Annotated in this window: 99 protein-coding genes, 1 tRNA gene, 1 rRNA gene and 1 pseudogene (1 of these 102 running past the window's edge); 68 read left to right on the forward strand and 34 right to left on the reverse strand. The window is 49.9% G+C overall.

Going from position 1 to position 115,343, the window contains the following annotated elements:
* From V4U84_RS20005 to gyrA, 3 genes are all read right to left on the reverse strand, one after another.
* A 16S ribosomal RNA gene (locus V4U84_RS20005) occupies positions 1–328 on the reverse strand; the annotation flags it as partial.
* 284 nt (positions 329–612) lie between these two features.
* Complete coding sequence (locus V4U84_RS20010) at positions 613–1,713, reverse strand: HD-GYP domain-containing protein (protein WP_334072718.1); 1,101 nt, start codon at positions 1,711–1,713, stop codon at positions 613–615.
* A gap of 181 nt (positions 1,714–1,894) precedes the next feature.
* Entirely contained in the window at positions 1,895–4,405 is a 2,511-nt protein-coding gene (gyrA, locus tag V4U84_RS20015) for a DNA gyrase subunit A (RefSeq protein ID WP_334072717.1), read from the reverse strand.
* A 340-nt stretch (positions 4,406–4,745) separates the two neighbouring features.
* Between gyrA and V4U84_RS20020 the strand changes: the two genes are divergently transcribed.
* A complete protein-coding gene (locus tag V4U84_RS20020; protein ID WP_334072716.1) occupies positions 4,746–5,528 on the forward strand; it encodes a YheC/YheD family protein in 783 nt (260 codons plus the stop codon).
* A 74-nt stretch (positions 5,529–5,602) separates the two neighbouring features.
* Here V4U84_RS20020 and V4U84_RS20025 read toward each other — a convergent pair whose 3' ends face one another.
* From V4U84_RS20025 to gnd, 13 genes are all read right to left on the reverse strand, one after another.
* Positions 5,603–7,477, reverse strand: coding sequence for a DUF2264 domain-containing protein (locus tag V4U84_RS20025; protein WP_334072715.1), 1,875 nt, complete (start codon positions 7,475–7,477; stop codon positions 5,603–5,605).
* Between the two features lie 253 nt (positions 7,478–7,730).
* Entirely contained in the window at positions 7,731–8,882 is a 1,152-nt protein-coding gene (locus tag V4U84_RS20030; protein WP_334072714.1) for a glycoside hydrolase family 88 protein, read from the reverse strand.
* A 15-nt stretch (positions 8,883–8,897) separates the two neighbouring features.
* Positions 8,898–10,742, reverse strand: coding sequence for a heparinase II/III family protein (locus V4U84_RS20035; protein ID WP_334072713.1), 1,845 nt, complete (start codon positions 10,740–10,742; stop codon positions 8,898–8,900).
* A gap of 406 nt (positions 10,743–11,148) precedes the next feature.
* Positions 11,149–13,053 (reverse strand): DNA topoisomerase (ATP-hydrolyzing) subunit B, encoded by a 1,905-nt coding sequence (gyrB, locus tag V4U84_RS20040; RefSeq protein ID WP_334072712.1) that lies wholly within the window; start codon positions 13,051–13,053, stop codon positions 11,149–11,151.
* 44 nt (positions 13,054–13,097) lie between these two features.
* Positions 13,098–13,346 (reverse strand): extracellular matrix regulator RemB, encoded by a 249-nt coding sequence (gene remB, locus V4U84_RS20045; protein ID WP_334072711.1) that lies wholly within the window; start codon positions 13,344–13,346, stop codon positions 13,098–13,100.
* A gap of 17 nt (positions 13,347–13,363) precedes the next feature.
* On the reverse strand, positions 13,364–14,476 hold the full coding sequence (gene recF, locus V4U84_RS20050) for a DNA replication/repair protein RecF (protein WP_334072710.1): 1,113 nt from the start codon (positions 14,474–14,476) through the stop codon (positions 13,364–13,366).
* Positions 14,477–14,526: 50 nt separating this feature from the next.
* Positions 14,527–14,748: a S4 domain-containing protein YaaA gene (gene yaaA / locus V4U84_RS20055; RefSeq protein ID WP_334072709.1), complete on the reverse strand. Its 222-nt coding sequence runs from the start codon at positions 14,746–14,748 to the stop codon at positions 14,527–14,529.
* A 21-nt stretch (positions 14,749–14,769) separates the two neighbouring features.
* Entirely contained in the window at positions 14,770–15,912 is a 1,143-nt protein-coding gene (gene dnaN / locus V4U84_RS20060; RefSeq protein ID WP_334072708.1) for a DNA polymerase III subunit beta, read from the reverse strand.
* A gap of 759 nt (positions 15,913–16,671) precedes the next feature.
* Positions 16,672–18,018, reverse strand: a complete 1,347-nt coding sequence (gene dnaA / locus V4U84_RS20065; protein WP_334072707.1) for a chromosomal replication initiator protein DnaA — start codon at positions 18,016–18,018, stop codon at positions 16,672–16,674.
* A gap of 487 nt (positions 18,019–18,505) precedes the next feature.
* A complete protein-coding gene (gene gntK, locus V4U84_RS20070; RefSeq protein ID WP_334077825.1) occupies positions 18,506–20,053 on the reverse strand; it encodes a gluconokinase in 1,548 nt (515 codons plus the stop codon).
* A gap of 46 nt (positions 20,054–20,099) precedes the next feature.
* Complete coding sequence (locus tag V4U84_RS20075; protein ID WP_334077826.1) at positions 20,100–21,461, reverse strand: GntP family permease; 1,362 nt, start codon at positions 21,459–21,461, stop codon at positions 20,100–20,102.
* 36 nt (positions 21,462–21,497) lie between these two features.
* Positions 21,498–22,178 carry a GntR family transcriptional regulator gene (locus tag V4U84_RS20080; RefSeq protein ID WP_334077827.1) on the reverse strand — a complete coding sequence of 227 codons (681 nt, stop codon included), beginning with the start codon at positions 22,176–22,178 and terminating at the stop codon, positions 21,498–21,500.
* 12 nt (positions 22,179–22,190) lie between these two features.
* A complete protein-coding gene (gnd, locus tag V4U84_RS20085) occupies positions 22,191–23,090 on the reverse strand; it encodes a phosphogluconate dehydrogenase (NAD(+)-dependent, decarboxylating) (RefSeq protein ID WP_334077828.1) in 900 nt (299 codons plus the stop codon).
* A gap of 359 nt (positions 23,091–23,449) precedes the next feature.
* Between gnd and rpmH the strand changes: the two genes are divergently transcribed.
* The 12 genes from rpmH to V4U84_RS20145 all read left to right on the forward strand — a co-directional run bounded on the left by rpmH (position 23,450) and on the right by V4U84_RS20145 (position 35,668).
* A complete protein-coding gene (gene rpmH / locus V4U84_RS20090; RefSeq protein ID WP_040735642.1) occupies positions 23,450–23,584 on the forward strand; it encodes a 50S ribosomal protein L34 in 135 nt (44 codons plus the stop codon).
* A gap of 206 nt (positions 23,585–23,790) precedes the next feature.
* Entirely contained in the window at positions 23,791–24,141 is a 351-nt protein-coding gene (gene rnpA / locus V4U84_RS20095; RefSeq protein ID WP_334077829.1) for a ribonuclease P protein component, read from the forward strand.
* A 75-nt stretch (positions 24,142–24,216) separates the two neighbouring features.
* The gene (locus V4U84_RS20100) at positions 24,217–25,110 is read left to right on the forward strand and encodes a YidC/Oxa1 family membrane protein insertase (RefSeq protein ID WP_334077830.1); all 894 of its coding nucleotides are present in this window, start codon (positions 24,217–24,219) and stop codon (positions 25,108–25,110) included.
* Positions 25,107–25,832, forward strand: coding sequence for an RNA-binding cell elongation regulator Jag/EloR (jag, locus tag V4U84_RS20105; RefSeq protein ID WP_334072701.1), 726 nt, complete (start codon positions 25,107–25,109; stop codon positions 25,830–25,832). Before V4U84_RS20100 ends, jag begins: the two co-directional genes overlap by 4 nt.
* A gap of 979 nt (positions 25,833–26,811) precedes the next feature.
* Entirely contained in the window at positions 26,812–28,191 is a 1,380-nt protein-coding gene (mnmE, locus tag V4U84_RS20110) for a tRNA uridine-5-carboxymethylaminomethyl(34) synthesis GTPase MnmE (RefSeq protein WP_334077831.1), read from the forward strand.
* Positions 28,192–28,327: 136 nt separating this feature from the next.
* Positions 28,328–30,214, forward strand: a complete 1,887-nt coding sequence (mnmG, locus tag V4U84_RS20115) for a tRNA uridine-5-carboxymethylaminomethyl(34) synthesis enzyme MnmG (RefSeq protein ID WP_334077832.1) — start codon at positions 28,328–28,330, stop codon at positions 30,212–30,214.
* 4 nt (positions 30,215–30,218) lie between these two features.
* On the forward strand, positions 30,219–30,941 hold the full coding sequence (gene rsmG / locus V4U84_RS20120) for a 16S rRNA (guanine(527)-N(7))-methyltransferase RsmG (RefSeq protein ID WP_334077833.1): 723 nt from the start codon (positions 30,219–30,221) through the stop codon (positions 30,939–30,941).
* A gap of 334 nt (positions 30,942–31,275) precedes the next feature.
* Positions 31,276–32,094 carry a nucleoid occlusion protein gene (gene noc, locus V4U84_RS20125; protein WP_334072698.1) on the forward strand — a complete coding sequence of 273 codons (819 nt, stop codon included), beginning with the start codon at positions 31,276–31,278 and terminating at the stop codon, positions 32,092–32,094.
* 186 nt (positions 32,095–32,280) lie between these two features.
* Positions 32,281–33,042, forward strand: coding sequence for a ParA family protein (locus V4U84_RS20130; protein WP_334072697.1), 762 nt, complete (start codon positions 32,281–32,283; stop codon positions 33,040–33,042).
* Positions 33,035–33,877 carry a ParB/RepB/Spo0J family partition protein gene (locus V4U84_RS20135; protein WP_334072696.1) on the forward strand — a complete coding sequence of 281 codons (843 nt, stop codon included), beginning with the start codon at positions 33,035–33,037 and terminating at the stop codon, positions 33,875–33,877. The genes V4U84_RS20130 and V4U84_RS20135 overlap by 8 nt, the downstream gene beginning before the upstream one ends.
* A 115-nt stretch (positions 33,878–33,992) precedes the next feature.
* Entirely contained in the window at positions 33,993–35,150 is a 1,158-nt protein-coding gene (locus V4U84_RS20140; protein ID WP_334077834.1) for an aminotransferase class V-fold PLP-dependent enzyme, read from the forward strand.
* 17 nt (positions 35,151–35,167) lie between these two features.
* The gene (locus V4U84_RS20145) at positions 35,168–35,668 is read left to right on the forward strand and encodes a DUF4446 family protein (protein WP_334072694.1); all 501 of its coding nucleotides are present in this window, start codon (positions 35,168–35,170) and stop codon (positions 35,666–35,668) included.
* On the opposite strand, the gene yyaC is transcribed toward V4U84_RS20145, so the two are convergent.
* Complete coding sequence (gene yyaC / locus V4U84_RS20150; RefSeq protein ID WP_334072743.1) at positions 35,640–36,257, reverse strand: spore protease YyaC; 618 nt, start codon at positions 36,255–36,257, stop codon at positions 35,640–35,642. The two genes, V4U84_RS20145 and yyaC, sit on opposite strands and share 29 nt — an antisense overlap.
* Before the next feature lie 153 nt (positions 36,258–36,410).
* Here yyaC and V4U84_RS20155 point away from each other — a divergent pair, with 153 nt between their 5' ends.
* From V4U84_RS20155 to V4U84_RS20170, 4 genes are all read left to right on the forward strand, one after another.
* Positions 36,411–36,692 carry a putative Se/S carrier protein gene (locus V4U84_RS20155; protein WP_334072693.1) on the forward strand — a complete coding sequence of 94 codons (282 nt, stop codon included), beginning with the start codon at positions 36,411–36,413 and terminating at the stop codon, positions 36,690–36,692.
* On the forward strand, positions 36,689–37,594 hold the full coding sequence (locus V4U84_RS20160; RefSeq protein WP_334072692.1) for a mechanosensitive ion channel family protein: 906 nt from the start codon (positions 36,689–36,691) through the stop codon (positions 37,592–37,594). The genes V4U84_RS20155 and V4U84_RS20160 overlap by 4 nt, the downstream gene beginning before the upstream one ends.
* Before the next feature lie 45 nt (positions 37,595–37,639).
* The gene (locus V4U84_RS20165; protein WP_334072691.1) at positions 37,640–37,870 is read left to right on the forward strand and encodes a DUF951 domain-containing protein; all 231 of its coding nucleotides are present in this window, start codon (positions 37,640–37,642) and stop codon (positions 37,868–37,870) included.
* Positions 37,871–37,948: 78 nt separating this feature from the next.
* A tRNA-Ser gene (locus V4U84_RS20170) sits at positions 37,949–38,039 on the forward strand.
* Between the two features lie 549 nt (positions 38,040–38,588).
* On the opposite strand, the gene V4U84_RS20175 is transcribed toward V4U84_RS20170, so the two are convergent.
* Positions 38,589–38,786 carry a YjzC family protein gene (locus V4U84_RS20175; RefSeq protein WP_213506404.1) on the reverse strand — a complete coding sequence of 66 codons (198 nt, stop codon included), beginning with the start codon at positions 38,784–38,786 and terminating at the stop codon, positions 38,589–38,591.
* 242 nt (positions 38,787–39,028) lie between these two features.
* Between V4U84_RS20175 and rpsF the strand changes: the two genes are divergently transcribed.
* The 20 genes from rpsF (at position 39,029) to V4U84_RS20275 (ending at position 62,493) form a co-directional block, all read left to right on the forward strand.
* Positions 39,029–39,313: a 30S ribosomal protein S6 gene (gene rpsF / locus V4U84_RS20180; protein WP_148454100.1), complete on the forward strand. Its 285-nt coding sequence runs from the start codon at positions 39,029–39,031 to the stop codon at positions 39,311–39,313.
* A gap of 42 nt (positions 39,314–39,355) precedes the next feature.
* Positions 39,356–39,841 (forward strand): single-stranded DNA-binding protein, encoded by a 486-nt coding sequence (gene ssb, locus V4U84_RS20185; protein WP_334072690.1) that lies wholly within the window; start codon positions 39,356–39,358, stop codon positions 39,839–39,841.
* A gap of 21 nt (positions 39,842–39,862) precedes the next feature.
* On the forward strand, positions 39,863–40,132 hold the full coding sequence (rpsR, locus tag V4U84_RS20190; protein ID WP_082207605.1) for a 30S ribosomal protein S18: 270 nt from the start codon (positions 39,863–39,865) through the stop codon (positions 40,130–40,132).
* Between the two features lie 537 nt (positions 40,133–40,669).
* On the forward strand, positions 40,670–42,427 hold the full coding sequence (locus V4U84_RS20195; RefSeq protein ID WP_334077835.1) for an ABC transporter substrate-binding protein: 1,758 nt from the start codon (positions 40,670–40,672) through the stop codon (positions 42,425–42,427).
* 69 nt (positions 42,428–42,496) lie between these two features.
* Positions 42,497–43,459, forward strand: coding sequence for an ABC transporter permease (locus V4U84_RS20200; protein ID WP_334072688.1), 963 nt, complete (start codon positions 42,497–42,499; stop codon positions 43,457–43,459).
* Positions 43,460–43,470: 11 nt separating this feature from the next.
* Positions 43,471–44,394: an oligopeptide ABC transporter permease gene (gene opp4C / locus V4U84_RS20205; RefSeq protein WP_334072687.1), complete on the forward strand. Its 924-nt coding sequence runs from the start codon at positions 43,471–43,473 to the stop codon at positions 44,392–44,394.
* A gap of 30 nt (positions 44,395–44,424) precedes the next feature.
* Entirely contained in the window at positions 44,425–45,414 is a 990-nt protein-coding gene (locus V4U84_RS20210) for an ABC transporter ATP-binding protein (RefSeq protein WP_334072686.1), read from the forward strand.
* Positions 45,411–46,376 (forward strand): ABC transporter ATP-binding protein, encoded by a 966-nt coding sequence (locus V4U84_RS20215; RefSeq protein WP_334072685.1) that lies wholly within the window; start codon positions 45,411–45,413, stop codon positions 46,374–46,376. Before V4U84_RS20210 ends, V4U84_RS20215 begins: the two co-directional genes overlap by 4 nt.
* 321 nt (positions 46,377–46,697) lie before the next feature.
* Positions 46,698–47,816, forward strand: a complete 1,119-nt coding sequence (locus tag V4U84_RS20220) for an LCP family protein (protein WP_334077836.1) — start codon at positions 46,698–46,700, stop codon at positions 47,814–47,816.
* 163 nt (positions 47,817–47,979) lie between these two features.
* Positions 47,980–48,408, forward strand: a complete 429-nt coding sequence (locus V4U84_RS20225) for a CBS domain-containing protein (protein ID WP_334072683.1) — start codon at positions 47,980–47,982, stop codon at positions 48,406–48,408.
* Between the two features lie 119 nt (positions 48,409–48,527).
* Positions 48,528–48,830: a MazG-like family protein gene (locus V4U84_RS20230; RefSeq protein WP_334072682.1), complete on the forward strand. Its 303-nt coding sequence runs from the start codon at positions 48,528–48,530 to the stop codon at positions 48,828–48,830.
* A 6-nt stretch (positions 48,831–48,836) separates the two neighbouring features.
* Positions 48,837–49,757 (forward strand): DUF2232 domain-containing protein, encoded by a 921-nt coding sequence (locus V4U84_RS20235; protein WP_334072681.1) that lies wholly within the window; start codon positions 48,837–48,839, stop codon positions 49,755–49,757.
* A gap of 11 nt (positions 49,758–49,768) precedes the next feature.
* On the forward strand, positions 49,769–51,775 hold the full coding sequence (locus V4U84_RS20240) for a DHH family phosphoesterase (protein WP_334077837.1): 2,007 nt from the start codon (positions 49,769–49,771) through the stop codon (positions 51,773–51,775).
* Positions 51,772–52,215 (forward strand): 50S ribosomal protein L9, encoded by a 444-nt coding sequence (rplI, locus tag V4U84_RS20245; RefSeq protein ID WP_334077838.1) that lies wholly within the window; start codon positions 51,772–51,774, stop codon positions 52,213–52,215. Before V4U84_RS20240 ends, rplI begins: the two co-directional genes overlap by 4 nt.
* A gap of 1 nt (position 52,216) precedes the next feature.
* Complete coding sequence (dnaB, locus tag V4U84_RS20250; RefSeq protein ID WP_334072678.1) at positions 52,217–53,578, forward strand: replicative DNA helicase; 1,362 nt, start codon at positions 52,217–52,219, stop codon at positions 53,576–53,578.
* Between the two features lie 477 nt (positions 53,579–54,055).
* On the forward strand, positions 54,056–55,714 hold the full coding sequence (locus V4U84_RS20255; RefSeq protein WP_334077839.1) for a pyridoxal phosphate-dependent decarboxylase family protein: 1,659 nt from the start codon (positions 54,056–54,058) through the stop codon (positions 55,712–55,714).
* A gap of 384 nt (positions 55,715–56,098) precedes the next feature.
* The gene (locus V4U84_RS20260) at positions 56,099–57,766 is read left to right on the forward strand and encodes a methyl-accepting chemotaxis protein (RefSeq protein WP_416367278.1); all 1,668 of its coding nucleotides are present in this window, start codon (positions 56,099–56,101) and stop codon (positions 57,764–57,766) included.
* A 397-nt stretch (positions 57,767–58,163) separates the two neighbouring features.
* Positions 58,164–59,450 (forward strand): adenylosuccinate synthase, encoded by a 1,287-nt coding sequence (locus V4U84_RS20265; RefSeq protein WP_334077841.1) that lies wholly within the window; start codon positions 58,164–58,166, stop codon positions 59,448–59,450.
* Positions 59,451–59,904: 454 nt separating this feature from the next.
* On the forward strand, positions 59,905–60,693 hold the full coding sequence (locus V4U84_RS20270; protein WP_334077842.1) for a hypothetical protein: 789 nt from the start codon (positions 59,905–59,907) through the stop codon (positions 60,691–60,693).
* Positions 60,694–60,924: 231 nt separating this feature from the next.
* Positions 60,925–62,493, forward strand: a complete 1,569-nt coding sequence (locus V4U84_RS20275; RefSeq protein WP_334077843.1) for a peptidoglycan DD-metalloendopeptidase family protein — start codon at positions 60,925–60,927, stop codon at positions 62,491–62,493.
* Between the two features lie 55 nt (positions 62,494–62,548).
* Here V4U84_RS20275 and V4U84_RS20280 read toward each other — a convergent pair whose 3' ends face one another.
* From V4U84_RS20280 to V4U84_RS20295, 4 genes are all read right to left on the reverse strand, one after another.
* Positions 62,549–63,604, reverse strand: a complete 1,056-nt coding sequence (locus V4U84_RS20280) for an efflux RND transporter periplasmic adaptor subunit (RefSeq protein ID WP_334077844.1) — start codon at positions 63,602–63,604, stop codon at positions 62,549–62,551.
* On the reverse strand, positions 63,597–66,716 hold the full coding sequence (locus V4U84_RS20285; RefSeq protein WP_334072671.1) for an efflux RND transporter permease subunit: 3,120 nt from the start codon (positions 66,714–66,716) through the stop codon (positions 63,597–63,599). Before V4U84_RS20285 ends, V4U84_RS20280 begins: the two co-directional genes overlap by 8 nt.
* A gap of 101 nt (positions 66,717–66,817) precedes the next feature.
* Positions 66,818–68,197 (reverse strand): HAMP domain-containing sensor histidine kinase, encoded by a 1,380-nt coding sequence (locus V4U84_RS20290; protein WP_334072670.1) that lies wholly within the window; start codon positions 68,195–68,197, stop codon positions 66,818–66,820.
* Positions 68,194–68,874, reverse strand: coding sequence for a response regulator transcription factor (locus V4U84_RS20295; RefSeq protein ID WP_334077845.1), 681 nt, complete (start codon positions 68,872–68,874; stop codon positions 68,194–68,196). The genes V4U84_RS20290 and V4U84_RS20295 overlap by 4 nt, the downstream gene beginning before the upstream one ends.
* Positions 68,875–69,074: 200 nt before the next feature.
* Here V4U84_RS20295 and yycF point away from each other — a divergent pair, with 200 nt between their 5' ends.
* The 5 genes from yycF (at position 69,075) to V4U84_RS20320 (ending at position 74,722) form a co-directional block, all read left to right on the forward strand.
* Positions 69,075–69,788, forward strand: a complete 714-nt coding sequence (yycF, locus tag V4U84_RS20300; protein WP_334077846.1) for a response regulator YycF — start codon at positions 69,075–69,077, stop codon at positions 69,786–69,788.
* Between the two features lies 1 nt (position 69,789).
* Positions 69,790–71,613: a cell wall metabolism sensor histidine kinase WalK gene (gene walK, locus V4U84_RS20305; RefSeq protein WP_334072667.1), complete on the forward strand. Its 1,824-nt coding sequence runs from the start codon at positions 69,790–69,792 to the stop codon at positions 71,611–71,613.
* Complete coding sequence (locus tag V4U84_RS20310; protein ID WP_334077847.1) at positions 71,610–72,902, forward strand: YycH family regulatory protein; 1,293 nt, start codon at positions 71,610–71,612, stop codon at positions 72,900–72,902. The genes walK and V4U84_RS20310 overlap by 4 nt, the downstream gene beginning before the upstream one ends.
* A 256-nt stretch (positions 72,903–73,158) precedes the next feature.
* Entirely contained in the window at positions 73,159–73,908 is a 750-nt protein-coding gene (gene yycI, locus V4U84_RS20315; protein ID WP_334077848.1) for a two-component system regulatory protein YycI, read from the forward strand.
* A 7-nt stretch (positions 73,909–73,915) separates the two neighbouring features.
* Positions 73,916–74,722 (forward strand): MBL fold metallo-hydrolase, encoded by an 807-nt coding sequence (locus V4U84_RS20320; protein ID WP_334072664.1) that lies wholly within the window; start codon positions 73,916–73,918, stop codon positions 74,720–74,722.
* Here the strand turns inward: V4U84_RS20320 and V4U84_RS20325 are convergent.
* Positions 74,691–74,900 carry a hypothetical protein gene (locus V4U84_RS20325; protein WP_334072663.1) on the reverse strand — a complete coding sequence of 70 codons (210 nt, stop codon included), beginning with the start codon at positions 74,898–74,900 and terminating at the stop codon, positions 74,691–74,693. The two genes, V4U84_RS20320 and V4U84_RS20325, sit on opposite strands and share 32 nt — an antisense overlap.
* 370 nt (positions 74,901–75,270) lie before the next feature.
* Between V4U84_RS20325 and V4U84_RS20330 the strand changes: the two genes are divergently transcribed.
* On the forward strand, positions 75,271–76,527 hold the full coding sequence (locus V4U84_RS20330; protein ID WP_334072662.1) for a S1C family serine protease: 1,257 nt from the start codon (positions 75,271–75,273) through the stop codon (positions 76,525–76,527).
* Positions 76,528–76,620: 93 nt separating this feature from the next.
* A complete protein-coding gene (locus V4U84_RS20335; protein WP_334077849.1) occupies positions 76,621–76,857 on the forward strand; it encodes a hypothetical protein in 237 nt (78 codons plus the stop codon).
* Between the two features lie 172 nt (positions 76,858–77,029).
* On the opposite strand, the gene V4U84_RS20340 is transcribed toward V4U84_RS20335, so the two are convergent.
* The gene (locus V4U84_RS20340; RefSeq protein ID WP_334077850.1) at positions 77,030–77,929 is read right to left on the reverse strand and encodes an AraC family transcriptional regulator; all 900 of its coding nucleotides are present in this window, start codon (positions 77,927–77,929) and stop codon (positions 77,030–77,032) included.
* A gap of 121 nt (positions 77,930–78,050) precedes the next feature.
* Between V4U84_RS20340 and V4U84_RS20345 the strand changes: the two genes are divergently transcribed.
* From V4U84_RS20345 to V4U84_RS20370, 6 genes are all read left to right on the forward strand, one after another.
* Positions 78,051–78,959 (forward strand): EamA family transporter, encoded by a 909-nt coding sequence (locus tag V4U84_RS20345; protein WP_334072659.1) that lies wholly within the window; start codon positions 78,051–78,053, stop codon positions 78,957–78,959.
* Between the two features lie 135 nt (positions 78,960–79,094).
* On the forward strand, positions 79,095–80,540 hold the full coding sequence (locus V4U84_RS20350; protein WP_334072658.1) for a CAP domain-containing protein: 1,446 nt from the start codon (positions 79,095–79,097) through the stop codon (positions 80,538–80,540).
* Positions 80,541–80,687: 147 nt separating this feature from the next.
* Complete coding sequence (locus V4U84_RS20355) at positions 80,688–80,855, forward strand: CxxH/CxxC protein (protein WP_148454035.1); 168 nt, start codon at positions 80,688–80,690, stop codon at positions 80,853–80,855.
* A gap of 614 nt (positions 80,856–81,469) precedes the next feature.
* The gene (rlmH, locus tag V4U84_RS20360) at positions 81,470–81,949 is read left to right on the forward strand and encodes a 23S rRNA (pseudouridine(1915)-N(3))-methyltransferase RlmH (protein ID WP_334072657.1); all 480 of its coding nucleotides are present in this window, start codon (positions 81,470–81,472) and stop codon (positions 81,947–81,949) included.
* 183 nt (positions 81,950–82,132) lie between these two features.
* Positions 82,133–83,845: a hypothetical protein gene (locus tag V4U84_RS20365; protein WP_334072656.1), complete on the forward strand. Its 1,713-nt coding sequence runs from the start codon at positions 82,133–82,135 to the stop codon at positions 83,843–83,845.
* Positions 83,846–84,103: 258 nt separating this feature from the next.
* Positions 84,104–86,752 carry a diadenylate cyclase gene (locus tag V4U84_RS20370; RefSeq protein ID WP_334072655.1) on the forward strand — a complete coding sequence of 883 codons (2,649 nt, stop codon included), beginning with the start codon at positions 84,104–84,106 and terminating at the stop codon, positions 86,750–86,752.
* A 355-nt stretch (positions 86,753–87,107) separates the two neighbouring features.
* Here V4U84_RS20370 and V4U84_RS20375 read toward each other — a convergent pair whose 3' ends face one another.
* On the reverse strand, positions 87,108–88,016 hold the full coding sequence (locus V4U84_RS20375; RefSeq protein WP_334072654.1) for a LysR family transcriptional regulator: 909 nt from the start codon (positions 88,014–88,016) through the stop codon (positions 87,108–87,110).
* Between the two features lie 148 nt (positions 88,017–88,164).
* On the opposite strand from V4U84_RS20375, the gene V4U84_RS20380 reads away from it, so the two are divergent.
* The 8 genes from V4U84_RS20380 to V4U84_RS20415 all read left to right on the forward strand — a co-directional run bounded on the left by V4U84_RS20380 (position 88,165) and on the right by V4U84_RS20415 (position 98,049).
* Positions 88,165–89,193, forward strand: a complete 1,029-nt coding sequence (locus tag V4U84_RS20380) for an alpha/beta fold hydrolase (protein WP_334072653.1) — start codon at positions 88,165–88,167, stop codon at positions 89,191–89,193.
* Between the two features lie 134 nt (positions 89,194–89,327).
* Complete coding sequence (locus tag V4U84_RS20385) at positions 89,328–89,597, forward strand: hypothetical protein (protein ID WP_334077851.1); 270 nt, start codon at positions 89,328–89,330, stop codon at positions 89,595–89,597.
* A gap of 297 nt (positions 89,598–89,894) precedes the next feature.
* Positions 89,895–91,901: a LacI family DNA-binding transcriptional regulator gene (locus tag V4U84_RS20390; RefSeq protein WP_334072651.1), complete on the forward strand. Its 2,007-nt coding sequence runs from the start codon at positions 89,895–89,897 to the stop codon at positions 91,899–91,901.
* 203 nt (positions 91,902–92,104) lie between these two features.
* Positions 92,105–93,088: a sugar ABC transporter substrate-binding protein gene (locus V4U84_RS20395; RefSeq protein WP_334072650.1), complete on the forward strand. Its 984-nt coding sequence runs from the start codon at positions 92,105–92,107 to the stop codon at positions 93,086–93,088.
* A 97-nt stretch (positions 93,089–93,185) separates the two neighbouring features.
* Positions 93,186–94,676: a sugar ABC transporter ATP-binding protein gene (locus tag V4U84_RS20400; protein ID WP_334072649.1), complete on the forward strand. Its 1,491-nt coding sequence runs from the start codon at positions 93,186–93,188 to the stop codon at positions 94,674–94,676.
* A 6-nt stretch (positions 94,677–94,682) separates the two neighbouring features.
* On the forward strand, positions 94,683–95,678 hold the full coding sequence (locus V4U84_RS20405) for an ABC transporter permease (RefSeq protein WP_334072648.1): 996 nt from the start codon (positions 94,683–94,685) through the stop codon (positions 95,676–95,678).
* 48 nt (positions 95,679–95,726) lie between these two features.
* Positions 95,727–97,157, forward strand: a complete 1,431-nt coding sequence (locus V4U84_RS20410; protein WP_334072647.1) for a hypothetical protein — start codon at positions 95,727–95,729, stop codon at positions 97,155–97,157.
* 22 nt (positions 97,158–97,179) lie between these two features.
* The gene (locus V4U84_RS20415; RefSeq protein WP_334072742.1) at positions 97,180–98,049 is read left to right on the forward strand and encodes an ROK family protein; all 870 of its coding nucleotides are present in this window, start codon (positions 97,180–97,182) and stop codon (positions 98,047–98,049) included.
* Between the two features lie 145 nt (positions 98,050–98,194).
* Here the strand turns inward: V4U84_RS20415 and V4U84_RS20420 are convergent, their stop codons facing one another.
* Both V4U84_RS20420 and V4U84_RS20425 read right to left on the reverse strand, forming a co-directional pair.
* Positions 98,195–98,956 carry an SDR family oxidoreductase gene (locus V4U84_RS20420; protein ID WP_334072646.1) on the reverse strand — a complete coding sequence of 254 codons (762 nt, stop codon included), beginning with the start codon at positions 98,954–98,956 and terminating at the stop codon, positions 98,195–98,197.
* A complete protein-coding gene (locus V4U84_RS20425) occupies positions 98,953–99,327 on the reverse strand; it encodes a MerR family transcriptional regulator (RefSeq protein WP_334072645.1) in 375 nt (124 codons plus the stop codon). The genes V4U84_RS20420 and V4U84_RS20425 overlap by 4 nt, the downstream gene beginning before the upstream one ends.
* 471 nt (positions 99,328–99,798) lie before the next feature.
* Between V4U84_RS20425 and V4U84_RS20430 the strand changes: the two genes are divergently transcribed.
* Positions 99,799–100,140: a helix-turn-helix domain-containing protein gene (locus V4U84_RS20430; protein WP_334072644.1), complete on the forward strand. Its 342-nt coding sequence runs from the start codon at positions 99,799–99,801 to the stop codon at positions 100,138–100,140.
* Positions 100,141–100,404: 264 nt separating this feature from the next.
* On the opposite strand, the gene V4U84_RS20435 is transcribed toward V4U84_RS20430, so the two are convergent.
* The gene (locus tag V4U84_RS20435) at positions 100,405–101,808 is read right to left on the reverse strand and encodes an MFS transporter (protein WP_334077852.1); all 1,404 of its coding nucleotides are present in this window, start codon (positions 101,806–101,808) and stop codon (positions 100,405–100,407) included.
* Between the two features lie 113 nt (positions 101,809–101,921).
* Between V4U84_RS20435 and V4U84_RS20440 the strand changes: the two genes are divergently transcribed.
* Complete coding sequence (locus V4U84_RS20440; RefSeq protein ID WP_334077853.1) at positions 101,922–102,809, forward strand: LysR family transcriptional regulator; 888 nt, start codon at positions 101,922–101,924, stop codon at positions 102,807–102,809.
* Positions 102,810–102,928: 119 nt separating this feature from the next.
* On the opposite strand, the pseudogene V4U84_RS20450 reads toward V4U84_RS20440, so the two are convergent.
* Positions 102,929–103,330, reverse strand: a pseudogene (locus tag V4U84_RS20450) (VOC family protein); the annotation flags it as partial.
* 280 nt (positions 103,331–103,610) lie between these two features.
* Here V4U84_RS20450 and V4U84_RS20455 point away from each other — a divergent pair.
* Complete coding sequence (locus V4U84_RS20455; protein WP_334072640.1) at positions 103,611–103,733, forward strand: hypothetical protein; 123 nt, start codon at positions 103,611–103,613, stop codon at positions 103,731–103,733.
* 28 nt (positions 103,734–103,761) lie between these two features.
* Here the strand turns inward: V4U84_RS20455 and V4U84_RS20460 are convergent, their stop codons facing one another.
* Positions 103,762–104,328, reverse strand: a complete 567-nt coding sequence (locus tag V4U84_RS20460; RefSeq protein ID WP_334072740.1) for an isochorismatase family protein — start codon at positions 104,326–104,328, stop codon at positions 103,762–103,764.
* 150 nt (positions 104,329–104,478) lie between these two features.
* Here V4U84_RS20460 and V4U84_RS20465 point away from each other — a divergent pair, with 150 nt between their 5' ends.
* On the forward strand, positions 104,479–105,363 hold the full coding sequence (locus V4U84_RS20465; protein ID WP_334077854.1) for a TetR/AcrR family transcriptional regulator: 885 nt from the start codon (positions 104,479–104,481) through the stop codon (positions 105,361–105,363).
* A gap of 258 nt (positions 105,364–105,621) precedes the next feature.
* On the opposite strand, the gene V4U84_RS20470 is transcribed toward V4U84_RS20465, so the two are convergent.
* Positions 105,622–106,845 carry a hypothetical protein gene (locus V4U84_RS20470; protein ID WP_334077855.1) on the reverse strand — a complete coding sequence of 408 codons (1,224 nt, stop codon included), beginning with the start codon at positions 106,843–106,845 and terminating at the stop codon, positions 105,622–105,624.
* A 355-nt stretch (positions 106,846–107,200) separates the two neighbouring features.
* Here V4U84_RS20470 and V4U84_RS20475 point away from each other — a divergent pair, with 355 nt between their 5' ends.
* From V4U84_RS20475 to V4U84_RS20485, 3 genes are all read left to right on the forward strand, one after another.
* A complete protein-coding gene (locus V4U84_RS20475) occupies positions 107,201–107,563 on the forward strand; it encodes a nucleotide excision repair endonuclease (protein ID WP_334077856.1) in 363 nt (120 codons plus the stop codon).
* Positions 107,564–109,108 carry a tetratricopeptide repeat protein gene (locus V4U84_RS20480; RefSeq protein WP_334077857.1) on the forward strand — a complete coding sequence of 515 codons (1,545 nt, stop codon included), beginning with the start codon at positions 107,564–107,566 and terminating at the stop codon, positions 109,106–109,108.
* Between the two features lie 131 nt (positions 109,109–109,239).
* The gene (locus V4U84_RS20485; RefSeq protein ID WP_114498669.1) at positions 109,240–109,476 is read left to right on the forward strand and encodes a DUF6953 family protein; all 237 of its coding nucleotides are present in this window, start codon (positions 109,240–109,242) and stop codon (positions 109,474–109,476) included.
* 601 nt (positions 109,477–110,077) lie between these two features.
* On the opposite strand, the gene V4U84_RS20490 is transcribed toward V4U84_RS20485, so the two are convergent.
* The gene (locus tag V4U84_RS20490; protein WP_334077858.1) at positions 110,078–110,944 is read right to left on the reverse strand and encodes an SDR family NAD(P)-dependent oxidoreductase; all 867 of its coding nucleotides are present in this window, start codon (positions 110,942–110,944) and stop codon (positions 110,078–110,080) included.
* Positions 110,945–110,965: 21 nt separating this feature from the next.
* Entirely contained in the window at positions 110,966–111,724 is a 759-nt protein-coding gene (locus V4U84_RS20495; protein ID WP_334077859.1) for an SDR family oxidoreductase, read from the reverse strand.
* Between the two features lie 194 nt (positions 111,725–111,918).
* Between V4U84_RS20495 and V4U84_RS20500 the strand changes: the two genes are divergently transcribed.
* The gene (locus V4U84_RS20500) at positions 111,919–112,557 is read left to right on the forward strand and encodes a TetR/AcrR family transcriptional regulator (RefSeq protein WP_334077860.1); all 639 of its coding nucleotides are present in this window, start codon (positions 111,919–111,921) and stop codon (positions 112,555–112,557) included.
* Positions 112,558–112,877: 320 nt separating this feature from the next.
* Here V4U84_RS20500 and V4U84_RS20505 read toward each other — a convergent pair whose 3' ends face one another.
* A complete protein-coding gene (locus V4U84_RS20505; protein WP_334077861.1) occupies positions 112,878–113,528 on the reverse strand; it encodes an SDR family NAD(P)-dependent oxidoreductase in 651 nt (216 codons plus the stop codon).
* Between the two features lie 207 nt (positions 113,529–113,735).
* On the opposite strand from V4U84_RS20505, the gene V4U84_RS20510 reads away from it, so the two are divergent.
* Together V4U84_RS20510 and V4U84_RS20515 are read left to right on the forward strand one after the other, a co-directional pair.
* Complete coding sequence (locus V4U84_RS20510) at positions 113,736–114,635, forward strand: AraC family transcriptional regulator (RefSeq protein ID WP_334077862.1); 900 nt, start codon at positions 113,736–113,738, stop codon at positions 114,633–114,635.
* A 242-nt stretch (positions 114,636–114,877) separates the two neighbouring features.
* Positions 114,878–115,343, forward strand: the 5' portion of a protein-coding gene (locus V4U84_RS20515) for a DUF4261 domain-containing protein (protein WP_334077863.1). 410 nt of this gene lie beyond the right edge of the window; only the first 466 of its 876 coding nucleotides appear in the window; it begins with the start codon at positions 114,878–114,880; its stop codon lies off the right edge, out of view.

The following is a 115,343-nucleotide window of genomic DNA, read 5'->3' on the forward strand; positions in this document are numbered from 1 at the left end:
CAGTGTGGCCGTTCACCCTCTCAGGTCGGCTACGCATCGTCGCCTTGGTGAGCCGTTACCCCACCAACTAGCTAATGCGCCGCAGGCCCATCCGTAAGTGACAGATTGCTCCGCCTTTCATTATCCCGCCATGCGGCAAGATAAATTATCCGGTATTAGCTACCGTTTCCGGTAGTTATCCCAGTCTTACGGGCAGGTTGCCTACGTGTTACTCACCCGTCCGCCGCTAACCATCAGAAGTGCAAGCACTCCATCAAGTCCGCTCGACTTGCATGTATTAGGCACGCCGCCAGCGTTCGTCCTGAGCCAGGATCAAACTCTCCAATAAAGTTCAAACTTATTGAATAAGCTGATAGCTCATTTTGAATCTGACGAGAATTTTACTTCTCATTTTAATACTCACTCGTTGTTCAGTTTTCAAAGATCAACTTTGTTTCTAACTCGTTACCGCGTTATCAGCAGCAACTCTTATAATATATCACTAACTGCGGAATTTTGCAAGAGTTTTTTTTAGAAACTAAGCTTTTATTTATTTTCTATGATTCAAATCTTACATCTGCCTTCCGCAGCAGCGAATATTACTATACCTCATAACCAACCCGAAAAGCAACCCTAGGAAAGAACTTCCTCGATATGCAGATGTCTCGCTTGTACGAGATTGACGATTTCTCCATGTACGGAAACCATGGGACGGGTTGGATGCTGCCGGTCGGAAAAAACGATTTCCCCAATGCTGTCATCACTAAGCCGGACCCGTGTTCCATGATGGAACTGCGTCACTTTGTCGACGAAAGTCTGGACCACACCCGGATCTAATTTACCAAAGGCTTCCGATTTGATCTGCTCCAGAACCAAGTAAGGAGACTGGGCTTTGCGGTATCTCCGGTTTAAGGTCATAGCATGAAAAATATCGGCCACGGCCACGATTTTGGCATAAATATGGATCTTATCTCCGGTAAGCCGGAAGGGGTAGCCGGAACCGTCCATTTTCTCATGGTGCTGAAGAGCCGTAAGGCGGACACCTTCATTAATGGCCGACGTCTTACGAAGCTGCTGATATCCATACGTCGTATGCATCCGCATTTCCTCCGCTTCCTCTGCGGTAAGCGAATTCGGTTTATAGAGGATCGCCGGATCGATTTTCGTATTCCCGATGTCATGAAGAAGACCGGCGAAGGCTACTTGCATCCAGTCTTTTTGCGGAAGCTCGTGCCATCTGGCAATCGTATAGGACGTAAGTGCCGACAAAATCGCGTTATGGTACAGGTAGTCGTATTCGTTCACATTGCGCGGCGTGTAGGTAAGCACGTTATAGAATTTCAACTGCTTGATCAAGGCCTCCATTTGATGACGGAGCTCATAAATCGGCAGTTCCGAGGCCAGGACCGATTGGAAGGCGCTCTTGGTCAGATAAAGCATCCGGTCATACTCTTTATGGAGTTGGTCGGCCGCAACCGGTTCACTTTCAATAAGGGATGATGTATGGTCCGCACGCCCCGATTTGGCTGTATCGGAAACCTCCGTCATTTCCTCGCGCCCTTTTACTTGCCCGTCCTCAATTTCAACAAGCTGAACCATGAATGCACGCAAAATATCCAAATCTCTAGGCAGAAGTACTTTTCCTTTATGCAATAACAGTCCACCGATCGGAGTGTGCACATTCTCAATGATTTTCAAACCGGGTTTCAGATCCATTACAGGCACGCTGGCCATAATTCGCTCTCTCCTTAAATCTTCCAAATATGTAGGTCTGGTCCCTATTTAGGGTAAAAAGCACTATATACCGCCATTATATTACGAGACTTGAAGCCCAACAATCCTTTTTCCGCGGCAAAAAAAAGAATGACAAAAAACCGGGCCTCCCTAAGGAAGTCCGGTTTTTATAAACCTGGTCTTATTCCTCCGAATCGGAAACGTCATTCGGTTGAGCGTCCGCCAGGGACTCCCCACCTTCAATTGGCGTTTCTTCCTCCGGTTCTTCTTCGGTCTTATCCGAGCGGCAGACAGTAGCCACGGCATCGTCTTCGCGGATGTTGATCAGCTTGACCCCTTGCGTGTTCCGCCCCATCGTGGAGATCCCCGACATGCTCGTCCGAATCAGGGTACCGCTGGCGGTAATGATCATCAGATCTTCGTCGTCCTTGACCACTTTGAGACCAACGACAGGACCGTTCTTCTCCGTCACATTGATCGTCTTGATCCCTTTACCGCCCCGGCTTTGGATCCGGTATTCCGACGTAGGCGTACGCTTCCCGTAACCGTTGGTCGTCACGATCAGAACATCCTGATCCGGAACGATGACGTCCATTCCGATCAGATGATCATCCTCATCGAGCGTAATCCCCTTTACGCCGGTTGCGGCTCTACCCATCGAGCGGACGTCGCTCTCAGGGAAGCGGATCGACATTCCTTGAGCCGTCCCCATAATGACCTCCTGATTGCCGTCCGTCAGCTTCACGTCGATCAGGGTATCGTCCTCGCGAAGATGCACGGCAATCAATCCGCCCTTGCGGATATTGATGTAGTCTTCGATCGGCGTCTTCTTCACAACCCCTTGACGGGTGGCGAAGAACAAATACCTGTCCTCATCAAAGCGCTCCACCGGAATAACCGCGTTGACCGTCTCCCCCTGCTCAATCTGGATCAGATTGATAATCGGAGTCCCCCGCGCGGTCCGGCCGAGTTCAGGGATTTCGTAAGCCTTCAGGCGATACGCTTTCCCCCGGTCGGTGAAGAACATCAGATAGTGGTGCGAGTTCGTAACGAACAAATGCTCCACAAAATCATCGTTCTTCGTATCCATCCCGACAACGCCCCGTCCTCCGCGTTTTTGGCTGCGGTAGGTCGTGAGCGGCAGACGCTTGATATATCCGGTATGCGTGATCGTGATGACGACCTCTTCCTGCGGAATCAAGTCTTCATCCAGGATACTTTCTTCCCCGACCAGCAACTCGGTGCGCCGTTCATCGGCAAAACGTTCGCGGATTTCCTGAAGCTCGTCGCTGATGATCTGCAGAACGAGGGATTCGTTGGCCAAAATCTCGCGGTATTCCGCAATCTTTTGCAGAAGCTCCTGATACTCGCTCTCGATCTTCTCGCGTTCCAAACCGGTCAACCGCTGCAGACGCATGTCCAGAATCGCCTGGGCCTGCTCCTGGCTGAGCCCGAAACGTTCCATCAACCCGGTGCGGGCGATTTCTGCCGTTTGGGAAGAGCGAATCAGCGCGATAACCTCGTCCAGATGGTCGAGAGCGATGCGCAAGCCTTCGAGGATGTGGGCGCGGGCTTCCGCTTTCCTCAGCTCGAATTCCGTCCGGCGGCGAATAACTTCAACCTGATGCTGCAAATAATAGCTAAGGACTTCCTTCAAGGTTAAAATCTTAGGCTCATTGTTCACGATCGCCAGCATATTGATGCCGAACGTACTTTGCAAAGCCGTGTGCTTGAACAGATTGTTCAACACGATGTTCGGATTGACATCCCGACGCAGTTCAATCACGACACGCATCCCGTTACGGTCCGATTCATCCCGCAGGTCGGTGATGCCGTCGATCTTCTTCTCGCGAACCAACTCGGCTATTTTTTCAACCAACCGGGCCTTATTCACCTGATACGGAAGCTCTTCTACAATGATTCTCGCCTTGTTGTTGTGTTCTTCGATGGTGGTTTTGGCCCGCATCGTGATGGAGCCTCGCCCCGTCGTATAAGCTTGACGTATTCCCGTCCGGCCCATGATATACCCGGCAGTCGGAAAATCCGGGCCTTTGATATATTCCATGAGATCCAGAGAATCGATATCCGGATTGGCGATCAGCGCCTGTACCCCATCTATAACCTCACCCAAATTATGCGGCGGAATGTTCGTAGCCATCCCTACGGCGATCCCCGATACCCCGTTGACCAACAGGTTCGGAAAACGTGCAGGCAGCACGACCGGCTCCTGCTCCTCACCGTCATAGTTAGGCATGAAATCAATTGTCTCTTTATTGATATCGCGCAGCATTTCCATAGCGATTTTGGACAACCGCGCCTCCGTATATCGCATTGCGGCTGCCATATCCCCGTCGACCGACCCGAAGTTGCCGTGGCCATCGACCAGCATATAACGCATGGAAAAATCCTGGGCCATCCGCACCATCGTTTCATAAACCGCGGAGTCACCGTGCGGGTGATACTTACCGATAACTTCACCGACGATTCTCGCTGATTTCTTGAATGGCTTATCGGGATGCATGCCAAGCTCATTCATGGCGTACAGAATACGCCGGTGAACCGGCTTCAGACCATCCCTTACATCCGGCAAAGCACGGCTGACGATAATGCTCATGGCATAATCCATAAAGGATTCGCGCATTTCCACATTAATATCCCGGTCTATAATTTGCGAAAATTTTTCTTCCGCCATGCTGGACCTCCTTCAAATTCTATCCAAGTGCCTATGGTAATGGAATGTTCTCATCCTGCCCCGAATCATTATATTACTTGCACAAAACATGCCCGATTAAACGTGCCGGCCAGAGATTCCATGTGGTATAGACACTATAAATGGGGATGTGTCCATTCCCATTGCCCTTATAGTTCATACACTAAGAATATAGGCATTTAGAGTGGTTGTTCAAAAAAATGGTCAAAAAACTTATAAAATCCCCATATCTTATAATTATATCATTGTTTTTCTCTTCTGTCCTATGTTTTTCATGCCTGAAGTGGTTCCAGCCGGGGTTTTAGAAAGGAAGGATGCTAAGTTGGCTATTCAGCGCATCGCCAGCAAATGGGAGAAGACGGTGATTTTGAGACAAAAGGATACCATCCGGCCTTTTATCCCCGACACGCGCAAATACAGCCTGGAGAATCTGAAGGAAATGATAGAGGCCCATAGTCTAGTTTATGTGAAACCGGACCGCGGCACTTACGGCAACGGTGTCATGAGCATCGAGCCTTGGACCGACGAACTCCTACCCGAACAGCAAGAGCAGGTCACGCAGTATAAACTCCGGTATGGCATTCAAATCGAGCTCTACCCCACCTTGGAGGAACTGCACAACGTCCTGGCTCAGCGGATCGGCAGGAAGGTATATCTCATTCAAAAAGGGATTCATTTGTTGACATACCGACGCCGAAAATTTGATATCCGCGCGCTCGTTCAGAAGACGCCGCAAAAAAGCTGGGAAACGACCGGTTTCATCGGGCGCGTCGCCGCGCAGCAAAAAATCATCACAAATTACCATGGCGGCGGCATGGTAATGACGATCGACGATCTGCTGAGCCCTTATCTCGAACCCAAAGAATTCGCAAAAATATACAAAGAGATGAAGACACTCGGCACCAGAGCAGCCCGTCAACTGGCGCGGAAATTCCCTAATCTGAGGGAAATCGGCCTCGATATCGCCATCGACGAACAGCATCAAATCTGGATTTTGGAGGTGAACACCCTTCCCGCCCTCTTCCCCTTTAAATTTCTCCCCGACAAGGACATTTACAAAAGAATTCGCCGTTATGCGGTCGCCTATGGCCGTCTGAAAAAATAAACAAAGGCGGTTTTCCGCAGGCAGGATCCCCTCACCTGTACACGGAAGCCGCCTTGTTTTCGCTTCGCTCGCTGCTATTTTCCCATCTCTATGACGGTAATTTGTCCATCCAGCCCCGTCACTTGAATCGCGGTTTCCTGCAGCTTCACGCCGAGCCGGACCAGGGCTTCGTTCAGGCCCCAATCAGCGTTTTTGCGGCCGAAGTCCGCTCCGGGTCCCGGTTCGCCATATACGGCGGCCGCCAGCCAATGCACCCCGGCCGAAAGACGGGCACGCACCGTTGGGATTACCGTCCGCGGATGGAGAATATTCGTGTTCGCGTTCGGGTAGACAAGTTCCGCCCGGTCATAACCGAACAGGGATTGAATGCCGACGCCTCCGTGGACCGATCGGACGGCCGAGCCGGCTGCCCTTTCGAACCGCTCCGTTTGCGGGGACAATCCCAGGGCATAGCCGCCCTCGGCGGCGTCCAGTTCGCGGGCCGTGTCTACGCGATGTATCCGGATATGCCAGGGTAATCCGGCAACAATCCAGGTTTGTATTTCGACGTCGCGCCAAGGTACCCATCGGGCATAGAGGAGGTGTCCATCGATTCGGGTCTCCTCATTCCGGCGTCGGACCCGATACAGATTGTCGCCTTCGCTGAGCGCAAGCATCGAGTCGAAAGCCCCTTGGGACAAGCCCCATTCCGCCCGCGGAACACTGAATCCAAACGCTGTGGAGTAGACGAACTTCTCATATTTTGCCGAAGTATGGGTGTGCTCGTTCGTCGTCAGATTTCCGCTGTTAAAAGCGGCGACATGTCCGGACTCCTCCCGGCGGCAAATGACCAGGTGCGGAGGCTTTTGCACCGACACGGGCGGCCCCGCCGGAAGAGGCATCTCCTCAGCCTGCCAGAACGGGTGATCGTCCGGCAAGGCCAGCGGCAGAAACGCCTTCAATGCCCAGTAAGGGGAGCCCGGCGAGTTGTAGTTTTCCGCCATCACCAGGTTCGGATAAGCGTACCCCACGGTCAGCAGCCCCTCCGCGTCGAGCATCGGCTGGCGGAACCACCAGCGGAAATGCCGCAAAATGAGCCCTTTCAGGACCCCGTAGGGCAGATCTTCCATTTCCGCGTAAACCATGGCCCCCCAGAAGGCCGAGTGCGAGAACCGGTAAGTCAGGCTGCGCCCGTAAGGAAGGGAAGCGCCATCCGGTGCAAACCAGTAGAGGAAGTCGGCCGCGAACCGACCTGCCCGTTCCCGGATCAGGGCCGCTCGCTTCGGGTCCTCCCCCTTCATCAGCACGGCATAAAGCAGGCCATAGAAATGAATGGCGAAGGGGACATAGTAGTCACAGTGCGCCCCGGGCCCGTCGCTGTACCAGCCGTCCGCCAAATAGAACGAATCGATTCGGTCCAGGTTGGCCTTCAACTGGTCTTGATCGTACGGGAGTCCTGCCTTGTGAAGCCCCAAATTCACCAGCACATTAAAAAACAACCAGTTGCAATCGTAGCAAGGGTGCCGGTTGATTTGGCCCAACCATTCCTGCAAATGCTTGCGTTCTCGCTCGTTCAGTGGCCCCCAAATCCGGTCCGGAATCAGCGCCAGCGCAAACCCGAACGCCGCCATTTCCACGAGCCGCTGATCATAGTCGGCCACCTCGCCCCAATATTCCGGATGTGCAGGGTCCGTACCGTGGCGAATCCCCTCAAGCACGACCTCCCACAGATCGTCCTCTCCGCCGCCGGCGAGCAGCGGCACCATTCCCCACAGCACGCGGGAAAACCCCTCAATCTCGGCGATAGCGGCGTCGAAGCCGGCTCCGGCCGCGCCAAGCCTTAACCGGGCTTTTCCCTCGCTGTAATGCGGACGTAGCGGCGCAGTAAGCTCTTTTAGGGCCGCTTGAAGGTCCCGCTTTGTTCGCAGCGGGTTTCGCAGCAGCGCTTGGGCGTGCTTCTGCTGACTCATGTTTTTTGCTCCTCCCCTCGTTGGTCACGCTAAACCACTTATTAACGGGAAAACCTCCCACTAATTTTACGCCCTTACCCCTCCTATCCAATTTAGCTGGAAAAACTCCATCTATTTCGCGGCCAAACCGGCGGAATACGTTTTTTCAAACGAATTAACGGGAGGTTTTCCAGCTAATTCGCTTCTGCTGCCGCATAGGCAACCCATTAACAGGAACAATTCCCATTATTGGGGTCGCCCTGGCCCGGCGGTTCTACTCCCAATAAAACGGCCCTTTCCCCTTCAAGCGGGCCAATCCCTCCACATAGAAAAAGTCGCCGTAGATCAGCGGAACATCGATGTTTTTCCCCTCCGGGTAGTTGCTGGTTCCGTGCAGAAGGAGCCCTTCCTCCCCCGGATCGCCCCAGGTTTCGTAGTTTTGGTACAACGATTTGAGGATACGTTCCGCCGACTGGCGGTAAGTCGGTCCTTCCATCTCATTTGCCTTCTCCGCCAGCAACAGCAAGCCGCTGGCCGCACAGGCTCCGGCGGAGGAGTCCCGGTAGATCCTCAATTCCGCCGGGGCCCGGAAATCCCAAGGAGGCACATGATCCTCCGGAAGCTGGGCCAGGAAGAAATGCGCAACCCGTTTGGCCGCATGCAGGTAATCCGGTTTGCCGGTGTGGTGGTAGGCCAGCGTGAGCCCGTAGATCGCCCAGGCGGTTCCCCGGGACCAGGCCGATTCCGGCGCGTAGCCTTGTCCGCCGATGCCTTCCACCCGCTCCCCGGTCAGCGGATCGAACCGGATAATATGGTAAACCGAGCCGTCGGGGCGGAGAAAATGCTCCAGGACGGTATCCATATGCGCTTCGGCAATATGCCGGAACCGGGGATCCCCCGTGATTTCCGAAGCCCAGAACAACAGCGGCATATTCATGCAGCAGTCGATGATCGCCCAACCGGCGTTGTCGTTTCCTGCATACCAGGGATTCCAGGCGCGGATATACCGGCCTTTCAGATTGAACCGGGCAGCCAAATAATTAGCCGCCTTCAGGGCTCGAAGCTTCGACGCCTCGCTGCCGAGCAGCTTAAAGGAAGCCACGCTAGTCAGCGTCCACATAAAACCGATGTCATGGTCCAGGCGGACAAATCCGTCCAACACTCCGTCCAGTTGGGCTTCACATTGCTCGGCCATCGCCCTCAGGGATTCATCTCCGCTATCGTTATACAGCAGCCACAGCATCCCGGGCCAAAACCCGGCCGTCCACCAGGCCGGCTCCGCCAGATCATATTTTCCTCCTTGACTGGCATGCGGAAACCTCGCCCCTATACGCCGGAGGTTGTAACTCGTCTTCTTCAGCGCCTGACTCCAGGCTTCTTCCACCCACGCTAAGCTTTCCGTCAAAGTTATCCGCTCCCCTTTCATTCCGCTCGTTCTAATTTACATAAATTCGAACCATAAAATGACTTGGATCTCATCCAGCAAATGTTCCACGTGAAAATCAAGCGCATACCAGACCCTATCCCGACCAAAATGGTCCCGATAACTTTGCTCCTCCACAGAAGCCTTCAGAACGGAGGGGTCGTATTTTATCCGCAACCTGCGTGCGTAAGCCGCCTCCGCCCCTTCTTTCGCAGGCGACAAGATGATCACGCCCTGCACCTGATCGATTACCGGCGGAGCCAAGGTGACGACCCGCTCACTTAGCGAGCCCGGCGGCTTGAAGAAGCGGAACACATCCTCCAGCTTTAGCACCGGCAGCTCCGATTTGTGCCAAACAAAGGAGCGGATATATGACTTCGGAGCGACAGCAGGCGGATAGGCCCCGGCGAGCTCCAGCCGCAGCAAATCCGCCGTTTCCCCTGTGGAATCCTCCAGCACCGCTGCAGCCCGGTCCTCGCCCGCTTCCTGCCCGTGTCCGTCAATCACAGGTACCGCATGGCCCTGGGACCCATTGCAGGCGTATTCGTACCGGCCGGCCCCGAAATAGTCGGCCGTGTACTCGCCGCAACCCAAGTCCGCCACTAACGCCATTCCGTCGGCCAGCAGCATAAAATGGCCGAGGTCGTTGTGGTTGTGCGGCTCGCCGTTATGCCCGCCCTTGGCGGCAAACCCGAACATTCCCGCCACACTCCGGTAGCGGGAAATGAGCCACTGCGCATCGGGCAAAAAGCAGGCGGCAGTGCCCCACTCACGTTTGCCCTCAAAAACGGCGGGATTGCGCCAGATCAGATTCCGCAGCGCCGGGGCCCATCGGCTGCAATGGTCGTCACGGTAGTCGGCGCGCATGTCCGCGGGCGGGAGTTCAAATTCGGGATAAAACTCCGCCAACTTGTGGGAAAGCCCCACATGAACGGGATGGGTAGGCAGAGAATCGGAAAAATTGGCGACCGCCCTCCCCCCCAAATAGCATTTTTGCTGGAATAACGCGATTTGCCGAACTTTCCCCCGAGTGAACCAATCCAACTCGCCGTCTGTGCGTGAGCGCAGCAGGTCCGCATAATAAACAAAGTAGCCAAATCCGTAATTCCAGTAACCGAGTCCTTCGAGACAGGCCCCATCCCCACCGAACCCCCGCAAATACCACTCCAGGCTTGCCTGAACCCGGAGGAGCAAATCCGTAAGCGCTTCCGGGCTCTGTTCCAGCAACAAACCCGTTGCCCCGATCGATCCTGCGCAAACCGCGGACCAATTGTGGGACGCCGTTTCCCAAAAAAATGGCCCGCAGACCAGAAACGGCCTCAATATCCGCCGGTTCACTTCACTTTCGATCAGACACCTCAGGCGCTGCGGCAGCCTCTCTCCCAAGAGCAGGGATATTTCGGCAAGTGTGAATGCGGTTTCAGCCGAAAATAAGTCAATGGATTGCACAGGATCGTCGTCCACTCCCAAATGAGCTGGCAGACACCAGGTATACTCCCTGCAAATCGACCAGATGGTTTCATGGAGATGCGATGCGTACAGCTTGGAATCAGGTTCCAGCAAACAGAGCAAAGTAAAGGTGTTCAGTCTTCTTCTCCGCTCAAAATAAACCCGTTCATACTCCAACCGCGATCCGGTTGCCCGAAAGATTGAAAACAGCGCATAACCCAGCTCGGGCAACTCCTCCTTCAATAACCGTTCCCCTTCGGATCTGATCTCCTCCAGATTGGACCGGTAAGCCTCATGCTCGCGCACATTCCGCCAAAATCCCGCCGCATCCCCCCAAGCATAGTAAAGCTCCAGATCGGCGGGTGCCATACGATTCACGATCTCCCGGATTTTCCTCCTGTTCAAATCGTCCATCTCCTATCCAACCTCCTTCTCCCGAAAAAAGGCCAGGGCCGGCGGGATATTATCCCCGATACACGGCAGGCGGCATCCCGCATAGCTCTTAAACGTCTTGACCACTCGCAGATTTCGCCAGACGTACAGCTTGTGGTACCCGGCAGTTTTTGGCCCGTTCCATTTTATGCTAGTAACTTATTCGATAAACGTCATCCCGGTTCCCTGCTTGAACAGCCTGCTGAATTAGCCCGGTTTCAGATGAAGATGCTCTCATCTTTGGCCGCTCGCACACGCCAAATTCGCAAGTTCTTCAGGCTGGCGATCCCGGTTAAATGACAAATTGCAAAAAAATACCGTCATCGAAATGACGGTATTTTGCTCATTTTCACGCTAATTTTGACTTGTTCGTGTTCGGTCCTTCCCCTTAAATGTCGAGGTTCTTGACCGTTTTCGCATGCTCATTGATAAAGTCGCGCCGCGGTTCGACGTTGTCGCCCATCAGCGTGTCGAAGATCGCGTCGGCCTGAATTGCGTCGGCGATGGAAACCTGCTGCATGGTCCGGCTTTCCGGATCCATCGTCGTTTCCCACAGCTGCTCGGGATTCATCTCCCCGAGACCTTTATAACGCTGCACGTTGAACTTGGCGTTCTCGCCGAATTCCGCGATGATTTCATCGCGCTCGCGTTCGGAACCGGCATAGCGAACGACCTTGTTCCGCTCGATCTTGAAGAGCGGCGGCATCGCGATGTAGACGTACCCGGCCTCGATGATCTTCCGCATGTAGCGGAAGAAGAACGTCAGCAGCAGGGTGCGGATATGCGCGCCGTCGACGTCGGCATCGGTCATAATGATAATCTTATGGTACCGGGCCTTCGAAATGTCGAACTCCTCGCCGATCCCGGTGCCGAGCGCCGTGATGATCGCCCGGATTTCGGCGTTGCCGAGGATCCGGTCCAAGCGGGCCTTCTCGACGTTCAGGATCTTCCCGCGCAGCGGCAGAATCGCCTGGAAGTGACGATCCCGGCCTTGCTTGGCCGAACCGCCCGCCGAGTCACCTTCGACGATGTAGAGCTCACTGATGGACGCGTCCTTCGAGGAGCAGTCCGCCAGCTTGCCCGGCAGGGCGCTGACTTCAAGCGCACTCTTGCGCCGGGTCAGCTCGCGCGCTTTCCGGGCCGCTTCCCGGGCCCGCGAAGCCTGCAGCGCCTTGTCGAGAACGCGCCGGGCGACCGCCGGATTCTCCTCCATGAACTCCTGCAGCTTCTCGGCAAACAGGGACTCGACAATCCCGCGCACTTCGCTGTTGCCGAGCTTGGTCTTCGTCTGCCCCTCGAACTGCGGTTCGGGAATTTTGACGGAGATGATCGCCGTTAAGCCTTCACGGACATCGTCCCCGGTCAGGTTGGAGTCGTTCTCCTTGATCGCGCTGCTCTTGCGGGCATAGTCGTTGATAATCCGCGTCAAAGCGCTCTTGAAGCCCGACTCGTGCGTACCGCCCTCATGCGTATTGATGTTGTTGGCGAACGAAAAAATATTTTCCGTATAGCTGTCGTTATACTGCAAAGCGATTTCCACCTGAACCATATCCCGCTGGCCTTCCACATAAATCGGCTGCTCGTGGAGGACCTCCCGGTTCTGATTCAGGAACTTCACATACTCCATGATCCCGCCCTCGTAATGGAACGATTCCGATACACCGCTCCGTTCGTCGGTCAAGGAAATATTAATGCCTTTATTCAAAAACGCCAGCTCGCGGATCCGGGTGAGCAGCGTATTGTAATCATAAACTGTGGTTTCGGTAAAAATCTCCGGATCGGGATGAAACGTCGTCTTCGTTCCCGTAATCGAGGAATCGCCTACGACCTTCACATCATATTGCGGTGTCCCGCGGCGGTATTCCTGCTGATAAATATGGCCGTCCCGGTGAACCTGAACCAGCACTTTTTCGGACAGGGCGTTTACGACGGAAACCCCTACCCCGTGAAGACCGCCGGATACTTTATACCCGCCGCCGCCGAACTTACCCCCGGCGTGAAGGACCGTCATGACGACCTCCAGCGTGGATTTCTTCAGCTTCTGATTCTCCCCGACCGGAATACCGCGACCGTTATCGACAACGGTCACGCTGTTGTCTTCATGAACCGTGACATCGATTTTGTTCGCATAGCCGGCCAAGGCTTCGTCAATACTGTTATCGACGATTTCCCAGACCAAATGATGCAGCCCGCGGGAACTGGTCGAACCGATGTACATCCCCGGCCGTTTCCGTACCGCTTCCAGACCTTCCAGTACCTGTATCTGACTCTCATCATACGATTGCTCGTTCATAGACACTGCCTTCACCTACTTCTATAAATTCTATGTCGGGTGGATTAAATCATGGATGAAACGTTGCTCTTCTTCTTCAACGTCGCGGAGGAAATCGGCGAATAGTACACGGTATCCCCGGTGACGACTATCGACTTGGACTCCTCTTCTCCGATCCGCATGACCTGCTTCTCCTTGATAGCATGGCTGACGAATTGCTTCGAGATTTTCGAAGATTTCTCGATCGAAATATCGAAAATCGCCACCACTTCCGAGGATAGGACCACCTTCTCCCCGCCCAGATGAATGTACAACGCGATTCCCCCCGTCTCTATGGATGAACCTGTCCCTCTTGAACATGAAAAATGCTGGCGTCCTGAAGACGGCTGGCATTGAGGCTCTCAATCCCGGTAGCCGTAATGAACGTCTGCACTTTGCTTTGAAACGTTTCAATCAATTGAGTTTGGCGGTAAGGATCCAGTTCGGACAGTACATCGTCCAGAAGTAAAATGGGGTACTCCCCGATTTCCTCGTGAATCAGCTCGATCTCCGCCAATTTAAGTGATAAGGCCGTCGTCCGCTGCTGCCCTTGAGAGCCGAAGCTTTGCGCTTCATTGCCGTTGATATGAAACGCCAAATCGTCCCGGTGCGGACCCGCAAGGGTCATTCCGCGGCGGATTTCCTGATCTTTCGTTTGTGATAACTTTATCATAAATTGCTCCAATAAGACAGCTTCATCTTCTTCTTCGGCTTCGCCGAAGGACGGAAGGTAGGATAATTTCAGGTTTTCCCCGCCCCCGGTAATGCCCTCGTGAATCTGCTGCGCCCATTTTTGCAGTTTTCTTATAAATTGTTTCCTTTTCTTGATGATTTTAACACCATGCTCCGCCAACTGCTCATTCCAGATCTCCAGCATAGTGGTGACCTCCGGTCCTGCCCCCCACGCCTGCTTCAGAAGGTTATTGCGTTGAACCAGCACTTTTTGATACTGCTGAAGGTGAAAAAGATAGCTGGGCTGCACTTGCCCGATCTCCATATCCAGAAACCGCCGCCGGACCCCGGGAGTTCCTTTGACGATCTCCAAATCCTCCGGGGCAAACATCACGGCGTTCAGCGCCCCGATGAAATCGCTCAGCTTCCGCTGCTCCAGGCCGTTCAGCTTGGCCCGTTTTCCCTGTTGGGAGAAGCGCAGCTCGAGACCGACCGTCCCGTATTTCCGCTCCACCTCCGCCCACACCGTAGCCTGGGCGCTGCCAAAGGAGATCAGTTCCTTATCCTTCGCCGTCCGGTGCGATTTGGTAAGCGCAAGTACAAGCAGCGCCTCCAGCAGATTCGTCTTCCCTTGGGCATTGCGCCCGATCATGAGATTGACGCTGCCGAAGGAGCCCAGCGACAGCGCCTCATAATTACGGTAATTCGCAAGTGATATCGATTTAACAAACAATGGTATCCAGGCCCTCCTCGTGTCCCCCTGACGTCCAGGTTAGGGAGCCGTTACTCCTCGCCGCGAACTACCTGGAAAGTACCGCAGTCTTCCACGGAAATCGTATCGCCGGGGTACAGCTTCCGGCCTCTCCGGTCCTCGGGCTCTCCGTTTACCTTGACGGCTTCTTCCTGCAGCAGCGCCTTGGCCATGCCGCCGGTCGAAACGCAGTCGGCCAGCTTCAGAAATTGATCCAGTTTGATATATTCACTGGAAATCGGAATCGTCTTCATCGCGTGTCCAACGACCTCTCTTTAATTTGTAGTCCGGTATGGCAGGATCAGATAAAGGCTTTGGCTGTCATCCACCGGTTTGATGATGATGGGGCTCATGGCCCCGGTGAAACCGATGTGAAGCTGCTCGCTCTCCACCACTTTCAACACATCAAGCATATATTTGGAGTTGAACGAAATCCGCAGCGGATCGCCCGTAAATTCCGCCAGATCCAACTGCTCGGTGACCTTGCCCAGTTCGGAGGAACTGGACGAAATCTCGATCGTTCCGTTCTCCAGCGTCTGCAGCCGCACGATATTCGTTTTTTCTTCACGGGACAGCAAATAAGCGCGGTCAATGGACTCGCTTAATTTTTTTGTATCCAAAACCAGTTCTGTTTTGTAGGTTGTCGGAATAATCTTGGAAGTATCCGGATAAGTTCCGTCCAAAATACGGGTATAAAAGAGTACCCGGTCAATTTTGAACAAGACCTGGTTGTCCGCTACGACGATGTCCACCCGTGTATTCTGGTCGGGAACGATCTTGCTGAGCTCGTTCAGCGTTTTACCGGAAATGACGATATTGCTGAAACGCACGCCTTCCGCATCGTCCAGCCCCGCCGTACGGCTGGCCAGCCGGTGACGGTCGGTAGCCACAAATTTGAACTGGTTATCGCTCAAATTCCACAACACCCCTGTCAGAATCGGGGAGCTTTCATTGGTCGAAATCGAGAAGACCGTTTGCTTGATCATATTTTTAAGCAGGTCGCCCGGAATGGAAATGACCTGATTCTCTTCAATATTCGGCAGCACCGGGAACTCTTCGGGATCCAGGCCGACCATTTGGATATCGGTGGAGCCGGAACGGATTTGCGTTTTAAATCCTTCGCCCACTTCCATTTCGATTTCGCTGGAAGGAAGTTTTTTAATGATTTCCACAAAAAACTTCGCCGGCAGCACTACACTACCCGGGCGTTCAACTTGCACGATTTGCTTCTCCTGATCTTCAGCCGGAATAAACGCCTGGATGGAAATATCGGTATCGCTGGCCGTCAGCGTCATCCCCTGAAAATTAACCTCCAGCTTGATCCCCGTCAAAATCGGGATGGTGGTGCGGCTGGAAATCGCCTTAGCCACATGCTGGATAGATTCGTTCAAATCATGCTTTAAAACGCGGATTTTCATAACTTCAACTCCTAAAAGTTTTATGGAACATCACATCTTGAATAGCCTTTGCAATAAAACTTGCTTCGTAAGCAATTGCTTTGTTTTATGGAGCTTTACTTTTTTGATTTAACTTTATAGGTTGAACTATTGATTTGCATATTAGGCGGCGGTGTAAAGGGTTCTTTTCACACTCTTGGCCTACAACTAATTTGGTTGGTTCAAAATAAAGGGAATTCTTCCCGTTAATTTGGTGCGTACGCGGCTGCAGAGGTGATTTAGCTGGAAAACCTCCCGCTAGTTTCCCTGAAATTGCGTATACCGGCAATTGGGCCGAGAAATAGATGGAGCTTTTCCAGCTAATTCCGATCCAAGAGTCAAGAGCGGTAGATTAACGGGAGACTTTCCCGTTAAAGTGGTGACTCCGACGGTGGCGCTTTATATCTACAATTGTGGAGTTCAACCCCTATTTGCAATAAAGCTTTACTTCGTAGGCATATTATCGGCCCGTACCTGCATATATTTGATTTTAGCAAGTAAATGCAATTTCCGCTAATCCGAACTGAAATGGATAGAAAACCGGAGCTTAATAGCCGGTTGATCTCAGCATAGGTTGTACTGCTCTTCCCGTGGCGGCTTGGCCGCTATTTTATGATGATGTATATCTTTAAAATATATAGAAGAAGTAGTAGGGGCCCTGAATATGTGGATAACGGAACAAAATATATGAAATGAAGCCTATCCACATGTGAATATCATGTGCATAGGCTTATAGCTTATTCAGGATGAATTTTTGATTTTCTCCGTAATGTTGTTGATAACTTTATAGAGATCCTGATCGGTTTTCAACTGCTGGGATATTTTTTCGTGGGCGTGAATGACCGTGGTATGATCCCGTCCGCCGAAGGCATCCCCGATTTTGGGAAGCGAGAAATCCGTTAATTCCCTGGATAAATACATGGCGATTTGACGGGGAAAAGCGATCGCCTTGGTCCGTTTCCGGGCTTTAAAATCCTCCAGCCTCAAGTTGTAATATTCGCCGACTTTTTGCTGGATATCCTGAATTGTAATCATTTTCGGCCGGCTCGATGGAATGATGTCCTTCAGGGCTTCGGCGGCCAAATGGGTGGTGATATCCTGATTGATGAGGGAAGAGTACGCCACCACGCGGATCAGCGCGCCTTCCAGCTCCCGGATGTTCGTATCGATTTGGTTCGCGATATACATCATCGCTTCATTCGGAATATCGAGATTCTCCGCTTTCGCTTTCTTGCGCAGAATCGCGATCCGGGTTTCCAGATCCGGCGGTTGGATATCGGTGATCAGCCCCCATTCGAACCGGGATCTGAGCCGGTCTTCCAAAGTCGGAATTTCCTTGGGCGGCCGGTCACTGGATATGATGATCTGCTTGCGCTCCTCGTGGAGTGCGTTGAAGGTATGGAAAAACTCCTCCTGCGTTGATTCCTTGCCGGCGATAAACTGGATGTCGTCAATCAGCAGGATATCGATGTTCCGATATTTGTTGCGGAAGCTCTCCGCCCGGTTATCCCGGATGGAGTTAATGAATTCGTTCGTAAATTTCTCGGATGAGATGTAGACCACCTTGCTGCTTGGACTATGCTCCAAAATATAGTGACCGATGGCGTGCATCAAATGCGTCTTGCCGAGACCTACCCCTCCGTATAGAAAAAGCGGGTTGTAGGCGCGCGCCGGCGCTTCGGCAACAGCCAGCGAGGCAGCGTGCGCGAACCGGTTGCCGGAACCGATAACGAACGTATCAAAGGTATATTTGGGATTCAGCATATTGGAAACGCTTTCCTCCAGCTGGACGGGTGCGGGGGGTTCCTTGTAAACCTGCGTCTGCTCGGGCGCGGCGGATTCCTCAATCACAAAGGATACGTCAACCTGTTTGCCGAGAAATTCGAAAACCGTGGTTGCGACCAGTTTCGTATAACGGCTCTCCAGCCATTCCACAGCAAAAGTGGTGGGGGCGGAGATGACGATCGAACGATCGTTCAGGGATACGATTTTGGTGGCTTTGAACCAGGTATCGAAGCTGGGTTTGCTGAGTTTTGTATTAATGATGGATAAGATTTGCTGCCATAGGTCGGAGGTATGGCTATCCACAGACGGTCACTCCTTTAAAATCTTCCAATTGTGGCATGAGCCATGCAGAAAGGGTCGAAAAAACATAAATAAAGGGGACATTTATCCCCATGAGTCAGTAAAGTGGAATGATTATAAACATGGATAAATTTGAATTGTTCACAATGTTATCCACAGGCTGTTAATAATTTATGGCTTTAAAATAGATATTCACACCAAAAAACAATATAATCATAGCAAAAGAAGGCTTATATTTCAATGCGTTGCTGTTTTTTATCCACAAATTCAATAACTTGTGTATAATTTTAACCCACAACACTACATATTGTTTATAAATTGTTTAAATTTCGACATCATCCGAGTTGTTTTGAATAGAATTATACACAGGATATCCAAAAGTCCGACATTTTCCCAAATGGGGTTGTGAATACTTCTTATAGACAAAAAAGACGGCTCTCCGAGAAAAACTTCGGAGACCGTCTTTTTTCAGGTGCGAGTGTTTCGTTCCTTAATCGTATTTCAGGCCGCGCTGGAATTTGGCGATCGCTTCGTAATCCTCCTCCAGCTTGCGGGAGATCCGGATATAGATCGGGAGGAGTTCCTTGTACACCGTGGCATGCTCTTTGATTGGCGAATGCTCGAAGGTGCCGCCGACCATGTCGGAAACGGCGTCAAAGGAATCAATTTTGCCTAGCGCGTACAGCCCCAGGACGACTGCGCCGAGACAAGAGCTTTCGATGCTCTCGGGGATGACGACTTTTTGGTCGAAGATGTCGGCCAGCATCTGACGCCAGAGCGGGGAGCGGGCAAATCCGCCCGTGGCTTGGATTTTTTTCGGCTCTCCAATCTGTTCCTCCATCGCCAGCAGTACGGTGTACAAATTATATATGACGCCTTCCAATACGGCGCGGATCATATGCTCTTTCTGATGATGCAGCGTCAAGCCGAAAAACGAGCCGCGGGCGTTCGGGTTCCATAAAGGAGCTCGTTCGCCGGCCAAATAAGGATGAAACAGGAGGCCGTTCGATCCCGGCGCCACTCTTTCGCCAATTTTGGTCAATACATCGTAAGGGCTGATCCCCAGCCGTTTGGCGGTCTCCACCTCGGAAGCGGCGAATTCATCGCGCACCCAGCGGAAAATCACGCCGCCGTTATTGACCGCTCCGCCGATGACCCAGTGTTTTTCGGTCAGCGCATAGCAGAAGATACGGCCTTTGGGGTCGGTTTTCGGACGATCCACGACCGTACGGATGGCGCCGCTCGTTCCGATCGTCACGGCGACGACCCCGGGGGCGATGGCGTTCACGCCCAGATTCGACAGCACGCCGTCACTGGCCCCGATGACGAAGGGAGTGGAGGGGAGGAGCCCCATTTTTTCGGCATAAGATTCGGATAGTCGTTTCATGATGTGGGTGGTCGGTACCAGAGTGGACAGTTGATCCGGCGTGATGCCGGCGACCCGCAGCGCTTCCTCATCCCAATCCAGCCGCTCCAGGTTCAAAAGTCCGGTGCTGGAGGCGATGGAATGATCGACGACGTATTCTCCGAACAGCTTCGCAAAGACATATTCTTTTATGGAGATGAATTTAAAGGTTTGCTTAAAAATATCCGCTTTGTCATGGCGCAGCCACAGCAGCTTGGATAGCGGAGACATCGGGTGAATTGGGGTTCCGGTGCGCAGGTAAATCTCATGTCCTCCGAGCTCATTTTTTAATTTTTTCGACCATTCGACGCTTCGATTGTCCGCCCAGGTGAGACACCGCATCAGCGGCTTGCCGGATGGGTCGATCGGGATGACGCTATGCATAGCCGCGCTGAAGGAAACGAGCAAAATCCGCTCCGGCGCGGCATTGCTTTGCGTCATGACATGCCGAATCGCATTCAGGACGGCGCTGAAAATTTCCTCCGGATCCTGCTCGGCAACGTCGGCCGCTTCGGTATACAGCGGATATTCTTCATTGGCGAAGGCGACGATGGTCCCGTTTTCTTCGAATAACACCGCTTTGGTGCTTGTCGTTCCAATATCCACGCCGATCATATAAGCTTTTTGTTCCATCCGATATTACCCTCTCTCTCCATGTTTGAATATTTTTATCATTATATTAGAAAAAAGCGTTAATGAGGAGAATCAGTCCCAATCCCACAAGCGAAAGGATCGTCTCCATGACGGTCCAGGATTTCAGCGTCTGCGGAACGGTCATATTGAAAAACTCCTTGACCATCCAGAACCCCGCATCATTGACGTGCGAAAGCACGATGGAGCCGGCACCGGTGGCCAGCACGACCAGCTCGACGTTGACGCCGGGCGACAGGGCCAAAACCGGGGCGACAATCCCCGCGGCGGTCGTCATGGCGACGGTGGCCGAGCCGGTCGCTACCCGAATCAACGCGGCGACGAACCAGGCGAACAGGATGACATTAATATGCGCGCCTGTGGCGATTTCGGCAATAGCGCCGCCGACGCCGCTGTTGATCAGCACCTGCTTGAAAGCGCCGCCCGCCCCGATAATCAGGACGATCGTCGCGATCGGAGCCAGACATTCGCTCGTAAACTTCGAAATTTCATGCTTCGTAAAGCCTCGGGAGAAACCGAGCGAAAAAAAGGAAAAGACGACGGCGATCATCAGGGCCATGATTTCATGGCCGATAAATTCGCAGAACAGCGTAAAGCTGCTTGTGGCTTCCGGATCCAGGATGTCGGCGATCGATCCGATGAGCATCAGCAGGACAGGGAGCAGAATCGTAAACAGCGTGATGCCGAAGCCCGGCAGCTTACGGGTTCCTTTGACGGCGAACTGCTCCGCCAGTTCGGCGGGCGGCTGCAGAACGATGCGTTTACCGATGAACCTGCCGAAAACAGGACCCGCGATAATCGCGGTCGGGAAGCCGATCAGGATGGAGTACAGAATCGTTCGGCCGAGGTCCGCGCCATACGCGTCGATGGCGATCATCGGAGCCGGATGCGGTGGGACGAGTCCGTGTACGGTGGACAGTCCGGCCAAAATCGGGATGCCGATTTGCAGCAGCGACATTTTCGTTTTTTTGGCCACCGTAAACACAATCGGGATCAGAAGAATGACGCCGACCTCGAAAAAGACGGGAATCCCGACGATAAAACCGACGACCATCATCGCCCAATGGACTTTCTTTTGCCCGAACCGGTCTACAAGCGTCGTGGCGATTTTCTCGGCTCCGCCCGATTCGGCCATCATCTTGCCGAGCATGGTGCCAAGAGCGATGACAATCGCGATGGTGCCCAGCGTACCCCCAAGCCCGCTCGTAATCGAGCCGACGACGTCAAGCGGCTGCATGCCGGCCAGCAGGCCCAGCAAAAGTGCGGAAATTAGCAGTGTCACGAATGGGTTCCATTTGTATTTGGAAATGAGAACGACAAGAAAAACAATCGTCACCAGGGTCCAAAATAACAAGGTGGCGTTGTGGCTCATGTTGAATAACGTGCTCATGGTGTTCCTCCTTCTATTTTTACCCCTTTTTTACTACTATTTCGTTTCCTTCATGCTGGTATGCACGGTGTTTACCGAATCGGCGAAATACTCCTCAATTCCGGCCGCGATCACCGCCGGGTTCCGGGATTGCAGCTCTTTCAGCAGCTTGCGGTGCTTCTCCACCACATAGCTGATTTTTGGTTCGCCCCCGAAAAATACCTCTTCGGTCGTCATCAACATCACGGTCATCACAATGGGCCTGATGCTGGACCAAAGGTGCAACAGCCTGGCATGGTTGGCCGCGGTGATGATGTGCTCGTGGAAAGTGAGGTCTTGGTAAGCGAACTCCACGACATCCCGATACTTGGCTGCTAGCTCCATCTTGTCGACAATTTGCTGGAGAACGGCGATTAGGGGTGCGGGATCGGTGGAGGCAAGCCGCCGCCAGGAGAAGCTTTCGATCAGGTAACGGACGTCATACAGCTCCTCGATATCCTTTACCTGCAGGCCGTTAACGACGGCACCCATTCGCTGCAAAGTGATCAGCCCTTCGCTGGACAGCGTTTTCAAGGCTTCACGAACCGGGGACCGGCTTGCCGAGAACTCGGCGGCAATGCGGTTCTCGGACAAGACGGTACCGGGCTGAATGGTGCCGTTAATGATCTGAAGGCGCAGCTCACAGGCGATAAATTCCCCCAAGGAGCTGCCCTTCAGCCAGGAAGACGGGAATTTCATAACGTCGTTCCCTTATTTGGCCGATTCCACGGCATGGCCGCCGAATTCGTTGCGTAGGGCGGCAACGACTTTACCGTGGAACGTGTCGGATTCAAGGGAGCGGTAGCGCATAAAGAGGGACAAGGCGATGACCGGAGCGCTGGCTTGCAGATCCAGGGCCGTTTCAACCGTCCACTTGCCTTCGCCGGAGGATCTCATCACGCCGCGGATGCCTTCCAGCTTGGGATCTTTGGAAAAGGCGTTCTCCGTCAGCTCCATGAGCCAGCCGCGAATCACCGAGCCGTTGGACCAGACGCGCGCCACGTCTTCGAAATTGTAGTCAAACGGGCTTTTCTCCAGCAGTTCGAAGCCTTCGGCGATCGCCTGCATCATGCCGTACTCGATTCCGTTATGCACCATCTTCAAAAAATGGCCGCTGCCGTTTTTTCCGGCATATAGATAGCCTTTGTCGACCGCGATATCCCGGAAAATCGGCTCGATCGTCCGGAAAACCGCCTCGTCGCCGCCGATCATAAAGCAGCCGCCTTGATTGGCGCCTTCAACACCGCCGGAGGTACCCACATCAAAGAAGTGTATGCTGTGAGCGGACAATTTTTCGGCGATGTCCAGCGAATCTTTGTAGTGGGAATTACCGCCGTCGATCACAATATCTCCGGGGGAGAGCAGAGGGATTAAGGAGTCCACCACCGATTGAACCGCGGGACCGGCGGGAACCATCACCCATACGATACGGGGAGCTTCCAGCGATTGAACCAGCTGTTCCAGGCCTGACGCGGGAACCGCACCTTCTTTGGCGGCGTTTTGAACGGCTTCGCCATTCATGTCAAACGCCACCACCTCATGCTGATGATGCAGGAGATTAAGCACAAGGTTGTACCCCATTTTGCCAAGACCGACCATGCCCAATTTCATAAATTTCAACATCCTTTCGCAATTGGTATACTTGTATACAACTTAATTATGATTTATCTTACTCCGATCTGTTGCCGCTGTAAATCATGTAAGAAAGCGATTTCTTCCGAAAAAACCATCTTATAAATACTTTTCCACATGTGCATAACTTCTATTCCGACGTAAAAACTAGAAGGTTGTGGAGAACTTTTCGAATAAAATATGCACAGGCTCCGAAAAATCACAAATTGGCCCAGAAAGAAATGCCGGGCTCTGTTGACTTTTCAGGGGGGTTATGATTAAATGTAAAAAGGCATTTTCTGTGGATATGAAAATGGTAAATATACAGTGATCGATTCCTGTTAAGGGGGTGCAATACATTGAAACCGACATTTAAGCCGAATGTGAGCAAACGTAAAAAGGTTCACGGTTTCCGCAAAAGAATGAGCACGAAAAACGGCCGCAAGGTTCTCGCTGCTCGCCGTCAAAAAGGCAGAAAAGTATTGAGTGCGTAATGCGTGCATGAAGACCACTACGGTGGTCTTTTTTTACATTGTCATAGATGTGTTTGAACCGGAGCCCCGCAAAGTCGTCTTGAAGAAGCAGAGGTGTAACCGCCTAACTTTGTGGGGTTCTTTTGTATCGTTTGCCGCAGATGGGACATGTCTATAACTACAATGACAGCCAGCCCTTCAGGGGCTTGACCGAGGAGAAGAAGCTCGTGCACAGAAAGTTAAGATTACGAAATCGGGCAGACTTCAACCGGGTGTACCGGTACGGAAAATCTTTTGCCAATCGTCAGCTCGTCGTTTATTATTCGACCCGGCCCGAGATCGAACGTTTCCGGCTCGGCGTGTCTGCCAGCAAGAAGATCGGCAATGCGGTCGTCCGTAACCGGATGCGGCGTATGCTGAAGGAGATCGTCCGTCTGCATGAAGCGGAAATCCGGGATCATTTGGATCTGATTCTGATCGTTCGCAACGGGGCGGTCGGTATGGAGTACAAAGAACTGGAGAAAAGCGTGCTTCATGTCCTGCGTAAAGCCGCGCTGCTCAAGCCTTCCGGACGATAAGCATGCTTGTTTCTTTGTCCCATTAAATATGGTATGATTTACGATGTATGGATAGGTTAAGAGAGGGGTTTTGAAGTGTCGCGTCTTACAAAAAATCAAAAGAAATGGCTCCTGCTTATCCTCGCAATCGGTCTAATGGCCGTACTGGCGGGGTGCGGCGCGAATCCAGCCAATCACATGAGTACTACCGAGGACATGCGGACAAGCGGTTCCTGGTGGACGGCGAATGTTGTTTATTATTTTTCATTAGCTTTGGATACGTTTGCGAAATGGTTCGGCGGGGCGTATGGGTTGGCGATTCTCGTGATGGTGCTGATCGTGCGGACGCTCATTCTGCCGCTTACGTTGAAGCAGGTGAAGAGCTCAAAGGCGATGCAGGCGATTCAGCCGCAAATTCAAAAGATTCGCGAGCAGTATAAGGACAACCCGGAGAAGCAACAGCAAGAGACCATGAAGCTGTTCCAGGAAAACAAGGTAAATCCGATGGCCGGCTGTTTTCCGCTTATAATTCAGATGCCGGTGTTCATCGCTCTATATAACTCGATTTATTACAACTCGGCGATCGCGGGTCACTCGTTCCTCTGGCTGCAGCTCGGCCAGCCGGATCCATGGTATATCCTGCCGATCGTAGCGGCGCTGACGACGTTCATTCAAACGAAGATGATGTCGAACATGAACCCGAGCGGCATGCAGGGCCCAATGCAGTTCATGATGTTTATCTACCCGGTTTTGATCTTCGTCATGGCGATGAATTTTGCCGCGGCGCTTCCTTTGTACTGGATTTTCAGTAACTTGTACACTATCGGGCAGAACTTCTTTATTTACCGCAAGAAGGACCCGGTTGTTGCGGCTAATGTTGCCGGAGCGGGGGCAAGTTCAGTGCCTTCCGGAAAGTCGAAAAAGGGCGGTTCTAATTTAAAAGCCGGTCATCCCGGTAAAAGTGCCAAGGGGGCCAAAAAATCGAAATGAACAAGATCGTGACGTCAGGAAAAACCATTGAAGCAGCTGTAAAACAAGGATTGGCTAAGCTCGGCACCACCGAGGACAAAGTCACCGTGAATGTGTTGGAGCAGCCATCAAGAGGATTCCTGGGACTGATTGGCGTAAAGGAAGCCAAGGTCGAATTGACTTTACTTTCCGAGCAAGAGTCATCGGTTCCGCCGCAAGGGACCACGCCGGAGAAGCAAGCGACGGTGTTCCCGAAGGAGCAGCCCGAGAAAGAGGCTTCCCCTGGACAGGATCCTTATGAAGCGGCGGCGTCATTCATTAAGGACGTCGGTGAGAGCATGGACATTCATGTCGATGTAGAGATCGTTCACCGGAAAGACAGCACGGTCCTAAACATTTCAGGGAACGACCTTGGCGTACTGATTGGCCGCAGAGGGCAAACCCTCGATTCGCTGCAGTATTTGGCTAATATCATTGCCAATCGGTACTCGGACAGCTTTATTCGTTTGACTTTGGATGCCGAGAATTTTCGGGAACGCCGCAAAAAGACCCTGGAGGACTTGGCCGAGCGTCTGGCCGCCAAGGTCGTTCGAACCCGGAAGGAAGTTTCCCTGGAACCTATGTCTCCCCAGGAGCGCAAGGTGATTCACTCCAAACTTCAAGATCATCCGGAGGTCAAAACGTACAGCAAAGGCGACGAGCCCAACCGGCGGGTCGTGATTACATTGAAGCAAAGCAAATGAAGTGTGAAATGCAATGGCGTCTTGCTCCGGCAAATGTCATTGCTTTTCTTTTAACTAAGGATTCTCAACCCACCCAAACCCTCCCTTACCGTAAGGGAGGGCCCCCAGGGCCGGCAGCCCTCGGGACACCCGCAAGGGGAGAAACGTAGGAGTTACAGAGGCGCTCCTGCCTGCTGTCCCCTACGGGGATGCGCTGAACTGTGATGGTGGGCACGCTTTTCCCCCTACGGGCCCGTCTTACTTAAGGTGCACCCGTGCCACCTGAGGGTTGGAGGCACTGCTGCTTTCGGCGCCCCCGGGTGAACTGTAGTGGAAACAGCCGCTTTTCTCCCCGTTGGGGCACGCTTTACGGTAGAGCTCCTACGGGAAGGAAGGCGGTAAGTTAGTGGCTGGGAGTAAGGTGGTGGAAAGAGGGCGCTGTCCCTGCGGGATGCGCTTGCTGTTGGGCAGAACATTTCCTAAAACGGGGCTTTCGGTCGTTTAGGATATACTTATTGGTGAGGAAGATCATTCGGGCTGTGAAGCGCCAAGGATTTACCTATGGTTTTAGAGGCCGCCCCGAAAGCGCGAGGGGCTTGTGCCCGCAGAATGGTGAATCACCAGCGGAGCAGGGCCGAATGAATCTGGAGAAGCGATAGCGCTCGCCTTTGCCATTGGATTGCCTCCGAGTTAGGTTGAGGTGAATGAAGCAATCCAAGGGCAACAGCGATCGGAAGATCATTCGGGCTGCGTAGCGCCCAGGATTCACGACTCAGGGTTTGGCAAGCACGGTGAATCACCAGCGGAGTGGGGCCGAATGAATCTGGAGAAGCGGTAGCGCTCGCCTTTGCCATTGGATTGCCTCCGAGTTAGGTTCAGGTGAATGAAGCAATCCAATGGCAACAGCGATCGGAAGATCATTCGGTCTGCGAAGCGCCAAGGATTCACGACTTAGGGTTTCGCCCACCGGCATTATTATTAAAATTCGAGGTGACATACCATGCTTAGCGATACAATAGCCGCAATCTCGACTGCGGTCGGCGAGAGCGGAATCGCCGTAATCCGGGTCAGCGGCCCGGAAGCGATCGGCGAAGTGGGGCGGTTGTTCCGCTCCAGAACGCCGTTGTCGGAGGCGGAGAGCCACACCGTACATTACGGGTTCATAGTGGACCCCGTGACGGACGAGAAATTGGAAGAGGTGCTCGTTTCCCTGTTTCGGGCGCCGCGTTCTTTTACGACGGAAGATGTAGTGGAAATCAGTACGCATGGGGGCATCATATCGGTAAAGCGCGTGATGGATCTGCTGCTGCAGCAGCGGGGGATTCGCCTGGCGGAGCCGGGGGAATTTACGAAGCGCGCTTTTTTGAATGGACGGATCGATTTGTCCCAGGCGGAGGCGGTCATTGATTTGATCCGGTCGAAATCGGACCGCGCATTTTCGGTGGCGTTAAAGCAGGTAGAAGGCGATTTGTCGCGCAGAATCAACGCTATGCGGCATACCTTGGTGGAGACGCTCGCGCATATTGAAGTGAACATCGATTATCCCGAGCATGATGTCGAATCGATGACCATGGAGTTCATCAAGGACAAGTGTACGGAAGTGACGGCGCAGATTGAGGGGCTTCTGAAGACCGCGAACCAAGGGAAAATCCTCCGGGAAGGGATTACTACGGCCATTGTAGGACGTCCGAATGTCGGAAAATCTTCATTAATGAATGCTTTGGCCCGTGAAAATAAAGCGATCGTCACCGATGTTCCGGGAACGACGCGAGACGTGATCGAGGAATATGTCACGATTAACAATATTCCGTTGAAGCTGCTCGATACCGCGGGAATCCGTGAAACGATGGATGTGGTGGAAAAGATCGGTGTGGAGCGGTCAAAGGCGGCCGTATTGGAGGCGGACTTGATTTTGCTGGTGCTCAACAGTGCCGAACCGCTGCATGAGGATGAATTGAAGCTGATGGAGCAATTGAAGGGCAGACCGACACTCGTGCTATTAAATAAAATCGATCTTCCCCAACAGCTGGATCGCGCTCAAATCAAAAATTATTTCCCGGAAAATGCTGTGGTCGGGTTGTCCGCCAAAACCCAGGAGGGTTTGGATCATTTGGAGGATGCCATTTCGGAGCTGTTTTTTGGAGGCAAGCTGGAGTCCGGCGATCTGACTTACGTCAGCAATGTCCGGCATATCGCGCTGCTGAAAAAAGCCAAGCAGTCGCTGGCCGACGCTTATGAGGCGGCAGATAGCGGTGTTCCGATCGATATTTTGCAAATCGATGTGCGTTTGGCTTGGGAACAGCTTGGGGAAGTGATCGGCGATTCCGCGCCGGATGCGCTGATTGATCAAATTTTTTCACAATTTTGCCTGGGAAAATAATGATTCCAACGTATGCAATTTGCCGGATCATGGTATGATGATGGAGATTGATGGATTATTTTAAATTTAAAATATACGTGTGGAGAACACGAAGCGAGATATAGAGGTTCACACTTACGTTTAGGAGGTTTGCAAGATGGGTTATGTTGCCGGAAGTTATGACGTTATCGTCGTAGGGGCGGGGCATGCCGGCTGTGAATCCGCTTTGGCGGCGGCCCGGATGGGCTGCAGCACGCTGATGATCACGATCAATCTGGATATGGTGGCGTTTATGCCGTGTAATCCGTCGATCGGCGGTCCGGCGAAAGGCCATGTGGTGCGCGAAGTGGATGCGCTCGGCGGGGAAATGGGCCGCAATATCGACAAGACGTTCATCCAAATGCGGATGCTGAATACCGGGAAGGGGCCGGCCGTTCATGCGCTGCGGGCGCAGGCGGATAAGTTTTTGTACCAGCAAACGATGAAGGAAACGATGGAGCGGGAACCGAACTTGACGATGCGCCAAGGTATGGTAGAGGAGCTGATCGTAGAGGACGGCCAATGCGTCGGTGTGATCACCAAGACAGGCGCGGAATACCGGGCTAAGGCCGTGGTGCTGACAACCGGCACGTATTTGCGCGGCAAAATCATCATGGGCGAGCTTATGTATGAAAGCGGACCGAACAACCAGCAGCCTTCCGTTAAATTGTCGCAGAACCTGAAGGAATTGGGCTTCGAATTGGTGCGGTTCAAGACGGGGACGCCGCCGCGGGTTCACAAGGATAGCATCGATTTTTCGCAAACGGAAATTCAGCCGGGGGATGAGAAGCCGAAGTTTTTCTCCTATGAAACGAAGAGCTCGGATAATGAGCAATTGCCTTGCTGGTTGACGTACACTTCCTCGGAAACGCATGAGATCATCAATGCCAATCTGCATCGGGCTCCGATGTTCTCCGGTGTGATCGAAGGGACGGGGCCGCGGTACTGTCCTTCTATCGAGGACAAAATCGTCCGGTTTGCGGATAAGCCGAAGCACCAAATTTTTCTGGAACCGGAAGGAAAAAACACATCCGAATATTACGTGCAAGGGTTCTCAACGAGTATGCCGGAAGATGTCCAACTGCAGATGCTGCGGTCCATTCCGGGCCTGCAAAATGTGGAGATGATGCGGACCGGGTATGCCATCGAATATGACGCGGTCGTTCCGACGCAGCTCTGGCCGTCGCTGGAGACGAAGCGCTTGCCGGGGCTGTTTACGGCAGGACAAATCAATGGAACTTCCGGATATGAGGAAGCGGCCGGCCAAGGCATCATGGCGGGCATCAACGCGGCCCGTAAAGTCCAAGACAAAGAGCCGGTAATTCTCGACCGTTCTCAAGGCTATATCGGCGTTTTGATCGACGATCTTGTTACGAAAGGGACAAACGAGCCGTACCGGCTGTTGACCTCGCGGGCGGAGTATCGTTTGCTGCTGCGTCATGATAATGCGGACTTGCGTTTGACTCCGATCGGTTATGAAATCGGTTTGGTTACACAGGAAAGATATGTCCAATTTTTTGATAAAAAGGAAAAAGTTGAGAAAGAAATCGAACGACTGAGGGAGACGAAGGTTCGTCCGTCGGACATTAACCCGCTGCTCGAATCCATCGGTTCGGCGCCGATTCAGGATGGAAGCAACCTGTTGACAATTCTTCGCCGGCCTGAAGTCACTTATGCACATGTGGGTAACTTATTTCCGTCTGAAATAGATTTGGACGACGATATGAAGGAACAAGTAGAAATTCAAATTAAGTACGCGGGTTACATTGAGAAGCAATTGCTTCATGTGGAAAGACTGCAAAAAATGGAGAAGAAGAAGATTCCGGAAAATATCAATTATGAAGATATTCATGGATTGGCGATGGAAGCTCGGCAAAAACTGGCGAAAATCCGTCCGATCTCGATCGGTCAAGCTTCCCGGATTTCCGGTGTAACACCGGCGGATATCTCGATACTGCTCGTATACCTGGAGCATTATAATCGGGTAACGGCGGCAGGAGGGTGATCTATTGGATACGGTACAATCCCAATTTCATTCGCTGCTGCTGGAGCATAAGATCGAGTTGTCTTCCCGGCAGTTGGAACAATTCGAAACTTACTTTCAAGAACTGGTATCATGGAATGAAAAAATGAACCTTACCGGGATCACGGAGCGGGACCAGGTTTATATCAAGCATTTCTATGATTCCATTGCGCTTTCTTTTTATATCCCGATGGATGAGGTGCAAACTCTGGCCGATATTGGTTCCGGAGCAGGTTTTCCCGGAATCCCTTTAAAGATCTGTTTTCCTCATCTTAAGCTTACTATAGTGGATTCCTTGAATAAGCGAATTCATTTTTTGCAGAACGTAGTGGATAAGCTCGGTCTGTCCCAAGTGGATCTCCTTCACGGACGTGCGGAGGATTTGGGGCGAAAGGAAGGACTCCGGGACTCTTTTGATTTGGTGACCGCTCGGGCGGTAGCTCGAATGGCAGTGCTCAATGAGTTTTGCTTGCCTTTCGTTAAGCCTGGAGGCAGATTCGCGGCAATGAAGGGAAGCGATCCTGACGAAGAAGTTCGGGAGGCAAAACGCAGCTTGAGTGAGCTTAAAGGAAAGCTTGATTCAAGTCATCACTTTGAACTACCCATGGAAAATTCCGATCGGCACATTATCATCGTCAACAAAGCGGCACCTACGCCGAAGAAATACCCGCGTAAAGCGGGAACTCCATTAAAGCAGCCCATTTTATAAGGCGATAAACATGCATGCTCCTAACTTGTTGTTTCACGTGGAACAATTTGTTAGGGGCATTTTTTTCACGTTACTTCTCCTAAAAATCATTAAATAAGAGAATAGGATTATAGAGAAAAAAGTGGTAGAATAGATATATCACGAATCATTGTCGGGGCATCTGCTTCAATGATGGGTTATCCTTATATTCCTTTACTCTGAAGCTTCGGACTTCAGGGGAGGGTTAATACATAAGGATCTACACCTTTATAAGACAGTACATCGCATGTTCGAATGAAAATGTGCTGCTAAGGTGTGCCTTATGTCACTATGAAATTAGGTGGTAATCTGCGGAATGAAAGAACAATTTTCTAAATTGTTTGGTTTAACCGAACGAACGAACGGTGATGAAGTTAAGCAAATTCCGGTGGGGAACATTGTCGGAAGCCCGTATCAGCCCCGGACCATTTTTGATGATGAGAAGATCGATGAATTGTGTCAGACGATTCGGACGCATGGTGTGATCCAGCCGATTGTAGTGCGTTATCGGAATGACAAATACGAGATTATCGCCGGTGAAAGACGTTGGCGCGCGGTTAAAAAATTGGGATTAGAAACCATTCCGGCTATTATACGGGATTTTAACGACTCCCAAGCGGCATCCATTGCTTTAATCGAAAATTTGCAGCGCGAAGGCTTGACTGCTATTGAAGAAGCGCTCGCGTATCAAAATCTCATCGACTTGCATCAATTAACACAAGAGAGTTTGGCACAAAGATTGGGTAAGAGCCAATCCACCATTGCGAATAAAATACGGCTTCTGCAATTACCCGAAGGCGTTAAAGTTGCGCTTATGGAACGAAAAATTACGGAGCGGCATGCCAGAGCTTTGCTTTCCTTGGATTCGGAAGAACTGCAGTTGAAAGTGTTGGATGAAGTTATTGCCAAAGAATTAAATGTAAAGCAAACGGAAGCGCGAATTGCTTTCTATAAGGAAGTGGCTAAGAACAAGAAGGCTTCCAGACGTATCTCCTTCACCAAGGATGTCAGACTGGCTTTGAATACGATTCGCCAATCGATTGATATGGTGTCTGGCTCGGGTTTAGCGATCAAAACGGCAGAAAAGGATCATGAAGATCATTATGAAATTGTAATACAAATTCCAAAGAGATAGCAGACATGCTACTGACCGGAACCGAAAGGTCTGAGGTCAGTTTCTTTTTGGAAAATGGAACAATCTTTCTTGTTAAGTCAGAAAGGGTACTCGCCAGGAGCGCTGTGGTCTTTTTGTAGCAACAACTTAGTCACTGCACATATTAAACTACAAAGAGATTCTTCTATTATATTGAGGTGAAATGGATTGTCTAAAATAATTGCCATAGCTAACCAAAAAGGGGGCGTCGGCAAAACGACGACCTCTGTTAATTTGGGCGCGGGACTCGCATCAATCGGTAAAAAAGTGCTCCTCATCGATATAGATCCACAAGGGAATACAACGAGTGGAGTCGGAGTTAATAAAGCGGACGTGGCCAATTGTATTTATGATGTACTTATTAATGAAGTAAATCCGCAAGAAGCTATTTTGCCTACGGAAATTGAAGGATTGCACATTATCCCGGCCACTATTCAGTTGGCGGGGGCTGAAATAGAGTTAGTTCCAACGATTTCGCGGGAAGTTCGATTGAAGAAATCACTTCAACAGGTCAAGCATCTTTACGATTATATTCTCATTGATTGCCCACCTTCGTTGGGGATTCTTACCATTAATTCTCTAACTGCCGCGGATTCGGTTTTGATCCCGATTCAATGCGAGTATTACGCGCTGGAAGGGCTGAGCCAGTTATTAAATACTGTGCGGCTTGTTCAAAAGCATCTGAATACTTCTTTGCAGATTGAAGGAGTTCTGTTGACCATGTTCGACGCCCGGACCAATTTGGGGATCCAGGTGATTGAGGAAGTCAAAAAGTACTTCCAGCAAAAAGTTTACAAAACGGTCATTCCAAGAAATGTACGGCTTAGTGAAGCGCCTTCTCACGGTCAGTCCATTATTACCTACGATCCCAGGTCAAAAGGCGCCGAGGTGTATTTAGAGTTGGCAAAGGAAGTGGTCTCCTATGAGTAAACGCTTAGGGAAGGGACTCGATGCATTAATTCCGTCACTTTCCGTTCAGGAAGATGACAAGGTTATAGAAATACCTTTAACTCAGTTACGTGCTAATCCCTATCAGCCGAGAAAAACATTTGATGAAGAGGCTATCAGGGAACTAGCGGAATCCATCCGTCAACACGGCGTCATCCAACCGATTATTGTTCGAAGCGTTCTTAAAGGTTATGAGATTATTGCCGGGGAACGGCGGTTCCGTGCTTCACAGTTTTGCGGGAACACGACAATTCCGGCGGTCGTGCGTACTTTTTCCGATCAGCAGGTAATGGAGATTGCTTTAATCGAAAACCTGCAGCGCGAAAACCTGAATGCAATGGAAGTGGCTGTTGCGTACCAGGGTTTAATGGATCAGTTCCAATTGACTCAAGAAGAGCTTTCCCTAAAAGTAGGTAAATCTCGATCGCATATTGCTAATTTCTTAAGGTTATTGTCATTACCGGAAGAAGTGAAGGAATATGTTTCACGTGGAACATTGTCTATGGGGCATGCACGCGCATTAGTTGGATTAAAAGATCCTGGTAAGATTAAACAGTTGGCCAAGCAGTGTATCGATCATGAATGGAGTGTTCGGGAGCTAGAGGATGCTGTTCAACAGCTGGATCGAAATAAGCAGGAAAAACAAAAACCGGCAAGTAAGAAGCGGGATCCTTATATTGACGAAGTCGAAGAGAGTTTGCGTGACCGGTATAAAACAACCGTTAAAATCAAATCGTCCAATAAGGAAAAGGGAAAGATAGAGATAAATTTTTACAGCAAGGAAGATTTGCAACGACTGCTCGATATGCTGAATTAAACAAATGACATACTCAATGTTCCTCGGGGATGAACGGCCCTTTTAAACAGGAACTTGGGTATGTCATTGCATTCTTATCGTGTTCCTGAAACGACGGTTGGGGAGGAGGGACCATGTGAAGCAGCCCTTGATATACTTGGATCATGCCGCCACTTCATGGCCAAAACCTGCAAGTGTAGGGGAAGCTATGTTGGAAATACTAAATGGACCATCGGCGAACTCCGGACGAGGAAACTATGGAATGGCTTTGCAGGCTGGGCGGACTCTGTTTCAAACCCGCTTGAAATTGGCCAAGCTGTTCCATGTTGAGAACCCGAACAATCTTGTTTTTACCTCCAACACCACGGAGGCTTTGAATCTGGCAATAAAAGGGATTCTGCAGCCGGGAGATCATGTCATTGCAACCATGGTGGAGCATAACTCGGTACGAAGGCCGTTGGAATATCTAAAACGAACCCGTAATGTTTCGGTTGATTATATTGCCGTAAGTCCTGAAGGAAAACTTGATCTGGATCAGTTGGAAAAAGCTTTTCGTCCCAAAACTAAGCTGGTTGTATGTTCTCATAGTTCAAATTTACTTGGATGTATTCTTCCAATTCGGGAAATAGGTAAAATAACTCACAAGCATGAAGCTTTATTAGCTGTGGATGCGGCGCAAACCGTGGGGGGATATCCGATCAACGTGCAAACTATGGGAATCGACTTGTTGGCTTTTCCGGGTCATAAGGGATTGTTGGGGCCGCAAGGAACCGGGGGGTTATACATTCATCCGGATGTAGATTTGGAGCCCATCCTGCATGGGGGGACGGGGAGTCAATCTGAAGCGTTGGAGATGCCGACGGTTCGCCCGGATCGTTATGAAGCGGGTACTCAAAATGCCGTAGGAATTGCCGGCTTAGGTGCTGGAGTGAACTATGTTATGGAGTATGGTGTTGAAGCCATCTATGAGCATGAATGGAAACTGGCTCAGCAGCTCATATCCGCTTTGCAAACGATCGAGGGCGTTTCGGTATTGGGACCGGGGCCTGGAAAGCCGAGAACCGGGATAGTCTCGTTTACGATGGAAGGACGGGATGCTTCGGAAATCGCCTTCCAGCTGGATCGGAAATACGGGATCGCCGTAAGAGCCGGCTACCACTGTAGCCCTTTAGGGCATATGACGGCAGGGACAACGCAAGGAGGAGCCGTAAGGGCGAGTTTCGGACTCACCACGACGTCCGAGGAAGTTCACAAACTAATACTAGCGGTACAGACTATCGCAAAGGATACTTAAACATAGGGGAGAAGAACATGCAGGAGTGGAGTAAACTTTTCTCGGATCAGCTGGCATGGATCGTCACCGGGGTAGCCATTATTTTATTCTGGCTGCTGATATGGAATTTTGTCCAAGGCGCCAAGCTGCGAAAAATGCGACGAAAATACGAGCAGATGATGCAGGGAACAGGGATAGAAGATCTCGAGAGTTTATTGATCGATCTGAAAAACCAGCAAGGCATTATAGAGGATGTGCAAGCGGAACAACGACAACAGTTGGAAAAAATAAGCAACCTGCTCCCCAAGCAAAAAGCAAAGATTGGACTCAAACGCTATAATGCTTTTGGAGAGCGCGGAAATGAACTAAGCTTTTCCGTGGCTTTTGTGGACGATCAAAAGAATGGAATTGTCATTACCGGGTTGTACAGCCGGGATGGGTCTTATGTCTATGCCAAGCCGCTGACGGGAGGGGAATCCCAGCATGCTTTGTCCCCGGAGGAAATCGAGGCTATTGCTCTCGCCGGGCTAGGGGAATAAAGCCCCGGTTCCATTCTTTGATGGCGGTGGAGACGCTGCTGGAAATAATCTCCGACAAGCGCATGACCAGACTGAGACGTGTGTTTTGCAATACAAAATACTCCATAAAGCCGCCGACATTGACGATGCCCGTGACATGGATATCGCCGACCGGCGGCAATTCTTTATTTACACCGGCTCCGGGGCGAAGCGGTCCCTGAACGACCTGGATGGAGCCTACGCTCGATGTTTGACCAAGACAGGCATCAATCCCTATAATGAAAGGGTCCATGAACGTTTGATTAATGGTTTCCAACGTATCCTTTAGATTCATGGCATGAACGGGTTCATCCAAGGTGCCGTATAGATAAAAGTGATTACGGTGATTCAGCTTGGAAAGAGCCGTTCCGACAAGCGGGCCGAGACAATCGCCGGTGGAACGATCCGTGCCGATACATACAATGATCAGATCTTGTCCTGGCGAGATTTTGGCAAAGTGCAAGAGCAACCGATGAATGATAGCGGAATGAATACCGGGATCGGTGTGAGGGATTTTCAAGTAGGGGATATCTTGCTCCGGCCCTGGCACATTAGGCTGAATTTGCGACATGGAATCTTCCTTTCCTTCGTCTAGGATTGCATTTCGGGTCATTGGCTACGCTTTCGGATATTAGTAGATAGTATATGGAAATTTATGAAATTCTATACTCCAACTAAAGTCATAGGCGCAAATACGGCAAAGTTCCCGCCAGGGGATGAAGAAATGGGGGAAAGATCCTTGGACAATTGGCTTGTTATGTCCTTTGATTCCACGCAGCAAGCCTTACGGGCGGAGATGTTACTGGAATATGCGGAGATCGAGATAGATTTGTGCCCTACACCCAAGGAGATTACCGCGGGCTGTGCGCTGTCTATTCAATTTCCGCCGGAATGCTTGGAGCGGGTTAAAGAAATTGTCCTAGGTGAGGCGGTGGAGATTCGCGGGATCTTCTCACGGGTAAACGCGGAGTACAAGGTGATCGACCTGGAGGAGGAGACAAAATGAGGGGATGGGCGCTCAAAGAGCAAATTGGCGATATTACGAAATCGGCGGCAGCCTGGAATGAAAGGTTCTGGAACTGGCTGACGGACATGAATATGTGGGAGAAGGTTCTGTTTGCCGGGTTGAGGATTGTGTTAATCTTTCTATTAACCCGCCTCTTCATGAAGATCATCTATCGGGTTATAGACCGCTCGCTGGAGCGTAGAGAGAAGGGGCGGCTGAATGTTAATCCCCGGAGGTTCGTCACGGTGGGTGAGTTGCTGAAAAACGTGACTTGGATCACGAGCAATTTCATTATGATTATGCTGATTTTGGGTGAAATTGGGATTCAACTGGCTCCCTTGGTGGCAGGTGCGGGCGTAGTGGGGCTGGCGATCGGCTTTGGTGCACAAAGCCTGGTCAAGGATGTGATCACCGGCTTTTTCATTATTCTGGAGGACCAATTTGCCGTGGGGGATGTGATTCAAACCGGCAATTTGAAGGGAACGGTCGAGGTGATCGGCCTGCGTTCTACCCGACTTGTGAGTTGGACCGGAGAGGTACATATCATCCCGAATGGGATGATCACCAATGTCACAAACTTTTCCATCGGCACGGCCTTGGCGGTGGTGGATCTTCCGTTCAGCAATGCACGCAAACTGGAGGACACTTTGGAACTGCTGAAGAAGGCGATGCTTGAGCTGTCCGAAACGACCCCGGAGCTTGCCCAGATCCCCAGCGTGATGGGGGTACAGTCGCTCACGGCCAATGAGTACGTCATTCGGATTGCGGTGGAATGTCAACCCGGGATTCGGGCGGAGATGGAGCGGAAAATCCAGCTGTATGCCAAAGAAGCGCTGGAAGAGGAAGAGGCCCTGCGACTGGCGCAGGAATCAAGGCACGGGCAAGAACAGCAGCCGGGTTAAGTTTGGAGGCGAAACGGGAAGAATGAAGGAAGGGAGGAGAGCGAGATGGAGAGAAAGACATTTCAGTTGGGCGATATCGTCCTTATGAAAAAAAATCATCCCTGCGGAAGCAATGAAATGGAGATCATCCGGATGGGAATGGATATACGGATCAAATGTGTCGGGTGCAAACACAGTGTGCTCGTCCCCCGGGCCAAATTTGAAAAGAACATGCGTAAAGTTTTACGATCAGCCGCAAGGGAAGAAGGGACTTCCGAAGGTCCGGAAGAGGTTTAACATGGCCATGGGAAATTAATTTTCGGCAAGCAGTTGCAAATCATCAACATTCATGGTATAATAAATCTTGCTTGCTGTGGAGAGGTACCCAAGAGGCCCAAGGGGGTTGACTCGAAATCAACTAGGCGTCGCAAGGCGTGCGTGGGTTCGAATCCCACCCTCTCCGCCATATTTTTCATAAATAATAAACTCGAACCTTCTACATTTTGGACGTAGGAGGTTTTTATTTATTAATTATGAATCTATGATCGCCAGGGGCGGAAAGGGCGTGTAAGATGGGTCATAAAGAAGTATATGATGCTTTGGACACTCAGTGGTTTGCTGCCAACGAGAAGGTGGCCATTTGTATTTATACATATAATTATGAAGGGATTGGCGGTTAATTCATGAACATCTAAGCCGTAACCCTACTTGAAACAGCAGAAGGGACCCGAAAGGGTCCCTTCTCTGGTTGACGGCGTGCTTATTGGAATTCTTCTCTCACAACCCAAGAAACGGTCGATCCTGCGCGTATGCAGCCCGGACTAAAGAAGAGGGGTCTTCACTAACCCGGGATCTAGGCTTCTACAATGAAGTGAATAAGACTCCTGAAAAATGTTGCTCGCGGATACCTCCAACGGAACCACACCTCTCTTTGCATCACCGTCTGAGTGTATTATGTGCAGCGATCCGGGTTCTATACACACCGATGTTGAAAAAAGATGCCTACGACAAAACCCTAGTGGACACGGGCCTTCTCGGCTTTTTTCCACTTGCGGTTCTTGTTTGTCGTGTCCGGAAACGTTTCGCCGCGCTCCATGGTGATCCGCTTCGGATCATTAATTTGGGTATGGAAGCTGCGCGCCTCGCCGACCTCCACATAAACTCCAGGATTCGGCGCCTTGTCGCCCGGTTCAAATTCCGTACGTTCGCCCATAACGAAGTCTCCTTTCTTTGGAAGAAGTGGAATGATGCAAAGGAAGTGCATCGGATCTAGTCTGTGTAGATCGGAGGCCTTTCATGTAGCCGGTATGGTGGGGACGGTTGTCGTCGAAAAAGAAGGAGCTGACTTGCGAATCTACGGGGAGTTTGCTATACTATTAGGGTTCGAGTTAAGACTCGTTCCTTGCTCCCAAGAGAAACAGGTTGGGGGCCATAGTCCACAAGGAGGTGAACCAGATGCGCAAATATGAAGTGATGTACATTATTCGTCCTGACGTTGAACAAGAAGCTGTTCAAGCTACAGTCGAAAAATTCCAAGGCATCATCCAAAACGGCGGAGAAATTACGAAGCATGATGTAATGGGCAAACGCCGGCTTGCGTATGAGATTAACAAGATCCGTGACGGAATTTACGTGCTCGTAAATTTCACAGCTACTCCAGAGGTAGTTGCTGAGCTTGAGCGGATTCTGAAGATTTCCGACGAGGTTATCCGTTATCTCATTACTAAAGACGTTGCCTAATTGCAAGTTTCGTATTGAACAAGCCCGAAGGAGGGGATTGGATTGTTGAACCGTGTCATTCTGATCGGACGTCTTACCCGGGATCCGGAGCTGCGCTATACGCCATCGGGTGTGGCGGTCACCCAGTTCACGATTGCCGTGGACAGACCATTTACATCGCAGGGCGGAGAGCGCGAAGCCGATTTCATTCCAGTCGTAACCTGGAGACAGCTGGCCGAAACCTGTGCCAATTACTTGCGTAAAGGCCGGTTGACCGCTGTGGAAGGACGCATCCAAGTGCGGAATTACGAGAATAACGAAGGTAAACGTGTTTACGTCACCGAAGTCATTGCCGATAATGTCCGTTTCTTGGAGTCGAACCGCGAAGGCGGGGCGGGCGGCGGAGGACAGCGTGAGGAATCTCCATTCGGAGGCGGCGGCGGTGGCAACACCGGGCGCAGCAGCAATTTCTCGCGGGACAATCAGAAAGATCCTTTCTCCGATGACGGGAAACCGATCGATATTTCGGATGACGATTTGCCATTTTAATTACGGAAAGGACTGAAAAGCATGAGCTTCAAGCAAAGAGAAGGCGGAGACGACAAGAGACCGGCTCGCCGCGGCGGCCGCAACAAACGTCGTAAAGTGTGCTACTTCACTGTGAACAAAATTACGCACATTGACTATAAAGATACTGAGCTGCTGAAGAAATTCATCAGTGAGCGCGGTAAAATTTTGCCTCGCCGTGTAACGGGTACGAGCGCAAAATACCAACGTCTGCTGACAGTAGCGATCAAACGCTCCCGTCAAATCGCATTGCTTCCGTACACTACGGAGTAATCGACAAGACGCCAAGAACAACCGGTTCCTTCGGGAATCGGTTGTTTTTTTATGCTCGCATATTTGGAAATTGGGAAACAAAGAAACTAAAAAATTCGACAGATTTCTTGATTAGGAGAGGACGATTTGAATAGAAATATGTTATAAAAAGTAAACTGATGTCGAATAAAGATGACTTATTGTGTTATAATTAATTACATTTTAATGCTTTTTGGTATGCTATAAGGTAAAATCTATCTCGTTATATTGTAAAGTTTAACTAAAAAAATACTTGACGTTAGAAATATTCACATGTATTATGATCAATAATTCAAATACAGTTCTTCCTCTTTCTTCTAAAGGACCTGTTTACACTTTAATTAACCGCAGGTTTATACCACGCCATTACGTCATCTCTTTTACATATATCTAAAATCAATTGTCTTCCTTGAACAATCATAATGAAGATCCCATGAAAGGCGTTTACCATTCTAAAATTCTATCAGTAATATTTTTCACAAACTATAGATGAAATTATTCATGAGGAGGAGTAAACGTATGAGAAAAACATGGTGGGGGTCATTGGTTCTATTGCTGGTATTTTCGCTCGTACTCGGGGCTTGCAGCGGTGGTGGGGGAAGCAACACCGCAACGACGACGCCGGGCAACGAGGAAGCGAACAAAACGGAGACCAAAGGTGAGAGCGCGACTCCCCCTGCGGAATCCGCTCCGGAAGGCGTGATTGAAGCGGCCGATATGTCGTTGAATCCCCCGGCGGCTGTCAATCGCACGGATACCTTAATTGTAGGGATGACCGATCCCAAAGGGGTGTTCAACCCGCTGTTCCGAGAAACCACTTATGATGCTTACGTCTGCTACGTGCTTTTCGATTCCTTTATAGAAGTGGCTGCGGACGGGACGTATGCGAACAGTTTGGCGGAGAAAGTCGACGTATCGGAAGACGGCCTGAAGTATACGTATCATCTGAAGCCTGGCGTAACCTTTTCCGATGGCAAGCCGATGACCGTTAAGGACTACTATTTTACGCTCAAAATGCTACTTGACGCGAGTTATGATGGTCAATTGGACCCGATGAGCTACAACATTGTCGGTGCCAAGGAGTACCACGAGGGGAAGGCCAAGGAAATTTCGGGCGTAAAAATTATTGACGATCACACCGTAGAAGTTTCCATTACGGAGTTCTCCGCACTGACGCCAGTGGAGCTTGGGAACATTTCCATTCTGCCGGAACACTATTATGGCCCCAGCTATACGCAAGGGAAACTCGACGGCGTAAAGGCGCTGAACGCCAAGCCGCTCGGAAGCGGACAATACAAACTGACCAAGTACAGCCCGGGTCAGGAGGTCGCTTTTGAGGCTAACGAGAATTATTTCCGCGGGGCTCCAAAGGTCAAAAATGTGATTTTCAAAACGACGACGGAAACAACGAACCTGCCGATGCTGCAGCAGGGCGAAACCGATATGGATGAAGGGGTCAGCGTAACGGAAGACAATGTCGAGGCTCTGAAAGAAATGGGCTTTGTCGACATCAACCTTCTTCCGAACAATGGTTACGGATATATCGCTTTTAATCACAAATTGAAGAAGTTCCAAGACGTGAAGGTTCGCCAGGCTCTGGTGTACGGCTTAAATCGCAAAGAAATCGTAGCGGGGATTTACGGCCCGTATGCCGATGTAATCAATATTCCGGAGTCGACGGTATCTTGGGCGTATACGAACGAAAATATCGAGACCTATGATTTCGATTTGGAGAAGGCCAAAAAGATGCTGGACGAGGCCGGGTGGAAGGTAGGCAGCGACGGATTGCGCGAAAAAGACGGCGAGAAATTCAAGATCAATTTCTCGGCAACGGCGGATAACCCTGTGGTAGACGCCTTGCTGCCGATCATGACACAAAACTACAAAGAGCTGGGCATCGAAATTGTCGCGGAAACGTTGGATTTCAACGCCATCATGGATAAGGCCAACACCGGTGATTTTGATATGTTCTTTGCCGCCTGGTCGTTGACGCCGGACCCGGACAATACGGTATACATTACGAACGGGGCACAGAACGACTTTGGTTACTCCAACGCCAAAGTGGATGAACTGATGGCCAAAGGCAAGAAGACCCTCGATATTGAAGAACGCAAGAAAATCTATAAAGAAATGTATCAAGAAATGAATAAAGATGTACCGGCTATCCTGCTTTATCAAAGAAAGAATATGCTGGCGGTCAACGGACGCGTCGAAGGTTTCGACTTCTCCCCGTATAAATACTTCTCATATAGCCTGTACCAAGTGCAAATGCAGTAAACCAACAAGCGAATGTACCCGGGAATTTATCCCGGGTACACTCGCACTTTTTATCCAGGGGGAACAGGAATGAAAACGTATATTGTCCGAAGACTCTTGCAAATGATTCCCACGCTGATCGGCATTTCGATTATCATTTACGCGATTTCCGCCATGATTCCCGGAGATTACATAACAGCACTGAACAACCCCAATATGACGCAAGAGCGGGCGGATGAATTAAGAGCCATTTATGGTTTGGATCAACCCGAATATCTGCGGTACTTCACTTGGGTCAAAAATATGATAACCGGCAATATGGGGGAATCCTTTCAGCATAAAAAGCCCGTAATGGAAGTTGTGAATGATTACGTTTGGAACTCCTTTATCATCGCAATAGCTACCCTCGTCTTGAGTTGGACCATCGCCGTGTTTACGGGGATATTTTCAGCAAGATTTCAATATTCTTTCTTTGACAAAATTATTACGCTTATCGTCTTTATATGCATGTCATTGCCGTCGTTTTTTATCGGTCTCCTATTAATTCGGATATTTGCGCTAATACTCGGTTGGTTCCCTGTCGGCGGGATGGTTACGGCCGGATCGAAAGCGATCGGCTGGGACTACATTAAGGATGTGCTGCACCACAGTTTCTTACCGATCCTGGTCCTTACGATGCTCAGCACCGGCAGCCTGACCCGGTATTTCCGCACCAGCATGCTTGAAGTTATCCGCCAGGATTATATCCGGACAGCGCGCGCCAAAGGGTTGAAGGAAAGAACGGTTATTTTCAAACACGCCCTACGCAATGCCATGATTCCGGCGATCACGTTACTTGGCTTCGAACTGCCCGCCTTATTTGGCGGTGCGATGATTATGGAGCAGATCTTCGTATGGCCCGGCATCGGTCATATCTATCTAAATGCCATCAATATGCGGGACTATCCGTTTATGCTAGGGTTCACGATGCTCTTATCCGTGCTAACCTTATTGGGAAATCTGCTCTCGGACGTGCTGTACGGTATAGCTGATCCGCGAATTCGCTTGAAGTAGGAGGAGAAGGTATGGCCACAGAAATAGCCGCAATGAAGAAAAATACGGTTGGCCCGGCCATGACATCGGAATCGCCTTGGCGAATGGCGGTACGGCGCTTTAACCGGAATAAGCTGGCGCTTTTCGGGCTGGTGATCTTGCTGTTGATGTTTCTGATCTGCTTTGTGGGCCCTTTTTTTTCACCATATAGCCTGTATCAATATTCGTTGGCTGACAAAAATATGGCCCCTTCGCCCAGTCATTGGTTCGGCACCGACAAATTGGGCCGGGATATTTTGCTCCGCGTGATGCTGGCCGGCCGAATTTCCCTTCTGGTGGGACTGGTCGCCACCATTATTACGGTTGTTATCGGGGGAACGCTGGGGGCGTTGGCGGGCTTTTACCGTAAACGCGTCGACAGTATCATTATGAGAATAGCCGACATCTTTATGTCTTTGCCAACCCTGCCGATTTTGATTATTTTGGGGGCGGTGATGTCGGACTTAAAGGTCGATCCGAAATTGCGTATTTATTACTTAATGTTCATCATTGGGGCGCTAAGCTGGACGACGTTGGCCCGGCTCGTCAGGGGGCAGATTCTCACTCTTCGGGAACAGGAATTCATGCTGGCGACCGAGGCGCTTGGGCTAAAGGACCGCCGGAAAATATTCCGCCACCTGCTGCCGAATACGATACCGATTATTATCGTAACGGCGACGCTGAGTGTGGCGAGTGCTATTTTGTATGAATCGTCGATGAGCTTTTTGGGGCTTGGTGTTGTGCCGCCAACCCCGTCCTGGGGCAACTTGATTTCGGACGCCAACAACCTGATTGATTTCCGGAAGCGGCCGTGGCTTTGGATCCCTCCGGGGATGTGCATCCTGATTACGACCGTGGCGATTAACCTTATCGGAGATGGACTGCGCGACGCCCTGGATCCCAAAATGAAGAGATGACGTTCTTAACCCATAGAAGGAGATGCGATTATGGCTAAAGATCTTGTGCAATTCCGCAATCTGGAGACCCATTTTCATACTTCGGCCGGCGTTGTCAAAGCCGTCGATAAAATCAGTTTTTCAATCCGCGAGGGGGAAACGGTAGGAGTTGTAGGAGAATCCGGCTGTGGCAAGAGCGTGACGGCCATGTCGCTAATGCGATTGGTGGAGGGGCCGCACGGTGTGATCGCTGGCGGGGAGATCCTGTATCAGGATCAAGACTTGCTTAAGTTAAGCAAGCGGGAAATGGCCCGAATCCGTGGGAAAGATATATCGATCATATTTCAGGAGCCGATGACCTCGCTGAATCCGGTACTGACGATAGGCGATCAAATTACCGAGCCGCTGATGATGCACCTGTTGTTAAGCCGCAAAGAAGCGAAGCAGCGGGCGATCGAGTTGATTGAACTGGTTGGGATTCCGCGGGCCGAACAAATCTTTGACGCCTACCCTCATGAGCTAAGCGGGGGCATGCGCCAGCGCATTATGATTGCCATCGCGTTGAGCTGTAATCCGAAACTGCTGATTGCCGATGAACCCACGACGGCATTGGATGTAACGATTCAGGCTCAGATTCTTGACCTAATGCGGGAAATCAAACAGAAGTTAGGAACGGCTATCATGCTGATTACGCATGATCTTGGGGTTGTCGCGGAAATGGCCGATTACGTCATCGTGATGTATGCCGGCAAAATCATTGAAGAAGCGCCGGTGCTGGAGCTGTTTCAAAATCCGAAGCACCCTTACACCAAGGGGCTTCTTAAAGCGAAGCCCGTTCTCGGGCAGTCTCAGGAACGATTATATTCCATTCCCGGCCAGGTGCCCAATCCCATAGAACTCGAAGATAATTGTCATTTCCATGACCGCTGCGAATTCTGTATGGATATATGCAGACAGCAGCCACCGCCGTTTCGCGAGCATGGTGAAAAGTTACATAAAACCGCTTGTTGGCTGTATGAGGAAGTGGGGGTAACACGATGAGCGCATTAATAGAAGTGGAGCGGTTAAAGAAGTATTTTCCCATTACCGGCGGGGTTTTTCAACGTACCGTCGGCTATGTTAAGGCGGTAGACGACGTATCGTTTCATATCGAGCGGGGAGAGTCGTTCGGTCTCGTAGGGGAGTCGGGATGCGGCAAAAGCACGATTGGCCGGACGCTGCTGCGGCTCAACGATAAGACGAGCGGGAGAGTGGTCTATCAGGGGAAGGAACTCTACGAATTGTCCAAAGAGGAGCTCCGACGATTGCGGCCGAAGCTGCAAATCGTCTTTCAGGACCCGTTCAGTTCGCTCAACCCGCGGATCAAAGTCGGCGACGCGATCGGAGAGGCCTTGTTGGATCACGGGCTGACCGATCGGAAGGAAGTGAAAAAAAGAGTGCTGGAGACCATGGAAATTTGCGGACTGGCCAGCTACCATTATGATCGTTATCCGCATGAGTTTTCCGGCGGACAACGGCAGCGCATCGGCATCGCCCGCGCATTGATCATGGATCCGGACTTTATTGTGGCCGACGAACCCGTATCAGCGCTCGACGTTTCGATCCAGGCCCAAATTATCAATTTGTTAAGCGACTTAAGGAAGGAGAAACAAATTACCTATCTTTTTATCTCGCACGATCTCAGTGTCGTGGAACATTTATGTAACCGGGTTGGCGTGATGTATCTGGGTTCCATGGTGGAACTGGCCAGTAAGGAGGAATTGTTCCGAAATCCGCTTCATCCTTATACGAAAGCGTTGATGTCGGCTATTCCGGTTCCCGATCCTACCTTGAAAAGGGAGCGCATCGTTCTCCAGGGCGATATCCCAAGCCCGGCTAATCCGCCTTCCGGCTGCAAGTTTCATACGCGGTGCCCCATCGCTAAGGATATTTGCAAACAACAAGTCCCCGAGTACCGGGATGCGGGGAATCATCATTTTGTTTCATGCCATTTTGCTATATAAGATTACTTCATATAGTAACTCAAATTAGGGGCAGGTTGCCTGCTCCTTCCCTATACGCCAAATCAAGCAGATAAAGGCTCGCCCCCGATAAGGAGGCTGGGCCTTTTTTAGCGGAAAAAATGGATAAGTGGATATCTCGGGAATAGCGAGTCAAAATTTCGCCATATATAACGGACTTACCACCCCGCATCATATCGCAAGTATGGGTAACATTGTTGTGCCGAAAAACGTCTATATGGTATAGTACGAAACGGTAGAGTAAATATCGAGATTAAGATTTTGTACGATATAGGAAATAATTGATTCTATTGGAGGCATATGATGAAACGAAAAGATAAGAAGGTAAAAGAAAAAAAGGTAAAAGGAAAAGGGAGACTGGGAAGGAAGCAGAAATGGCTTATTGCACTGGCCGTTGTGGTCATCCTCGGGGCGGGAGCCTATACCTTCCGGAAGCCGCTGGCTGTCATGGCTTTCGATCTGTTTCTCTCCGGTCAGGTGGAGGAGAAGCTGGAGAGATCTTACGCTCCGTTGGAAGGTGAACAGCCAAAACCCGTCGTGAAGGAAGAGAAGATGAAGCCGTTCAACGCTTTGCTGCTCGGTGTGGACCAGCGGGCCAATGAGCCGGCTAGGTCGGATACGATGATCTACGCCGTAGTGCGTCCCGAAGAATCCCGGGTTCTGCTGGTATCGATTCCGCGGGATACTTACACGGAGATCGTCGGCAAGGACCGGGAGGATAAGATCAATCACGCATACGCGTACGGTGGCGAGAAAATGGCCAAAGATACCGTGGAACATTTCCTGGGCAATCCTATCGATTATTATGCGGCCATTAACTTTGAAGGACTGCGCCAGGTCGTAGACGAATTGGGCGGGGTCGAGCTGCCGATCACCAAGGACATCGTCAATAAGCAGAAGGATCATGAGAAATTCACCATAAAAGCCAACAAGCCTTTATATAACGGGCAGGAAGCTCTTAATTTCGTCCGTTACCGTGAGGACAGCGATTTTAACCGGACCAGAAGGCACCAAGTATTTCTGAATGCTATCGCGGACCGCGTGCTGAAGCTGAATCAGGTATCGAAGATTCCGGATCTGCTGGATCTGCTGGGCGAGAATTTTAAAACCGATATGATGCCGAGCCAAATTATCGATTTGTCGAAAAAGGTTTTGTTGGGCAACACACCTTCCATTCAAGGTTTTACGATCATGGGGGAAGGCTTCCGAAAGAACGGCGTATACTATGATGCGGTAGATGAAGAGGATCTGGAGTTTGCAAAAGAGATGATCAAGAACTGGAACGATCCCGACACGACACCGGAGCAGCTGATTATGCCGGACGCCCGGGAAAAGGCCAAGGATGCGGATGCTGAAGAAACGCAAACGTCCAGCGGGAAAAGCTCGGAAAGTGGAAACAAGAACAAGAAAACGAACCCATAACCTTATCAATTAGCGATAGCAATCATACATCACATGAATGATTCGGCAGTCCGGTTTCCGGCTGCCGATTTCTCAACCTTTCCTGGAACATACGACAGCCTGATCCGTAAAAATAAAGGTGTGCCGAAGGAAAGGTTATTATTTTGAGGAGGATACGATTGAAATGAATATCGCGTTTTTTTTACTTCCAAAGAATGATGTCGTTAGCGTTACGCTGGACTCCACCTTGCGGCAGACATTGGAACGGATGGAATTCCACCGGTATACGGCCGTGCCGATTCTGGGGCGGGATGGGCAATATGTCGGTACGGTGACGGAGGGCGATCTGCTTTGGTATATGAAAAATTCGGATGGCAAGGTTAATTTTGAGACCGCTTCAAAATTTCATTTGCGGGACGTTCCCCTCAAGATGGATATCCGACCGGTATCGATCAATGCCGATATGGAAGACTTGATTAACCTGGCCAAGGTACAGAACTTTGTGCCGGTGGTCGACGATATGGGCCGATTTATCGGGATCGTCCGCCGGAGTCAGATTATTGAATATTGCGAGAAATTTGTGACGCGCAACGAGTCGGTGCCCAAGCCTTAAACCGGCAAACGAAAGCCGGTTGCTAAAACTTGCTTGTGTCCGTTTGCGTCCCTTACCGCGCTTGCTTTATGCTATAATGAAGAATAAAACTTTTTCGGGGAGGGTGGAAGCTGTCGGCCATGCAAAGGGAGATGGATGTAGCAAAGCGCGCCAAAGTGATTGAATGGCTGAAAACCGAGGTAGTCGATCACGTATCCCGTTTATTCAAAGCATTGTGGGAAGGCAGCACGACACGGATAACGGACAGTCTCGCCAGTCTGATTGTCAGCGGTTATATATTGGGACGCAGACTGGGGGTTTCCTATCGGGACCTGGATGAAGCCATCTTGGATAAGTTGAGAAAACACAAACAGGAGGGGCACCAACTCGAGGATTGGTATCAGGATATATCTACATTGGAAGAACATATGCGTAAGAGGTGAACCCATTTGAAGCTGCGCTGGACATCCGTGGCCTGGAGCGTCGTATATCTGCTGCTCCTGTTGTCACTGGCTACTCCGCTTACCGTCGTCACGGCCTTCTTTCTGATTGTGCCGGGCGTTCTGCTGTATACAACCTTATCGTTCAAAGCGTTCGCGCTGCATGTCATTCCGGTTTTGCTCATATGTACTCTTATCTTTGGACCGTTCATGCTATTGCAGGCGATCTATTTTATCGTCCCGGCTATGGTGATGGGACATTTGTATAAGGCAAAGGCCTCGGCGGTCAGGACGATCCTGTCGGGAGCCGGAACGATTATGGTTCTGTTTTTGCTGGTGCTGCTCATCAGCACCGTGTTCTTTAACTTCAACTTGGCCGCGTCCATTGAGGATATGATCAATACGGTAATGGCCCCGCTGCAAAATATGGCGGACAGCCCGCTTTATACCGGCGCAGTCTGGTCCCCGGAACTAAGCATGCAGCTGTCAAATTTAACGGTACGGCTGATTCCTTTTACGATGATCGTTTGTTCCCTGATCATTACGACGATCGCCCACGCCGTGGTTCGCCCGACCTTAGGCAGCATGGGACATGTCGTACCGAAATTGCCGCCGATTCGCGACTGGCGTTTGCCCCGTTCGCTAATTTGGTATTATTTCGCCGCATTGCTGTTGCAAATGTTTGGCGGTGAGAGCGTGACCCAGGGCTTTTTGGGTACGATTCTCTTGAATTTGACGCCGCTTCTGCAGTTTTTGTTCATGATCCAATCCGCAAGTCTTTTCTTCTTTGCGGCATACCACCGAAAGTGGAATCCGGCGATTCCGGTCCTTCTGGTGGTGGCGATGGTATTTTTTCCGCCGCTGCGCATTGTCGGGATTCTGGACATCGCTTTCCCGCTGCGTGAGATGCTTACAAGACCAAGACGATAGGGTGAGAAGGCATGCCTAGTTTACTGCAAAAGCGTTGGCACGGTTATCAAACCGTGTGGATGTTCATGCTCCAACTGCTGCTTGTCATATTCATCTCCTACTACAACTGGATACTCGGTCTGGTCAGCTTGTGTCTGGTAGGGGTGCTCGCGTACCTGATGCTGCAAGCGGAAAGGCGCTTTCGCAAGGATCTCGTCAAGTACGTCACGGATTTGACGTACCGGATCAAGCGAGTGGAGGGGGAGGCGGTCGGCCGCCTGCCTTTCGGCATTATCTTGTACAGTGATGACCGGGTCATCGAATGGCACAATCGTTTTGTAGGCGGAATGTTCGGGCGGGAAAGCGTGGTGGGAGCACCCTTGACGGAACTGCTGCCGCCGCTGCCCCAGCCGCAGACAGCAAAGGAGAAGGAAAAGAAGGATCACAAGGATCATAAGGCCGGAAAAAACACGGTTGAGGTTGTGGCGGCCAATAACCGGCATTACGAATTGACGATCGACCACGATGAGCGGTTGATCTATGTCCACGACATGACGGAGCTGGCGATGCTGCGCGAACGCTACGAGAACGAGCGGGCCGCGTTGGGCATCGTGATGCTGGACAATCTGGACGAGGCCGCGCAGGGGATGGACGATCAGCAGCGCACCGCGCTGATCGCCCGGGTGGCGTCGGCGCTCACGGCGTGGGCGAAGCAGCACCGGATCTACCTGCGGCGCCTGTCCTCCGAGCGGTATCTGATGATGCTGAATCAGAGATCGCTGAACGAACTGGAGCAAAGCCGGTTCGTGATTTTGGACGAGGTCCGCGAAATGACCGCGGACCTGAAGGTGCCGATGACGCTGAGCATCGGCCTGGCTTTTGGCACCGAGCGCTTCAGCGAGCTGGGCGAACTCGCCCAGTCGAGTCTGGACATGGCGCTCGGGCGGGGGGGCGACCAGGCCGCGGTGAAGGCCGGTCAGCGGCTCTCGTTCTACGGCGGCAAGACCGGCGCCGTAGAGAAGCGGACGCGCGTCCGCGCCCGCGTCATCGCGCATGCGCTGCGCGATTTGATGCAGGAGAGCGACCGCGTCATCATCATGGGCCATCAGATGCCCGACCTTGACGTGATCGGCTCCTCCATCGGCGTAATGAAGGCGGCCGATATGTACAAGGTCGAGGCGCACATTGTGCTGGATGGCCCAAACCCCGGCATCGAGCGGCTTATGGAGCGCATCGATAAAGAGGAGGCGCTGGCGCGCCGGTTCATCTCGCCGGAGCAGGCGCTCGCCATGATGACCCCGCACACGCTGCTGGTCGTCGTCGATACGCACAAAGCGTCGATGACGATGGAGCCGCGGCTCGTGGAAGCCGCCCGGCGCGTCGTCGTGGTGGATCACCACCGCCGGGGCGAGGAGTTCATCAACGACGCCGTGCTCGTTTATCTGGAGCCCTACGCCTCCTCGGCCGGGGAGCTCGTGACCGAGCTGTTGCAGTACATCCACGAGAAGGTCGAGCTCAGTCCGCTGGAGGCGACGACCATTCTGGCGGGGATTACGGTGGACACCAAGCATTTCGCGCTGCACACCGGATCGCGGACGTTTGAAGCGGCGGCGTTTCTCCGCCGGATGGGCGCGGATACCGCGATGGTGCAGCGCCTGTTGAAGGAAGACTTGCAGGAATACATCGCCAAGGCCGATATCATCAAGCATGCCCGGATGATTCACGGGCACATCGCGCTGGCGGTGGCGGAGCCGGACCGCAAAATTCCGCAGCTGCTGATCGCCCAGGTGGCGGACACGCTGCTGAATATGACAAACGTGCTGGCCTCGTTCGTGATCAGCGAACGGCCGGACGGCCTGATCGGCATCAGCGCCCGCTCGCTCGGGACGATGAACGTGCAGGTTGTCATGGAGCGGCTTGGCGGCGGCGGGCATTTGACGAATGCCGCCACACAGTTGGAAGGCACCCAGGCGGAAGCGGAGAAACGGCTGCTCGCCGTCCTGGAGGAAATAGAGAAGGAAGAGGGGTTATTCGAATGAAGGTTATCTTTTTGAAGGATGTTAAGGGTCAAGGGAAAAAAGGGGAAATCAAGAATGTCTCGGAAGGCTATGCACAGAACTTCCTGATACCGCAAGGGCTGGTTCGTCCGGCAACCGAAGGCAACGTGAAAACGCTGGAGCATCAAACCGCGGCTGAATTGAAACGCAAAGAGAAGGAAAAGGAAGAAGCAATCGCGCTCGGTAAAAAGCTGGAGGAAATGACGGTGTCGCTGAAGGCCAAGGCCGGTGAAGGCGGCCGTCTGTTCGGCGCCATCACGAGCAAGCAGGTAGCCGAAGCGCTGGAGAAAGCCGGCGTCAAAATCGACAAGCGCAAAATTGAAATGCAGGAACCGATCCGTACGCTGGGCGTAACTCAGGTACCGGTGAAGCTTCATCCTGAAGTGAAGTCGACGTTCAAGGTTCAGGTTACGGAGGAGTAACATGAACGGCGAGCCATTTTTTGACCGGGTTCCCCCGCAAAACCTGGAGGCGGAGCAAGCGGTACTTGGAGCGATTCTGCTCCAGTCCGAGGCGCTGATTACGGCGATGGAGCGGGTGCGTACCGAGGATTTCTACGACAAGCCCCATCAGCTGATCTTTGAAGCGATGGTGCAGCTCGGCGAGGAAGGGCAGCCGATCGACCTGGTGACCCTGACGGCCCGGCTGCAGGACAAGGGCGAGCTGGAGGAAATCGGCGGCGTCAGCTACCTGGCGAAGCTGGCTCATGCCGTACCGACGGCGGCGAACGTCGATCATTACGCGCGGATCATCGAAGAGAAGTCGATGCTCCGCCGTTTGATCCGCACGGCGACGCAAATCGTCAGCGACGGTTATACCGGCGGCGAGGACGTCTCCGGCATGCTGAGCGACGCCGAGCGGCGCATTCTTGAAATTTCGAATCGGCGCTCCGGCAGCGGTTTTATCGCGATCCGTGACGTGGTCATGGAAGTGTTCGAACGCGTCGAGCAGCTGCACCAGAATCGCGGGAATACGACCGGAATTCCCTCCGGCTTCGTCGATCTGGACAGGATGACGGCCGGTTTTCAGCGGAACGACCTCATTATCGTGGCGGCCCGTCCATCCGTGGGGAAAACCGCTTTTGCGCTCAATATCGCTCAAAACGTGGCGGTGCGCGCCAAAGAAACCGTCGCGATCTTCAGTCTGGAAATGTCCGCCGCCCAGCTGGTACAACGGATGATCTGCGCCGAGGCCAATCTCGACGCCGGGATTATGCGGACGGGCGATTTCAAGAGCGACGAAGATTGGGCGAAGCTGACGATGGGCATTGCGGCTTTATCGGAAGCGGAGATCTATATCGACGATACGCCGGGCGTGACCGTGGCCGATATTCGGGCGAAATGCCGGCGGCTGAAGAAAGAGAGAGGGCTCGGGATGATTCTGATCGATTACCTGCAGCTCATTCACGGACGCGGCAAGCCGGGAGAAAACCGGCAGCAGGAGGTTTCGGAAATCTCCCGGACGCTGAAGCAGATTGCACGGGAGCTGGAAGTGCCTGTCATTGCGCTGTCTCAGCTCAGCCGGGGCGTCGAGCAGCGGCAGGACAAGCGGCCGATGATGTCGGACCTTCGGGAATCCGGCTCGATCGAGCAGGATGCCGACATCGTCGCGTTTCTGTACCGGGACGATTACTATAACCAGGAGACGGAGAAGAAGAATATCATCGAGATCATTATCGCGAAACAGCGGAATGGTCCGGTCGGCACCGTCGAACTGGTCTTCTTGAAAAACTTTAACAAGTTCGCCAATTACGAGCGGGCGCATGCCGATGCCTTTGCCGGCTAGGAATGGAATGGTGCTGACGCGGGCGGTCAAGGTGGCTCGTTACAGGCTTTGAAGTTGCTAGAATGTACGTCTTATGGCGTGAAGAGCGGACGAATATCGTCGGCTCTTTTTTTTTCATTCCTTCACTCATCTCCCAAGCATCCCGCACATCTCGACAGCAGCCACGTTCCCCCAACAACACCCCCCTAAATCTGCCGCTCATCTCGGCCTGCCTCACCGGATTGCCTCTGTAACGTTTTTTGGGAGATTCTAAGGTTATATGACAAGTATCGGAAACTTCCATTTCGTGGCAGGTATGTCGGAAAATATCTGTACGAAATAGGGCCAACTTGTATAATTGGAATTGTAAGGAAATGAAACATCCTGAAAGGAGGATTATTTATTTTTATGAGCTCCCGGCAGGGGGGAGGATAGATTTTTCAATGAATTATCCAACGATAAAGATACTCAAATCAGGGTGATGAGGAGAGGTAGAAGATGGAAACGAGCAGCAAGCCGGATGTAAGGGATTGGTTTCCAAGCGAGGACGGGAACCCGGCGCAGCGCGAACGGATGATGGAATTGATCGAGCAACTGGTCCATGGCGTGGATGAGCTGAAGGATCCCGAAGGAGTCAACCTGAAAGGGGAGAAGCGGAGGGATCATGATTTTTACGGCCGATTGGCGGCGCAGAGCATCATTCCTGATGTAGGAGCCCCCATGGAGGAGGTAAATGGCGAACTATTGAAGTTGTTGCACGATCATCCGTATCACACCAAGTATTTTTTAACGAATATTTTGCCGATGGCCTCCATTCCCGGGATATTGGGCATGCTTACCGCCATGCTGGTGAACGGGAACAATCTGTGGGATGTTTACGGTCCTGGCGGGGCCGAGGCGGAGGTCAGGGTCATCGCGATGATGTCCAAGCTGGTAGGATATGACGCCCGGACAAGCGGGGGCTATACTACCTGGGGAGGGCAAGGGGCTGTATTTTCCGGATTGCGCATCGCGATTGCCAAATACGCGCCGGACTCGCTGAAGCACGGGGTTCCGAACAACCTGTACGCATTTTGCTCGGAGTCGGCTCATTACGCCCTGCTCAAGTCGGTGGAAGCGACCGGGATCGGCAGCGACCATCTCGTCAAAATTAAAACGTTAGCCGACAGCTCGATGGATGTGGATGATTTGCAGCGAAAAATGGAGCAGGTGGCTTTGAGCGGAGGCATACCTGTCTATATTGTCGCGACCACCGGAACCACGGACGCCATCGGGATCGACGATCTCGGTCAAATACGCGCCGCTGCGGAGAAAACCGCGGAACGGTTCGGTTTGCCATGCCCGCATATCCATGCTGATTCGGCTTTGGGCGGTTTTTTTGCGTTTTTCAATGATTACGATCTGGAGGAAAATCCGCTTGGGTTCAGCGCGGGAGTTATCGGGATGCTGGAGCCGATTCAAAGAAAGATGCGGCTGCTCTCGCTGGCCGATTCCCTGTGCTTCGATTTCCAGAAGCTCGGCCAGGCTCCTTACGTTTCCAGTCTGTTCCTGGTAAAAAATGCGGCCGATCTCCGTTTAATGGATCTGGAGGCGGACGAGACCCCCTACGTCGGACACCGCGGTTATGGTGATTACCACACCGGTTATACGCTGGAGTGCTCGCGCATGGCCAGCTCCATCAGCATGTACAGTTTGCTGCTGTCCTTCGGCATCCAAGGTTATCAGCGCTTGCTTGCGCAATTCCTGGAGGTCAATTTCCGGTTTCGTCACCTTCTGGCTGCGGAAATTCCGCAGGCCGATATCGCCAACCCGGACAATCCGGGCATATCCACGCTGATCCGCATTTATCTGCCGGAAGACCCGCGGTTTGTCGAGGAACTCGGCGGCACTTGTTCCTGGCAGACCATCGAACGGAACAACCGTTTGAATGAACGGCTGTTCGAGAAGTTGGGCAAGCACCGCGACCGGATGTTCTTCGGCGACACGAAGAAGCATCTGCTCGTCAGTACTACCGAAGGGCGGGAGATTCCGCTTTATGTCAGCAAATTTTTTGTCATTTCGCCTCATACCCGGCCGGAGCATGTCCCCGGGATCGTGCAATATTTGAAAGATTGCATATCCGAGGTGTGTGAAGAGTTTCGTGTATCGATGGCTTAATCGATGATGGCGACATACGCTGGAGGAGCGGGGGGGGGGGCAAATTAGCGGGATTTCTTCCCGTTAATTAAGTGCCTATGCGGCAGCTAAGGTGAATTAGCTGGATAACCTCCCGCTAACTCACCTGAAATTGAAATATCGGAAGTCAGGGCCGCGAAATAGATGGAGTTTTTCCAGCTAAATCGGATCCAAGAGACAATAGCAGAAAATTAACGGGAGGTTTTCCCGTTAATAGGTGGTTAAATGTGTAGACCGCCAATTCTATAATTCAACTTATATAGATGACTTTTTGAACAACCTTTTTAAATTAACAACCCGGGAGATGAACTTGAAGTGAAGGAAAAGATCAAACGGTTGCTATTCGGACATATCTCCTCGAAGATTATGTTGGGTACGACCGGTTTGCTCCTCGTCGTTATTCTCTGCTTTAGCGGACTGCTTATCTTAGTTAACTCCACCTTAAGCGGAAAGCTTAAGGCGGAGCTCGACCACCGGTTGGAGAGCGATATCCGCATCATCCAGAGCGAACTGGATCGGATTGAAGGCAACAAGCTGGAGATTGAAGGGACGGAAAGCGCGCTTTATCAGGAAACCCGCAAGGCTATGGATAATTTGAAGCAAACGTACAGTCTGGAAAATATCTATATTTTGTCGAACGATGGAGGAACCGAACGCATTATCGCCTTGTCCGACACAGAGGACGATTACAACAAGGATTACGTGTTCTCCGCGGAGATGAAACAGGCGATCGCCCAGGGGAAGGAAACTCTCAGCAACATCTATAAAGATGAGTATGGAGTACATAAGTCGATTTTCGTGCCTTTAAAAAATGCCGAAGGGTCCACGGCAGGGCTGCTCGGACTCGATCTCAACGCTTCCGTGATTCCGGATACCACCGCAAAGGTGCTATGGTACAGTTTGGTTATTACGCTGATGGTCCTTGTGATCGGCGTGCTCTTTGCCTACACGCTGGGCCGGATTATCGCTAAGCCGCTTAAAATGCTGATGTATGCGACCGAAATTTTCGCCACTGGCGATTTGACCCAGGAAGTCGAGGTCGGAAGCACCGATGAAGTCGGCCGCCTTGCCGGGGCATTCCGTACGATGAGCGGCAATATGAAGCAGCTGATCGGCCATATTTCCAACTCTTCCCGCGAGGTATCGGACACCAGTTCGCAGTTGCTGCACGTCACCAAAGAATCGAGCGAAAGCGCGCAGCAGGTGGCGGTTTCGATGAACAGCATGACCGAAGGGATCAATGAAGTGGTAGAGTCGGTCACCCGCAGCACGACGTCGGTCATGGAAATCGAGCAGCAGCTGGCGGGCGTTGTCACGGAAGTCAACGAGATGCAGTCGATTGCCGAGAAGGTCAGCAAGCAGTCGACCGACGGTCAAAGCATGGTGGACGAGACGCTTCGTCAGATCAATAAGATTGAGCAAGTGATGCGGCACTCGCAATCGACGGCGGGCCAGCTCGAAGAACGGTCCAGGGAGATTGGCGAAGTGATTGGCATGATTACGGATATTGCCCAGCAGACGAACCTGCTCGCCCTCAACGCTTCTATCGAAGCGGCAAGGGTCGGGGAGATGGGCCGGGGGTTTGCCGTAGTCGCGGGCGAAGTGCGCAAGCTGGCCGAGCAGTCGGCTGAAGCCGCTACGTCGATTACCGGATTGGTGGCGGGAACGCAGGAGAACAGCCGCCTTGTGATTGAGAGCATCGGCGAGGGCAGCCGGGCGGTTGAAGAGGGACAGAAGTGGATGAACCAGACGTACCGGAATTTTCAGGATATTTTCCACGGTATCAGCGATTTCTCGGCTCGGACCGATCAACTGCTGCAATCCCTGCTCGTGGTGGAAAACTCCTATCAGAGCATTTCCGCATCGGTTCAGCAAATCTCCGGCGTGACGGAGGAGCAGGCCGCCTCTTCCGAGGAGGTAGCGGCCGCGTCCGAGCAGCAAAGCGCGGCGATGCAGGAGATTGCCGCTGCCATCCGCCAGCTCTCGGCACTGTCCGAAGAGTTGCAGAAAGCCGTAGCGATCTTTAAGTTGTAATTGATTTTTGTAAATCGACATGTGGGGATGTCCTTATGAGGTCTGAGGTTTGTCTTGGACTTCGGCAGGGGGCATCCTCTTTTTTTCGCTCAGGGCTCGAAGGGGTGCGTCTTCCTGGAAAAACCGCAGTAATTCCGAACGATTGTAAAATGCAGTGTAAAAATCGTTCGTTTTTCAATTTGACTTTGAAAATAGAGACTGTTAAACTTATATTGCTGCGCTAAAGCGGCATATGGACTGCAGCATTGCTGCAACGTGTTTGTCAGGACGTTTAAACCAGCTTCAAGTCAGGTTGGTCTCAAACTTATCGGCCGCTGATTTTGCCGGAAGGGAATCGGAGGCTGTCTTTTGCAATGTTCAAATATAGGTGCTTGGCGCACCAGGCGGGGGAATGTACATGTCAACGGTAGTTGTTGTAGGAACCCAATGGGGAGACGAAGGTAAAGGTAAAATCACGGATTATCTGGCGGAGAGCGCAGATGTGGTGGCCCGTTATCAAGGCGGTAACAACGCCGGTCACACCATTCTTATCGACGGCAAGAAGTACAAACTCAGCCTGATCCCGTCGGGCGTGTTTTATTCGGATAAGAAGTGCGTGATCGGAAACGGTATGGTGGTCAATCCGGCCGCACTGATCGAGGAAATCAATTATATTCACGATAATGGTTTCAGTACGCAAAATCTGGTCATCAGCGACCGGGCGCATGTGATTATGCCTTATCACCTGGTGCTCGACGCATTGGAAGAAGACCGCAAAGGACCGAACAAAATCGGTACGACCCGCAAAGGGATCGGACCGGCTTATATGGATAAAGCGGCGCGCAGCGGCATCCGGATCGCGGATTTGATGGATGCGGAGGAGTTTGAGCTGAAGCTGCGCCATCTGATGAAGGAGAAGAACCATGTGATTCAACAGGTCTATGGTTCGGAGCCGCTGGATGTGGAAGAGATCTTGAAGCAGTACCTGGAGTATGCCGAGGTGCTTCGCCCATATGTCACGGATACTTCGGTGGTGCTGAACGATGCGATCGACGCCAAGAAAAAAGTGCTGTTCGAAGGCGCACAGGGCGTCATGCTGGACATCGACCAGGGGACGTATCCGTTCGTTACGTCCTCCAATCCGTCGGCGGGCGGGGTCTGCATCGGGTCCGGGGTCGGACCGTCCAAGATCGATCAGGTGATCGGGGTGGCGAAGTCCTATACGACGCGGGTGGGCGACGGACCGTTCCCGACCGAACTCGAGGATGAAGTCGGCGACTTCATCCGGGAAACCGGCCACGAGTATGGCACGATAACCGGCCGTCCGCGCCGTGTCGGCTGGTTCGACAGCGTCGTTGTGCGTCACGCCCGCCGGGTGAGCGGAATTACCGGGCTGTCGTTGAACTCGCTGGACGTGCTCACAGGACTGAAAACGGTCAAAATCTGCACCGGTTATAAATACCGGGGCGAGGTTATCACGCATTACCCGGCCAGCCTGAAAATGCTCGCCGAGTGCGAAGCGGTATACGAGGAGATGCCGGGCTGGTCCGAGGACATCTCCGGGGCGAAGACGCTGGAGGATCTGCCGGAAACGACCCGGAACTACGTGAAGCGGGTATCGGAGCTGACGGGCATTCCGATCGCGATTTTCTCGGTCGGCCGCAACCGCAGCCAGACGAACCAGGTTCTGCCGATTTACGAATAATAAGAAGTTGAAGCGTTAGGTTATCATGTAAAGCCGTTCACGGGATAGGGAGGTGACTCCGATCCCGGTGAGCGGCTTTTTTTGCCGGTGGGCCATCGCCCGGTCCGTGCCCCGGCGTTCCTGGACAGCAAGAATAGCTGGAATTTTTCCCGTTAATTTGCTCGGCATTGGGGAGCCGGGTGAAATAACTGGAAAAACTCCTTCTATTTCTTGTGATGGGCGGGAAAACTGGAGATATGGGTTAAATTAGCGCCGGTTTTTCCGGTTAATGGGGCAGGGAGCTGGTTTTCCGAAGATTTAGCGGGAGATTTTCCAGCTAAATGGTGCCGGGAGTCTCTCTCTGCAATTCTACTTTTGCAAGGTTACATTTGGCTTCTGCCGTCCATACTGGAAATTAGGAGATTAGGATAGCCGGGTTCGGTGGTAGGGGCCGGCGGCAGAAGGAGGAAGGATTATGAGATGGGTGGGGTGGCTGCTGAGGCTGGTTGCCACGGTGGTGATTGTGAGTTTTTTGACGGTGCTGACGACGGGGTATGTTGTGAATACGTATATACAGTCGCTGCTGGAAAGCTATCATCTGCCGATCACGGCTGAAGCCCCAAGCTTGGGCAGCGTCGTGAAGGGGATGTTCGGGTTTGGCGGAAGCAAGGACCGGGGGAGCGATCCAAAAAATAGCGTGGCGGATGCAAGTAAGCGGGCGGATTCCGCCGCTGGATCAAGCGTCGGGAGTCATGATGCGGGATCGGGAGCCGGGAAGGGAGTATCAGAGGGTGCAGGGGCCGCGAACGGAGCCGCAGGCGGTGCAGGAGGGGCAACCGGAGCGGCAGGCGGCCCAGGAGCCGCGACCGGGACGGCGAGCGGTGACGGCGGTGCTGCGCGCGGGACCGAGTCGCGGACGGGTGCCAACGTCGATGAGAAGCCGCCGGAAGACTCGCTGCCGGTTATGGGCGGCATTTCGGGCAGCGGCGGCAGTGGGGGACAAGGCGGAGCCGGACAGGATCAGCAGGTGATCGTAACGCCGGATCAGATGGTGGCGATGAAGGATGGGCTGCCGGACAAGGAGAAGGAAGAGGTATTTGCGATGCTGATGGCCAAGCTGCCCCAAGAGGAGATGCAGCGGATTACGGAATTGATGGAAGACGGTCTGACGGAGAAGGAAATGATCGAAATCGAACAGATTTTGTCAAAACATTTGAACAAAACGGAGTATGCGAAAATCATGGATTTGTTAAAAGGCGATTAACCCGCCTGGAACCATGTTAGCGATCCCATTCACAGGATTGTTAATAATTGGCGGATCCCCTCCAGCTCTTAAAAAATGCTGAAAGCCTTGCCGGACGCGGGGTTTCGGCGTTTTTGGCTTTGGTTGAAATCCCTTTGCCGACTGTGTTAAAGTAAACAGTAGCGGAAAAAAGGTTAAAATTTTGAAACTTTTTTCTGTCGCAATGAGTCGAAAAGGGAAAAGGAGATCAGCATGAGGGGTTTCAGGGGGATACGTTGGCAGCTGTGGCGCAAGGGCCAAGACCCGGCGCAGACAAATCACGGCCGCCCGGAAAACGATCAGGAGATGTCCGAAGATAAAACGACGGGGCTTTTTGCCGCCCTACGCGGTTCAAAACCGCGGATGGTTGCGGTCAGCGCGATGGCCGCTCTGTTGGTTGCCGGAGGAATCTACACGGCGGGTCAGCAGTATGTAAAATCCAATACGGTAACTTATTACCGGGTTTACGTCGCAGGCAAGGAAATCGGCACGATTGCCGACAAATCGCAATTACAGGCTCTTTTTGAGAAGAAGGAGCAGGAATATAAGGGAAAATACCCGAATGTGGACATGGCGGTACATACCGAAGGGATCACGACGGTGGAAGCGCAAGAGTTCAAGGCCAAGGTGGACAGCGAGCAGACGCTGGGCAAGCTGGAAGGCCTGCTGACCGGCTACGCCAAAGGGGTGGAGCTGAGGGTCGACGGCAAGACGATCGGCATCGTCAAGGACCAGGCTACGGCGGATGCGGTGTTGGAAAAGATCAAGGGCAAGTACGCGCCGGCGGACAAGACCGTCATGGCGACCGCCCGGCTGGCCGGCAAGGTGAAGAAAACCGGCGGAATTCAGCAGGCGGCAGCCACCGGCAGCAGTGAAGCGAGCGGCGTTATTCTGGAGTCGGTCGCCATCCAGGAGGATGTCTCCACGGCTTCCGTGGAAGCAGATCCGAACAAAGTGATGGATGTGAACAAGGCGGTCGCCCGGATTTTGCAGGGCGATGAAGCCGCGGTGACTTATGCGGTGCGGGAAGGGGATACGATCTCTTCGATCGCGGCCCGTTTTGGCGCCACACAAAAGGAGCTGTTCCACAATAATCCGGGAATCAAGGAGCGTACGCTTCAGATCGGAACGGAACTGAAGATTAACACAGTGAAGCCGTCGTTGACGGTAAAAACGGTGGAGAAGGTGTCCGAGCAAATCGAAATCGAGCCCCAGGTGATCGTGCGGAAAAGCGATAATCTGCGCGCCGGTGAAACCAAAGTGCTCTCCTTGGGGACAAGCGGACTCAAGACGATGAAGTACCGGCTCACCAAGGAAAACGGCGACGTGATCGCCGAAGAATGGCTTGGGCAGGAGGTTCTTACGGAGTCGAAGCCCAAGGTCGTGGTGCGCGGCACGAAGGTGGTAGGCCAAGGGAGCGGTGATTTTGCCTGGCCGGTATCGGGCGCCACGTTGAGCAGCAGCTACGGCGAGCGGTGGGGCAGAACGCATAAGGGCGTCGACCTCGTCTCTTCCGACCGGAGCATTCTCGCGGCGGACGAGGGCGTTGTCGTCTTCACGGGCACCAAGTCCGGGTACGGCAACTGCATTATCATCGATCATAAGAACGGCTACGAGACACTGTACGGGCATTTGAGCAAGATTAATGTGAAAGAGGGCCAGGTCGTCGAGAAAGGCTCGGAGATCGGCGTGATGGGCAATACGGGGCGTTCCACCGGGACGCATCTCCATTTCGAAATCCACAAGGACGGCAGCGTGCAGAATCCGATGAAATATTTATAAAAATCAAAAGAGGGTGTTCCAAAGTTTACTTTTGGGACACCCTCTTTTTTGCGATTTATTTTGCCTTTACAATCTCGATCTCTTGCTTGTCTTTAAGCTGATGCTGCCCGGAGACGATGATTTGCTCGCCCTGCTTGATTCCTTTGGTAACTTCCTGGTACATGCCGTTTAACCGTCCCAGTTCGACCTGACGCTTCTCGGCCTTCCCGGCGGCGTTAACATAGACGAAGGTACCGGTTTCTTCCCGAACAATCGCCGTGGTCGGAATGGTGAGCACTTCTTGCTCGGCTTCTTCGGTGATCCGGAGCTGAACCTTGGCCCCCGGCTTCCAGGCGTGCTTCGCGTTGTCCGTTTGCAATTCCATCGCGTACGTTCTTTGTTGGGTATCCATAATGTCGGAAAAATAAACGATTTTCGCTTTTTGCAGGACGTCCGGCTGACTGGCGGAGTAGAAGGACAGCTCCTTCTTGCCTTTAACCAGTTCGGCGGAATCCTCCGTGATGTTCGCTTTGATCTTCACGGGGTTGATCTGCTGGATGACCCCCACGTTCCCCGGTGACACGGTCATACCGGTCTTTACGGAAAAATCGGTTAAAATGCCGCTGATCGGAGCCTCCACTCTGTAATTCTCCAGCGTCCGGTTGGCCTCCTGGATCCCGATCTGCGCCAGCTGGATTTGGTCTTTCAGCGGCTGCAGCGCATCCGGGTCGTCCGGATTGTTGAACAGCCCGTTTTTCAAGTTTAGCTGGGCCGTCCGCAGCGAAATTTCGGCCTTTTGTTTCTGGAGGAGCACATCGGTGGTATCCAGTTCAAACAGAAGTTCTCCCTTTTTAACCTGATCTCCGCGCTGTTTATATACTCTCTTTACATCACCGCTGGCTTTGGCGACGACGTCCCGCTGGTCGGAGGCGGCGATTTCCGCCACAACTTCCTGCGGGTCGTCAATCGTACGCAATTCCGCCACGCTCACTTTTACGGACGGCTTCTGCGGCGCATTGGTTTGGACCGGCGGCTTTTGTTCCTCCGCCTTGGTACAGCCGGCCGCGGTCATAGCGACCATGGCCAGCATCGCACTGCCCAGCATAAGTTTATGCCATGTTCTGCTACTCATCGATTACAACCCCTTTCTTGTTGCCTTTGGCCGGTTTCGGTTTGCCTTCCCGGCGGCGGAACAGTCCGCTCATCCGGTTTTTGAACGATTCGATCAATTCATAAACCACAGGTACGACCACGAGGGTCAGAATCGTGGAAGAAACCAAGCCGCCGATAACGACAACGGCCATGCCTTTGGAAATGATCGTGCCTCCTTCAGTAAGTCCGAGCGCGAGCGGCAGCATGGCGATCGCCGTAACTACCGCGGTCATGATGATCGGACGCAGGCGGATCATCCCCGCTTCAACCAGCGCATGGCGGACCGTATAACCTTCCTGCCGCAGCTGCTGCGTCCGGTCGATCAGCAGAATCGCGTTGGTGACGACGATCCCGATCAGCATCATGAAGCCGATAAGGGAAGTGATACTTAGCGATTCCCCCGTCACGAACAGTCCGACCAGGCCCCCGATGACCGCCAGCGGCAGCGAGAACAGGATCGCGAACGGCGCGCTGGTGTTGCCGAAGGAGATGACCATGATCAGATAGACGATAAAGACTGCGGCCGCCATGGCGACAAACAGCTGCGAGAAGCTTTTGCCGATCTCTTCGCTGACACCGCCGATTTCGCGGCTCACGCCGTCCGGAAGTTCGACTTGGTCGAGGGCGAGAGCGACCTGGGAACTGACGCCGCCCTTGTTTTGACTGTCGATTTTGGCGGTGATCGTAATGACCTGGTCCTGATCCTCGCGCTGAATGCCCGAGGCGGCGTTGATAATGTTCAATTCGGCGATCTCTTTCAGATAGACGACCGAACCGCCGGCTGTCCGGAACGGAATATTCCCGAGCTTGGCCAAGCTGTTCATGTCGGTTTTATCCAATTCCAGCGTGGTGGTGTATGTCGTATTGTCCAGCTTCAAATCGCCAATTTCATCTTTCATCAGCCAGCTGGCAACCGTCTGCTGGGTGGCCGATACGCTAAGCCCGTACTGCTGGGCTTTGCTCTGATCGACTTCGATCTGCAGCTCTTTCTTGGCATCGCTCAAGGAATCCTTGACTTCGCTCAGCTCCGGGAATTCCTTGAGTTTCTCTTTCAGGAGTGCCGATGCTTCGGTCAGTTTGAGCAAGTCATCGCCTTTCACCGCATATTGGAAATCCGCGGTTCCGGTGGAGCCGCCCTCCAACGTACGGATGTCCAGCTCGGAACCGGGAGGGAGTTCCGCCAGAAGTTTTTCCTTGTATGTATCCCTCACCTGCTTGACGTCACTGCCTTCGCTAACCTCTGTAAAAATTTGCGCACTATAATTCAACGGGTCTTTGGAACCCTCACTGTAACCTACCAGGGATTCGATAAACGTGAACATCCGGTTCCCCGCGGAATCCTTGGCGTTCTTCAGAATATCCTCCATGTCCTTTACCTTGGCATCCATCGTTTCAAGAGAAGTTTCATACGGCATTTTGACGACGTAATAAAACTCGCGCGGCGGCTCGGTATCGGGCATCAGAGTAATTGACAAGAACGGGACCGTGCCGATAACGGATCCGATGAACAGTACACCGGCCAACAGCAGGGTTTTGATTCGGTGACGCAGCGTCAACTCCAGCGTACGCCGGTAGAAATTTACCACGCGGCCTTCCCGGCCTTCTTCGTGGTGCTTGATCTTATCGCCGCGCACCAGCAGCTTCGCCAGCATCGGAATGACCGTCAAGGCGACGAGCAGCGAGGCCAGCATCGCCGTAGCGAGCGTGATGGCGAACGGGCGGAACAGTTGGCCGGCGATCCCGCTGACCATCCCGAGCGGAGCGAATACGCCGACGGTGGTCAGAGTGGAAGAGGTGATGGCGGCGCTCACTTCCATCGTGGCCTTTTTAATGACGGATTCACCGCGTTCCTCCGCTTTTTGCAAATGATTGTAGATATTTTCGATAACGACGATACTGTCGTCCACGACGCGGCCGATCGCGATAAACATTCCGCCGAGCGTCAAGATGTTCAGGGAGATGCCCAGATAGTTCATGACGAGCAGCGTGATCAGAATCGAGAGCGGTATCGAAATCAGGACGATCAGCGTCATCCGCACGTTCCGCAGGAACAGCAAAATCATCAGCGCCGCAAGCAGGGCTCCGGTGATACCTTCCTTGAGCATCCCGTGAATCGATTTGCTTACTTCATCCGAAGTGTCAAATATCGTTTTGAATTGAATATCGGGATTTTGCGTGGACCAATCCTTCATCAGCCGCTCGGTTTCATCCGCGAAGTCGACTGCGTTGGCGTCGGGCGTTTTGTACAACTGGATCCCGATCGCCGGTTTGTCGTTCAGGCGGGCGATGTATCCCGATTCCGTGACCGACTGGATCGTGCCCAACTGCTTCAGACGTACTTGGGTGCCGCTTGGTGTGGTTAACTCCATATTTTCCAGGGCATAGACGCTGTCCGTCTCACTTTTTACCCGGGCCATCAACTCATTGCCGTCGAGTTCAACGGCTCCGGCCGGAACCGAGTTGATGTTTTGGCGCAGGTCGTTGGCGACTAACGGGGGCGTTAACCCATAGGCGGTTAACTTATCGGCATCGAGCCTGATGCTGAGCGTTGTTTTGCGCGAGCCGATTTCGTCCATATGGTCGTAGCCCGGAATCGATTGCAGGCCGGGTTTTATTTCGTTCGCGAACCAATGGTCCAGATCGGTTTGGCTCATGCCGTTTTCCGCGTAAATGGCAAAATAATACGCCGGAATCGAGGAGTACCCAAAGGTGGCGACTTTCGGGGTGCCCGCCGAACTAGGCAGATCCACCTCCTGCAGCAGACTCTCGATATCCAGCTTTTTCTTCTCCGGGTCCGATTTCTCGGTCAAATTGACGATGATGGTGGAGAAGTTGTCGCTCGATGTGGATTGGAGCGAGGTAACGCCCTCCATGTTGGCGATTTTTTTCTCCAGGGGTTTCGTCACCTGCTCCATGACATCGGTCGGAGACCCCGGGTATTGCGTCGTAATGAACACAAGGGGTATGGAGATGTCCGGCATAATTTCGGTCTTCAAATTGCCGGCCGCGTACATGCCGCCTCCGAACAGCATTACAATCATAATGATGAGGGCTCCAACATTTTTCATGGAGAAGTTGGTGAGTTTGTTCATGGCAATCCTCCTATCTGGAAGGAAGGGTACCAAATGAATGTGAACTGAATATGAATGAAGTTCATTTTCATAAAAAATTGCATAGGTTTACAGGATCGCTTTCATACTTCCTTGGGAGGCTTGAGGCCGTAATAGGGAAGGGTGACCGCGATGGAAGTTCCTTGGCCCGGTCGGCTGTGAACGCGGATACGGCCGTGATGCAGGTCGATCATCTTTTTGACGATCGCCAATCCCAAACCGTTGCCGCCTTGGCTTCGGTTTCGGGAGCGGTCCACCTTATAGAACCTCTCGAAGATATGCGGCTGGTCCTCCTCGGGAATGCCGATGCCGCTGTCCTTGAAGATTACGACCACTTTATGAATCTCCTGGCGGAGAAAAATGGAGACATGCCCGCCCTCGGGAGTGAACTTCAGGCTGTTGCCGAGCAAGTTGGTCCATACCTGGTTAAGCCCGTCACGGTCGCCCTTGATGACGACAGCCGGCAGTTGGAGGTCGATGTGGATGGACTTGGCCGACCACTGCCGCTCAAAGCCGACGACGACCTGGCGGATTTGCTCATCCAGCCGGAAGGCTTCCGGATGAAAAGGATGATGCTCGGAATCCAGCGACGCGAGCTTTAGGAGGTTGTCACTCATGCGGGACATCCGTTCGCTCTCCGCAATGATGATATCCAGATAGCGGTCGTGATCCTTGGCATCGTGGGTCTCGTCTTTCAGCGCCTTGGCGAACCCGCGGATCGAGGTGAGCGGAGACTGGATTTCATGCGACACATTGGAGACGAAATCCTGCCGCATCTGCTCCATTTGCTGCAGTTGCTGCCGCATTTCGTCAAAATTTTTGACCAGCACGCCCAGTTCGTCCTTGCGCCTGACTTTGAGGTCGGTGCTGAAATCGCCCCGGGCCATCCGTTTGGTCGCTTCCGTCATTTTACGCAGCGGCAGAATCAGAAAAGTGGCTTCGGCGGTAAAAAACAGGCTCCCGCCGATCAGCACGATCCCGATCATCGTCAGGATGATGTTGTTGATCGGGTAACCGACCTGATTGGCCGGACCCGGCTGAATAAAGAGGGCGTAAGCATGCCCTTGGTGCTCAAAGCGAAACCCGACGAACATCTTATCATCGCTGGCTTTTCCCTGAACGGTCTCCCCTTGCAGTACCCGTTCGACCTGATCCCTGCTGACAAAAGACGTACTCCCCGCTTGGTAACCGTAGGTTTCCCGGTTGAAGTTCTCATTGTAAATTTCGAAGCTGATGGACTGAACAAGCACCTTGATATCGTCCATGACCAGTGCCCGATTGTCGAAGCCCGCGCGCTCGAAGAGCCGGACCAGGCTTTCTCCCAGGTGAATCAAATAGGTTTGGGTCTGGTTGGTCACTGATTTTTCGTAAAGATAGCCGGTGATCATGGCCGATGTCAGAAGGCTGACGATGATGGCCGACAGAAACATCAGAACGATGCGGATATATAGTGATTTGATCATTTGAAGACCTCGATCCGATACCCCAATCCATAGACCGTCTCGATGCGAAACGAGGGAGGAGCGTCTTGGGCGAACCGTTCTCTCAGCCGCTTGATATGCACGTCGACCGTCCGGTCATCCCCGCTGTAGTCCGCCCCCCAAATTTGCTGAATCAATTGCTCTCGCGTAAAAATTTGCCCGGGATAGCTGCCCAGCTTGAACAATAATTCAAATTCCTTAGGGGGGAGAGTCAGCTCCTCCGAGCCCCGGATCACCTTGTAGGTTTGGCGGTTCAACCACACATGGCCCAACTGGATGCTCTGCGAGGCCGAAATCCGGTATCGTTTGAGCAGCGCTTTGACGCGGATCACCATTTCGATCGGATCGAACGGTTTGACGAGGTAATCATCGGTCCCCAGGTTGAAGCCCTTGACCTTCTGCCCGGTTTCGCCCTTGGCCGTCACCATCAGCAGGGGCGTGTCCGGATACAGCCTGCGCAGTTCCCTGCACAGCTCCCAGCCGTCCATCACCGGCATCATGATGTCGAGCACCACGAGATCGGCCTGCGTTTGCTCCATCACTTCCAACGCTTCTTTTCCGTCGGCGGCTTGCATCGAATAAAAGCCTTCTCTTTTTAAATACAGACAAATCAGTTCCCGAATGTTCGGATCGTCATCCACTACCAGAATGGTCGTCATCTCAGGCGGGTTCCCCTCTCTATGTATGCGGCTGAATTCTATTATTTGGCGTCGTTTCTAGATTACCAGCAGGAGGGAGGGGGATTCAACAGATTTTGAGCGCTGCCGCTTCCTGGAAGCCGTTGGCTGATGCGGGCGGAGGTATGGTAAGATAGAGGAAGATGGGGCCAATGCCCGAGAGTATGGGGTGAACTGGGAAGATGCAAGGGAAAATTCTGGTCGTGGACGATGAACGGCCCATTGCGGATATATTGAAATTCAATCTGGAAAAAGAGGGCTACGAGGTGATCCTGGCCTTCGACGGCATCGAGGCCGTGGAGCTTGCGTTTGCGGAACAGCCGGACCTGATTCTGCTCGATCTGATGCTGCCCGGCAAGGATGGCATGGACGTATGCCGGGAAGTGCGGGCCAGGCTGCAGACCCCGATCATCATGCTGACCGCCAAAGACGGGGAGATCGACAAGGTGCTGGGCCTGGAGCTTGGGGCGGACGACTATGTTACCAAGCCGTTCAGCACCCGCGAGCTGCTGGCCCGGGTGAAGGCGCAGATGCGGCGGCAGCAAAAGCCCGCGGCGCCGGAGGGGGCCGATGAACGGCAGGGCCTCAGCCTGTTTGAGCTGTTTGTGGACACCGATACATATACGGTGTCCAAGAACGGGGAGCCGCTCGATTTGACCCACCGGGAATTCGAGCTGTTGCATTATCTGGTGAAGAATGCCGGGAAGGTGATGACCCGGGAGCATCTTTTGCAGGCGGTGTGGGGCTTTGAATATTTCGGAGATGTCCGGACGGTCGATGTGACCATTCGGAGGCTGCGGGAGAAAATCGAGAAAGATCCGAGCAAGCCGGAGTATATTTTGACCCGGCGGGGACTCGGCTATATGATGCGCAGCTCCAAGGCGGGTGGATTCTAGGATGAAGCTGCCCTCCTTCTTCCGTACGATCCAGGCGAAGCTGATTATTATTTATGTGCTCCTGATCCTGATCGCCATGCAACTGATCGGGGTTTATTTTGTGAGCGCGATGAAGACTTCCCTGACGAACAACTTCACAAAGGAGCTGCAGGAGCGGGCGGAGCTGCTTTCGGTGCTGGCGGCGCAGAACCTGGGCGTGTCGGGAGAATCGGCGGAGGAGTCGCTGGAGAATTTGCGCGTGCTGGTGAACAATCTGTTCAACATTAACGGCGCGGAAATTCAGGTGCTGGATGCCAGCGGCAAGGTGTTGACCACATCCACGCCTTCGCATGCCGATTATGTCGGCACGAAGAATACGCAGACGGTCGTAAACCGGGCGCTGCAAGGGATTCGCGACAACGAGGAATACATTATCGACGAGGATAATGTCCGCAAGAAAGTCGTGGCCAAGCCGGTCTTCAATGACGGCAAAATCGTGGGCGCGATTTACATCGCGGCCTCGATGAACGAGCTGTACGATACGATGGAACGGATTAATAACATTTTTATATCGGGGATTCTGCTGGCGCTTGGGCTGACCGCGGTGCTCGGCGTGATCCTGGCGCATACGATCACTTCGCCGATCAAGGAAATGACGAGGCGGGCGACGGCGGTGGCCGAAGGGGAGTTTCACCAACAGATGCCGGTGCTGGGGAACGACGAGATCGGCCAGCTCAGCCGGGCGTTTAACTATATGACCAGCCGGCTGCGCGACGCCTTGGCCCAGAATGAGGAAGAGAAGGAGAAGCTGGCCTCGATCCTCACCAACATGAGCGACGGGGTCATCGCGACGGACGAGGCCGGCATCGTGATTCTGATGAACCGCCGGGCCGGGGAAATGCTGCGGATCGTCAAGGACCCGACCGGCGAAACCGACATCATCTCGCTGCTTTGCCTGAGTCCGGAAGAACGTGAAATATTGAAGCAGGGGACGATGCACTCCACAATTCTGGAGAACGAGACCTCGGAAGGGGAAACGTTCCTGATCCGGGTCACGTTTACGCCGATTCACCGCCGGGAGACCGGCGTCGTGGGCACCATCGCCGTGCTCCAGGACGTCACTGAGCAGGAGCAGCTGGAGGCGTCCCGGCGGGAGTTTGTGGCCAACGTCTCCCATGAACTGCGCACGCCGCTGACGACGATCAAGAGTTATACGGAGGCGCTGGAGGACGGAGCGATGGCGGACCCGGAGCTTGGACCGAAATTCGCTTCCGTCATTCAGAACCAGACCGAGCGGATGATCCGGCTCGTGACCGATCTGCTGCATCTGTCGCGTCTCGACTCCAAGGAAGCGCAGCTGCGGAAGCAGCCGGCTCCCGTGATGGAGATGCTGGAGGAAGTGACCGACCGGTTTTCTTTTCAGATGCAGGAAAAAGACATCAAGCCGACGCTCTTCGTCGGCAACGGGGTAAGCACGGCGTGGGTGGACCGCGACCAAATCGATCAGGTGCTCGACAACCTGATGTCCAACGCCATGAAATACACGCCGGAAGGCGGAACAATCGGACTCGAGGCCAGGGTCAAGGAAGACGGGGCGCTGGAAATTTCGGTGCAGGATAACGGAATCGGGATTCCGAAAAAGGATCTGGACCGGATTTTCGAGCGTTTTTACCGGGTGGACAAGGCCCGGTCGCGGAATATGGGCGGTACGGGGCTCGGACTCTCCATTGCCCGGGAAATCGTCAAGGCGCACGGCGGAACGATCTCATTACAGTCGGAGCTGGGCAAGGGCACTAAAGTGACCTTTACGCTGCCCCAGTATGGACAAGGAGGCGACGGCGCGTGAAGGAAGGTGTGAAATCGCTGGTGCTGACCCTTCTGGTCGTGTGCAGTCTGGTGCAGAGTTATTTTCTCATCTACCGCCTGCCGGGCAGCAACCCGGTTGTCAAAACCGCGAGCGACTATATCAAGACGGAAGATATGGGCCAGGAAGCGGAAGCGGAAGAGATGCTGTTTCCCGTGCAAATCGCCGTACATCTGGGCGATAGCCGGCACACAGTGTTTTACCCGGAGTCGGCCTTTTACAACCTGATTTACTCCCGGCTAAAAGGACGGCAATTCGAGGGATTTCAGCGGTACGCCCTGGAAAACCTCGATTGGACGGAAATCCGCAGCCGCTATCCCGGCATCGAACTGCAATTCGGCAGCGGCATCCCGGTATCATTGCTGCAAAGGGTGATGCAGATCGAACCCGACTCCCTGTTTGAAGGCGAAAGCATCAGCCGGGTGCTGATCTATAATGCCGAGGATGGGGCGCAGGTGCGGGTATTCTTCTTCAGCTCGCGGGGGGATGTGGTTTACGAAGCGACCAAGGCCGACTTGACCGTGCAGGACGTGAAGCAGCAGGTTGATTTCGGCAAGGAATGGGTGCCCTATACGCTGGAGAACGGTTACTACCTTCCCGAGAAGCCGATCCGCATGGTGGAAGCGGGCATGAAGATCGGGGTGTTCTCGACGGATCAGATGCAGAGCAGTTTGTTTTTTGATCCGAGCATCACCCGGTATATCCGGGAAAAAGACGGCTCCGAGATCTATACGGACAGCAAGCGCAGCCTGCAGGTGAGGCAGGACCGGAACTGGATCAACTATACCGACCCGGCGGCGCCGGCTGCCGGAGAGAGCAACCCCGGGCGCGTCGCGTTGTCCGCGGTGGACTTCGTCAACCAGCACGGCGGGTGGAACGGCCAGTACCGGCTAAAGGAGACCGAAGACAGCGGAAACGACCAGCATACGGTAGCTTTTCAGCAGTATTACGGCGAAGGCCAGTATGGCGCGCTGCCGATCATTGATATCTCCTCGTTCCACTATGGAGAAATCACGCTTGAATTAAGGCAGGGGACGATTACGGGCTACCAGCGCTCCTTGATTTATCCGACGGGCGAGTTCTGGAGCAAAAAAACGGTCGATCTGCCCGGAGGGAACGAGCTGCGGAAATTCGTCGCCCGGTTGAAGGGAGATGCCGACATCGTCAGTCTGTATCCGGCTTACCAGCCTTCCCTGACCAAGGACGGGCTGCTGCTGAAGCCCGTATGGGTGGCCGAGCTCCGCAACGGCGCGACAAAGATCTTGCAGTAGAGGGGGGATCTTGCCGATCCCATTTCCAACTTGAAAAGATGCAAATCTGCAGGAATTCAGGCCGATCCGCGAGGGTATTGTGAAAAAGATGCAAGTCTGCAGGTATTTTTAGCGATTTTTCAGACACAAGGCTGTTTCGCCGAAAATGCCTGCAGATTTGCAGGAATTTTGAAATTTTGTTCCTAACAGGAGAAAAAAACTGCAGATTTGCAGGAATTTATTTATATTAGTCAGGTAGCTTGATGGAGGTGGAAGGATGGATTGGGGCCGCGCGAAAAACGTGCTGATCTACGCTTTTTTATTGCTGAATCTGGTATTGGGCTATCAGCTGTGGAACGATTTGCGGGAGCAGGCGGACTCCAATCCGGATTTCACCTCGCTGGAGAGCAATATCCAAAAAGCGATGGACGACAAGCGGATTCGGGTGCTGGCGAAAATCCCCAGCGAGACGCCGGAGCTGCCGAAAATATCGTACCGGTTCGTGAACGGCGGGCAAAACGGTAATATCGTCGAGCTCCCGACGCCGGTGGACAGCAAGCTGATCTTTACGCCAAAGGAACTGGTCAGCGCGTTAAAGACCCGTCTTCCGGGTATCGGAAATTACCGGTATGACGAGGCGGCGAGCCGGGACGGGGAGTTTGTCCTCCATCCGCTGGTTGACGGGAAATGGCCGTTGTTTAAAATAGACTTGAGGTTGTACTACAGCAATCAGAAGATTATCTCCTATCGCGAGCAGAGCATCGAGATCAGCAGTTCGGAAGGCGAGAAACGGCAGCGGGTGCTGTCCGCTTCCAAGGCGCTCGGCAACTTGATCGAGAACTTTCTGCCGGAGGGCTCGGTCGTCACGGAGATCGAGCTGGGGTATTATGGCGAGGTGTTCAATTCCGATGCGCACCTGCCGGCGGCTCCGGCCTGGAGGTTTATTTTGGAGAGCGGGACGGAGTATTACGTGCAAGGCATCAGCGGCGACGTGATCAGTCCGAACATCGAGAAAGCAAAGGAGTAATGGGGAAATGGGTTTAAAATTTACAGTGCTGTCGAGCGGCTCCACGGGAAATGCCACTTTGGTTGCGAACGGAGAGGTAACGCTGATGATCGACGCGGGCTTCAGCTGCCGTCGGATTGACGAGATGCTGGCGGAGCGCGAGGTATCCGGGCAGGAGCTGAGCGGCATTCTGGTGACGCACGAGCACTCCGACCATATCAAGGGACTTGGAGCCGTGGCGAGAAAATACAATTTACCGGTCTACGCGAATGAGAAGACATGGGGCTCTATGGAGAAGGCGATCGGCCAGATTCCGGAGGAGAACCGCCGCCTGTTCGGAACCGGCGAGGCGAAGGACTTCGGGTCGCTGCGCGTGGAATCCTTCGCGATTTCGCACGATGCGGCGGAGCCGGTAGGGTATTGCTTCTACGATGGAAAGGACAAGCTGAGCGTCTGCACTGACCTCGGCTATGCCAGCGACAAGGTGAAGGCGGCGATCGCCGATTCCGACGTGCTGGTGCTGGAGGCGAACCACGATATCGAAATGCTCCGCATGGGCCGGTATCCCTGGAACATCAAGCGCCGTATTCTCGGCGACATGGGACACTTGTCCAACGAAGCCACGGGCGAGCTGTTGAGCGAGCTGCTGAACGGCCGGATCAAGCGGACGTACCTTGCCCATTTGAGCCGGGAGCACAATATGCCGGACCTGGCCCGGATGGCCGTGCGGGGCGCGATGGAAGATCGCGGCTGCTTCTTTAAGGACAGCGAGTTCAAGCTGCGGGACACTTTCTACGACCGGCCTACGCCGTGGGATACGGTGGCGGAATTATAAAACCGTCGAGTTCCGCCGCTTTTTGCTCGATCTCTTGCCGGGTCAAGATCCCTTTTTCAATCAACAGCTCCATAATTGCGCTGAGCGTTACCAATTGGTGGTAATGCTCTTCTTTTATATCTGCCAGCTTGGCGAGGATATTCACCTCGTTCATTGGCGACGAATAATGCGAATTCATGACAAAGCCCCCTTTTTAGTGACTGCCGGTACGAACGGAATACTGTATTTTTCTCCCGAAAATTCCCTTTATGAAAACTGCGCCAGTTTGCCCGGCTTATGGTAGAATGAATCTATCAATCTAGCGCTATATCTTTAGTGTAGTCTTACTTTGCCGTAAACATTCCTAACGGAGTAAAATGGACAGCAATTAATTTGCTCGAACGAGCAACATCCCACCAATTTAGCACGTTAAGAGAGTACCGCAATGAACGGGAATATGAATTTGCCGTTATCGCATAGAGTGAAGTGAGCAGCGACAGTTGGGTAATAAAGAAACAAAGATAGATGGGCGGGAGCCCGGGTAGTGCCATGGAGGGAGAGATTACGGGATGGGATTGTTCGATGATGACTTTTATTCCACAAAGGTGTCCAGACGCCAGCTTCGCAGAAGTTCGGACAAAAATCCGCAATGGCAGGGAAGCCGGCGGAGGACCGGAGGGACTACGCTCCAGGTCACGCTGGTTTCATCCATCCTGAGCGCGGTGCTGGCCGTGCTGCTGTACAGCTTGATCACCGGGCTCCCCTCGGCTTCCCGGCAAGCCGGTGCGAACGGCAATATCGCGTTTGCCGGAGGTGATCCGTTCGACCGGATCAGTTCGGCGGCGGCCAAGGTGGCTCCGGCCGTGGTGAGCATTCTTAACCACAGCGAGCTTGACGGGAAGGAAGACCCGGAGCGGGCGGCGCTCGGGTCGGGCGTGATTTTTAAGAAGGATAAGGGGAAAGCCTACATTATCACCAACACGCACGTCATTTCAGGCGCTGATAATCTGGAGGTCGTGACGAGTAACGGAGGCTCCCGGAAAGCCGCTATCATCGGGCAAGACTCCATCAACGACATCGCCGTGCTGGAAGTGGATGACAAAGGCATCAGCGCCGTGATCGACATCGGGGATTCCAAGAAGCTCCGCCCCGGCGAGACGGTGATCGCGGTCGGCAATCCCCTGGGATTGGGCGGCACGCTCACTTCGGGCATCGTCAGCTATACGAGCCGGATGATTCCGATCTCCCTGAGTCAGGACGGCATTTATGACTGGGAGCAGGAGGTCATTCAGACCGACGCGGCCATTAACGAAGGCAACAGCGGCGGGGCGCTCGTCGATTTGAACGGCCGGCTGATCGGCATCAACACGATGAAGATTTCGGATACCGGCGTGGAGGGGCTCGGCTTTGCCATCCCGATCAACGAGGTGATGAAGACGGTCGACGATCTGATGCTGTACGGCAAGGTCGTCCGCCCATACCTCGGCGTGTACACGCTGGACTTGAACAATCCTTACGCCGAGATCACCGAGGAGCAGCAGCAGGATCTGAAGCTGCCGAGCCATGTGACCGAGGGCGTGATCGTGCTCGAAGCGCACGGACCGGCCAAGGAAGCCGGCTTGAAGCTGAACGACGTCATCACGCAGTTCGACAAACAGCCGATCACCTCGACGCTGGAGCTGCGCAGATACCTTTACGAGAACAAGAAAATCGGCGAAGACCTTGAAGTCACCTACTACCGGGACGGCGAGCCGCATACGGCGACCGTGAAGCTCACCGACAAGCCGTCCGAGACGGAACTGGAGGCCGAGGAAGCCGAAAAATAATACTGCGGAAGATCCCCCTGCATACGCAGCAGCCGAATGGCGCTGCGGTGTGGGCGGGGTCTTTTTTGTGCGGGCGGGTCGGCGGCGGTAGCTGTGGGTCGGCAAGGCTTCGCTCCGGCCGGCGTGCTCACCGGCGGGGAGGCTTGCCGGTGCGGAGCCCTCAACGGCGCAGAGTCCTCGCCGGTGACGGTGACGGTGCCACCGCTGGCGTCAACGCCTCGGCTCCTGCGCTATTCCCCCCACCGGCGGATTAACGGGAAAACCACGGGCTTGGCCCGCGTTTGGCCGTGTTTGGCCCCGCGGAGAATTAACGGGAAAACCTCCCGTTAATTCGGCGCAGACCGGGCGCGGGCGAGGATTACCTGGAAAAAGTGGCGCTAATTTGCCGTGATTGGGCCGGAGCGGCCGGATTCGGGGGAATTAGCGGGAGAAATTCCAGGTAAATGGGCCGGACAGCGCCGAGTGAGCGTAATTAACGGGAGGAAATCCCGTTAATGTGTACTCACGTTGCATCCAACCTGACAGGGTGCTGCTTTTTGTAGGCTAACGGGGTCATATTCATAGATTTTCTGAATTGATGGATGAAGTAGCTTGTACTATTAAATCCTACTTGATAAGCCGCGTCGGTGACATTGTACTCGGGTTGTTGCAGTAATGTCAGGCTTTTTTGAATGCGGTATTCCATCACATAATTCAAAGGGGTTTTCTTTAGAAACCGTTTGAAATAGCGGCAACATTCGGACCTGCTCAATTGCCCTTCCCTTGCGATATCCTCTAAAACGATCCTCTCGGCAAAATGGAGATGGATCCAATTCAGCATTTTCTTCATTCTATGGTTCTTTAACATCTCAGCTTCTTTGTACTCTAATTGAAAACCACTAGCGACCAAATTTCTCCAAATATGAGCTAACTGTATCGTAATATCTATTTCATAAAAAGCTGAACTCTGCCGGATCAAACGGTCAATCTCCAGCATGGCATCGACGATGTTTTTTGCCCAGTCCTTCTTGGTAGTCAGGCGAATGTAAGGTAAGTTCGTCGCTCCTATATAAGGATACACATAAGCTCTAAAAAGTTCTTGCGAGAGAATAAAACTCGGAGAAACATTTAAACAAATATAAACGCATCCCGAATGGTTATCGTCTTTGGCCAGGTGGAGGCAACCACTATTGATAAATAGTCCGTCCCCTTCGTCCAGCGTCACTTTTTCCTCTTGGATTTGGAAGACAGCTTGTCCCTTCATGATGAGAACAAATTGAAACTCTTCATGCCAATGCAAAGGGATATAGCCATTTATATTGTGACTAATCGTTGTGTGATAACATGCGATGGGCAACACGGTGGTACGATGTTCCGTCAGCTCTTTAAAATTTGGATCAACGGCGAAATCTTTGATTTGCATTGACAGGCCCCAATCTCAATATATTTATATTTTATTATTTGATTTTAGTATATATTTAGACATTTTCTCTTTATTATAGTCAAAATAAAACACAATTTTAATACTTTAGCGGGGGTTGACTATGGGTAGAGGGAGAGGTATTTTCTTCATCATAACTGGCGCTATATTTTGGGGGATTGGCGGTACAGTTGCAAAAAAGCTATTCCAACAATACGGCATCGATATGGGGTGGCTCGTTACGATTCGGTTACTCATTGGCGGATTGTTACTCCTGGGGGTGCAATCTTTTAGAAAAGGCCGTACAAGCATTCTTGAGATCTGGAAAAATAAAAAGTTTTCCTTTCAACTCCTTATATTTGGATTAGTGGGTATGCTCGGGGTTCAATACACCTATATGGCTTCTATAGAAAGGGGAAACGCTGCTGTAGCAACGTTATTGCAATATCTGGCACCTGTAATCATTATTATATACTTATTTGTCAGTAAACAATCCGCTCCAAAAAAGAAAGATATGTATACGGTATCGCTTGCTTTAACGGGTTGTTTTTTCCTACTGACCGACGGTTCATTGTCTCAATTATCCGTACCGTCAGATGCAGTTATTTGGGGATTATTATCCGGGTTTGCCCTTGCCTTTTATACCTTGTATGCGGTCCGATTCCTCGAGAAATACGATTCGCTGGTTATTGTTGGCTGGGCTATGATCATCGGGGGGGTGGCCTTGAGTTTTATCCACCCGCCTTGGCATATGAAATTTACGAACCTACCCTTAGAAGCCTATTTATATTTGATTTTTGTGATTATTTTTGGCACGATGCTGGCTTTTTGGTTTTCTATCGAAAGTTTAAAAAGTTTATCTCCAAAAGAGTCAAGTCTTTTGGGAAGCATAGAGCCATTAGCGGCTGTATTGACAACCGTTTTTTGGTTAAAGGATTCCTTCGGTTTGTTTCAATGGATAGGGACATCTTGCATCATGGCAATGATTCTTTTCTTGGCTTTTAACAAAGACGCTTCATCAAGCGATAGGTGAGAACGATCGATTCTACATCATTTGGAGGCCAGGGAACCGGGGAAGAAAACTGTTAAATATTAAAGGAATTCATCGTTTTTTGTCGAACTAACGGGAAAAGAATTTTTCAGCTTAGTGCAGAGAGGACAAAGAACGATGAAGAGAATGCTGAAGCGGGGAATGAGTAGTCTCACCATCTTTGGGATGGCCGGAGCAGCCTTAATGGGTGCGGCGGGACCGGCAGGTGTCGCCAAGGCGGCCGGGTTTTCGGATGTACCGGGGTCGCATTGGGCCTACGACATGGTGATGTGGTCGCAGGAGAACGGGGTGACGAGCGGATATCCGGACGGGACCTTCCGGCCTACGCAGGCCGTTACGGAATCGGAGTTTCTGGTTATGCTGGTTCGCGCCTATCCGGAGAAAACCGTCGGGGAGAACAAGACGGGGGGGCCATGGTACACCCCTTATTACAAAGTGGCTTCGGATGCGGGCTGGCCCGTGGCGAATCAGCCGGAACAGAAGATTACCCGCGGCCAGGTGGCGCGTTTGATGGCGGCCGTCATGGGTCAGCAGTTAGCGGAAACGGAAGCGGTTCAACTGGTGCTGGACAAAGGTCTGGGGCAGGGGAAGGCCGGTTCTTCCGGCGTGGCGGGCTTTGCTCCGAACGATGCGCTGTCCCGTGCGGAGGCGCAGACTTTTTTGTATAGATTGAAGCAGCAGACATCCTCTTCGGGCGATGTACCAGCGGCGGCGGACAAGCCGGCGAAGGCGGAAGCGGGAATCTCACTGCAAGGCGTGGCGATCGGCGATGTCGAGTCGAAGGTCGTGGAACTGCTGGGCCAACCGGCCCGTAAGGATGTGACCGGCCACAAAATGGCCTGGTACATCTACAACAGCGACTACAAGCGCTTTGCGCAGATCGGGATTGCGGAAGGACGGGTAGTCGCTCTATATTCCAATGCCGAGGGTTGGCAGTTTGAAGCCGGGGACACCCAGGGGCTAAAGGGAGTCAAATCCCGGGCGGAACAGCTTTGGGGCAAAGCCGAGGAGACGAAAGGCCGCACGTTGAACTACCGGACCGAAGGAAGCTATCTGCATTTATTCCTGGATTCCCATGAGGGCGGAAGCGTCGATGGCGTGCTGGTACAGGAGAAGGTTTATTTTGACGGCGTGAAATCAGGTAATCCGACAGAGGCGGTTCTGGGTGCGACGGAGCGGGAAGTTTTTGACTTGACCAATGCGTTCCGGGTGAAAAAAGGTCTTCAGCCGCTGGCCTGGAACGACAAGGCCGCCGTCGCGGCCCGGCTGCACAGCCAGGATATGGCCAAGCGGAATTACTTCGAGCACGATAGCCCGGACGGACTGTCGGCCGGGGACCGGATGGCGGCACAGGGCCTGAAGGAATACCGCACGTGGGGCGAAAATATCGCGGCCGGTTATGACGATGCGATTGAAGCCTACAACGGCTGGATAAACTCCGCGGGCCACCGGGCCAATATTCTGAAAAGCGGATTCACGACGCTGGGCGTTGGCATGGCGTTGGGTTCGGACAAGAGTGAATACCATACGTACTTCACGCAAAATTTCTATACGCCGCGTTGAGGAAATGCGGAGCATTTGGCAGGAGCCGTCCGGTCCGGTGTGATTTGGACGGTTCCTTTTTTGGGCCGAGTATGGTAGAACAAATAAAGGACAACCTGTAAATACGGAGCCCGCCGCGATGGCGGCAAGAAAGGATGCTTTGAGCGAATGTACGTAGTATGCAAAGATCATGTGGAGCTGGCGATCGACATGTTTGTCGACGAGTTTGAGGACGCGCCGGATGTGGTAGACCTGGAGCACACAAAATTTATCGATTGGGATCCGCCGGTAAAATGCCAGGAATGCGAGCATGAGGCGAGGTTTTTGATCGTATAGGAATGGACTATAATATGGATGGGGCGGTCATCTCCACTTGCGGGAGGAAACCGCCTTTTTTGCGTGGAAAAGGAGAGTGAACTTCGGACAGTCCGTTCATTGTCAAGGCGATGAGGTGTTTAGCGGGATTTTCTCCAGCTAATGCGGCAGATTCTAACTTCCGGGATTCAATTACCTGGAAAAGCTCCAGCTAATTTAGCGGAACATGGCCCAAAACCGCCTTGCCGGGGGAGGATTAACGGGAGAAATTCCAGGTAATTTCGAGTTTCGTGGGATTCGGACCGAATTAGCGGGAGGTTTTCCCGTTAATGTGTTGCGACGGGGCCTCCGGTCTCGCAGAAAAAGGAGGACCCGTCTTAAAGGCTGCCCTCTTTCCGTATGTGTTTTATTCCGCCATTTCCAGGTCATAATGTCCTCGATATCCTGACGGCGAGGGATCAGCAGCGCGACAATGCGGTAGACATGGCAAGAGTGAGAAAGGATTCCCGGGGTGGTTAAAGTGGATTGGTGAGAACAGCCATGGGGAGAACATTTCACACCTGGGTGTCGTTTTGTTGCGGCGGGAGACTAAAGTATAATCATAATATATTTTGAGGCAGATGCGGGAGGTAGCCATGCTTATTCAACTGATCGGAGTCGGCAAACTGAAGGAAAAATACCTGGTCCAGGGGATAGCGGAATACGCCAAACGGCTGGGGCCGTATGTAAAATTCCAGATGACGGAGGTGGTCGACGAAAAAGCGCCGGAGACGATGAGCGAGGCGGAGGTGCTTGGCGTGAAGGCTCGAGAGGGCGAGCGCATCTTGGCGCACGTGAAGAGCGATGCCCATGTCATCGCTCTGGCGATCGGCGGCGAGCTGTGGAGCTCGGAGGAGCTCGCCGCGCAGTTGGACCGGCTCGGTACGTACGGGACGAGCCATGTGGTGTTCGTCATCGGCGGGAGCCACGGGCTCTCCGATGACGTGCTGCGCCGCGCCCAGCAGAAGCTCAGCTTCGGGCGCATGACGCTGCCGCACCAGCTCATGCGGCTGGTGCTGGTGGAGCAGATTTATCGCGCGGTGAAGATTAATCGGGGGGAACCGTATCATAAATGACGTAAAATCTTAACGAGAGGTGGTAGTTGTAAAATAGTTCAGTAATAGAGAAGAGAAATGATTGCAAAAAATGCCCCTAAAATATTACAAAAAATGATAATATAAAGAAGGACTACACGATAAGCATAGGACAATTAATTTTGATGGTATAGAGTCAGGGACATTATTTGGGGGTAGGTTGTATTGAGTCTGGGGATTAATTCTGAAAAACTAAATAAACTATTACCGCAGATTGAGGAAATTAGGAGAAGGAAAATAGTAAATGCTGAAACTGATGATACAGTCAATTATATTGATTCTTCAGAAAATTTAGCGAGGCTTAGTGTACATAATAATCATATTCTTTACGGGCGAAGGGGCAGTGGAAAAACCACTCTTATGTCGGCTGCAATAAAGAATTCAAGCTCCGATTTTCCAATAGTTTATGATTTACAACCCATTCGCAATATGGATGCGGATACTATAATTATAAAACTTGTTTTGAAAATGCTAACCAAAATTCAAGGCTTGATAAGAGATGATTATCTAGTACCAGCTGAAATGATATATAAGTCTCAGTATAAAGGTATAAAGGGTATTTATGCGAAGATAACAAGAAAACGTGATGTTGCTGTGTTAGATAAATATCAGAGATTGGAGCTTTTCTATAGCGCTGTAGGTGATTTTATTGGTATCCTCAATAAAATCGAAAGTACACCTTCTGAAGTAACTTATAAAATAGGGACTAAGATGGCAACTACAAGTTCAATGAAACAAAAGAATGAAAAAGTTGTTAAGTTCCAGAGTGAGACAAAACTTAAAGGGGAAGTAAAGGCGAGCTACGAATTACTGTCAACAACAATTAATAATTTAACAAGTATGGCATATAACTCTACAAATACGGTTGAGCAGGAGAAAAACGATACACTTCAGGTTACTGTAGAGGTAGAAGACAGTAAAACTGTAACAAAAACAGCCTTAATTGATAATGTAAAGGAGGCGCTGGTAACAATTACTAATGAGTTTTTTGATTTAACACAAAAACACATAGTTCTTTACTTAGACGATTTTTATCAAATTTCACTTATTAAACAACCAAGAATATTACAATACCTTCACGATATATATAAAAACTCCAAGAATAACAGCTTTTGTTTTAAGGTATCAACACTACCTCATCGACTAAGAATGAACAATGAGGGGGAATCCAATTTTTCCCACAAAGATGATTATTCTCCTATTAATTTAGACAATGATCTCTCTGAAATTGATCGACAAAAGAAACATTTATTAAGAATTGTATGTTCGATCGATCCATCACTCGAGTTATCACTAAGGGATATAGAATCCTTATTCAGTAGTGAAGATGCGCTTAATTATTCACTTGTTGCAACAGGAGGTATTCCAAGGGATTTCCTTATTATGTTTGGTCAGTTAGTAAAGGCTACAAGAGAAGATCAGCGAGATAGTATTGGCAAGGAGCATATTTACTCGGTTGTACGTGAATTAAGAGCTGATAAAGATAATAATAATGAGACAGATTCTGACTTGACTGATGAAGAATTAAGGGCAGCATTAAACAAGATTGAAAAAGAAATAATAGGGCAATTAAATACAAATGTTATTCTATATCCAACTGTACTAGCAAAGCAAGATGAGCGTTTACTAAATAATTTGGTTAACTTGAGATATCTACACGTTATTAAAGAGTCAACTTCCTCAGAAAAAAGAAAAAAAGAGGAGTTCGTTGCATACTTGGTAGATATGAGTTTTTATGTAACCCAAAAGCAAATGAAGCGGGGATTTGTTTTCAGACAATTCTGGGCAAAAGATAGCGGCCATCGTAGAAAACAGTTAGATTCAGCTCCAATATGGAGTTTTTCTGGTGAGCATGAAAAACTAATGCAAAAAGTATAAATAGTTCAGAAGGAGACTTAAACCTCAATTAAAGCCTTATACCGGGTTGTTCCCCAGCATAAGGCTATTTTAATTTTCTCACAATCCTTCGGGGTATACTTCAAAGCTATCCAAGGAGTTTCGCTGATAGCCCCGTTAGGCTGAACCGCATCATAAATAAAAAGGAATAAATTCTTTTATTAACACTGGAAAAGGAAAGATCATCTATGTATAGAATAAATCATATTAAATATTTTAATCATAGAAGGGATATATATCATGGCGTCTATGACTGATGATTTACTCAATTTAAATAAGATAGTTTACATAAATCTTGATAATATTTTAAAAAAACTAAATAAAAGACTCAATATTAAATGTTATAGTATTTTATTGGGCAGTGATGGCGAAATACAAAGAATTATTAGAATTAAGAATCTTATTTCTAAAAACAACAGAGAAATAAACCAGGAAGAAATAAATAATATTTACACTGTTTTCTCAGAACTAGATGTCGAAAATAACATTCCTAACCTTGAGGAAGATTTTGTTGCCAATTTGCAAGAGTACTTCAATGAAAGAAAATATGATATTGGAACGAATAGATCAGAAATAGCTGCAATAGAATCTATTAGCTCATATGACTCTATTGAAATACCGAAAATTGGAGATATAGATGAGAGAATATTCTATGTAAATACATTAAGTTTGTTAGCAAGGAAAAGTACTCAAAAAGTTATTTACATTATAGAAATTAGTAATATTACACCAGAACAATCTGAGTTGTTTTATAAAACCCCGCAGCTATCTTTTGTCAGAATGAATCTTGATTTTTATTTTCTGGATTACTTTTCCTTACATAATAGTAAAGGCATTTTAATTGATAAAAATGGGGAAATAGGAAGAAAGTACAATGAAGATAGTATTCAGTTTACTCGTAGAATGACACGTTTGTTTTTTGGGAAGTCTCAAAATTTATTTTACAATAATCAACAAGTCACTTCTTCACTGAAAGTTTTTAATGATCAACCTAATAATCAGTATTACATTAATAATTTGCTTGAAAAAATAGATGATATTTCGACAAGAACTTATGAGAACAGTAGTCCTTTCGGATGTATTTTGTTTTTAAATAAAGGGCATCTACAAGAAAAAAGCAAATTGATACATTTCACAATAAAATTTCAAAGTCAAGATTGTATTGAGCTAGAAGACTCAAAACTAATTAGAAAATTACTAGAACTTACAGACTCAGAAAAAGATTTATATTTGATTTCTGACGGTACACATATTTATGGTCTGGGTGAAATTAAGTGGAGTGAATTAGAAGATCAACTGTTATTGAAAGTAGAGTTTAAAGGAATCTCCAAGTATTCGCTTTCTTGGATAACCATTAGGGATGATCATCAGAGTAACGGAAAATTAGTCACGCATAACGAACAAAAGGTATATCGGTTTGAAAGAAATTTGAAGATTCTTTCAAAAGAATTGATTAACGTGGTCTTTAAAAGCCCAAAACTAGGGGAGGAAGGTTATTCGCCAGAAAAGTTTAAAGCGATAATGAGGTCTCAGTTTCTAAACGAAGCTGCTGATTATAAATTTGATGAATCGATTAAATACCTGGAAAGAATCGTCAGAAAATCTAAGGAGCAGAAACATGGTACCATGGTCGTAATCACTGATTATGATACTGCAGTTTCAGAATTAGTAACATTAAAAAAACAGTCAACACTGATTGAACCGACTAAAATAGACCCCGAATATATTAAATTTATAACGTCCATCGATGGAGCTATTTACTTTGATATTCATGGGAAATGCCACGCGATAGGAGTAATCTTAGATGGAATTGCCCGTGAGAATTTAGGTGATTCAAGCCGAGGCGCAAGATTTAATTCAGCATATCGTTACTTTGAGAAAATAACTGATCTTAAGAAAAAGTGTCTGATAGTAGTAATATCTGAAGATGGGATAGTGGATCTAATTCCAGAACTAGATAATGAAGAAAAGTTGTATATGCTCTTTCAAGAGTTCATCGACTTAATTAATCAGGAAGCTCCTAAAAAAGAGGAGTTAATTGTTGAAATAGAAAGAAACATTACTGGATATAAATATATTGATTATCATTTGTTCTTTAAGGTAGCAGAGGCATTTTACAACAAAAAGAACTATGAAAAAGCAGCAGAATATTTTCAAATGGGGATTGAAGGATCTGGAAAAAACTATGTAGCACCTCGGTTTTTTATTTTAAAAGGACATGCACATGGAACGTTTAAATCGGTGGAACAATATAATGCCGCTATTTTATGTTATCGTGAAGCACTGACGCAAGCGAATACCAATACAGATACAGCGTCTATTCATAAGTATATAGCTAATTCCTATTTCTATTTAGCACGAATGTATCCTTCAGATAGTAAGGAATACAAGGATAATTATCTGCTGGCAATAAAAGAGTACGACGAATTTTTTACGCTAGCTAAAGAGAGTAAGATTGATCATCATTTCTATAATAATAGGGCTATTTCGTTAGAGTGTATTGGTGACTTAGAGAAGAACAAAATTGAGAAAAAGAATCTATATTTAAAAGCAAAGGAAAGCTATACAAATTCGATAAATCTAAAAAAGAGTAACGTTCTTTACTCTAATAGATCAGGACTAAACAAAAAACTTGGTTTAATAAAAGAGTGTTTAGAAGATCTTATCTTTGCTGAATTAATTGCATCAAATTCAAATTATATAAAAAAAATTAAAGAAATAATAAAAGATAGCGATTTATTCAGAGAAGCGCTTATTATATATAGTGAAAATAGAACAAATAGTCAAGCTAGTAATGATCTTGAGAAATTTTTTGAAGAATTCCACAGTACATTAAAAGTAACTAATCCAGAAGTTGCTGTAACCCTTGAGGAGTACATGAAAAATTGATTATTATATCCTTCAAGTCAATTTTTTGCTGCTTGGTAGGAATAATTAAAAAAAGCACAATTCGAAAGCTCTCTTTTTTGCTCAATAGTTGTTACGGTTAACCCTATCATAATTAACGGCGGAATCTTGAGCTATCAATCCCCTACGGGCTTGGGATTCGCGCCGGCCAATCTTGGCCGCGTTCCCAGCTTGGTTAGAAGCTCTACTCCAAATAAGCGTCGTTCAGCCCCGTTACACCCAAGACGGGGTTATTCGGTGTTCCTTCAATGTTCCTGTTTTTTGATAATACGTTTGTAAGGGGCAACTAACTACTAACCTTTATTTATCTTGAATCTCTCCCCTTGTTCTCCAACCGTTACGATTCAAAGCTCAAATATCCCTCAGGAGAACCCCCCCTTGCCGCTTCTATGAAAGACAACATGATGGGTGAAAGCCACTTGTCTTTATGCCATGCCATCTGTGTATACACGTGAAGGTCTGGAATTTGCCAGGGAAGAGCAATAAGTTCGCCCCGTTCAACTTCGGCTTCCACTACGATTTCGGGAAGAAAGGCAATGCCGATTCCCGAAATGGCGCATTGTTTAATGGCTTCCGCACTTTGAAACTCTAAATACGTAATACTATCCATGCCTTCTTTCTCAAATGACCGATCAAACATGGTTCGATAGGGGCAGCCCTTTTCATTCGTCAGGAACACTTCTCCGTGAAAATCATCCAGCTGCAGTACTGTTCGTTTAGCGAGCGGGTGGTCTGGAGCGGCGAAAAGGCGGAAAGTCTCTTCCAGTAGAGGCTCCACGGTAAGTCCGTTCGAGCGAACGGGCTCGTCCAGCATAAAGACGATATCGGCCGTTCCCTCAAAGAGTGCCTGCTTGAGTTCCTGATTGGGAACAGAGCGGAAGATCAAACGAACGCCCGGATGCTGCGCACGAAATCGTTGAAAGACAGCCGGAAGCCGATAGGCGCAAATCACCTCGTTAGCACTGATCGTTAGGGTGCCGTTTAGCACTTCATTGTCGTGAACGGCGCTGCGAGCTTCGTCCAATTTATCCAGAACACTTTGGATCTGAGTTAAAAAGCGCTTGCCCGCATGGGTGAGAACAAGCTGCTTCCCCAAGCGGTCAAAGAGGCGAACGCCAAGCTCATCCTCCAACGCTTTGATTTGCATTGTGACGTTGGAGGGAACGTAGTTCAACGCTTCCGCAGCCCGACTGAAATTTAAAGTAGACGCAACCGTACGGAACGTAATAAGTTGGCGCAATTCCATCCTATGATTCCCCTTTAACTTTCAATATTATTGAATGCTAAGTTGAAATTCATTCACTTTTATTGAAGGTAGCACAGTTCTATACTAACAACAAGGAATACATTTTTAGGCATGGGGTAGGGTTCATTTTGAAGGGAGAGGCTATACGATGGATTATGAGATTTTCGATTTGGGCGACGTAACTTTGCAGTCGGGAGTGACGTTACCGGGCGCTTTTCTGGCTTATAAAACTTATGGAAGATTAAATGAAAAAAAAGATAATGTCATCGTCTATCCGACGGCTTTTGGCGATCAGCATGTTCAGAATGAATGGTTGATTGGCAGCGGCATGGCACTGGATCCGCAAAAATATTTCATCATCGTTCCAAATCTGCTGGGCAACGGCTTATCTTCGTCTCCCAGCAACACGCCTCCGCCATTCGACCGGGCGAATTTTCCGCAGGTAACCATCTACGACAACGTTCAATTCCAGCATCGGCTGGTGACTGAAAAATTCGGCATCCAAAAGATCGCTCTCGTCGTTGGATGGTCCATGGGAGGCATTCAAGCATTCCAATGGGGGGCAAGTTATCCCGACATGGTGGAACGCATTGCGCCTTTCGCCGGCATTGCCAAGACTTGGCCTCAAACATATGTGGTCCTGGAAGGCATGAAAGCTTCGCTTATGGCCGCCGTCCGCTTCGATTCAAGCAAACTCAACCAGTTGACTGCTGCAGATATGCGTGCCGTTGGTCGTGTCTATGCGGGATGGGGCGTATCGCAGGCGTTTTACAGAGAGGAACTTTATCGTGAGCTGGGATTTGACTCCTTGGCGGATTTTATGGTCGGCGTCTGGGAAAACAGCTTTATGCGGATGGATCCGCACAATGTTCTAGCCATGTTATGGACGGGACAAAATGCAGATATTAGTGCAAATCCCGCCTACAGCGGAGATTTCGATAAGGCGCTGGGAAGCATTAAGGCGCTTGCCTGCGTCATGCCAGGGAGCACGGATCTCTTCTGCCCGGCGGACGATAGCGAATACGAGGCTGAGCGTATACCGAACGCTATATTTAAGCCTATAGAGTCGATCTGGGGCCATTTTGCCGGTCGCGGCATAAACAGGGCCGATAATACATTTATTGATGACAATCTAAAACGCTTGTTGGCGCTTAGTACAAACGGAAGTCAGCCTTAACATTGGAGTGTCCTTTGAACTTACTTTAGCAGCTGTTCCAGCTGTTCGTCGGTCGTAATGGTAAAAGCATAGATAATTACGAAGAATTCCAAAAGGGAGAAAAAGCAAAAGATACAAAGATCAAGAAGCTGACGTTGGATACATTAATGAAGAATGCAGTGAAAGACGCAAAAACGATGCTAAATCTGGATTTGAAAGGATACAAGGGAGCAAGAGGAACAAATGCATGGGACAAGGATCAAATGACGTTCACCAAAAAAGGGGCTCCCACAGTCATTGCCACAGTGGATGCAGACGGATCGTTTAACGACTTTATAGTAGAGAAGTATGGTCAGCATCTCAGTTTCGGCGGAAACACGATTGTAGGGCCTGCAAATGAGCAACCAAAATTATTAATCAACTAATACGAAATGTGGAAATTACCTATATAGTGAAAGAACGTCTATCATGAAGGCCTGGGCTAGAATAGTAATAAATAGAGATGATTAAGACTCATCCACAGGAAGCCTTTCCGTAATCCGGAGGGGCTTTTGTTGAAGAGCCATCTATCGCAAAAGACAACTATTTACGTAAACTTAGGAGGTTGGTGGATTTAGTTTAAAAATACAAGCCCTTTCAAAGCCGCGGTTCATTGACCCCATTCTAGAAAGGTGATACAATTTTTAAAAATTTACGTAAAAAATATCGGGAGTTGTGATTTGATGGCTACTATTAACGAGATCGCTAAAGAAGCTGGGGTTTCGATTGCTACGGTTTCCCACGTAATAAATAAGTCAAGGTATGTCAGTCCGGAACTTGTTGAAAGAGTAGAGGAGATCATCAAAAGGACCGGCTATGACAAAAAGTTAAAAAATAAAGGCAGCAAGCTGAAAATCGGCAAAAGCTCCGAAATCGCCATCGTCGTCCCTGATTTATGCGGTACTTTGTATGCGAAATTGGTTTCTACGATTTCTGAGTACTTAATTGAAAAAGGGTATAATCCGGTTGTTCATTTTCATCATGACAAGGTCGCTCAGGAAAAAGATATCATTACGAATATCGTATTCAATAAGCGGATTGCCGGGGCCATTATTGTCCCTGTAAGTACGGATGGCAAGCAGTTTGATAAATTAGTGCAGCATCGTATTCCTTTTGTCTTTCTAGACCGAACGGTTAAGAATATAGAGGCTAGCTCTGTGCTTTCCGATGGTGAAGGCGGAATTTATCAAGCGGCCATGCATTTGTTGAGATCCGGACATGAAGAGATCGCTTTAATTATTGAGAGAGGCCGCTTTTCCTCATCGGAGAGCAAGATCGAAGGTTACCGGGGCGCCTTGAATTCGTACAAGCTACCGTTTAGAAGCGAATTGGTGTTAGACGCAGACAACAATAGTTATGAGGATATCGAAAAAAAGGTTAGAGACGTATGGGTCCGCATTAAGCCGACCGCTTTTATTGCAAGTGGTAATCGAATGACGTTAAATCTGTTAAAGGTGTTGAACAAATTAGGCCTGGAATGTCCGACGGATGTGTCGGTTATTGGATTCGGCGATGAAGAGTGGTCTGAAATTGTGACCCCTCCTTTAACAATGCTTAAGCACGATACAGAGGAAATAGGAATTCAAGAGGTCAAGCTTTTGCTCAAACAAATGGAGGACCTTTCCAAAGGGGCTGAACAAATTAATATTCCCATGGAGCTCTCTATACAACGGTCGACCCAAGTTATAGGCAAGGGGCCATTCGGAGAGAGAACGATTTCCCCAGAAGAATTGACGATTTCTCAAGCAGAGGCGGATCAATTAAAGGCGGGAAATTATAAGGTTGCGATTTCCTTTCACTATGGGGGCACCGCATGGGCAAGACTGTATGAGAATGGAATTCGCAACACCCTGGATAAGTACGGAATTTCGATTCTTTCCATTACCAATGCACACTTCGATCCTATATTACAAGTCAACCAGTTGGAAGGGTTGAGGCTTCAACAGCCGGATGCGATCATCGCTATACCTGTCGATGACGAGGTGACGGCAAAGAAATTCCACAGTATTTCGGAACAAGTCAAACTCATTTTCATAAGTAATATTCCCGAAGGAATGAACAAAGACCAGTATGCATCCTGTGTTTCGGTGAATGAACGGGAAAGCGGTCAAAATGTAGCTTTGCTGTTGGGGAACTACTTTAAGAACGAGAAAGACGTCAAGATCGGTTTTATTGGTCACGGCGCTCCGTTTTATGGGACGCATTTGCGCGATGCTGTGGCGAAAGAGGTCATTACCACGAATTTCAAAAACATTGAAATTGTGAATGAGCAGTATTTCCATAAAATCGAAAACACTTATGAAATATGCAAAGAAATGCTGAAGACCAATCCTGAAATTAAAGGACTCTATATATCCTGGGATCGGCCGGCACTTGAAGCGATCAAAGCACTAAAGGAATTAAAAAGAGAAGATATATCGATGTTTACCTTTGATTTGGAAGTTGAAATTGCAACTTATTTAGCAAGAGGAGAAATGGTGAAGGGGCTTTCTAGTCAAAGGCCTTATCAGCAAGGTATTGCGGTTGGATTAGCGACGGCAAAAGCTTTGTTGGGACAAGATGGTTATAAATATATCGGCGTACAACCGTATCGGGTGGAGGCAAAAAATTTATTGAAAGCATGGAAGGATATAACACTTGAGCCGGCTCCGCCTGAGATTGAGAGCATTATATTAAATAAATTTACGTAAAAAATTAGGAAACCCCCTCTATTCAATAAAATTTTATTGAAATCGTTGACTTAAAAAACACTAGTATGCTATATTTTACGTAATCAATAGCTTGAAAGCGCTTCAACATAGAGTATCTGTTGCACTGTTTCGTTTATACAGCTACTCCGGACGCTTTATTAGCTAAAAAAGGAAATTCATTTAAGCCATAGGGGGTTATAAGAGTGAAAAAAATTTTTAAAGCACTTTCAGTGACGGTTTTGGCTTTAACACTTGCCGCATGCGGTAACGCTAAAAACGAAGCAACTACCGGCAATGCAGGCAATGCAGGCAATGCGGCAAAGGGTGACGGCACATTAAGCTTTGCTTTCCTGCCAAACACGCAAAATAATACGTTCCAGACGGCGATGACAAAAACCTACGAAAGACTGGCTAAAGAAAAAGGCGTAAAGCTCACTATGTTGGATCCGGATTACGACTTGAACAAACAAATGAATCAAATGTCTGACGCTGCAAACCAAGGATTTGATGCGGTGTTTATCATTCCGGTTGATTCTGCGGGAATTCGTCAAGGATTAGAACAATTAAATGATAAAAATATTCCGGTATTTAACGTGGATACTGCGGTAATCAAAGACGACCAGGACTTAGTTAAGAGTATAATCGCTACTGATGCTTTCATGGCGGGAAAATTGATGGGAGAGCAAATGGTAAAAGACTTTCCAAACGGCGGAGAAATTGCGATTTTGGATTTCCCTTCCAATGAAAGCTGTGTTCAACGTGTCGCAGGCTTCTTGGAGGGTCTAGGGGATAGTAAATCAAAATTCAATATTGTTGCACAGCAAGACGGTAAAGCCGCATTAGATGCTTCGCTGCCGATCGCTGAGGACATTATCCAAGCCAATCCTAATTTAGCGGCCATCTTTGCGATCAATGACCCTTCCGCACTGGGTGCAGCTGCAGCTGTAGAAGCAAGCGGCAAGAACATTAGCGTGTACTCCATCGATGCTTCTCCAGATGGAAAAGCTGCGATAGTAGATGGATCCCTTAAGGCGGTAGCGGCTCAGGTACCTATTCAAATTGCCGAAAAATCTTTCCAGGCAGCTCTTGATTTAATAGAAGGAAAAGAAATTGAGAAAGAAATGCTGCTGCCTTCTCACGTGGTAACCAAAGAAATGGCTGAAGAAACAGCTGGCGAGTGGCAATAATTCACGATAAAGCCCTTAAATTCGCATAGTCTCATTTTCGTAGAATTCAGGTTTATCTTGCATTCTACATTTTTTTTACTTTCGGAGGTGAACCTCATTGGCTGAAAACGTCCTGGAAATGCATTCGATTGCTAAGAGCTTTGGTCAAACACAAGCTTTAAACGGAATCAACTTCGAGCTTAAATCAGGAGAAATTCACGCTTTACTCGGTGAAAATGGTGCTGGCAAATCCACGTTAATCAAAGTGTTGGGCGGGATTCACCAACCCGATCACGGTGAAATTTTGATCCATGGAAAAACGGTGGACATCAAAGGCGTTCACGATGCACAAGCCCATGGGATCGGTGTCATTCACCAGGAAATCGTTCTCGTACCCTATCTGAGCGTTGCAGAGAACATTTTTTTGGGAAGAGAACCCGTTACGAAATTGGGATTGATCGATAGAAAGCAAATGAACGCTCAAGCCCAAGAAATGGTTAAGGAATTGGGACTAAACCTTGATGTGAACACCTTAGTCGGCGAGTTATCGGTAGCTCACCAGCAGTTAGTAGAGATCGTAAAGGCGATTTCTTTTAATGTAAAAATTTTAGTAATGGATGAACCTACGTCCTCGTTATCGGATGAAGAGGTCAAACATCTCTTTGTAACGATGGAGCGTTTAAGACAAAATGGCGTGAGCATCATTTACATTTCGCATAAGTTTGAAGAACTGTTTACCATAACTGATCGAATTACCATCATTAGAGACGGAACGTATGTTGGAACCGTGATTACGAAAAAGAGCGGCCCTGATGAGCTCGTGGCGATGATGGTAGGCAGAGAGTTAAAAAACTTTTATACAAGGACCTATTCTCGTCAAGATGAGGTTGTGTTGAAAGTCGAACATTTGTCAAAACAGAATGTTTTTGAAGATATTAGCTTTTCCGTACACAAGGGTGAAATCCTTGGCTTCTCCGGCTTGATGGGTGCGGGAAGAAGCGAGCTTATGCTTGCTATATTTGGCGCTTATGGTTATGATCACGGATCTGTTTCTCTGAACGGGGAAGAGCTGAAGATTAAAAGCTGCAGGGATGCCATTGAAAAAGGGATTGCACTGGTTCCGGAGGATCGCAAGGATCAAGGCCTCGTGTTAATGAATTCCGTTGGTTTTAATATGACGCTGTCCGAGCTGAAACACCTTATGAAAAATAAACTGATTGTGAGTGAGGAAAAAAGAAGCGCATTAATCAGCACTTATATAAAGAGTTTAAATATAAAAACGGCTTCGCCTGATGCTGAAGTTTCCAGTTTGTCCGGAGGAAACCAACAAAAAGTGGTATTAGCTAAATGGCTGGCTACGAATCCGAAGCTCTTAATTCTTGACGAACCGACAAGAGGCGTTGATGTAGGCGCGAAATCCGAAATTTATTCCATCATTAACGAGCTTGCCAAACAGGGGCTGGCGATTATTTTAGTCTCCTCTGAACTTCCTGAAATCATCAATATGTGTGATTCTGTTTGTGTCATGCGAGAAGGGAAATTGACCGCACACTTAACCCAGTCCGAACTAACTCAAGAAAATATTATGCGCTATGCAACAGGAGGTTAATATAGCATGACTCAAAAAGCGGAGAGATTAAACAACCCCATCATGTCAGTCATTAGAGGGAATATTGGAATTATTACTGTGTTATTGCTTTTATTTATCACGTTATCCTTCACTTCATCGGTATTTTTAACCCAGGACAATTTGATCACGGTTTTGAGACAGATCTCGATTAACGTCTTTTTGGCTCTTGGGATGACGCTGGTTATTATTCTCGCAGGGATCGATCTTTCCGTCGGGGCCATCGTGGCTTTGTCGGGAACCTTAACGGTAGGATTAATTGTTACCGCGGGAATGCCTGTTTATCTGGCCATTTTAATAGGCCTCCTAATCGGTGCGGTTATCGGATTCGTTAACGGGAGTATAGTCACCCAATTTAAGCTGCCCGCTTTTATTGTTACATTAGCTACAATGAATATTGCGCAGGGGATTGCATATCTGTACAGCGGCGGTCAATCCGTAAGGATTAGAGATGCAGCGTATACCTTGATTGGAACAGGACAGCTCTTTGGGTTTCTTCCGCTGCCGGTCCTGTATATGTTTATCTTAGTTTTTATCTTTTCCATCTTACTAACTAAAACGAAATTTGGAACCTATATTTACGCGATTGGTGGGAATAGAGAAGCTGCACGTCTTTCCGGCGTACCTATTAAAAAGGTGGAAATAGGGGTCTATACGATTACCGGTTTGCTAGCAGCCTTTGCAGGAATCGTCCTCTCCGCAAGAATGTACTCCGGTCAGCCTTCTGTAGGGGCAGGCTATGAAATGGATGCCATTGCTGCCTGTGTATTGGGCGGAGTTTCCATGGCCGGCGGCAGAGGCAGAATTAGCGGAACCATTTTCGGCGCCATGGTGATTGGTGTAATCAGCAACGGTCTTAACCTGCTGGGAGTAAGCTCTTTCTGGCAGCTCGTTGTCAAAGGCGTAATTATTTTGGTTGCCATCCTGGTTGATGCTCAAAAAGGAAAAAAACTGAGCTTTTCCTTAAAAGCAGCTAAACATTAAGACGAAAATCCAACCGGAGATTGAAAACAAAAGAAAAGAGGTTTATCTGTGGACAACAATAAGCAAAGCTTCAAATATAAATATCAGATTATGCTCAATAACCCGGATCATCTAGTAAGGAAGAAGGAGCCGGTCATCACGAAATTGAATTTTACGGAGGATCACGTTCATAAGGATAGTCTTGTCTTAAATGACGATGCGGACAATGCCATTCCTTTTCAGCTGATTGATGCTAGGTTGGAAGGGGACTTTATTCAAGAAGCTTCGATTGTATATCTAGTGGATATGGATAAATTAGTTACCTCTTACTGGCTGTATGCGGATGAAAAGCCTGCTGCGGTTGAGAGGGCGTTTAAAGGGATCGAGAAGCTGGAGGTCACCCAAGACGACGGGTTTAGAAGATTAGACACCGGTTACTACATTTTGGAGCTTTGCTCCGGAACTGCTGACGGAACCTCTTACGGTAAATGGGGAATCCGATATTTTGAAGCCAAAGCGGAAGGGAAGAACCTGATTAAGGACTACTCCAATGCGATTGGCGGATTCTATGGACCGTTTTTCACCCCGAAAAATGGGCTGATCAACCCTCCCGAGCATACTACGGTAGATTGTATCGTTGAAGAGGAAGGCCCGTTGTATTGCAGATATCTGTTTAAAGGCACGGTGCCTGATGGATTGGATGAGAATCTGAAGGGGAAAAAGTTCACGATCACGTGGGAGTTTTTTTACAATTCCCCATGGTTTAGAAGAAAGTATGATGTAGACGATTTTTCAACCACGGTAGACGGTATTCCTGTCGTAAACAAGATTACGGTGGGCGATGAATTCGAGAGCGGCAAAGGGGATAGGGTCTTTACATCCTTTGCTTCCTATGGCGGCACTTATTACAGAGAAGGCGATTTATACGCAAACATTTTGTCTAAAGGCGTTCATGAGCTGCTCGAGCATGCCGATGAACAAACTAACCCGAACATCAAAACATATAAGGATAGTATCGGGGAGGATATTAATAAAGTTTCCTGGGATTATTTCTGGAGGCTATTCTGTGTAAAAGAAGGAATTCTTAGTGCGGAAGAAATCAAACACCATATCTCTACCATTATTCCGGAGTCTCACGCACAAGTACATCAAAGTGAGAGAAACGAGAAGGTATTGTTTGATCGATTTGTGGATGTAAACAGCGCTCCGGAACAAACCATTTTCCCGATGAGTGCTAATAAAACGGCCGAGTTAAATGAGGAGACTGGCTATGCGATGGTATGGTATACGAGCAATGTGGTAGCCCGTTACCAAATTGTTCAGCGCAATGATTCCGGATGGGTCAATTGGGGCACGAATGGTGAGAACGAGCATCCGGAATTACCGACGGGGTCAACGATTTATTCGGCTTACGGACAATTCGACAATTGGGAATTACAGGCGGATACCATGGAGAAAAATATCGATTCCAAGCAAGGTCTTGCAGTTAAACTTAAATAGTACGTGATACAAGGAGCGGGTTATATTGTTTGGTTCGATCGAAGCAGGGGGAACAAAATTTGTCTGTGCCTTGGGAGATCAGGACGGTCAAATCGTCAAAAGGGTAACGTTTCCTACTACAACACCGGATGAAACCATGAATCAAGTATTTGAATTTTTTGATTCCTATCGACTGAAAGCGATGGGGATCGGTTCTTTTGGTCCGATTGATGTGAATCCGAATTCTCCAACCTATGGCTATATTAAGAATACACCGAAACGGTCATGGGCCAATTATAATTTTGTCGGTGCAATAAAAAGTCGGTATGAGATTCCGATCGGATGGTCAACCGATGTCAATGTAGCGGCTCTAAGTGAAGCAACGAAAGGAGCAGGCGCAGGACTAAACAGCGTTCTTTATCTGACCGTTGGCACGGGAATCGGTGGCGGCGCCGTCGTTGACGGGAAAATTTTGGAGGGATTTAGCCACCCTGAAATGGGGCATATCAAGGTCGAGTCCCACCCCAAGGATGAGTTTCAAGGGTTATGTCCATTTCACCATACCTGTTTAGAAGGAATGGCGGCAGGACCAACGATTGAAGCAAGATTAAAGCAAAAAGGGAGCGAGATCGACCCGAATCATGAAGTGTGGAGCTATTTGGCTCATTACTTGGCGCAAGCTCTATATGCCTATACCGTTGTATTAAGCCCTGACATCATTATTCTAGGCGGTGGTGTTATGAAGAGCGGACAGCTTCTCCCGAAGGTGAAGAGAGAACTGGTCGAACGTATAGCCAATTATGTGGAAACCCCGCCGATCGATAAGTATATATGCTTACCTGCATTAGGCGACGACACAGGGATAACCGGAGGACTGCTTCTGGCTAAAAAGGAATATGACGGAGTCGGTTAAATAAATCAAAAGAGGCCTGTCCCCCATAAAAAGAAGGGACAGGCCTCTTTTGCCGTTTGAGGTGGTAAGACGAGCTGGATCATGTAAAATTGCTTGAATCATTTTTCGGACATGTGCCAATTCCAAGTCGTAGCTGCTGCAACTATTATTCCAGCGTATTTTTCATTGCATGATACATCTGCTCTGTGTATTCGTCTATTTCATCTCGCGACATGCGAAGACGGGCCACAGAAGAACCGTACCCTATTTCCGTATGGCCCTGTGCTAGTTCTTTGAAAATTCCATCCGCGAAGGTATCTAACGGTTCGCCATGGGTGTGCAATCCCGTACCGCCTAAATCTGTATTAACGGCCGGAGGGGCAACTTCGATAACTTCGATGGACGTATCCGATAGCTGGTGTCTTAGACTCATCGTAAACGAGTGAAGGGCCGCTTTCGTTGCGGAATAGATCGGAGCAATCGCAAGAGGTGTGAAGGCTAACCCGGATGTCACGTTCAGGATGGTCGCCGATTCTTTGGTTGCAAAAAACGGAGCGAACAACATAGAAAGATGAAAAGGCGCTTCAATGTTCGTTATGATTTCCTGGTTGAAAAAAGGCCAGCTGTCCTTTGCGTCTGCCTTTAATACGTTAAAACGTTGTTGAATCCCTGCATTATTCACTAACACATTCACTTCCGGATAGTTCGCGGTTACCCAGTCAAACAAGGCTGTACGTTCAGATTCCTTCGTTAAATCACTTACATAAGTGATCAGGTTCGGCAACGCTTCTTTCGCCTGTTGGAGTACATGCTCACGTCGTCCGGTAACGATGACGGTGTTCCCAGCCTTGATAAACCGTTCTGCGAAAGCAAGCCCGATTCCGGCATTTCCGCCTGTAATAAGGATGGTATTCCCTGAAAGTTTCATGATCGTTCCTCCCCGATATGTTTTGTATAGCGCTCGATTTTCTCGTCAATCCCCTGCAAGGACTCTGTCATTAAAGCGATCTCGTCCAGCACCGCTTGTTTGTGGTTTCTCATCATTTCGAGTCGGCTTTCGATGGTAGTATCCCCTTCTAAGATCCAACTCAAATACTGCTTTATGGCCTTTATTGGCATATGCGTGTTCTTTAAGCAAATCACGGTTTGCAGAAGCGCCATCTGGTCTTCCGAAAATAACCGCCTGCCTGCTTCATCACGATCGATTAGCGGCAGTAGACCTTGCTTATCATAGTAGCGCAGCGTGGATTCCGGTATATTGAATTTGGCTGCGGCTTCGCTAATAGACCAATACTTCATTTGGAGGCCTCCGAACTTTACATTTTATGGTTTGCTTGTCGACATGAATAGGATACGACTTAAACCATGGTTTAAGTCAATGGGGGAAAATTTCTATCCGGGAATTTGCCGATAAAGACAGCGCGGGAGCCACGACTATTGTAGGGTTCCTTAGCCACTAAATTGGTAAGCCGAAGAAATTCTCCAATTTCGGTAACATAGATATCCGTCGTTGAGTTGTCGGGGAATATGCATAGTACTCTGATGGGACTCATTCCTTTCCTTCTGAAAATGTCTACATTCACTTTTTAATTCTGTTCGTAAAGCCATGGATGGCGTCTTTTCATGGTTAATTAAGGTTTAATTTTGGAAAAAAGGGACATTCTTATTATATCAGTAACAATCCCTTTAGGGTGTATTTTTGTAAAATAAATTCTATAGTATCTTGGAGTAATTATATGGCTGGTCTATGGTTTGCTTAGGGTGATCGCTGTGAGTGATTTGATGAAGATGGTAGGGGAAGGCATTCGGCATTTCCGAAAACTGCGTGGACTAAGCCAGGAGGAGCTTGCCAGTAAGGCTGAAGTCCACGAAACTTATATTGGTAAGCTGGAGCGTTCCGAAAAAGTATGTTCTGTCGTGGTACTGGCCAAAATTACGAATGCGCTCAATCTCTCGATGGTGGAGTTCTTTAGTTATATCCAGCCTGTGAGCGGCGAGAAGAGTGAGTCAATACTTACAGAAATTGTGGACAGACTCCGAAGCAGAAGTGAAAATGAGCAAAAGAGGATATTAAAAGTTATTGACGCTATGCTGGACGATCGGTTGAATTGAGAGGAAAAAAACCATAAGAAGGCCGGAGGTTAGGTTGCGGCTGAGGGCATGAGCATAAAGTACCTCATAAGTGGAGGGTGTTCCAAAGTTTACCTTTGGGGCACCCTTTTCGCCTATTTATGATACGGAGAACCGTATCATAAATGACGCGATTTTTTTGAGGCGTTTAAATTCGGTGTAAACAGGCTTCAGTGAGCTTTTCCGCAGTTTTGCGGAAGGGGGTAACTCAAAAGGTGCTTCTGGACTGTCGGGTAGTTAATTTTACTAGCCAACTCCATTGTTCGCACTAGCCCCTTTCCGTTGTCCAGACACCTGAAATCGAAGACTAATCACAACAAGAATTAAAGCAACGGCTGTGAGGAATACACCAAGAAGGCGAAATCCTGCGAAGCTGAACGTCCCCCTCATGATGATTCCTGTCAATAAGGAAGATAAAATGGTACCCAAATACCGCGAAGTATTAAACAGTCCTGATGCTACACCGGCTATTTCTTTAGGGGAACTTTTAAACAAGGCTGCCTGCATACCGACAGAATTCAGCCCGTTACTGATCCCGAATGCGGTCAATGCAAAGCTCACGCTGATCACCGGTGACGTTTCATTTAAGGTCACGATCCACACCGAACCGACTGCCATCAAGATTGCGGATAACACTAATGCAGGACGGGGTCCCGATTTGTCGATCCATTTGCCTGCGATGGGGGAGGCAACAAGGGAGCTTACGCCTAAGGTCAGCATCAGGATGCCGGTATGGAACTCGCTAACATGACGCACCATTTGCAAATAGGACGGAAGCCCGAAGAATAGGGCATAGAATAGTAGGTTGACCAGCATGAATTGTACATTTACCCATGTTATCGATGGATATAAGGCAAATGTACGCAGCGGAATAAAGGGCGACGTCGTTCTTAACTCGTGTCGGATGAACACGCCCAGAGCCGTAAAGCCGACCGCTGCAACAACCCCATTCCATAATGAGACATATCCGGATGAGTTAGCCGACATTACGCCGACTAGCAGGGCAACCAGTCCGATAGTAAAAAATACAATCCCTGGGGCATCAATCATAGCCAGCCATTTACGAATGGACATGCGGCCTTCAAAGGAAGCCGGTCGACCTCTGGGGATCATTCTCCAAGCTAAGAGAAAGCTTATGACCACAAACGGAATATTGACGATAAAGATTGAAGGCCAATCCCACCACTCCAGCAAGATTCCCCCGGCGAAGGGTCCGATGGCTGCCGCTCCGGACATGAAAATAGAGAGAATGGATAGGGCTGTCGCCTGCTTCTCCGTTATATGAACGCGTACAATTGCCATTCCAGTTGCAACCATCATACTTGTCCCGATCGATTGCACAATACGCGACACGATTAACCAACCAAAGTTAGGTGATAACGGAGCCAGTAAAGAAGAAATGAAAGATACGACAAGGCCCGCTAGAAATATTTTCCTCCGCCCGAATAAATCGCTCAACTTGCCGACGACAGGCTGCGCAATCGCACTTGCAATGTAGAAGGAGAAAATCAGCCAGGATACCACGTTGAAATTTAGATGATACACGTGTTGCAGCCTCGCGATTGCGACAGCAATCATCGAAGAATTTAATGGGTTCAACATAATCCCGAGCCCGACGGCTATCACTAACCATCTACTTTGAGCACCCATTGCAAATCATCCCCTTTATGTTTGTATAGCTATCTTACTTGAGTATTTACATTTACTCTAACGCATTTTGTGATATAATCCCATTTACTAAAAGGAATGAATGGGGCGTTGATATGGAACTTCTTCAATTGCAGTATTTTCTCACGGTAGCTCGCTTGGAGCATATGACTGAAGCCTCACGAGCGCTGCACGTTACGCAATCTTCGCTCAGCCGAACGATTCAGCGTCTTGAGGAGAGTTTGGGTGTCCCTCTCTTTAATCGATCAGGCAGAAAACTGAAATTAAGCGAGGCCGGAAGCCGATTCCTTCGCCGTGCGGAAAGGGCTTTGTTTGAACTGGAACAGGGGAAGCTGGAGCTTAGTGATTTAGCTGGCCGGGTGCCGGGCACACTCGAATTAGCGGTAACGACCGCAAGCACGTTACCCAATATCCTTCGAGCGTTTCAAAAAAGGAGGAACAACATTCAAGTCCACGTGCAAATGACGAGCTTGTGGGAAATGATCGCGCTCCTCCATAGAGGAGAAGTCGATTTTTGCTTATCCTCCCCGCCAATTTATGAGGAGGACATAGAGTGCCAAATCGTGTTTGTTGACCCGATCCTCGTTGCCGTTCCGAATGGACATCGGCTGGCGAACCGAAACAGCGTTACGCTGTTGGAGCTCAGGGAAGAGCGGTTTGTCGGGGTAAAGAGGGGTTATGGGATTCGCGGTATTGTAGACGCCGCCTGTAAATCGGTTGAATTTGAACCCCATTATGTGTATGAGGGGGATGAACCAGCAAGATTAAGCGCACTTGTGGAAGCCGAGATCGGGATCGCCTTTATGCCGAGTACGGCCAGAAATGAAAGAGACCCGATCCGTTATCTCCATGTCGACGACCATAACTTAGTGCGGGAAATCGCATTGTTACGGCACAAAAGTCGGTACCTTACGCAGGGGGCTTTGGAATTTCGGGAGGTGGTCATTGACTATTTCGAGACACTTTCCAAGCAGAGGATATAGTAGGTCTACGTATCGATAACGGACCGATGGAAGCTTTTTGGGGAACCCTGAAATGTGAGATGTATTATCTGAATACATATCGCACGTTTGAAGAACTCAAGAAAGACATTGATGCCTACATCCGTGTTCATGTAGTTGATTGCCCACATATGGCCGTCCAAGTCCTCGAAGGCCCAATGATACATGAAACCATAATCTTCAGGTTCTTCGTACGATTTTCCGCCCAAGGAGACCGCAGTATTCACGATTTCATCCACCTTTTCCCGGCTCTCGAAGGCCAATGCGATCGTCATTTGCGCATACTTGTCCGTATCAACGGTTTCCTTCTGAGTGAGCGACCTTAAAAGTTCTTTGGTGAGCAGCATGACCTGCAGATTGTCGCCGATCACGATGGCTACCGACTTCTCATTCTCGGGGAATTGCGGGTTGAGCTCGAATCCGAGTCCGGTGAAGAACACCTTCGATTGTTCTACGTTGTTTACAGGCAGATTGAAGCTCGTGAATGTGGAGGTTAATGCCATATTTAAACACCTCATCTTCAAATTGGTTTTTGATGACTTCGTTTATTTAGACGTAAGTCGATCAGGGAATTCATCGGTCCAATCGATCCGGAAGCCAGAATCGATAAAATAATTTCGATTGATGAAATTATGGACGTGGAATACAGGTATCTATTTTCCGCATGTGAATCTGCGTAACAACGTGCCGAAACCAAAAGTGGGATGGCTGTGCGATGGTGGAACTTCTGTGGGTTCTCCTTTGCTGATATGCTGATATCAAATCAAAGGAGGAGCGACAATCATGAAAATCAGCATACTGGGAACAGGGAATATGGGGAAGGCATTAGTAAAGCAAGTGGCGATTGATGAGTTAAGCCGTATCATAAATAAGGGCAACGGTTTTTTTAAAACTAGTCAGCGATGAATCAACATCAGCACATCAAACAGAGGCCTTAGGTTGAAGTGCGGGCGCAGGCGAGAATGTCCGCGGTCGTGCGGATTCTCCCGATGCGTGGAAAGATGATTTTCCTCACGTGTTCATGTTCCGCCTCGCTGAAGCCGGTCATGGCGTCTATCGCAAAAATCACCTGATAACCATGGGCGAAAGCTTCACGAGCAGTGGTATCGACACCGATGCCAGAAGCAATGCCGCAAAGCACGATCGTTGTGATGCCCCGTCTGCGCAACTGTTGATCCAGGTCTGTTCCGTAAAATGCTCCCCACTGTCGTTTTGTGATTAAATGGTCGGTAGCGGTGACTCCAATCTCGGGTACAATCTCATCCCACCCAGGCATCAGATTCAAGGCGGGTGGAGCTTGATCCAACAACGGACGTGGCATATCTTTGAAGTCTTTTGTGGATACGCGAACTAGTCCTACGAAGGCGCCAGCCTCACGAAATGCTTGCACCATGGTGGCGGCGCGACTGACGACTTGCTCCGCGGAATGAGGGGCATAGTGGGTTCCCAGCCATCTTTGCAGGTCAATTACAATTAATGCCGTCGTAGACATTTGAAACATGAGTTCTTCCAAGATCAATCACACTCCATTTGGGAAATTGAAACAAGTTTTTGACCTAAAGTACAGTAAAGTAAACTAACGGTCATTTGACTGCATGTTCAATATTTTGTACTATGATTCAAGAAGATGTCAAGAGGGGACTCGTAAGGGATGAGTGTAACCAAGCAGGATATTATTCGTTCGGCTTCAAAGATGTTTAAAGAAAAAGGGTTTCAGGCGACCTCGATTCAAGAAATCGCCCAAGACTGTTCCATTGCTAAGGGTTCGGTGTATAAATACTTTCCTTCCAAAGAGGACTTAATGTGCGCGGTTTTTGACGAGTGCCAGACGGCTTATTTTGATCAGGCCGAGTTTCTGAAACAAACCGAAACGGGGACTCTCAAGGAGCGGCTTGTGAATCAGATTGTATTTCGCTTTCAATATTTTATTGAATATAGATCCATTATGGTCGATTTCATCGATCTCCCTATTACGCAGTATGCGAACTTTCGTTTGCTGAGGAATCATGTTCGCGCCCGAATGATGGAATGGCATAAGTATTGGCTGCTTGAAGTTTATGGTGAGAGTATCGAGCCGTTTCTCTGGGATCTAATTTTTATCTACCGCGCGATCCTGAAGGACTATCTGCAACGCATCATCTATGAAGTGAACCTGCTGTCGATAGAGGATACGGCTTGGTTTATCATCGATAAAGTGGATGCCCTAGTCAAACATATGTCCGAGTCAGGTTCTAAGGGGCTGCTCGGGCGAAGTGCTTTCGAAACATTTATTCACTCAAACTCAAGCGACTGGAAAAAGGAAAAAGAACGGATTGCCGAGGAAATGTTCGGCCGAGTGGTTGCGTTAGTAGAGAATTGGCCTGGAGGAAGCGCTCGGCGGAGGGAACTTCAAGAAATTGTCCAGCTGTTAGGAGAGGAGTTCTCCCAAACTCAACCCAGAAGGTCACTCATTCAGGCGCTTTGCGATTACTTGGAGCAGGAGCAGGAGCTTAGGAGCCCGGTTATTCAGTGGAAGCAAATTGCCTTGGAGGAATGACCCCATCGTTTGAATGCTCCGCTCAATTGCAATTGACAACAGCGGAATAACTTGCCGTTACTGACACGCGGAGAACCGTATCACAGTAACGGCGAAAATTGGGTTGAGGAGTTTGGGATTTAGCATCGAAGACATGGTATACGTTCTGGGCACACGAAATGAAGTATCCCACAGGAAAATGAAGAAGGGGGCGCCCCTAGGTCATTTAATATGACTTTGGAGAGCGCCCCTTTTCAATCGGAAGGGTCTTCACTTCATTCAGTAATCGCGTGCAGCGTCAAACCAGCGCTGAGCCATCTCCTCGGGTATAGGTTGGCCGATCAGGTGATCAGACTGGCTTAGTTGCCATACTGCTTCACCAAGGTCTTCTCTCTCAACGGTTTCGATCCCTTTGAGTGTATTGAAGCGCACGGTAAAAGCGGTAATGGCTGCCTCAGCATCGGCGAGGCTGCAAGCTTGGGCCAAAGCTGCCTGGGCAACGTCGTAGGCTTCGTTAGCCAGTTTAGCCAGACGTTTGGGCCAGGATGAAAAAGGACGGCCAAACTCGGTCGTCCACCACTCAGGATTTCGTAATTTGCTCACTGAAGTATACCCGTTCCACGGGCGGGTGTTAGCCCGTGTTTTCATTTGCTGCCTTAGACGCTTGCCGGTGATCTCCTCCACGTTGAAGGCGATAAAACTGTCAAGCAACGGCAATGTATCCAAGGGCGGCAAATCACCCAGATCAGGCATGAAGCGCAGCTCCAGATTTGTTAACTGGGCCTGACAAGCCAGCTGGCCCAAGTCGCAGAAGTTGCCCCACAAACTCAGTGATGTAAGGTTTGGGAAACGGCTTAGACACTCCAGCGAGATAGGCTGTGCCAACGGTTCGTTTCGGAGCGTCAGATTCGTGACCTGATGCAGCTCACCCAGGCCGGGCAGCAGGAAGGGAACACCATTATTGCGTCGGCTGGTACGCGGCGCCAGGGTCAGAGAGTAGGGCATATCGCCATCGGCTGAGAAGCGCGACAGATCGCCGGATACACTCAGGCGGAAATAATCAAGCCGATTCGGCAGCTTCAGGTGCAACCTACTTCCAGACGGGTCCAGCCCGATATGCAAGGCATGCAAGTTGGAACGGCTGGCATCCGCCACCGTGTCTGCAGACAAGATCGGAACCCACGTCATTTCTTCAATGGGGCGTTCCCGAGCCCAGTCGAAGAACCCGGCGTCGCTGCCTGTGTAGTATAGAAATCGTGGCCAAGGCGAGCCTGCCGGTGTGGCAAAGGCATCGAATACAGTCCAATCGATATGAGCATCAGGCTCGACGTGCAGGTCTGCCTTCCTGCCCAAACGTGACGGTCCAATGGAGAGGCTGCCCACGCCGGGTTCGATGATAAGCGTATGGCTGTGGGGGCCAATTAGATCGATGGGATAACGTCCAACTTCTCTAATCGAATGCGCAGGGAGCCTAGCTTGGTTATTATTTTGCACTTCCTTCATCCCTTCTTCATTATCACCTGCATTCTGCGTAAGTCCACAACATTTCAAAACTTTAGGTCTCACTTCCATATGTATTTGTAGCCAATAGTATCATTAAATCCGCTTTTCAACTAGAACTACATCCAGCATATAGAGTTGGTTATGGTTACTGAAATATAAAACTGATCATACATCCCCATATCAAATCGCCTATCGCCTGCCTGACAAGAAGGATGGGGTTACGTGCTGGGTAAGGAATATATTCGTGAAGCGGGAATCGTGGAATCGTAAGAAGTTGGGTATAATGATATCATGTAGTAAGTTCAGAGTACGAACACAGTATACAATCAAATACAGACAAAGGAAGTAAACGATCATGATCGATATCATCATTCCGACACCTAATGTCACCATTACCAAAAAGGTTGATCCTCAGGAAAGCAACATTTACGGCTTCACCGATTTTCACCTGATCACTAGAGAGTTAGGTGGGATTTTTATGTTTTACAACGATAAGGATGAATTGTTGTTCGTCGGAAAAGCCAGAAAGCTACGACCGAGAATAAAAAAACATTTTGAGGATTCCGTATCCCCGATCAGAATGCATAGAGACGAAGTAACGAAAATCGAGGTTTGTATCGTTGAAGATCCTGTCCATAGAGAAATTTATGAAACGTATATCATTAATGAAGGCAAGGCCAAATATAACGAAGACAAAGTATTTTTCAAGCAGGCCTAAATGACAAGTAATCCTAAACAACGTTACCGTTTCAGTGAAGCGCCAATCTGGAAAGTCCAGCGAGAATATTATGAAGAGAAGGGAACAAAGGCCTGGAATAATGGCCAAGTTCCCCAATATATAACGAGTAATCCCATGATCGCTGCTGCATATGCAGAAATGATCTTCGGGTTTCTTCAAGATCGAGTGAATAGGGGAAATGGCTCTGAACCCGTGTATATTGTGGAGCTTGGAGCAGGAGCGGGGCGTCTTGCTTTCCATTTGTTAAACGAACTGTGTCAGTTAATAGACTACGCCGGGATCCCGCTGCCTTCGTTCCGCTATATCATGACGGATTTGGCCATGGACAATGTTATGGCATGGAAGGGGCATCCCGCGTTTCAAAGGTTCATTGCCGAAGGATTACTGGACTTTGCGCGATTTGATGCTGTGCATGATTCCGTGCTGAACCTCATTGCATCAGGCACAACGATTCGTGAAGGAGATTTAAAACAACCAATAATCCTTGTTGCCAACTACTTCTTCGATAGCATACCGCAGGAATTGATTTACATTGGAGATGGGAAAGTTTATGAAACGGATGTTTATGTTCAACATTCCGAACGTCATGATTCGCTTCAACCCGCAGAATGGTTAGATCAAATCACTTTACGCTATGAGCATCGACGAGCGCCCGAGTACGAACAGGAAACCTATCCTTACCGCAATGTGATTTCCCTTTATCAGGAAGAACTAGAAGACTCGCATATTTTATTTCCTGCTGTCGGTATCGCTTGTTTGGAGCGTTTGAATCGGTTATCTCCGTGTGGATTTCTATTGATAACCGCAGACAAAGGAGATCACTTGCTGGATAGCTGGAAATTTGCGGAACCGCCCGAGTTGATCTTACATGGAAGTTTTTCTTTAACGGCAAACTACCATGCGATGAAGTATGTCTATGAACAAAAAGGAGCTGCGGCGTTATTCCCTCCGCATCATTATAAGAATATTAATGTGGGCTGTATTCTCCATTTGGATAAACCCGCGGATTATCACAACCTGCGATTAGCTTACCGTCGTTGTATTGAACGCTTTGGTCCTGATGATTTTTTTAGTATGAAATGGTGGGTGGACCGCAATCTGGATAGCATGGGGTTGCAGCAAATCTTAAGTTTTTGGCGTTTGGGCGGCTATGATGCGGAATTTTTCATACAGAGCACGAAGCGGATTTCCAACCTATTGCCAGCATCAAATGAAGAAGAAAAACAGGATTTGCTTAGGGGCGTTCAACGGATGTGGTCCTCGTACTACGTCATAGAGCAGCGATATGATCTGGCGCTCGATGCCGGATTGATCCTATTCGAGATGGACATGTACGAACACTCCAAATATTATTTGGAGATTTCGGTACACGAAGAGCAAGACGAGGTCGTATCCACTGTATTTTATTGCCTTGCCATTTGCTGTTTCGAGTTAGACTTCGTTGAAGACGCAAAGAGGTACTTACAAAAGTTGTTGGAACTTGAGCCTGAAAACGAAGAGGCATTAGCGCTAATGAGCTATTGATGCGGGTATCCCAAAATATGACCAAGGCTCGTTTGATCTCTTTGGGACCGTTCTGTCGGATGAAAAAATAAGGAGCCGCTCCGCAGAGGGATGGCACCCGGCAATAAGCGAGTAGAAAGGAGCATCATCCTATGGAAGTAACCGCACAGGAAGTGGCAGAATGGATGGTCAAGGAAATCAGGTCTACGGGAACGTTATACCAGACCGATGCCATTGAATATGTGAAGACTCATTTCGGCGAACAGTTCGTATTCGTGAATGAGAATGGAAATACATCGCTGTCTAAAGAGGTGAAGAAGGCTTTCCGTAAACTCCACGGCGGCAGAATTGCTTGGGACCGCGACGGATTCTTTTGGGCTTGGACCTGAGGAGTATTATGCAGTATTGAGATATACGAACTTAAAGAAATACTTCTACATCAACAGAAGCTATCGCTAGAATTACTGCCGGTCAAGCTTAAACTCACTCCTCAGTGAGCAAGGTACTCAAGCTCCATGAAATCTACCGATGATGTTAAAAACTTATTTTGCCATAAACGCTCATGGAGCACCGATACTTCCCCCGAGCGGAGAGGATGGAGGTGAGTCTATTTGGGTTTACTTGGACAATATAGATAACTACTCATGAACGGATGGTGTTTTTGGTGCTGAGATCTAACCGGGGTAAGCAACAAAGCTATGAATTTGTTTCAATCGAAGAGTTGGTTGGGGGGGATCCCCCTTTTTTTGGTCTTAAGCACAGTGCAAATGAAAAAAAGAGAAACCCAGTGTCCAAAAGACACGGGTTTCTCGACAATCTGAGGGGCACCCAAAAGGGTGTCCCTTTAAGCGATATTCGAGACAGAGGCCCTTCGATTAAATCCCCAATGAGATATGCGATCTCGTCCGGCGCGTCCTCCAGGCAGTAATCATTAGCCGTATTGCGAACGAAGTTCAGAAGATCGTCTCCTAAGCCGCGTTCCTCTGGAACTCAGCCATGAAGAACACTCCCGTCAAGAAACTCACGGCTATAGATGTCGGAAATTCTGTCCAGCACACGCTGCGCATGTTCTGTAAATTTCAAGTCCGCAACCCGATCTTTCAACAAGAACACGCCGGTCTCATTGCGGTGTTTGCCGAGGGCGCCTTCAAATAATAGGTTGGCGCCATGCGTAGGCGGAGAGGCAAACAGCTTCATAAATAGCCCAAACGATACGGTAAGTCCGGAATCTTTTCCTTTTCTTAGCGTGTTGTTGATTCCCGGGTCGACGCTGCGGATCTTGATGCCTTCCTTGGCAAGTTGCGGTGCGACGGCTTGGGTCCACAACGAAAGAGCCAGCTTTGAAGTCGCATAAGGGCCATACATTTTGCGGAAAGTTTTGGGATGCTCCAAGTTTTCGATCGAAAACTCCTTCGTAAATCTAAACACCTGCGATGAAGTGTTAATCACCGTTTTTAAGCTGCCGTTTGTCAACAGTTCCTTCAATTCCATCAGAACAATATAAGGAACGACCGTTAGCAATTCATAATGCATTTCGCGGCTTTGTTTCGAATAGCGCAGCTCACTTAAGCCTCCTCCGGCGTTGTTGAACAAAATATCGATCCGCCGCTCCTTGCTTTTGATTTCTTCCAAAGCGTGTCTCAAGCTGCCATAATCGGTGAGATCCTTCACTTTATAGGTTCGGAGCCGTCCGTTCTTGAGGGCATTTTGCATGAGCATATCGTCCGCCGGAAAATCGGAACGGTTCAAAGTAAGGACCCGCCAGTTCTGCGATAGAAGTTTCCGGGCTAATGCCAAGCCGATTCCCTGGCTCGCGCCTGTAATCAGTGCGATAGGTTCTCGCTGGTTCGTATTCAATGGATGTCCCCCCCTCGGGCTTCAAATCTGGGAGCCGCCTCCGTCGACAGGGAACTCAGCCCCGGTGGTATAGGTGGCGTCAAAGGCTAGGAATGCTACGACTTTAGCGACCTCGACGGGATCGCCCAAACGCAACATCGGGATCTGCTGTGTCATCTGTGCTTTTGTCTGTTCGGCAGCTTCCTTCGGCATGGCCTTCTCTAGGATCCCTGTGTCAATGACGCCGGGACTGACTGCGTTGACGCGAATATTTCGAGGCAATAACTCGCGTGCCAGACTTCGAGTCATAGAGCGTAGCGCCGCTTTACTGGCTGCATACGCACTGAGCATGGGGAGACCCACGACGTTCACGATTGAAGTGGTAAGGACTACCCCGCTTCCTGTGCTCAGGAGTGGAGCGAGTTTTTGTACGGTGAAGTACGACCCTTTGGCGTTGATTGTAAAAATCTCGTCAAACGTTTCTTCAGTCGTTGACTCGAAAGGGACAAAGCCGGTGACACCTGCGTTAACGAACAGGGCATCTATCGTTCCAAATTCAATCTTCACTCGCTCGGCCAACGCGGCGATATCCTTCAATGAAGCGGCATCGCTCAGGAACGAGGTTGCGTTGTTGCCGAGTTGTTCACGAGCTGCGTCAAGCGTCGCCTGGGTACGTCCGGTAATCAGCACGTGTGCTCCTTCATCCACTAGCAGCTTCGCTGTCGCGAGGCCGATTCCACTGCTGCCTCCCGTGATCACGACTTTCTTGCCGGAGAATTTGCCCTTACTGGATAGTTCCATTTGAATCGTCCTCCCTTTGTATAATCCGCAATCGGATGATTAGGTACAGGAACGATTATACAACAGCGGATTTACCAAGTAAACTAAATTAACTAAATTAGTTAACTTAATTCATTTCATTATTAGCGTAAATAAAAAGGCGGCAAATTTGTTATAATGCATTTGATACGTATCACAGAGAGGGGCAATTATTCGTGAGAAAAGCCGTGAGTGTGGAGAAATATATAGAAAAAATAAAACCCATTATTAGAAGAACAAAATTCAGCCAACTGAAAGTCGACGATCTCGCAAAATATATGGATGTCAGCAAAGTGACACTATATAAGTATTTTTCCTCCAAAGATGACATCATCGAACAAGTTGTAGATTATTACATTAATTACTCGAAGAAGGCTGACGCCACGGCTAATGATGATTCCGTCTCTTTTTTGGAGCGGTTTCAAATCACGTTTTTACAATCTTTGATGTGTGCCGTGTATATCTCCGATTTGTTCTTGCAGGATCTGAAGGAATTTTATCCGCACCATTTTGATAATCTGTCAGTCGCCCTGCAAAATCGGAATAAAAACTTGCAAGCTTTTTTTGAATCTGGCATGGAACAACAGATTTTCAACAGATTGAATGCCGTATTGTCTATGGTTCAAGATGACGCTGTGCTGCGGCGCTTTATCGAGCCATCATTTTCGATTCAGTATGATATCACCTTGAAGCAGGCCATTATGGATTACTACCGCATGAAGCAGTATCAATTACTAAAACCCGAATACCTGAAGATGATCGACGACTCCCATATGGAGGGGAAAATCGTTCATATTTTGCAAACCATCTCATAACCCTTCCAACTCCCAAAAGATGCAAATCTGCAGGAATTCTATGTGATCAAGGCTGTCTGATGGGGCACTAGATGCTCAGTTAGGCTGCCGAATACGCTTAGTCCAATTGTACTCCCTAAGGATTGAAACAATTGGACTGTTCCGAGAGCAATGCCGCTTTGCTCCTTGTCGACCGACTCCTGAACAATTAAATCGGTACCCTCAATAGGGGTGGCTTGATCTCTTTGCTAACAATAAAAGAGGCGATCGCCTCAAATAGATTTTATCTACTTTGGGGATTGCCTCTTTCTGTGTAAGGTCATTCCTCTTAGGGTTCGAAGCTAGCTGTACACAATTTCGTGCTCTTCGCGGTTAACGTGCAGCTCCCAGTATTTCTCTGCAATTCGTTCGGGTGAAAAATGAGTGCCCGGAGCTACCGCCCCTGCAATGGTAACCGTTCCGACAAATACACCTTGAGGTTTTAGTTCATCAGCCAGAGTAAAGGCTAGATTGCGTAGCGCTGCTTTGCCTATGGATACAGAAGCGTAGTCTGCCATAGGATACAGCGCAAACCCGCCACCTGTGAAGAGGATCGTTCCTGATTTTTGTTTTACTTGTTCCGGGATAACTTGTAGTGCACAATGTAATGCACCGGCTACATCCACTTGGTAATGAGACACAAGAGATTCTGCGGTTAGGGAAGTTGGTTTTCCGCCCCTTAGGACAGCAGCGTTGTACACCAGCACATCTGTAGTACCATAGTTTCCCTTAATTTGGTCAAAAGCTTCGGTTAATGACAGAGGATTCGCTGCATCCGCTACGATGGCATAAGCTTCTATTCCTTCCGAGCTCAACTCCTGAACATATTGATTTAGCGCTTCCTGATTTCGGGAGACCAGAACAACACGAAAATGATTAACGCCAAATTTTTTAGCAACATGATTTCCGACACCTGGGCCTGCACCAACCACGACGATTAGCTTCTTATTCATTTTTTATCCTCCCTAATAAATAAGTTCAATGAAGAACAATCGCACATCCCCTTCGTCTCCATTTCCATTATTAGTATGTCACAGTTTTTTCGAAACCCTTAGCCTATTTATATCGGGTTTTTGCCTAATCCTATCAGGACCATACAATCTGAACAAAATATCGATTAGAATGGATTTGTTAAAACTGACGGGAAGGGGGAGTAAGTGATGTCTGAGAAAAGTTATGCACATCAGCAGAAACTAGCCGAGCTTATTGAGCGTTATTCTGATGGAGACGGCGTACATGCCACCTCTATTCCATCCTTATTCCTGATCCGTGCATCCGCTATGGCAGAACCAATCTATGTTGTTGACGAGCCTTCTTTTTGCATTATTGTGCAGGGGGAGAAGGAGATATGGTTGGGGGAGGAACACCTTCGGTTTGGTGTCGGGAAGTATCTGGTAACGTCCGTTGACTCACCTGTAGTAGGTCACATCAAAGCTTCAATAGACGCTCCTTATTTAGCTCTCAAACTTGAGTTTGCACCGAGCCAAGTTTTAGAGTTTTTAGAGGATAAAGAGGTTCGAGCAGCACATAGGAAAAGTACGAAGAGGGCGATGTTTATAAGTGAAGTGGAACCGCCTTTGTTGGACGCAGTGGTAAGGTTTGCGGCTTTGCTAGACAATCCAAAACACATTCCGAAACTCGCCCCTTTATTCAAAAAGGAAATCCTTTATTGGATTCTACAAGGACCGTATAAAGATGCTTTGGCACAAATGGCCCTAAAAGGAAGTAACGCCTTTCGTATTAAAAAGGTGATTGAATACATTATCGAAAACGTTAAGCGGTCATTCCAAATAGAGGAACTTGCGGAAATGGCTAATATGAGTGTTGCATCTTTCCATCGGCATTTCAAATTAGTGACTGCCATGAGTCCCATTCAGTTTCAAAAACAATTGAGATTGCAGGAAGCGAGGCGTTTGTTATTAGCTGACTCGTCAGATATAGCCAATATCGCCTTCAGAATAGGTTACGAAAGTCAATCGCAATTCAGTCGGGAATATTCCCGTATGTTTGGTTTTCCACCTAAAGTGGATATAAGCCGAATGAAAGAGAACTCAGGTTAAATTTGAGCGCAATTTTTCCAAATCGTCGTTCAGTTTATTTACATTCAATTGGCATACACGTAAGTTCAACTTGCCCACCCGCTCCATCACAATCCTACACGCATGGGCGTTCGGGTTCGGAAAAGACGATATGACGCATAGACCCGACTTTGGAACCAATTTCCTGGCCGGAGTTGCGTGAACCGTGCGGCAGTCTCTATAGTAGAAGGGAAACTACATACGAACGGAGTGGTGGGGGAGAAATGGAGAGCGAACGCGTGCTTCAGCAAAATTTAGACGAAAAAAGTGAGTTTCAACGGTTGTTTCAAATGTATCTGCTGTTTGAGGAGAACGCGGAACGGCCGAATGCGGAAGCCATTCGGAACGCGTTAGAAACCCGTTGCGGGAAAACGGATACCGTGTCGCCAGACGACGCATTATCGTCGTTTGCCGTAGAGGCTTATAAAGTAGCCTACCAGGAGGGAGAACTGCCGGCCCAGGTGATGATGGCCGACGTGACTCCTTTTCAACCGGAGATGATTACCGACTTGGAGCGCACCCAGTTTTGGACGATGCTGGATGCGGAGGACGTTCTGCAAAAATGCCGCTATAAGCTGCTGATCAGCGACTTCATGGCGGCGGGGCTGGACTATAAATCGCGCAGCGCCTTATTGGCGGATTGGCTGGAGGTTGCCGTAAGCCTGTTCCCGACCTGCAAAGCGATCTGGA

Origin of the sequence: Paenibacillus sanfengchensis (genome assembly GCF_036864765.1) — a bacterium.
GTDB lineage: Bacteria > Bacillota > Bacilli > Paenibacillales > Paenibacillaceae > Fontibacillus > Fontibacillus sanfengchensis.

Excerpts from the sequence above, each read along its gene's own strand:
- V4U84_RS20010 (WP_334072718.1), bottom strand. The coding sequence starts at position 1,713 with ATGGCCAGCGTGCCTGTAATGGATCTGAAACCCGGTTTGAAAATCATT.
- gyrA (WP_334072717.1), bottom strand. The coding sequence starts at position 4,405 with ATGGCGGAAGAAAAATTTTCGCAAATTATAGACCGGGATATTAATGTG.
- V4U84_RS20025 (WP_334072715.1), bottom strand. The coding sequence starts at position 7,477 with ATGAGTCAGCAGAAGCACGCCCAAGCGCTGCTGCGAAACCCGCTGCGA.
- V4U84_RS20030 (WP_334072714.1), bottom strand. The coding sequence starts at position 8,882 with ATGAAAGGGGAGCGGATAACTTTGACGGAAAGCTTAGCGTGGGTGGAA.
- V4U84_RS20035 (WP_334072713.1), bottom strand. The coding sequence starts at position 10,742 with ATGGACGATTTGAACAGGAGGAAAATCCGGGAGATCGTGAATCGTATG.
- gyrB (WP_334072712.1), bottom strand. The coding sequence starts at position 13,053 with ATGAACGAGCAATCGTATGATGAGAGTCAGATACAGGTACTGGAAGGT.
- yaaA (WP_334072709.1), bottom strand. The coding sequence starts at position 14,748 with ATGAAGACGATTCCGATTTCCAGTGAATATATCAAACTGGATCAATTT.
- dnaN (WP_334072708.1), bottom strand. The coding sequence starts at position 15,912 with ATGAAAATCCGCGTTTTAAAGCATGATTTGAACGAATCTATCCAGCAT.
- gntK (WP_334077825.1), bottom strand. The coding sequence starts at position 20,053 with ATGGAACAAAAAGCTTATATGATCGGCGTGGATATTGGAACGACAAGC.
- V4U84_RS20075 (WP_334077826.1), bottom strand. The coding sequence starts at position 21,461 with ATGAGCACGTTATTCAACATGAGCCACAACGCCACCTTGTTATTTTGG.
- V4U84_RS20080 (WP_334077827.1), bottom strand. The coding sequence starts at position 22,178 with ATGAAATTCCCGTCTTCCTGGCTGAAGGGCAGCTCCTTGGGGGAATTT.
- gnd (WP_334077828.1), bottom strand. The coding sequence starts at position 23,090 with ATGAAATTGGGCATGGTCGGTCTTGGCAAAATGGGGTACAACCTTGTG.
- jag (WP_334072701.1), top strand. The coding sequence starts at position 25,107 with ATGAACAAGATCGTGACGTCAGGAAAAACCATTGAAGCAGCTGTAAAA.
- mnmE (WP_334077831.1), top strand. The coding sequence starts at position 26,812 with ATGCTTAGCGATACAATAGCCGCAATCTCGACTGCGGTCGGCGAGAGC.
- mnmG (WP_334077832.1), top strand. The coding sequence starts at position 28,328 with ATGGGTTATGTTGCCGGAAGTTATGACGTTATCGTCGTAGGGGCGGGG.
- noc (WP_334072698.1), top strand. The coding sequence starts at position 31,276 with ATGAAAGAACAATTTTCTAAATTGTTTGGTTTAACCGAACGAACGAAC.
- V4U84_RS20135 (WP_334072696.1), top strand. The coding sequence starts at position 33,035 with ATGAGTAAACGCTTAGGGAAGGGACTCGATGCATTAATTCCGTCACTT.
- V4U84_RS20145 (WP_334072694.1), top strand. The coding sequence starts at position 35,168 with ATGCAGGAGTGGAGTAAACTTTTCTCGGATCAGCTGGCATGGATCGTC.
- yyaC (WP_334072743.1), bottom strand. The coding sequence starts at position 36,257 with ATGTCGCAAATTCAGCCTAATGTGCCAGGGCCGGAGCAAGATATCCCC.
- V4U84_RS20155 (WP_334072693.1), top strand. The coding sequence starts at position 36,411 with ATGGGGGAAAGATCCTTGGACAATTGGCTTGTTATGTCCTTTGATTCC.
- V4U84_RS20160 (WP_334072692.1), top strand. The coding sequence starts at position 36,689 with ATGAGGGGATGGGCGCTCAAAGAGCAAATTGGCGATATTACGAAATCG.
- V4U84_RS20165 (WP_334072691.1), top strand. The coding sequence starts at position 37,640 with ATGGAGAGAAAGACATTTCAGTTGGGCGATATCGTCCTTATGAAAAAA.
- V4U84_RS20175 (WP_213506404.1), bottom strand. The coding sequence starts at position 38,786 with ATGGGCGAACGTACGGAATTTGAACCGGGCGACAAGGCGCCGAATCCT.
- rpsF (WP_148454100.1), top strand. The coding sequence starts at position 39,029 with ATGCGCAAATATGAAGTGATGTACATTATTCGTCCTGACGTTGAACAA.
- rpsR (WP_082207605.1), top strand. The coding sequence starts at position 39,863 with ATGAGCTTCAAGCAAAGAGAAGGCGGAGACGACAAGAGACCGGCTCGC.
- V4U84_RS20195 (WP_334077835.1), top strand. The coding sequence starts at position 40,670 with ATGAGAAAAACATGGTGGGGGTCATTGGTTCTATTGCTGGTATTTTCG.
- V4U84_RS20200 (WP_334072688.1), top strand. The coding sequence starts at position 42,497 with ATGAAAACGTATATTGTCCGAAGACTCTTGCAAATGATTCCCACGCTG.
- opp4C (WP_334072687.1), top strand. The coding sequence starts at position 43,471 with ATGGCCACAGAAATAGCCGCAATGAAGAAAAATACGGTTGGCCCGGCC.
- V4U84_RS20210 (WP_334072686.1), top strand. The coding sequence starts at position 44,425 with ATGGCTAAAGATCTTGTGCAATTCCGCAATCTGGAGACCCATTTTCAT.
- V4U84_RS20215 (WP_334072685.1), top strand. The coding sequence starts at position 45,411 with ATGAGCGCATTAATAGAAGTGGAGCGGTTAAAGAAGTATTTTCCCATT.
- V4U84_RS20220 (WP_334077836.1), top strand. The coding sequence starts at position 46,698 with ATGAAACGAAAAGATAAGAAGGTAAAAGAAAAAAAGGTAAAAGGAAAA.
- V4U84_RS20225 (WP_334072683.1), top strand. The coding sequence starts at position 47,980 with ATGAATATCGCGTTTTTTTTACTTCCAAAGAATGATGTCGTTAGCGTT.
- V4U84_RS20230 (WP_334072682.1), top strand. The coding sequence starts at position 48,528 with ATGCAAAGGGAGATGGATGTAGCAAAGCGCGCCAAAGTGATTGAATGG.
- V4U84_RS20240 (WP_334077837.1), top strand. The coding sequence starts at position 49,769 with ATGCCTAGTTTACTGCAAAAGCGTTGGCACGGTTATCAAACCGTGTGG.
- rplI (WP_334077838.1), top strand. The coding sequence starts at position 51,772 with ATGAAGGTTATCTTTTTGAAGGATGTTAAGGGTCAAGGGAAAAAAGGG.
- dnaB (WP_334072678.1), top strand. The coding sequence starts at position 52,217 with ATGAACGGCGAGCCATTTTTTGACCGGGTTCCCCCGCAAAACCTGGAG.
- V4U84_RS20255 (WP_334077839.1), top strand. The coding sequence starts at position 54,056 with ATGGAAACGAGCAGCAAGCCGGATGTAAGGGATTGGTTTCCAAGCGAG.
- V4U84_RS20260 (WP_416367278.1), top strand. The coding sequence starts at position 56,099 with ATGTTGGGTACGACCGGTTTGCTCCTCGTCGTTATTCTCTGCTTTAGC.
- V4U84_RS20265 (WP_334077841.1), top strand. The coding sequence starts at position 58,164 with ATGTCAACGGTAGTTGTTGTAGGAACCCAATGGGGAGACGAAGGTAAA.
- V4U84_RS20270 (WP_334077842.1), top strand. The coding sequence starts at position 59,905 with ATGAGATGGGTGGGGTGGCTGCTGAGGCTGGTTGCCACGGTGGTGATT.
- V4U84_RS20275 (WP_334077843.1), top strand. The coding sequence starts at position 60,925 with ATGAGGGGTTTCAGGGGGATACGTTGGCAGCTGTGGCGCAAGGGCCAA.
- V4U84_RS20280 (WP_334077844.1), bottom strand. The coding sequence starts at position 63,604 with ATGAGTAGCAGAACATGGCATAAACTTATGCTGGGCAGTGCGATGCTG.
- V4U84_RS20285 (WP_334072671.1), bottom strand. The coding sequence starts at position 66,716 with ATGAACAAACTCACCAACTTCTCCATGAAAAATGTTGGAGCCCTCATC.
- V4U84_RS20290 (WP_334072670.1), bottom strand. The coding sequence starts at position 68,197 with ATGATCAAATCACTATATATCCGCATCGTTCTGATGTTTCTGTCGGCC.
- V4U84_RS20295 (WP_334077845.1), bottom strand. The coding sequence starts at position 68,874 with ATGACGACCATTCTGGTAGTGGATGACGATCCGAACATTCGGGAACTG.
- yycF (WP_334077846.1), top strand. The coding sequence starts at position 69,075 with ATGCAAGGGAAAATTCTGGTCGTGGACGATGAACGGCCCATTGCGGAT.
- walK (WP_334072667.1), top strand. The coding sequence starts at position 69,790 with ATGAAGCTGCCCTCCTTCTTCCGTACGATCCAGGCGAAGCTGATTATT.
- yycI (WP_334077848.1), top strand. The coding sequence starts at position 73,159 with ATGGATTGGGGCCGCGCGAAAAACGTGCTGATCTACGCTTTTTTATTG.
- V4U84_RS20320 (WP_334072664.1), top strand. The coding sequence starts at position 73,916 with ATGGGTTTAAAATTTACAGTGCTGTCGAGCGGCTCCACGGGAAATGCC.
- V4U84_RS20325 (WP_334072663.1), bottom strand. The coding sequence starts at position 74,900 with ATGAATTCGCATTATTCGTCGCCAATGAACGAGGTGAATATCCTCGCC.
- V4U84_RS20330 (WP_334072662.1), top strand. The coding sequence starts at position 75,271 with ATGGGATTGTTCGATGATGACTTTTATTCCACAAAGGTGTCCAGACGC.
- V4U84_RS20340 (WP_334077850.1), bottom strand. The coding sequence starts at position 77,929 with ATGCAAATCAAAGATTTCGCCGTTGATCCAAATTTTAAAGAGCTGACG.
- V4U84_RS20345 (WP_334072659.1), top strand. The coding sequence starts at position 78,051 with ATGGGTAGAGGGAGAGGTATTTTCTTCATCATAACTGGCGCTATATTT.
- V4U84_RS20350 (WP_334072658.1), top strand. The coding sequence starts at position 79,095 with ATGAAGAGAATGCTGAAGCGGGGAATGAGTAGTCTCACCATCTTTGGG.
- V4U84_RS20355 (WP_148454035.1), top strand. The coding sequence starts at position 80,688 with ATGTACGTAGTATGCAAAGATCATGTGGAGCTGGCGATCGACATGTTT.
- rlmH (WP_334072657.1), top strand. The coding sequence starts at position 81,470 with ATGCTTATTCAACTGATCGGAGTCGGCAAACTGAAGGAAAAATACCTG.
- V4U84_RS20370 (WP_334072655.1), top strand. The coding sequence starts at position 84,104 with ATGGCGTCTATGACTGATGATTTACTCAATTTAAATAAGATAGTTTAC.
- V4U84_RS20375 (WP_334072654.1), bottom strand. The coding sequence starts at position 88,016 with ATGGAATTGCGCCAACTTATTACGTTCCGTACGGTTGCGTCTACTTTA.
- V4U84_RS20380 (WP_334072653.1), top strand. The coding sequence starts at position 88,165 with ATGGATTATGAGATTTTCGATTTGGGCGACGTAACTTTGCAGTCGGGA.
- V4U84_RS20390 (WP_334072651.1), top strand. The coding sequence starts at position 89,895 with ATGGCTACTATTAACGAGATCGCTAAAGAAGCTGGGGTTTCGATTGCT.
- V4U84_RS20405 (WP_334072648.1), top strand. The coding sequence starts at position 94,683 with ATGACTCAAAAAGCGGAGAGATTAAACAACCCCATCATGTCAGTCATT.
- V4U84_RS20420 (WP_334072646.1), bottom strand. The coding sequence starts at position 98,956 with ATGAAACTTTCAGGGAATACCATCCTTATTACAGGCGGAAATGCCGGA.
- V4U84_RS20425 (WP_334072645.1), bottom strand. The coding sequence starts at position 99,327 with ATGAAGTATTGGTCTATTAGCGAAGCCGCAGCCAAATTCAATATACCG.
- V4U84_RS20435 (WP_334077852.1), bottom strand. The coding sequence starts at position 101,808 with ATGGGTGCTCAAAGTAGATGGTTAGTGATAGCCGTCGGGCTCGGGATT.
- V4U84_RS20440 (WP_334077853.1), top strand. The coding sequence starts at position 101,922 with ATGGAACTTCTTCAATTGCAGTATTTTCTCACGGTAGCTCGCTTGGAG.
- V4U84_RS20455 (WP_334072640.1), top strand. The coding sequence starts at position 103,611 with ATGAAAATCAGCATACTGGGAACAGGGAATATGGGGAAGGCATTAGTA.
- V4U84_RS20460 (WP_334072740.1), bottom strand. The coding sequence starts at position 104,328 with ATGTTTCAAATGTCTACGACGGCATTAATTGTAATTGACCTGCAAAGA.
- V4U84_RS20465 (WP_334077854.1), top strand. The coding sequence starts at position 104,479 with ATGAGTGTAACCAAGCAGGATATTATTCGTTCGGCTTCAAAGATGTTT.
- V4U84_RS20470 (WP_334077855.1), bottom strand. The coding sequence starts at position 106,845 with ATGAAGGAAGTGCAAAATAATAACCAAGCTAGGCTCCCTGCGCATTCG.
- V4U84_RS20475 (WP_334077856.1), top strand. The coding sequence starts at position 107,201 with ATGATCGATATCATCATTCCGACACCTAATGTCACCATTACCAAAAAG.
- V4U84_RS20480 (WP_334077857.1), top strand. The coding sequence starts at position 107,564 with ATGACAAGTAATCCTAAACAACGTTACCGTTTCAGTGAAGCGCCAATC.
- V4U84_RS20485 (WP_114498669.1), top strand. The coding sequence starts at position 109,240 with ATGGAAGTAACCGCACAGGAAGTGGCAGAATGGATGGTCAAGGAAATC.
- V4U84_RS20495 (WP_334077859.1), bottom strand. The coding sequence starts at position 111,724 with ATGGAACTATCCAGTAAGGGCAAATTCTCCGGCAAGAAAGTCGTGATC.
- V4U84_RS20505 (WP_334077861.1), bottom strand. The coding sequence starts at position 113,528 with ATGAATAAGAAGCTAATCGTCGTGGTTGGTGCAGGCCCAGGTGTCGGA.
- V4U84_RS20510 (WP_334077862.1), top strand. The coding sequence starts at position 113,736 with ATGTCTGAGAAAAGTTATGCACATCAGCAGAAACTAGCCGAGCTTATT.